The organism is Sphingomonas sp. SORGH_AS_0870 (genome assembly GCF_031453175.1).
In the GTDB taxonomy this organism is placed as follows: Bacteria; Pseudomonadota; Alphaproteobacteria; order Sphingomonadales; family Sphingomonadaceae; genus Sphingomonas.
In genome coordinates, this window is record NZ_JAVIYW010000002.1 from 3021696 (window position 1) to 3134835 (window position 113140).

Genomic DNA, 113140 nt, shown 5'->3' on the forward strand with positions numbered 1-113140 from the left:
GCATATTCCGGGGTCGAGGTGCCGCCGCCGACCGGCTTGCGGACCAGCTTCGGATCGATCGGCCGATCGAAGGCCACCCCGACCCGCCCCTGGGTACACCAGGCGACCCGCCCCGCGACCAGGCCGATACCGCGCAGGTCGAACTGGATCGGCGTACCGATCTCCACCGCGACCGGCAATTCGGCCATCAAGCCGCCCTCGGAGATGTTGCGCACCCGGACTTCGCGCGTCACCGGATCGTCGCCCAGCGTCATCGCCGCCATCAGCAACAGGCTATCGCGACGTCCGTTGCGGTGGCCTTCGTCCAGTTCGTCTTCCGCCATGTCAGCCCTGCTGTCAGGCGTACGGCCATCGCGTCCATGTCGATGCCCGTGGCGCCCGTATGTCTCTCGCGCCGTCATGCGATAACCGCACGCCGATTGCCAAGCCGTTAATGCGAAAAACCGGCTGGATGCGCCCGCGCCCAGCGCGCCCGAACGGCCCCAACTTCCGCAAGCGAAGCCGGAGCCGCCATCACACCTCAATCGTCGCGCGAGACCTTTTCGTTGCGCTCATGCCGTTCCTGCGCCTCGACCGTCATGGTCGCGATGGGCCGCGCTTCCAGGCGGCCCAGGCTGATCGGCTCGCCGGTCACTTCGCAATAGCCATATTCGCCCTCGTCGATGCGACGCAGCGCGGCGTCGATCTTGGAGATCAGCTTGCGCTGGCGATCGCGAGTGCGCAGCTCGATCGACCAGTCGGTTTCGCTCGATGCGCGATCGGTCAGATCGGGTTCCCGCAGCGAATCCACCTGAAGCTGCGACAGCGTTCCCTGCGCCTCACGCTGGATCGATTCCTTCCAATCGATCAGCTTGCGCCGGAAATAGGCCTGTTGCTTCAGGCTCATGAACGGCTCGTCCGCGCTGGGACGATAGTTTTCGTCGAGATCGTTGGCCACATCCGGGCCTGTGGAGTCCGTCACGTGATTAAACACCGTCGCCATACCACTCTCCCAAAGGGCCCGTCGGTGCGACACCCCGCACCGCGTCCCCGGGGCCGCCCCCTGATGGTCGAGAGCGCCTATAGTCGGTGCCACCGTCTGCCGCAAGCGACCGGCATTTCATCGAAGTTCGAATTTCTATAATAAAGTTGCAAACTTAACGCGAGATGCACGAAACCATCGATTGCAAAGGATTTTCCAGACCCGAACATCGAAAATACGGGCGCAACGCGATAGGCGATCGGACGGCCGCGTGCGAGCCAACCGACCGCCGGGAACCTGCGGCACGACATGCCCGCGAATCCCATAACTGAACGTGGCCGGGCACAAGAGGCTTGGAGCTTAAGCCTTTGTTGGTCACTATGATGACAGGATAGGGTGCAAAAGCCGTGCGGACGGTCGGGAGAACCGGATGCCGCCATATTGTGCCGTTTGAGGAATTGTGGATGTCAGTGCGAATGGCCTTGGCGAAGCTGACGGCATGTGCCGCCGGTGGCGCCGTGATCGGCGGCGGTGCCGTCCACATGGTCGAAAGTCCCAAGCGGCCGCCGCTGGTCAAGCAGACCAAGGTGAAGAAGCGGATCGTCCATCGCCGGCCCAAGGCGCCGCCGCGTCGCATCGTCACCCGCCGCACCGTCACCACCACCACGCCGCCGCCGACCATCGTGACCGTCACGACCCAGGCGCCGCCGATCCCCATCCCCCTGCCCGATGCCGGTCCGGCGGTCGCGTCCGGCGGCGGCTATGTCCCGGCGGTGATCGGCGGCTGGGGCGGCGGCGGCGGTTGGGGCGGCGGCTTTGGCGGCGGCTTCGGATTTGGCGGGGGCTTTGGCGGCGGCGGATCGAGCGGCAACATCGTGATTTCGTCGACCAGCAGCGGCGGGTCGACCTCCACCTCCTCGGCCTCGGGCGGTTCGGGTGGCTCGGGCGGGTCCTCCTCGTCCACCTCCACCGGCGGGGTCAGCAGCACCTCGTCATCCGGGAATGTGTCCAGCACGTCCTCGTCGGGGAATGTCTCCAGCACCTCGTCGTCGGGCAACGTGTCCAGCACGTCGTCGAGCGGCAATGTCTCGTCGACCAGTTCCTCGTCGGGCAATGTCAGTTCGTCGACGTCGAGCGCATCGAGCGCCTCCTCGGCATCCTCCGCCTCGTCGGCATCGTCCGGGGGCTATGCGTCGAGCAGCAACGGCTGGTCCTCGAACGGTTCGTCGGCCAGCTCCGCCTCCTCGGCCTCAAGCGCGTCGTCCGCGTCCAGCACCTCGTCGGCCAGCAGCGCGTCGTCGTCGGGCAACGGCAAGCCGCCCTATACGCCGGTGCCCGCGCCGCCGATGATCCTGCTCTTCGGCAGCGCGGCGGCGGCGCTGGTCATCCGGCGACGGCTGGCCGCCAAAGCGGGCTGAGCCGCGCCGCCGCCGGGGACGGTCGGTTACGCCTTTTGCAGCGCGGCCTCGATCTCCGGCACCGGATGGCCGGTCAGGTCTTTGGCCAGTTCGCCGACCAGCCGGTCGCTGACCTCCTTGTGATAATGTTTGCGCAGCTCGCCCAGCGTCTTGGGCGGCGCGACCACGATCAGCGATTCGAACTCATTGGCCAGCGCGCGGCGCTTCAACATGTCGGCGGTCTCCGCCGCGAAGCGATCCTCCTCCTGCTGGTGATAGTCGGTTTCGCCCATCGACCCGCGCGAGGCGGCGAACTGCGCGCCCTGTCCGCCGCCACCGGCCTGGCTCGATCCGCCCTGCGCGATGGCAGGCGCGCCGGGGCCGCTCTGGGTCGAGGAGGCCGAGCCCGCGCGGTCGGTCTTCTGGTCGCGATCGGCGGGGTTGGGATGCTCCACGGCATGCTCGACCTTCAGATTGGGATATTCGGCATCCCCCTCGTTGCGGAAGAACAGGCTCTTGCGACCATCGACGACCAGTACGAAACTGTTATGCGGCACCTGCATCGCGTCTCTCCTTGATTGTGCAGCAAGGTTAACGCGGACGCGTCGCCACGGGTTGCGTGACGGCGGAGCCGGGGCCATAGCCTCCGCCCCATGCACGACATTCGCCTGATCGGGGCCGACCCCGCCGCCTTTGACGCCGCACTCGCCAAGCGGGGCGCCGCCCCCCTGGCCGACTCGCTGATCGCGATCGACGAGCGCCGCCGCGCGATCATCGCCGAGGCGCAAGCCGCGCAGACCCGCCGCAACGACCTGTCGAAGCAGATCGGCCAGGCCAAGGCGGCGCGCGACGAGGCACGCGCGCAAGCCCTGATGGACGAGGTCGCGACGCTGAAGGCCCGCCTGCCCGAGCTGGAGGAGCAGGAGCGCGCCGTCGAGGCGGAGCTGAACACCGCGCTCGCCGCGATCCCCAACCTGCCCGCCGCCGACGTGCCGCAGGGCGCGGACGAGAATGACAATGCGCTGGTCCACCAGAAGGGCGAGCCGACCAGCTTCGCCTTCGAGGCGCGCGAGCATGACGCGATCGCGCCCGCGCTGGGCATGGATTTCGAGACCGGCGTGGCGCTGTCGGGCGCACGCTTCACGCTGCTGCGCGGTCCCATGGCGCGGCTGTCGCGCGCGCTCGGCCAGTTCATGCTCGACCGGATGACCGAGCAGCATGGCTTCGAGCTGGTCCAGCCGCCGCTGCTGGTCCGCGACGAGGCGGCGTTCGGCACCGGCCAGCTGCCCAAATTCGCCGAGGACCTGTTCCGCACCACCGACGGCCGCTGGCTGATCCCGACCGCCGAGGTCTCGTTGACCAATATCGTGCGCGAGGCGATCCTGAGCGAAGCGGAGCTGCCGCTGCGCTTCACCGCGCTGACCCCGTGCTTCCGTTCGGAAGCGGGGGCGGCGGGGCGCGACACGCGCGGGCTGATCCGCCAGCACCAGTTCGACAAGGTCGAGATGGTGTCGATCACCACCCCCGACCAGTCGGATGCCGAGCATGAGCGGATGACGGCGGCGGCCGAAGGCGTGCTGGAGGCGCTGGGCCTGCCCTATCGCCGGATGCTGCTGTGCACCGGGGACATGGGCTTCTCGGCGGCGCGTACCTACGACCTGGAGGTCTGGCTGCCCGGACAGGCGCGTTACCGCGAGATTTCGTCCTGCTCGACCTGCACCGATTTCCAGGCGCGGCGGATGATGGCGCGCTATCGCCCGACCGAGGGCAAGGGCACGCGCTTCGTCCATACGCTCAACGGATCGGGGCTGGCGGTCGGCCGGACGCTGGTCGCGGTGATCGAGAATTACCAGCAGGCCGACGGCTCGGTCGTGGTTCCCGAGGCGCTTCGCCCCTATCTCGGCGGACAGGCGGTGCTGGAGCCGCGCTGATGCGCATCCTCCTGACCAACGACGACGGCTATCACGCTCCGGGGCTCGCCGCGCTGGAGCGGATCGCGGCGACCTTGTCCGACGATGTCTGGATCGTCGCGCCCGCCGAGGACCAGTCGGGGACCAGCCGCTCGCTGACCCTGACCCGGCCGATGCGGCTGCGCCAGTTCGGCGAGCGGCGCTTCGCGGTGACGGGGACGCCGACCGACTCGGTGCTGATGGCGCTGGGCGAGGTGATGGCGGATCACAAGCCCGACCTGATCCTGTCGGGGGTCAATCGCGGCGCCAATCTGGGCGAGGACGTGCTCTATTCCGGGACGGTCGCCGCCGCGATGGAGGGCGCCCTGGCGGGTATCCGCTCGATCGCGCTCAGCCAGCGCTATCCGCATCAGGGCAAGGGCGATGCGGTGTCCTTCGCCACCGCCGAGGCGTGGGGCGAGCGGGTGCTCCGGCCGCTGCTGACCCGTGATTTCGGGCCGCGCACGCTGGTCAACGTCAATTTCCCGCCGGTCGCGCCCGAGGCGGTGAAGGGCATCCGCGCCGCCCGCCAGGGCCTGCGCGACTATGGCCGCGCCAGGCTGGAGCGGCGCAGCGATCCGCGCGGCTATGACTATTACTGGCTGGCGCTGGGCCGCCTGCCGCACCAGCCGGGGGACGATACCGATCTGGACGCGATCGCGGCCGATCATATCGCGGTCACGCCGCTTCATCTTGATCTGACGCATCAAACATCGCTTGCTATGCTCGACGCGGCATATCGCTGACACAGTGCCTGGGGGGAAACGGGGCGTGGATCGGAGTTTGAGACTATCGGGGGGCGTGGTCGGAATCGGCCTGTTACTGTCGGGCTGCATCCCGAACATGGAGCCGCCGGTCGGCCCCGCCCCACCCGTCGCCCAGCCCACCGCGCTGCCAGCAGCCCAGCCCCCCTCCGTCGAGGTTCGCCCGCTGCCGCCGCGCCAGCCTGTTCCGGTCCGCCCGACCGCGACCGTGCCGCCCCATGCGACCGGCACGCGGCCGCCGATCCGGCGATCGGTGCCGGTCCGCCCGGCCCCTCGCCCACCCCTCGCGTCAACGCCAATCCGGCCCGTGCCGACCCCGGTGCAGGCGCACGCGCCCTCGCCGCCTGCGCCGCGTCCCAGCTGGGAACTCCATCCGGTAACGCCCGACGCGCAGGTAATCGAGGGGTCGACCTATATCGTCAGGCCGGGCGACACGCTGCGCCTCGTGGGCGACCGGACCGGCGCGGGGACCGAGGCGATCGCGCGCGCCAACGGCCTGCCCCCGCCCTATGTGATCCGCACCGGCCAGAAGCTGATCATCCCCGCCGGGCGCTTCCACCTAGTCCGCCCCGGCGAAAGCGGCATCGCGATCGCGCGCGCTTACGGCGTGCCCTGGTCGCGGATCGTCGAGGCCAATGCCTTTGCCGAGCCCTATGTCCTGCGCGCCGGCCAGCGCATCCTGATCCCCGGCAATCCGGTCAGCGCGCCGCTCAGCAGCGCGGCCGAGCGCGCCGCTGCCTTTACCCTGGACGTCGACGACATCCTGACCGGCGGCGAGCCCGCGCTGGCGAGCAACCAGGCCCCCGCCCGGCCCAGCCCGACGCCGCGCCGCGTCCTGCCGCCGACCGCCGTGGTGGCGGCGCCCGCCCGGCTCAGCTCGGGCTTCGCCTGGCCGGTCGAGGGCCGCGTCGTCAAACGCTTCGGCGCGGGGCCCAGCGGCGAGCGCAATGACGGGATCAAGATCGCGGTGCCCGCCGGCACGCCGATCAAGGCGACGGCGGACGGCGTGGTCGCCTATGTCGGTGACGGCATCGCCGCGCTGGGCGGGCTGGTCATCGTCAAGCATGGCGGCGGCTGGACGAGCGTCTACGGCCATGCCTCCAAGCTGCTCGTCCAGCGCGGGCAGAGCGTGAAGCGCGGGCAGACGCTGGCGCTGTCGGGACAGAGCGGCTTTGCCGAACGGCCCGAGCTGCATTTCGAACTGCGGCGCGGGCGCACCCCGGTCGACCCGCTGAGCCAGCTACCCGGACGCTGACCCCTCTTATCCGAATCCTGAACGCTGCCTAACGGCCGGTTCAGGATTCGGAACGCCACGACCTGTCATAGGTTGAAAACGACATGGGGCCATTGCCCCCGGGAGTTGGCGTATGAAGAAGATGTTCCAGATGCTGGCCATGATGGGCCTGTCGCTGGCGGGTGTCGCGACCACGAACGCGCTGCCGCTCTCCAGCGCGCAGGCCCAGTCCTGGCGCGATGACGGACCGCGCCGGGATCGCGACCGCGACCGTGCCGAGTGGCGCCGCGACGATCGGCGGGACTGGCGGGACGACCGGCGCGGCGAACGCCGTGGCTGGCGCGACGATCGCGGCTGGCGGGGTGACGACTGGCGCGGCCGTCGCGAGGCGCGCGTCCAGCGCGAGATGGACCGGGCCCGCCGCACCCCCGGCTATGTCGATCCGCGCTCGCAGGGGGACTATACCGACTATAACGGTCGCGGTTATCGCCCCTGCCGCTATGTCCGCCAGAATGGCCGGACGCTCTGTCGCTAAGCCCTTCGTCGGAGGGTGACGAATGCGGATCGGCGGTGTAACGAGCCAGCCCTATGGCATACACGTCCGATCTGCTTCGCACCCTGGATGAACGGGGTTACGTCCACCAGATGACCGATGCCGCCGCGCTGGACAAGCTGGCGGCGTCGGGGGCGGTGCCCGGCTATATCGGCTTCGACCCCACCGCGCCGTCGCTGCATGTCGGCAGCCTGGTGCAGATCATGCTCCTGCGCCGGATGCAGCAGACCGGGCACAAGCCGATCGTGCTGATGGGCGGCGGCACCGGCAAGATCGGCGACCCCAGCTTCAAGGACGAGGCGCGCAAGCTGCTCGGCGAGGACGGGATCAAGGACAATGTCGCCTCGATCAAGCGCATCTTCGAACGCTTCCTGACCTTCGGTGACGGCCCCACCGATGCGGTGATGGTCGACAATGCCGACTGGCTCGACAAGCTGGAGTACATCCCCTTCCTGCGTGAAGTGGGGCAGCATTTCTCGGTCAACCGGATGCTGTCGTTCGACTCGGTGAAGCTGCGGCTCGACCGCGAACAGTCGCTCAGCTTCCTCGAATTCAATTACATGATCCTGCAGGCGTACGACTTCCGCGAACTGGCGCAGCGTCATGGCTGCCGCCTTCAGATGGGCGGGTCGGACCAGTGGGGCAATATCGTCAACGGCATCGAGCTGGCCCGCCGCATGGACGGGACCGAGGTGTTCGGCGTGACCACCCCGCTGATCACCACGGCGGATGGCGGCAAGATGGGCAAGACCATGGCCGGCGCGGTCTGGCTGCACGAGGACCAGCTGCCGCACTTCGATTACTGGCAGTTCTGGCGCAACACGGACGACCGTGACGTGGGCCGCTTCCTTCGCCTGTTCACCGACCTGCCGCTGGAAGAGATCGCCCGGCTGGAAAAGCTGGAAGGCGCGGAGATCAACGAGGCCAAGAAGATCCTCGCCAACGAAGCCACCGCCATGTGCCGGGGGCGCGCGGCGGCGGACGAAGCGGCGGAGACGGCGCGGCGCACCTTCGAGGAAGGCGCGGCGGGTGCCGCTCTGCCCAGCTTTGCGGTCGCGGGCGGATCGATCACCATCGTCGATGCGCTGATCGGCTTGGGCTTCGCCAAGTCCAAGGGCGAGGCACGCCGCCTGATCGCGGGCGGTGGCGCGCGCGTCGATGGCGAGAAGGTAGCGGACGAAAATGCCGTCATCGCGGTCGGCGGCGAGCCGGTGAAGCTGTCGTCGGGCAAGAAGAACCATGGGCTGCTGACGGCGGGGTGATTCCCTTGGCCTTCGGCTTCGCTCAGGCTGAACGGGGGTTTGGAGCAATATCCCTCTAAACCTCTGTTCCCCGGCGAAGGCCGGGGCCCAGTTTCTACGTCGCCGAAGAAGCGGGATAACGATGCGTGGGAGGCTCCTTCCTCCCACCCCAACGCCTAGCAACTGGCCCCCGGCCTCTGCCGGCGTACAGCCGGGTCGATAGGCCAGACCCCTCACCCCCGCCGGACCACCACCGCCCCCGCAATCACCAGCGCAACCCCGATGACCTTCCCCAAGGTCACCGGCTCCACCCGCACCCCGAACAGCCCGAAATGGTCGACGATCAGCGCGGCGACCAGCTGGCTGGCGATCGCCGCCGTCAACGCCACCGAAATCCCCAGCCTCGGCGCGGCATAGGCCAGCACCGCCACGAACCCCGCACCATAGAAGCCGCCCAACCAGGCCCAGCCCGGTGCCCCCTTCAGCGCCGCCGGGCTCGTCCGATCCATCGCGACCCAGGCGACCGCCAACACCACCGTCCCGATCAGGAACGAGGTCAGCGCCGCCAGCACGACCGACCCCGACACCTTGGCGAGTTCGGCATTGGTCGGCGGCTGGATGGCAAGGCCGATACCGGCGATCAGGACCAGGACGAGCGGAAAGACAGCAGCCATCCGCGCTCAACGCCAGCCTAGCCGCTTCGTTCAGCCCGAACGCAACAGCGCCACGCCCGCATCCCGCTCGAACAGATAGAGCGCGGTCCGCGCCGCCTGGCCGCGCGGAGCCTCCAGCCCGCCGTCGCGGTCGATCAGCAGCCGAGCATCGTCCTGCGCGCATTGCATCAGGTCAGCCATATTCTCAGGGGTCGCGAGCCGGAACGCCATTTCCCCCGATTGCCGCGTGCCGAGCAGTTCGCCCGCTCCGCGCAGCCGCAGATCCTCCTCGGCGATACGGAAGCCGTCATTGGTCTCGCGCATCAAGGCCAGCCGCGCGCGCGACGTCTCCGACAGATGCGAACCCCGCAGCAGCAGACAGCGCGACAGCCCCCCGCCCCGCCCGACACGCCCGCGCAGCTGGTGCAGCTGGGCAAGGCCGAAGCGGTCGGCATGTTCGATCACGATCAGCGTGGCGTTGGGCACGTCCACCCCCACCTCGATCACCGTCGTCGCGACCAGCACGCCCAGACGGCCGCCTGCAAAGGCCTCCATCACGGCGTCCTTCTCGGCGGGCTTCATCTTGCCATGGACAAGGCCGACCCGCTCGCCGAACCGCGCCCGCAGGCTCTCGGCGCGCATCTCGGCGGCGGCGAGGTCGGACTTCTCGCTTTCCTCGACCAGCGGGCAGACCCAGTAAGCCTGACCGCCATCGGACAGATGCCGGCCGAGCGCGTTGACCACCTCGTCCAGCCGGTCCTCGGACACCACGCGCGTCTCGATCGGTTGGCGACCGGGGGGCATCTCGTCCAGTCGGCTGACATCCATTTCGCCATAATTGGCCAGCGTCAGCGTGCGCGGGATCGGCGTCGCGGTCATCGCCAGCAGATGCGGCGGCGCCTTGCCCTTGGCCGACAGCATCATCCGCTGCGCCACGCCGAAGCGATGCTGTTCGTCCACCACGACCAGCGCGAGGTCGCGGTACGTCACCGTTTCCTGAAAGATGGCATGGGTGCCGACGAGGATGTCGATCTCCCCCGCCGCCAGCGCCATCAGCGTGGCCTCGCGCGCCTTGCCCTTGTCGCGGCCCGTGAGCACCGCGATCTCGACCGGCAGCCCGGCGAGCGTCTTGCGGAGCGTCTCATAATGCTGGCGCGCGAGGATTTCGGTCGGCGCCAGCATCGCGGCCTGCGCCCCCGCCTCGACTGCGATCAGCATCGCCATCGCCGCGACCAAAGTCTTGCCCGCGCCCACATCGCCCTGGAGCAGCCGCAGCATCGGCGCGTCCTGCGCCAGATCGCCCTCGATCTCGCGCACTGTCCGGCTTTGCGCACCGGTCAGCGTATAGGGCAGCTTGAGCATGTCCCTTAAGCGCCCGTCGCCGTTCAACGCCCGACCGCGCCGCTTGCGGGTGTCGGCGCGGACCAGGGTCATCGCCAGCTGGTTGGCGAACACCTCGTCATAGCCCAGCCGCTCGCGCGCCTTCGCATCGGCGGGGTCCGCGTGGATGCGGGCCAGCGCCTCCTTCCAGTCGGGCCAGCCGCGCTGCGCCTTCAGCCCTGGCTCGATCCATTCGGGCAGTTCGGGCGAACGCTCCACCGCCTGCGCCGCCAGCGCGCCCAATCGCCGCGAGGTGATCCCCTCCGACAGCGGATAGATGGCCTCGCGCTCGCGAAACCCCTCGGCGCTGTCGCCCAGGTCGGGATGGACGATCTGCAAATCCTGGCCGTAGAGGTCTAGGCGGCCCGACACGACCTTGGTCTCGCCGATGGGAAGCAGTTTCTTCACCCAGCCCGAATTGCCGCCGAAATAGACCAGCGCGACGCTGTTGCCGCGCGCATCCTCCGCGCGCACCCGTGTCGGCCCGCGCGGCGAGGAGGAAACGCGGTGCTCCTTCACGGTCAGCGAGATGGCGATCACCCGCCCCGCGTCCGACACCATCAGTTCGTCGCGGGGAAAACGATCAATATGCCCGGTCGGCAAATGAAAGGCGACATCGACCACACGCGCGATGCGCAGGCGTTCGAGCGGCTTGGCGAGGCCGGGCCCGACGCCTTTCAGCGACGTGACCTCGGCGAACAGCGGATTGAGGATATCGGGACGCATGACTAGATGGGTCTGTATAGCCTACCCGCCGCATGTCGCCAGAGCGTGCGGACAATCTCGTCCGATCGGAGCCCCATGGACCACGAAACCCGTATCAAGCGCCTTCGCTTCCGCGCATGGCATCGCGGCACCAAGGAAGCCGATCTGATGATCGGCGGCTTTTTCGACGCGCATCATGAGACGCTGAGCCCGGAAGAGCTCGACTGGTTCGAGGCGCTGCTGGAGGAACAGGATGTCGACATCATGGCCTGGGCCATCGGCACGCAAGCCTGTCCGCCCCAGTGGGACGGCCCGGTGATGCAGCGGATGCGCGCGCTGAATTTCGTGCCGATCGCCCGCTAACATCGTCGCCCCAGCGCAGGCTGGGGCCTTTGGCGGCCAGTGCCCTTGCCGCACGAGATCCCGGCCTTCGCCGGGATGACGGACGAAGGGGAAATTTCCCGCGACACGCGTTTGGCCCTTCGCCTTTTCCAGCTTCGGAACCCCATGCCCGATATCAAGACGATCCTGACCGCCAAGAGCCCGCTGACCCTGTCGGGCGTTCCGGCGGGGTTCCTGCCGGTGCTGCTGGCCGACCTGTCGCGCGCCGCGACGACCCGTGCGGTCTTCATCTGCGCCGACGAAGCGCAGATGCGCGAACTCGCCTCGACCGCGCCCTATTTCGCGCCCGAGCTGGAAATCTTGCAGATCCCGGCCTGGGACTGCCTGCCCTATGACCGCGCCTCGCCGACCCTGCGCGTCATGGCGGAGCGGATCGCGGGACTGCACCGGCTTCAGGCCAAGCCGAAGACGCCGCAGCTGGTGCTGACCACCGCCAATGCCGCGACCCAGCGCGTATTGACGCCGTTCCGCATCCGCCAGCTGGTCGCGCGCCTGGCCCCCGGCGAGCGGATCGGGCTGGAAAGGCTGTCCGCGCTGCTCCAGGCGAACGGCTATGTCCGCACCGAAACGGTCCACGACCAGGGCGAGTTCGCGGTGCGCGGCGGGCTGGTCGACCTGTTCCCCAGCGGCGAGGAACAGGCCTTGCGGCTCGACTTCTTCGGCGACGAAATCGAGAGCGTCCGCACCTTCGACCCCGCCGACCAGCGGACCACGGGGCGGATCGAGGGCTTCACCCTACTCCCCGCCTCCGAAGCCTTGCTCGACGAGGAATCGATCAAGCGCTTCCGCACCCGCTACCGCGAAACCTTCGGCGCGACCGCGACCGGCGACCCGCTCTATCAGGCGGTGTCCGAGGGGCGGCGCATGGCGGGGATGGAGCATTGGCTGCCGCTGTTCGAGGAGAAGCTCTCGACGCTGTTCGACCATCTCGGCGACGGCGCGGTCGTCGTGCGCGACAATGGCGTCGCGGCGGCGGCGAGCGGCCGCTTCGACGCGATCGCCGACTATTATGAAAACCGCAAGCGTGCCGAGGCGGCCCAGCCGGGCAGCTTCCGCCCCCTGCCCGCCAAGGCGCTCTATCTGGCGCCCAAGGAATGGGACGAAGGGCTGCAGGCCGCGACCGCGCACCTCGTCTCGCCCTTCCACGAGCCCGAAAGCGCCACCGTCCTCGATTTCGAGGTGGACGGCGCGCGCGATTTCGCGCCCGAACGCGCGGCCCACGCCAATATCTATGAGGCGGTGGTCGATCATGTCGAGGCGCTGCGCAAGGAAGGCCGCAAGCCCGTCCTCGCCAGCTACTCCAACGGCGCGCGCGAGCGGCTCGGCAGCCTGTTGAAGGACCATGGCCTGAAGGGGGCCAAGGCCGCCGAGACCTGGCAGGAAGCGCTGGGCATCGCCGATACGGCGAAGAGCTTCGGCGTGGCGCTGGTCGTCCTGCCGCTCGACCATGGCTTTACCGCGCCGGGCATTGCGGTGCTGACCGAGCAGGACATGCTGGGCGACCGGCTGGTCCGGCGGCAGAAAAGGCGCAAGTCGGCCGACGCCTTCCTGGCGGAGCTGGCGACGCTCTCGCCCGGCGATCTGGTGGTTCACTCGGATCACGGCATCGGCCGCTATGAGGGGCTGACCTCGATCCCCGTGGGCAAGAGCCCACATGACTGCGTCGCGCTCTCCTATGCGGGCGGCGACAAGCTGTACGTGCCGGTCGAAAATCTCGAAGTCCTGACCCGCTACGGCTCGGGAGAGGACGGCGCAACGCTCGACCGTCTGGGGGGCGAGGCGTGGCAGCGGCGCAAGTCGAAGATGAAGGAGCGCATCCGCGAGATCGCGGGTGAGCTGATCGCCACCGCCGCCGAACGCGCGCTACGTCCCGGCGAAGTGGCCGAGCCCGACAGCGCGGGCTATCCGGCGTTCGTCGACCGTTTCCCCTATGAGGAGACCGACGATCAGGACCGGGCGATCGACGATGTGCTGGGCGACCTGACCGCGGGCAAGCCGATGGACCGGCTGATCGTCGGCGATGTCGGCTTCGGCAAGACCGAGGTCGCGCTGCGTGCCGCCTTCGTCGCGGCGATGGCGGGGATGCAGGTGGCGGTGGTCTGTCCCACCACGCTGCTCGCGCGCCAGCATTACAACAACTTCGTCGCGCGGTTCGAGGGCTTCCCGATCAAGATCGGCCGCCTCTCCCGCCTCGTCACCGCGACCGAGGCCAAGAAGGTCAAGGACGGCGCGGCGTCGGGCGATATCGACATCGTCGTCGGCACCCATGCGCTTCTCGCCAAGAATGTCGAGTTCAAGCGGCTCGGCCTCGTCATCGTGGACGAGGAACAGCGGTTCGGCGTGACCCACAAGGAACGGCTGAAGGCGCTGAAGGCCGATGTGCATATGCTGACGCTGACCGCCACGCCGATCCCGCGCACGCTGCAAATGGCGATGTCGGGCCTGCGCGAGCTGTCGGTGATCCAGACGCCGCCGGTCGACCGCCTCGCGGTGCGTACCTATGTCATGCCCTGGGACCCGGTCGTCCTGCGCGAGGCGCTGCTGCGCGAACATTATCGCGGCGGGCAGAGCTTCCTCGTCACCCCGCGTGTCGCCGATTTGCCGGATATCGAGGAATATCTGCGCAAGGAGGTGCCCGAAGTCCGTTATGTCGTCGCACACGGCCAGATGTCGGCCACCGAGGTCGAAGAGCGCATGTCCGCCTTCTACGACCGCAAGTTCGAGGTGCTGGTGTCGACCACCATCATCGAAAGCGGCATCGACATTCCGTCCGCCAACACGATGATCGTCAACCGTGCCGACCGCTTCGGCCTCGCCCAGCTCTACCAGTTGCGCGGGCGTGTCGGCCGGTCGAAGACGCGCGCTTACGCCTATATGGTCACGCCGCCCGAGCGGATGATGACCGAGGCGGCGGAGAAAAGGTTGAAGGTGCTGTCCGACCTTGATTCGCTGGGCGCGGGCTTCCAGTTGGCCAGCCACGACCTCGACATTCGCGGGGCAGGCAATCTGCTCGGCGACGAACAGTCGGGGCATATCAAGGAGGTCGGCTACGAACTCTATCAGTCGATGCTGGAAGAGGCGATCCTCGAGGCCAAGGCGGGTGGCGCGTTCGAGAAGAAGCGCGACTTCTCGCCCCAGATCACCGTCGATGCACCGATCCTGATCCCCGAGGATTACGTCCCCGATCTCGACCTGCGCATGGGGCTGTACCGCCGCCTCAACGACCTGGAAAAGCACAGGGAAGTCGAGGAATTCGCCGCCGAGATGATCGACCGCTTCGGCCCGCTGCCCGAGGCGACCGACAATCTCATCCAGGTCATCAAGATCAAGCTGAACGCCAAAACGGCCTGCATCGCCAAGATGGATGTCGGCCCGCGCGGGGTGCTGATCAGCTTCCACGACAATCGTCCGCCCAATGTCGACGGTCTTTTCGCCTATGTCGAGCGGCTGGGCGACCTCGCCAAGCTGCGCCCCGACGGCAAGCTGGTGCTCAACCGCGCCTGGCCCGATGCCAAGGCGCGGCTGCACGGCGCGCTGCAACTGTCGAAGGGATTGGCGAAGGCGGCGGGATAAATAGCGTCGCCCCAGCGCAGGCTGGGGCCTCTCGCGATCGTCGGACCTCGTCGGGAAAGGCCCCAGCCTGCGCTGGGGCGACAGCATGTGCCTAGCTGCTGTGATCCGCGACGATCTTCCAGCCGTCGGCGCGGTGCTCGAAGACCAAGGTGGTCATCCCGCTCTCGTCCTTGGCGCCGCCCGTCAGCATCCAGCGCGCGAACAGGATGCGCCGCTCGCCGATCCGCCTGCATTCGAGAAAGGCGAAGCGCAGCTGTCCCCGGCTGTTGCCGCCGCCTGCGAAGCTCTTCCGATAATTGTCGGCGATCGCGGCTTTTTCACGGATCAGCCCCTTGCTGCCGACGAAAACGGCATCGGGAGCATAGATCGCCATGAAGCGGTCCAGGTCGCCCGCATTCCATCCCGCCGCGCTTGCCAGCATCGTCGCGCGGATCGCCGCTTCCGCCGGATCGACGGCGGGAGCCGCCGCATGGGCGGCCACCGGGGCCAGCGCGACCGCCGCTATCACCATCACTTCGCGCATTCCATCTCCTCCTCGACCATCGCAAGCAGATCGGCTCCGTCGAGCGGCGCGGCGCGCAGGAAACCCTGATAGGTCTCGCAGCCCAGACGGCCGAGCAACTGCGCCTGCTCATGCGTCTCGACCCCCTCGGCGATGATGCCCATACCCAGTTGCGTAGCGATCCCGATGACCCCGCGCACCACCACCCGGTCGCGCTGCGATCCGTCGACCTCGGCCACCAGCGCGCGGTCGAGCTTCAGATAGTCGATCGGCAGGCTGGTCAGATAGGCGAGGCTGGAATAGCCGGTCCCGAAATCGTCGATCGCCACCCGGACGCCCGCCGCGCGCAGCGTGTCGAGCACGACCGCCGCTCGGTCGAGCTCGCTGATCAGCCCCGTCTCGGTGATCTCCACGGTCAGCCGGTCGAGCGGAAAGCCGCTTGCCGCCACCCGGTCGAGGAACAGCCGGGCAAAGCCCGAGCGGCCGACATCGGCGGCGGTGATGTTGATCGACAGGCGCAGCTTGGCCAGCGGCGCGGGCCAGCATGCCGCGCGCTGCAACGCGATCTGCTGGATATGGTCGGACAGCGCCAGCCCCAGATCGGCGCGCTCGGCCGCCGCGAACAGGGGATCGGCCCCCAGCGGCCCCAGCGTCGGATGCCGCCAGCGCGCCAGGGCCTCGACGCCGGTGATCCGTCCGGTGGCGATCGCGACCTGCGGCTGGAAGACGATGTCGATCTCCCCCCGCTCGATGGCATGGTGGAGATCGGCGCCCAGCACGTCGAGCGGCGCGGCATCGCCCGGATGGGCAAAGCGCAGCATCGCCCCGTCGCTCGCCCGCGCCTTGCGCAACGCCTCACCCGCGCGGGTCAGCAGCATGCCGGGGTCCTCGCCGGGACGATGCTCGGCCAGGCCCAGCCGCACGCCCAGCCGGATCGGCACCGCCCCCGCCTGGAACGGCAGCGCGAGCAGCGCCTCCAGCGTCTCGGCGATGGCGCGCCCCTCGCCCGGTGGTGCGATGCCCGCCATGACGAACTCGGCGCCGCCCGACCGCGCGACGATCGCCCCGTCGCCAAAGGCCTCGGCCGCCGCCGCCTGGATTCGCGCCTCCACCCCGCGCAGCAGCATGTTGCCCGCCGGACGGCCATGCGCGGCATTGACCAGGTCCAGACGCGACAGCGATATGACGATCGCGACGCAAGGATGACCGCGACCGATGGTGTCGGCGATCCAGCGATGGATCTCCCCCACCTCGCCATCGGCATGGCTTCGCCGCCGCCGCACGTCGAGCGTGCGCCGCGCGTGCCGATCCGCCATCTTCAGCGCGGCGCGGATCATCGCATCGTCGGCCCCCGGCGTCAGGATATGGGTCGCTCCCGCGGCCAAGAAGGCATCGAGCGTCATGCCGTCGCCATCGGGAACCGCGACCAGCATCGCCGCCCCCGTCGCCGCGACCACCGCGCCGAGCGCCTGCGCCGCGCGCAGTCCCGCATCCCCATTCCACCGCGCATCGATCAGCGCGATGCGCGCCTCGCTCGTCAGGAAGGACCCGATCAGCGTGTCGCCGCCGGGCGGATCGCCGTCGCGCGGCGCCATCGACCAGATTGCCCAGCCCGCGCGGATCACCGCCTCGTCCAGCGTGGGCGTGGCTTTGCCGGATGCCGGGTCGCCGGGGTGGAACGAAAGCGCAAAGACCGCCGTTCCCCCCATGTGGGCGTTAAATCCGAATTCATCCTGCGTCATGAACGCATCCTATCCCCCGGCATCGGCATCACCAACGCCTATCCGTCTTGTCGACGTCCCGTCATGGGTCTAGCGATATGACCATGGGTTGCGCCTCCGCCTCACCCGGTGGGTCCTCGCGTGGGTCCCTTGTCGACCAGCATGGCCGGACCATCCGCTATCTGCGGATTTCGGTCACCGATCGGTGCGACCTGCGCTGCCGTTACTGCATGGCCGAGCAGATGACCTTCCTGCCGCGTGCCAAGCTGCTGACCCTGGACGAAATCGCGATCATCGCCGAGCGGTTCATCGCGCGCGGCGTGACCCGGATCCGCCTGTCGGGCGGCGAGCCGCTGGTCCGGCGCGACGTCGCCGATCTGGTCCGGCGGCTGGGCAGCCATGTCGGGCAGGGCCTGGACGAACTGACCATGACCACCAACGGCACCCGGCTGGCGGACCATGCCGGGGCGCTGGTCGATGCAGGCGTGCGGCGAATCAATGTCAGCCTGGACAGCCGCGATCCCGAACGCTTCCGCTACATCACCCGGCACGGCGACGTGGCGCAGGTGATCCATGGCATCCTGTCCGCGCGCGACGCAGGGCTGTCGGTCAAGATCAACATGGTCGCGCTCAAGGGGCTGAACGACGACGAGATCGGGGCGATGCTCGCCTGGTGCGTGGCCGAGGGCCTCGACCTGTCCTTGATCGAGACGATGCCGCTGGGCGCGATCGACGAGGATCGGGTCGACCGCTTCCTGCCGCTGACCGAGATATTCGACCGGCTGTCCTCGCAATTCCCGCTCGTGCGCGCCGGGCATCGGACCGGGGGACCCGCGCGATATTGGCAGGTCGAGGGCACCGGCACGCGGCTGGGCCTCATCTCCCCGCTCACCGCCAATTTTTGCGACGGTTGCAACCGGGTGAGGCTGACGACCGAGGGCAAGCTGTATATGTGTCTGGGCCATGAGGATCAGGTGGATTTGAAGGCGGCCCTGCGCGAAGGCGGGCTGCGCGCGCTGGACGAGGCGATCGATGCGGGTCTGGCGGCCAAGCCCGCGCGGCACGATTTCCGGATCGAGGCGGGATCGGCCCCGGCGGTGTCGCGTCATATGAGCGTGACCGGCGGATGACGCTTCCCGTCCGGCGGGCGCTGGTCGCCTCGCCCACCGCCCCGGCCCAGGCCGCAGTCGCCGACCTGCAGAACAGCGCCGACTGGGTCGATTTCGACGAAGCCGATTATGTCATCGCACTGGGCGGCGACGGCTTCATGCTCCAGACGCTGCACCGGATGCTGGAGCGGCGGCGTGGCCCGGTGCCGGTGTTCGGCATGAACCTGGGCACGGTCGGCTTCCTGATGAACGAGTGGCGCGGCTATGGGCTGGAGGACCGGCTGGCCCGCGCCAAGCCGTTCCGCGTCACCCCGCTGAAGATGACCGCGACCGGGATCGACGGCCGCGTCCACACGCTGCCCGCGATCAACGAGGTGTCGCTGCTGCGCGAGACGCGCCAGACCGCCAAGCTGGAGGTCATGGTCAATGGCCGCATCGTCCTGCCCGAACTGGCCTGCGATGGCATCCTCGCCGCCACTCCGGCTGGGTCGACCGCCTATAATTTCTCGGCGCAAGGGCCGATCCTGCCGCTCGGCTCCGCGCTGATCGCGCTGACCCCGATCAGCCCTTTTCGTCCCCGGCGCTGGCGCGGGGCAATCCTGCCCGACAAGGCCCGCATCTCGATCCGCGTGCTCGATCCCGGCAAGCGCCCCGTCTCGGCGGTGGCCGACCAGCGCGAGGTGCGCGACGTGGCGCAGGTCGACATCTGCATGGACCGCTCGCGCGAGTTGACGCTGATGTTCGATCCCGAACACGCATTGGACGACCGCATCACGATGGAGCAATTCGTCGCCTGACCGGCGACGGGGAGGAGCAGTTCGTCGTCTGCCCCGCATTTTATCCACAGCTTTGACGGCAGGGCTTACGCGAAACCGTCAAAAAAGGGGTTGCGGCTTTTTTCGAGCCCTTTATAGGACCCCTCCACAGCGCCGGAACATTCCCTGATAGCTCAGCGGTAGAGCTCTCGACTGTTAATCGAGCGGCCGTAGGTTCGAATCCTACTCAGGGAGCCACCGGCGCTGTCTTCCCCCAGACAGCGCCAGCATGACGGATCAGCCGTCGATCACATGCGGAACGAACCGCGCCGTGTTCGAGGTGATCAGCCCGTCCTCGCGGATGCCCATCCCGACCGCCGCGCCATCGACCACCCAGCTCCCCAGGACCGGAAAACATCCCGGCGCCGTCTCCGGCAGGCGATAGAGCGACTGGTACACATAGCCTTCCTCGCCATATTCGCCCTTCGTCTCGGCGATGATGTCGCCCGCGCGGCGGATCGAGACATTGGCGCCTTCGCGCGACAGGAGCGGCTTGGCCACCGCATCGCCGTCGGGGATCGTGAAGCTGGCGGCCAGCAGGTTGGGATGGCCCGGAAACAGGTCCCACAGGATCGGCAGGATCGCCTTGTTCGACCAGATCATCTTCCAGATCGGTTCGATCCATAGCGTGTCGCCGCGCGCCAGATTGTCGAGCAGATGCGGCGCGAAATCCTCATGGACCAGCCATTCCCACGGATAGAGCTTGAACAGCGCCTCGATCCGCATGTCCCCTTCGTCGACGAAACAATGGTCGTCATGGTGCCAGCCGATGCGCTCCATCAGGATCGGCACGGTCGTAATTCCCGCCGCCTCGGCGGTATCGCGCAGATAGGCCGCCGTGATCGCGTCCTCGCCCGCCAGATCGGCGACATGCGCGACATGCAGCGTGGCGGGCAGATCGGGGGCGATCTCCGCCCAGCGCGCGACCAGCGCCTCGTGCAGGCTGTTGAACTGGTCGAGCCGGGGGAAGCATTCCTCCTTCCACGCCCATTGCACCACCGCCGCCTCCAGCAGCGAAGTCGGCGTGTCGCAGTTGAACTCGAACAATTTGGGGGCGTCCTGCCCATCGAAGCCCAGGTCGAACCGGCCGAAGTTCAGGCCCGGCGGCTCGGCGTCCCAGGCTTCGCGGATCGGATCGTGGAACACCGGCGGAATGCCGAAGCGCGAGAGCAAGGCGGGCTCGCTGACCACCGCCTCGCCCGCCGCCAGGAACAGTCGATAGAGTTCGGTCGTCGCCGCCTCGATCCGGTCGACCTGCGCGCGGGTGAAGCGGTAGCAGGCGCTCTCGTCCCAATAGGGGCGCTCCCTGCCCTCGTGCCAGATCAGGCCGAGCGCCTCGACCTTGGCCTGCCAGTCGGGGCGCGGCGTCAGGCTCTGGCGGATCATGCGTGGATGCTGCCGAAATGGCTGGCCGAGGATCCGAACCCGCCCCGGCTGATCGCCGCCGCACGGGTCATGGCGCTGCCCGCCGGGGCCGTCACATAGCGGCCGCCGGGCGCGGCGCGGAAGCTGCCGCCCGTCGCGCGCTCGCCATAATAGGGAATGGAGCGGCCGCGCCCCAGGAAATACCAGAAGGCCCCGCCCCCGCCGCCCACGCGGTGCTGGCGGCATCGATCGTCGGGAAGGCGCGTGCCCTGCGCATCGGTGCAGATGGCGGTGTCGTTATCGGCGGTCCAATTGTCGTCCGCCTTGGACCGATTGCACCCGCTGGCCAGCAGAACCGCCGCGAGCGCCGTCGTATATCTCAGATCGAAAGCCATGAATTCCCTCCCAGCGGCCATCATGGGCCAGCAGGGCCGGTCTTGGCTAGCGCTACCGCGAGCGCATCGGCGCGAATGCGGTGGCGGCGACCGTCATGGCCGCCGCCCTCGGATCGATCAGCGGCAACGGACCTTGCCGCGATCGATCGACCGCCCGAGCAGCGCGCCGCCGCCCGCGCCGAGCAGCGTGCCCAGCGTGCCGCCGCCGATGACATTGCCCAGCACGCCGCCGCCGACCGCGCCGATGACCAGTCCGGTGGTGCCGTCATTGCGCTTGCAATAGGTGCGGCCATCGCGACCCCGGAAGATCTGGTCGTCGCGGGTCAGACGACGTTCGCGGTAATTGCCGCGACGATAGTCGCGCGACGCGTCCCAGTCGTCGCGATCGCCATGCCAGCGATAATCGCGCTCCTGCGCGACGGCGGGCGTGGCGGCGATGGGAGCGGCAACGGTAACGACGGCCAGAGCGGCGAGCATGGCTTTCACGGCAGGTCTCCTTATCCTCGATCCCGCACAACGCACATCAACGTCACCCGTTCAATTCGGCCCGTCCCGGGCGGAGGCTGGCATCGATCCGCACGCTGGGGCATTGAGGATGGATGCGCCAAGCCACCACGATATTGACCGTCGACACCCATGGCCAGGGCCTGACCGACATCACGCGCAGCGTCACCGCCTGGGTTCGCGAGCAGGCCATGGACGAAGGGCTGCTGACCCTGTTCTGCCGCCACACCTCGGCCTCGCTTATCATCCAGGAAAATGCCGCGCCGGAGGTCAGGACCGACATCCTCGCCTATTTCGCGCGCATCGCGCCCGAGGATCGGCATGCCTATGCCCATGACGACGAAGGGCCCGACGACATGCCCGCGCACCTGCGCGCCATCCTGACCGGGGTGCATCTGTCGGTGCCGCTGATCGGCGGGCGGCTGGCGCTGGGGACGTGGCAGGGCATTTATCTGTTCGAACATCGCCGCGCGCCCCATCGTCGGCAAATCGCCATCCATATGGCCGGTCTGTGACGCACAATTCATCGCGGGAGCCAAACCGTTCATCGACCGTTCTGCCGGGATAGGGTAAACCGATTCCAGCTACAGGGCTGTTGCCGTCCGGCCCGGTCGTGCGGCAAGGAAAGGAAGAAGTGTCCATGCAATTCGGTCGGAAGATCGCGCTCGCGCTGGTCGGCGCCAGCACCCTGATGGTCGCGGGATGCGCGACCGAAACCACTTACCGCCCGGCGACGGGAACGGGCTTCTACCGCACCGGCTATTCCGATCAGCAGCTGGAACCCGGCCGCTTCATCGTCAGCTTCGCCGGCAACACGGTGACGTCGCGCGACACGGTCGAGCGTTATCTGCTGTTCCGCGCGGCCGAACTGACGCTGGCCAATGGCTATGACTATTTCGTGATGGCCGACCGCGACACGCAGCTGCGGTCGCGCACCTATTCGACCCCCGGCGCGTTCGGGCCGGGCTTTGGCGGCTGGGGCGGCGGCTGGTGGGGCCCGTCGTGGCGCTATTATGGCCGCGGCTTCGGCTGGCGCAGCTGGGACCCGTTCTGGGGTGATCCCTTCTTCGGCAACAACATGGATATCAACACCATCGACCGCTACGAAGCGACCGCCGAGGTCGTGATGCGCAAGGGGCCGATCCCGCGCGACAATCTGCGCGCCTTCGATGCGCGCGCGATCGTCAACACGATCGGGCCGACGGTGGTGATGCCCAAGTAAAACGGGCCGATCGCGACCGAATGGGGCGGCTGCCTGCCGGGCGGCCGCCCTTTTTTGTGCCTCGGGGACACCCGCCCGCCAGCCCGGCGAATGCGGTTTCGATCGAAGCAGGCCCCGGCCTGCGCGGGGGCGGATCGACATTCAGTATTGCTTCTTTTTACCCTCTCCCCTGGACAGGGGAGAGGGTTAGCGAAGCCGGCTAGCGCAGTTGAGCGAGCCCAAAGACTCGCGCGCTCGCGCAGCGAGCGCCCACCCCTCACCCAGCTCCGACTAAGCCTTTGCTCTCGCAAAGGCCAAGTCTGCGCAACCCTCTCCCCTCTACGAGGGGCGAGGGACGGAAGGGCGTCGCGGAATGTCGATCGGCCCTGAGGTGACGAGGCATGAAAAAGGCGGCGGACCGAAGCCCACCGCCCTTCTCTTCATTCGGCGAGAGGACGGATCAGACCGTCACCGCGCCGTGGCAATGCTTGTACTTCAGCCCCGAGCCGCAGGGGCACGGCGCGTTGCGGTTCACGCGGCCTTCCCATTGGGCCGGGTCAGTGCCCAGATCCATGCCCTCGGGCTGCGGGATCTGCATCGGCGGCATTTGCGGCTGGATCAGGCCGCGCGCGGCGGCGTCCCAGTCGTTGCTGTTGTCCTCGCCGGTGAACGGATCGAAGTGCGAGGTGATGAAGTCGGGCAGCTCGGGGAGTTCGGGCGGCGCCTGAATCTGGAACTGGGCATAGGCGATGGTGCGCGTCACATCCTCGCGGATATTGTCGAGCATCCGCTGGAACAGCGAAAACGCCTCGTGCTTATATTCGTTGATCGGCGTCTTCTGCGCATAGGCGCGCAGGTGGACGACCTGGCGCAGCGCGTCGAGCGTCGCCAGATGCTCCTTCCAGTGATGGTCGAGATTCTGGAGCAGGATCGACTTCTCGACGCTGGTCCAGGTCTCGGGCTCCAGCTCCTTGGCCTTGGCCTCGACCATCGCGTCCGCCTCGGCGGTCACGCGCTCCAGCACGATTTCGGGATCGATCGCTTCCTCGGCCAGCCAGGCGTCGATCGGCGGCTCCATGTTGAGCAGGTCCTTGAGCTGCTGCTTCATGCCCGCGACGTCCCACTGCTCGGGATAGCTGTTGGGCGGGCAGGCGGTGCCGACGATCGCGTTCACCGTCTCGGCGCGCATGTCGGCGACGACCTCGCCCACCGTCTCGGCATCCATGATGTCGGCGCGCTGCTCGTAGATGACCTTGCGCTGGTCGTTCATCACGTCGTCATATTCGACGACCTGCTTGCGGATGTCGTAGTTGCGCGCCTCGACCTTCTTCTGCGCGGTCTCGATCGCCTTGGACAGCCACTTGCTGCCGATCGCCTCGCCATCCTCGATATTGCTGCGCATCATCTTGGCGAACAGCGTGTCGGGGCCGAAGATGCGGAGCAGATCGTCGTCCAGGCTGAGGTAGAAACGCGACAGGCCCGGATCGCCCTGGCGACCCGAACGGCCGCGCAGCTGGTTGTCGATGCGGCGGCTCTCATGCCGCTCGGTGCCGAGCACGAACAGGCCGCCCGCCTCCAGCACCTTCTGCTTCTCCTCGACGATCTCGGCGCGGATGCGGGTCGCGGCGGCGTCATAGTCCGGCGTGCCCTCGACCAGATCGGGATGCTCGTCGAGCATCCGGAATTCGAGGTTGCCGCCCAGCTGGATGTCGGTGCCGCGACCCGCCATGTTGGTCGCGATGGTGACGGCGCCCAGACGGCCCGCCTGCGCCACGATATGCGCCTCCATCTCGTGATAGCGCGCGTTCAGCACCTTGTGCGGCACGCCCTCCTGCACCAGGAACTCGCTGAGCAGTTCGGACTTCTCGATCGAGACGGTGCCGACCAGCACCGGTTGGCCCTTGGCGGCGTGGTCACGGATCTTCTTGGCGATCGCCAGGAACTTGTCCTGGGTGTTCTTGTAGAACTCGTCCTCCTCGTCGACGCGCGCGATCGGCAGGTTCGTCGGGATGGTGACGACGTTGATCTTGTAGATGTCGTAGAATTCGCCCGCTTCGGTCGCGGCGGTGCCGGTCATGCCCGAAATCTTCGGGTACATGCGGAAGTAATTCTGGAAGGTGATCGAGGCCATGGTCTGGTTCTCGGGCTCGATATTGACGCCCTCCTTGGCCTCGACCGCCTGGTGGAGTCCCTCCGACCAGCGACGCCCGTCCATCATGCGGCCGGTGAACTCGTCGATGATGACGACCTTGCCGTCCTTCACGATGTAATCGGTGTCGCGCTTGAACATCATGTTCGCACGCAGCGCCTGGTTCAGATGGTGGACGACCTGGGTATTCTCGAAGTCGTAGAGATTCTCGCCCTGGAGCAGCCCGGCCGCCTCCAGCAAGCGCTCGGCGCGCTCGGTGCCGTCCTCGGTCAGGATGATCGACTTCTGCTTCTCGTCCTTCTCGTAGTCGTCGGCCGTCAGCTGCTTCACGATCGCATCGACGCCGATATACAGCTCGGACTTGTCGTCGGTCGGGCCCGAGATGATCAGCGGAGTGCGCGCCTCATCGATCAGGATCGAGTCGACCTCGTCGACGATCGCGTAGTTGAAGGGGCGCTGCACCATCGAGGAGCGCTCATACTTCATATTGTCGCGCAGATAGTCGAAGCCGAACTCGTTGTTCGTGCCATAGGTGATGTCGGCGTCATAGGCCGCGCGGCGCTGGCCGTCGTCGAGGTTCGGGATGATGGTCCCGGTGGTCAGGCCGAGGAAGTTGTAAATCCGGCCCATCGTCGCGGCGTCGCGGCTGGCGAGGTAATCGTTGACGGTGACGACGTGCACGCCCTTGCCGGGCAGCGCGTTCAGATAGGTGGCGAGCGTGGCGACCAGCGTCTTGCCCTCGCCCGTCCGCATCTCGGCGATCTCGCCGCGATGCAGGACGATGCCGCCGATCATCTGCACGTCATAGTGACGCTGGCCCAGCACGCGCTTCGCCGCCTCGCGCACGGTCGCGAACGCCTCGGGGAGCAGGCTGTCGAGCGTCGCGCCCTGATCGAGCTGCTCGCGGAACTTCACCGTCTGCGCGGCGAGCTGCGCGTCGGTCATCGCCTCCATTTCGGGCTCGAACGCCGCGATCTTGGCGAGGGTCGGCTTGAGCGACTTGACGTAGCGGTCGTTGGACGAACCGAACAGGGACTTGGCGAGGCCGCCGAACATAAGCGATTTCCTGACTGAAATATCGTGAGATGGGCGCGCCGCCAACGGAAGGCCGGGCGCGCGCGACTGCAATGGCAAGGAAGGGGGTCGGCCGGGGCCGACGCCGGGGCTATTCGCGCCGACGGCCCATGAAGATCGCGGCGACCGGCCGCGGCGCGGTCGCCCGGAACATCGCAAGCGGATGAGCACTGGCGACCAGCGTGGCCAGCGCCTGCACCGGCCGGGTCGCGGCGCGCGCGACGGCGGCCTGCTTGGCGGCCGCCACGATGCTGCATTCGGCCACGACGCCCCGCGCCTCCTGCCCACGCGCGCTCGCGCCCACGCCGGTCAGCGCGGACAAAAGGGCGGAAAGGAGCAGAAGCAGGTTCATGCGAGGCTTGTCTTAGGCAGATACGCGCGGCGCGTCCATCCGTTGCATGGTCCGGCAAGCCTCGACAGTCATCGCACGTCCGTCGGCAGGCGCGGCAGCTCCCAGCGGACATTGAAACCGCGATAGATGCCGCGCACCGCCTGCCCCTTGTCATCGCGGGCGGGTTGAAACCGGACATGGCCCACGACCATGGCGCAGGTCGCTTTGTCGAGGACCGCATGACCGCTGCTTTCCATGACCGCGCATCGGGTCGGGCGCCCGTCCGGATCGACCAGGACCGCAAGGCTCGAACGCCCCTCCCACCCCTGACGCATCGCCTCATCGGGATAGGAATCAGGCCCGAAAGCGGCGGCCGGATTGCCCAGGATGCGCGGCGGGACGGCCGGAACCGGAAGATCGTGGGGCAAGCTCCCCAGACCGCCTTCCCGGCTGCGTTCATAAGCCCATTCGATCGAGAACGACGTCAGGACGAACAACAATATGGCAAGCACGCCGACCAGCGCCAGCACGCCATTTCGGAGCCCGCGCCCTGCACCCCACATATCGTCCCGTCCCCCGATCCCGACGATCGCCATCAAAGCCGCCGCCCCGGTCCGGGTCAAGCCGATGGAAGCGCTTGCCCCTGCCCCCCGCTCGGTTATGTAGCTGGCCCCCATGAGCACCGCCACCTCGCCCCTCGCCCAGCCCTTCCCCGCCCTGCCCGCGATCGACGGCGTGACGCTGCGCGTCGCCCGCGCGCGGTACAAGAATTGGGACCGTTGCGACCTGACCTTCGTGACGCTGCCCGAGGGGACCAGTGTGGCGGGCGTGCTGACCACCAGCAAATGCCCCAGCCCGGAGGTCGAATGGTGCCGCAAGGCGCTGGTGCTGGGCCAGGCCCGCGCGCTGGTCGTCAATGCGGGCAATTCCAACGCCTTTACCGGCCATCGGGGCCGTGCCGCCGTCGAGGCGATCGCCGCGCGCACCGCCGCCGCGATGGACTGCCAGCCCTCGGACGTGTTCGTCGCCTCGACCGGCGTGATCGGCGTGCCGCTGCCCGTCGACAAGGCCGAGGCGGGCCTGGACGCCGCCTTCACCGCTGCGCCCTGCGGGTGGGAGGATGCCGCCGCCACGATCATGACCACCGACACCTTCGCCAAGGGCGCGACGACCACCGCCATGGTAGATGGACGCACGGTGACGCTGGCCGGGATCATCAAGGGCTCGGGCATGATCGCGCCCGACATGGCGACGATGCTGGGCTTCATCTTCACCGACGCCGCGGTCGAACCCGAATTCCTGCAACGTGCGCTAAACGCCGCCAATGGCCGCAGCTTTTCGTGCATCACGGTCGATGGGGACACCTCGACCAGCGATACGGTGCTGGCCTTCGCCACGGGCAAGGCGGGCAATGCCCCGCTGGCCGATGACGACAGCGATGGCGCGGATGCCTTCCGCGCGGCGCTGGCCGATCTATGCCACCGGCTCGCGCTGCTGGTCGTGCGCGACGGCGAGGGTGCAAGCAAGCTGATCGAAATCCGGGTCGAGGGCGCCGAAAGCGACCGTTCGGCGCACCGTATCGCGATGTCGATCGCCAACTCGCCGCTGGTGAAGACCGCGATCGCGGGCGAGGACGCCAATTGGGGCCGCGTCGTCATGGCGGTCGGCAAGGCGGGCGAACCCGCCGAGCGCGACAAGCTGTCGATCCGCTTCGGCGAGACTTTGGTCGCGCGCGAGGGCCTGGCGGTCGAGGGCTATGACGAGGCCCCGGTCGCCGCGCATCTGAAGGGACAGGAGATCGCGGTCGGCGTCGACCTGGGCCTGGGCGACGGCGCGGCGACGGTCTGGACCTGCGATCTGACGCACGGCTATATCTCGATCAACGCCGATTATCGGAGCTGACGCCCATGCTGACCATCTGGGGCCGGATCAACTCGCACAACGTCAAGAAGGTGGTCTGGCTGGCCGAGGAAATGGCGCTGGCCTATGATCGGCGCGATGTCGGCGGGCCGTTCGGGATGGATCAGGCGTATCGGACGCTCAATCCCAACGCGCTGATCCCGACGATCGAGGATGACGGCTTCGTCCTGTGGGAGTCGAACAGCATCCTGCGCTATCTGGCGGCCAACCATGGCGGCGAGGCTTTCTATCCGGTCGATCCGCAAGCGCGAGCCTCGGTCGAGCGGTGGATGGACTGGGGCTTCACCTGGGCGGATGCGATCCGGCCGATCTTCTTCCAGATGGTGCGCACCGCCCCGGAGGCGCGCGACATGGCGCTGATCGAACGAAGCGTGGCGCGGGCGGCGGGGCTGTCGGCGATCCTCGACGATGTGCTGGGGCGGCAGGAATGGCTGTCGGGGGCGACGTTCGGCATCGGGGATATTCCCTTCGCGGCCTATGCGAATACGTGGTTCCAGCTGTCGGTGGAGCGGCCTACGCGACCCAATCTGGAGCGCTGGTATGCGGCGTTGCAGGACCGCGCGCCGTTTCGCGATGTGGTGATGATCCCGCTGAGTTGATCGGCGGCGGGCGGTGGTCTCGGTGAGACCCCATGCCCTCCCCCATCCCCTCCCGTTTACGGGAGGGGAGTGCCTTTTCGAGCAGCGCCGGACATAAAAAAAGCCCCCCGCAGGCGGAGGGGTTTGGGGAGGAGAAGGCCGCGAGCTTCGGTCTCGGTGAGACCTCCCGCCCTCCCTCATCCCCTCCCGCTTGCGGGAGGGGCGTGCCTTTTCGAGCAGCGCCGGACAAAAAAAGCCCCTCCCGCAGGCGGGAGGGGTTTGGGGAGGGCATGGGGCCTCGCAGAGACCGTCCCATGCCCGTTCAGTGGGCTATGGATTGCTTACAGCGCGCCTTCCAGCCAGGCCTTGATCCGGCCCTTGGGCTCGGCGCCGACCTTGGTCGCGGCGGCCGCACCGCCCTTGAACAGGATCATCGTCGGAATACCGCGCACGCCGTAACGGCCGGGTGCGTCGGGATTGTCGTCGATGTTCAGCTTGGCGATCGTCACCTGCTCGCCCAGTTCCTCGGACAGTTCCTCCAGCGACGGGCCGATCATCTTGCACGGTCCGCACCATTCGGCCCAGAAATCGACCAGCACCGGCTTGTCGGAGTTCAGGACGTCCGCCTCGAAGCTGGCGTCGGTGATCTGCTTGGTTGCCATGTTCACTACACTCCTTGAATTGTCACCCATCTAGGGCGCGGGCCTCGGTCGCTCAACCACCGAGCGGCAAGCTTTGCTCCCGGTCGCGATAGCCGGGCTTGTGCGCGGCGAGCAGCGCGTCGGGCACCGGGACGAGCCGGGGGCCCGCCGTATAGAGCAGCGCCACCGACACCCGCTTGCCGGGAAAGATCACTTCCAGCGCGGCGGCATAGCCCGCCATCTGCGCCAGATGGAACACCGGCACGTCGTCGATGCCCCCCGGCGCGCGCCGCCCGGTCTTATAGTCGATCAGCCGGACCTCGTCGCCGCCGATCAGCAGCCGGTCGACGCGTCCCGACACGACCAGGCCATTGGGCAGCGTCGCCGCGATCGGTGCCTCCGCCAGCGATCCCGGCCCGAACAGCGGCGCATAGGCCGGATCGTCCAGGATCGCGAACACCGCCTGCGTCACATCGGCGCGCAGGCCCGCATCCTCGACCCCGGCGGCCTGCGCGAGCCAGCGCTCCGCCGCGCCGCGCCGCGCATCCGGCGCGACCGGGGGCAGGCGTTCGAGCAGACAGTGGATCAGCCGCCCCCGCTCCGCCGCCGCGCGCATCGCGGGGGTGGGGGGCGGATCGGCCACCATATCCTCGCCCAGTTGCGACGGCGCGAGCGGGCGCGGCGGGCGCGACTCCTGCGGCGCGGGCCGGTGGACCCAGTCGGGCAGCGGGACATCCTCTCGCCGGGCCGCGACGACCGCACCGGGGCGCGGCGCGACCGGCTCCTGCGGCCTGCACCCCAGGAAGATGCGCGATTGGCCGTCGCCCGGCTCGACCTCCGGCACGCCCAGCGCGGTCATGGCGCGGGCACAGGTCGCGTACCAGCTGTGCATCGGCGGCACGCCCGCCGCGCGCTTGCCCAGCGCGCCCGCCACCACCAGCTGCTCCTCCGCCCGCGTCGCCGCGACGTAGAACAGCCGCCAATGCTCGGCCAGTTCGCGCGCGGCGATCTCGGCGGCTACCGCGTCGAGCGGCCCGCCGCGTTCCTCGGCGCGCGGCGGAAAGACGGGGATAGGCTGCGCCCCCGGTTCGGGCGTCCAGCGCAGGATCGAACGCGGGCTCGCGGTCGGGTCGGCGGTGGCATCGGCCAGGATGACCAGCGGCGCCTGCAACCCCTTGGACCCATGCGCGGTCATCACCCGCACCGCGTCCAGCGGCGCGGAGGGGTCGCGCACGATCTCGACATCGCCCCGGTCGAACCAGTCGAGGAAGCGTTGCAGCGAGGGCGTCGTCGTACTCTCGAAGGTCAGCGCGGCGCCCAGCAACTCCTCGATCGGATCGCGCGCCTCGGTCCCCAACCGGCGGATCAGCTTGCGCCGGCCGTCGAGTGGCCCCGACAGCAATTCCTCGAGGAACTGATAGGGCGTCGACACGTCCGCCCGCGCCAGCATCTGGCGAAGTGGCGCGAGGTCCTCGGCGGGCAGCGTCCGGGTCAGATGCGCCCATAGCGCGCCGCGCGCCCGGTGCCCCGCCGCCATCAGCCGCTCCTGCGACCAGCCGATTAGCGGCGACACCAGCAGCGCGGCCAGCGACAGATCGTCCTCGGGCTGCAACACGAAGCGCACCGCCGCCAGCAGGTCCTGCACCGCCAGCGGCGCGTTCAGCCGCAGCCGGTCGACGCCCGCCACCGGCACCCCCTCGGCATAGAGGCGCGCGACGATCAGCGAGGCGAGGTCGCCGCGCCGCTTGACCAGGATCATGATGTCCTGCGGCTCGAGGCGGCGGCCCTTGCTCTCCAGCATCACGCCATCGTCCAGCCAGCCGCGCACGGCGCGCGCGATGTCGGTGGCGACCTTGCGCACCGCATCGTCGATCCAGCCTTCCTCGTCCTCGTCGCTGCCCCCCGCCGCGACCGGCGGCCACAGGGTGATGCGACCGGGGCCCTTCACCTCGCTGGCGTGGCGCTCCACCGCATGCCCCATGCCCATGCCGGGTTCGCCCAGCGCCTCGATCGCCGCATCGACGAACTCCAGGATCGGCGTGGTCGAGCGGAAGCTGTGGGTCAGCGACAGCTGGTTGAACGGCAGGCCGCGTTCGTCCTCGGGCCAGTCGTCATCGCCCGCCACCTCGTCCGCACGGCGCGAGAAATGCAGCTCGGCCGCCTGGAAGTTGATCGGGTCGGTCCCCTGGAAACCGAAGATCGCCTGTTTATGGTCGCCGACGGTGAACAGCGTCCGGGTCGAGGGCGCATAAAGGCCACGCCCGACGAAGAACTCGTCGGCCAGCGCACGAACGATCCGCCACTGGTGCGCATTGGTATCCTGCGCCTCGTCGATCAGGACATGCTCGGTCACTTGGTCGAGCTTGTAGCGGACCCATTCGCCGATGCCCGGCCGCTCTAGCAGATCGACGGTGGTGCGGATCAGGTCGTCGAAATCGACCGCCCCGATCGCGCGCTTGGACAATGTATAGGCCCGCGCATAGTCGCGCCCCACGGTCAGCGCATCGGCGAGCAGGTCGGCATGACGCGCGCGGGCGGCGAGGCCCAGCAGGTGACGGCACGCCTCGCCCAGTTCGCGTGCCATATCCTCATAATCGGGATCGGCATCGGTCAGCTTCTTGGAGGCCTTGCGCGGCTCGCCCTTGGCGGTGAAGACCGTGCCCATCAGTTCCTCGAGCAGCGCGACCCGCCCCGCCCGATCGCTGCCGATCCAGCGCTCCATCGCCGCCGCCGCCTTCTCGCCGGTCGCGGTGCCCCAGGCGCGGTTCGCGCCCGCCAGCCGGATGACGGCATCCTCGTCGATATCCTCGACGCCGTCCGCGATAGCCTCGTCGATATCGCCCGAAGGCAGGTCGAGCGCACGGCGCAGCCAGGGCTGGATGCCGGTGGGCAGCGCCTCCAGCGCACCGGGCGCGCGGGCGCAGGCCGCCAGGAACGCCTCCGCCCCGCCCTCGCCCAGCCGCAGCGACAACGCGCCGACCGTCTCGACCGGGCCGACCCGGCCTTCGCGCTCGGCGGTCTCCAGCATCCGCGCCAGCGCCTCGCGCGCCAGCACAGCCTCCTCGCGCGCCTCCAGCGGGCGGAAACCGGGGGCGAGGCCCGCCTCGACCGGAAAGGCCGCCAGCAGCCCCTGGCAAAAGCCGTGGATGGTCTGGATACGCAGACCGCCGCCCGGCGCGTCGAGCACGCGCGCGAACAGCGTCCGCGCCCGCTCGCGCAGGTCGGGGGTCGCGGTCTCGCCCAGCGCCTTCAGATCGGCGAACAGCTCGGTCTCGGGCATCCGCACCCAGGCGGCGAGGCGGCCGTTGATCCGCTGCGCCATCTCGGCCGCGCCCGCCTTGGTGAAGGTCAGGCACAGGATCGCCTCGGGTGCGACGCCGCGCAGCAACAGGCGGAACACGCGCGCGGCCAGCACCTGAGTCTTGCCGGTGCCGGCCGAGGCGGACAGCCAGACATGCGCGGCGGGGTCGCTGGCGGCGGCCTGATCGCCCTTCAGCGGGGGCAGGTTCGCCATGGGGCGGGCGCTCATGCGGCATGCTCCGGGCAGCGGGAGTCCCGTGCGCTTCGACTTCGCTCAGCGTGAACGGAGGTAGGAGCCAAGCCCCCGCTCCGTTCAGCCTGAGCGAAGTCGAAGGCCACGCCATTACGTGCGAACACAGCCCAGGATTTACCGATCACGGCCATACCATTCATCCCGCCGCATCAGCTGGTCATACTCCGCATAAGGCGCATATTCGGGCACCAGCTTGGCGGTGAACGGCGCGTCCCCGGTCAGCCATTGCCCGGCCGCCTCGGCGAAATTCGACGCCGCGATGGCGACGAACTCGTCGGTGCGGATCCGCTCGCGCTTGCCGTCGGGGTCGACCGGGGTGGCGATATAGCCCAGCCCCTCGCGTCCGCGCCCCAGCGACCAATATTCGAAACCGCCCGCCTTGCCCGACACGCCCTCGAACCCGCCACGCTCGGCGATCAGGCCCAGCAGCCCGAGTTGCAGGCTGAACCCCTCGCGCACCGCCGTGGTGGAGGGCGGCTTGCCGGTCTTATAGTCGATCACCACCAGCGCGCCGTCCGCCGCCTTGTCGATCCGGTCGAACCGTCCGGTCAGGGTGACGCCCGCCAGTTTGGCCTCGCCCTTGCCTTCCGCGCTCAGGACATGGCGGCCCTCGGCGGCCTTGGCGGCGACCTCGGCGGCGATCCAGTCGATCGCCTCGATCAGGCGCGGCTGCCACAGCGCGCGCATCATCGGATGGGTCCGCTGGTCGCGCAGCATCGCCAGCGCACGCGGGCGGAGCGCCGAGACGTCGCAACGGTCCTCCTTCCACCACATCTCCAGGATGTCGTGGACGGCGGTGCCGCGCCACGCCGCGCTGGGATCGGCATCGACCGGGTCGAGCGGCGACAGGCGGAGCACCCGGCGCGCGTAGAAGGCGTAAGGATCGGCCTTCAGCCGGTCGACCTCGGTCACCGAAATGGTCGTGGGGCGCAGTGCGGCGGGCGGCCTGGGTGCGGGGCGATCCGCGGGGGTATAGTCGTCGGGCCGGTCGAGCCGTTCCGCCCAGCGCGCGAGGGTCGGATGCGCCTCGAACCGGTCGCCCGCCATCGCCTGGAGCCGCAGCCAGAAACGCGAGGCGAGCGTCGGCCCGCTGGCGTCGCGGCGCGCGCGGGTCAGGATCGCGCGCGGCGCGCCCATCGCTTGCGCCAGGTCATGCGCGGCGATGCCGATCCGCTGCTCCAGGCCCACCAGCCCCAGCAGCGAACGGATGCGCGGCGCCAGCCACGGATCGGGCGCGGGGCGGCCCGGCCAGACGCCTTCGTTCAGCCCACCCGCGATCATCAGATCGGCGGTCTGGAGGCGCGCCTCGATCGGGCCATAGATGGCGAGGCGCGGATGCTGCCCCTCGCGGGGGATGGCGCGCACCGCGATCTCGTCGAACAGGCTGCGCAGCAGGCCCGGCAGTTCGGCGGGATCGACGCGCGCGGGGCCATGATCAGCCTGTTCCTCATAGCCCGCCAGGAATTCGGCCGCCGCACGCCCCGCCGGTCCGGTCCACAGCGCGTCGCCGCACAGGCTCTGCCCGCATTCGCGCAGACAGGCGAGCAGGGTGCGCAGGCCCTGCGGCCCGTCGCCAAAGGTCCGCCCGACCGCCTCCAGCATCGGCGCGGCCTGGCTCCAGAAGGTGGCGGCGGTCGGCTTGTCGGCGACATGCGCGGCGATCCCGTCCAGCCCCGGCGCCGGACGCGGCCCCCGGAGCGCCCGGTCGAGCGCACGCACGCCGTCCAGCCACGCCACCCGGTCCATCTCGCCACGGATCAGCGGATGCTTGAGCAGCGCCAGCAGCGGCAAGGGCGCGAAATGCTGCGCCGCCGCCTCGGCAAGCTGGAGCAGGAACGTCCCCGGCAGCAGGATCGACAAGGGCCGCCCCGCCGTATCGTCGATCAGGATGTTCCACCGCCGACAATGCGCCGCCACCCGCCGCGCCAGCGCGCGATCGGGGGTGACGAGCGCCGCCGTGCGGCCAGGCTCCTCGATCGCCTCGCGCAGCGCCAGTGCGATCGCCTGGGCTTCCTCGGCGGGGGTGGCGAGCTCGATGGTCGACACGCCCGACAGCCGCCGATCCTCGGCGGGCATCTCGGTCCACTTGCCGGTAAAGTCCGCCGGGGCCATGGCATTGGCGATGGCGCGGCCGCGCACCGGCCCCGCGTCATAATCGCCGCCGCCGCGCCACACCGTCACCTCGCCCCGCCCGACGCTCATCCGGTCGAGCAGCAGCTTCAGCGCATATTGCGGATGCGTCTCGATCGATCGCCGGGTGCGGCCGGTATCGGGGTCGGGCTTGTGGGGGCCGAGCGCATCCCATTCCTCGTCGGGCATGATCAGGTCCAGCCCGGCGAACACCACCGATCCCCCCGGCATCTCCGACACGCAGCGCAGCAGCCGCGCGACCGCAGGGGCGGTATCGGTGACGCCCGCCGCACAGACGAACCCGGCGGGCTGCGCCTGAGCCCAGCGCTTCGCGGTCCGGTCGAGCAACAGGGTGCGCCGCTTCGCCGCATCGATCCGCCCCATCTTCGCCAGCACCGCAGGCCAGCGGTCGAGCACCACCGAGAAGGTCGCCAGCGCCGATTGCCAATGCTCGGTCAGTTCGGGACCCAGGTCGAGCGCGGCGAGTTCGGCCGGGTCGACCTCCTCGACCAGCATCTGATCCAGCGTGCGCGCCAGATCGCCCGCCAGCCGCACCGCCTCGGCCGCCGTGACCGGCTGACCGGCGCGCTGGCGTTCCTGCTCGACCAGCCGGGCCAGGATCATCCGGCGCGCGGAGGGCGCGATGGCGGGCGGCGGCGGCGCCTCGGCATCCGCCGGATCGAGCGCGGAGCCCGCCGCCTCGCCCAGTTCGGGATCGCCCAGCGCCACCATGCGCGGCAGGATCAGGCCGCCGCCGCTGGCGCGCACGAACGCCTCGGTCACCGCGCGGACGCCGCGATTGGTCGGCAGCAGGATCATGCCCTGCGCCAGCGTCAGCGGATCGCCCCCCGTCCGGCGCATCAGCCCGGCGACCAGCGCATCGGCGAACCCGCGATGCGCCGGGATCGTGTGCAGCCTCGGGCGGCGCGGCTCAGCCATCCGCGAGGATCAGTTCCGTCTGCGGAATGGCGCGCGGCGTGCCGACATCGAACCACAGCCCCTGATGCACCTGGCCATAGGCGCGCCCGGCCGCGATCGCGCGGTCCCAGAACAGGTTGGTCGAAAAGGCCCCCTCGGGCGCATCGGCGATGATCCGGGGATGCAGGATCTGGAGCCCGGTATAGGAGAAGGGCGCCACCCGGCCGGGCCTGCGCCGCCCGGTGATCCGGCCATCGGCCCCCAGATGGAAATCCCCCTGCCCCTGATGATTGTGCGCGCGCGCCAGCGGCACCATCAGCAGCAGCGCATCCATCGCGGCCTCGTTCCAGCGCGATGCCAGCAGACGGATCGCGTCGACCGGCCCGTCGACCCACAGATTGTCGCTGTTGACCACCAGCACCGGCGCGTCGCCCAGCAGCGGCCGCGCCTTGACCAACCCGCCACCGGTTTCCAGCAACTGGTCGCGCTCGTCCGAGATGACGATCTCGATCTCCGGGAACCGGTCGCGCAGATGCGCCTCCAACTGGTCCGCCAGGTAATGGACATTGACCACCGCCCGCTCGACGCCCGCTGCGACCAGCCGGTCAAAGACGTGATCGATCAGCGGCTTGCCCGCCACCGATACCAAGGGCTTGGGCCGGGTTGCGGTCAGAGGCCGCATCCGCTTGCCGATCCCCGCCGCCATCACCATCGCGGTGCGCGGCACGAGGCCCGCCGGGGTGGGCCGAATGGAAAGCTGTCGGGTCATTCGCCGTCGCCCCGCGATGCAAGGACATGGGGATCGCCGCGCAACTCGGGCGGCACATTGTCGTCGAACCAGGCCGCGACCGGCGCCAGCACCGGCTGCGACAGGTCGCGTTCCAGATAGGCCCAGACGCGCGGGCAGAGCGCGGCGTAACGCGGCTTGCCGTCACGCTTCCACAACCGGGTGAAGATACCCAGGATCTTCGCGTTCCGCTGCGCGCCCAGCACATGATAGGCGTTCAGGAACGCATCCCCCTCGCCCGTCGCGCCCAGATAGCGTTCCAGCATCGCCTGCTCGATCGACGGCTCGACATCGCGCCGCGCGTCCTGAAGCAGCGAGACGAGGTCATAGGCGGCATGGCCCGCCAGCGCGTCCTGAAAGTCGAGCAGCCCCAGCGTCCGCATCGGGCCGACCAGCATCAGATTTTCGACATGATAGTCGCGCAGCACCGTGACGGGATTGTCGGCGATGGCATGGGCGAACACCCGGTCCCAGGCAGCGCGATAGCCCTCGACATCGACATCCAGGCCGACGGTGGGCGTGTACCATTCGGGGAACAGCGCCGCCTCGCGGTGAAGGACGGCGGCGTCATAGGGAGCCAGCCCCTCGGGCGCATGGCCACGCAGCGCCGCGAGCAGGTCGACCGCATCGCTATAGAGCTTCGCCGTCGCGTCGGGATCGGCCTCGATCGCCTCGCGCATCCGGTCGTCGCCGAAATCCTCGATCAGGACCAGCCCGCGCACCTCGTCCGCGCCCAGGATCGCGGGCGCGGCAAAGCCCCGGCCGACCAGCCAGCGCGCGATCGCGATGAAGGGGCGCGGGTCCTCATGCGGCGGCGGCGCGTCCATCAGGACGGCGCTGTGGGGCCCGCGCGTCACGCGGAAATAACGGCGGAACGAGGCGTCACCGGCGAGCGGCGCGATCACCGCCCCCTCCCATCCGACGCTTGCAAGAAAGGCGGCGGCGTCCGCCGGCGGGGTCATATCGGCCATCGCGCTTCCCAGCCCGAGGGGACCCTGGCTGTCAAGACACGTCCGCCATCCGGATCCATCTCCAGCGTCAGCGCCAGCGCCTGCGGCCAGGCGCCCTCGCCCGCCCGGTCGGGCCATTCGACGACCAGCGCGGAGTCCCACAACGCCTCGTCCAGCCCCAGCTCCTCCAGCTGTTCCGGCCCGTCGAGCCGGTAGAGATCGACATGCAGCACGGGAAAGGCCGTCTCGGGCGGGGCATAGGGTTGGACGATGGCGAAGCTCGGGCTCGGCGCCTCGCCGGGCAGGCCGAGCGCCGCCAGCAGCCCGCGCGCCAGGCTGGTCTTGCCCGCGCCCAACGTGCCGGTCAGCGTCACCACGTCGCCGGGGCGGAGATGCGCGGCCAGGCGGCGGCCGAAATCCTCGGTGGCGGCGGCATCGGCCAGCCGGATCGTCATGGCTTTTCCTTTGCGGTCGGGGTCTTGTCGGCCACCCTTCGCGGCAGTTCCACCGTGACCAGCGTCCCCTGCCCCGGTTCGGACAATAGGCTGATGGTGCCGCCATGCGCCTCGACGAACTGCTTGGCGAGCGGCAGGCCCAGCCCCAGCGCGCGCTCGCCGGTGGCCTTGATCCCCGGCTCGGCGAAGCGGTCAAAGGCGTGGGCGACCGACTGTTCGTCCATGCCCTGGCCGTCGTCGGACACCACGATCCGCGCGCGCGCCGAATCGCCGTCTGCATGGAGCAGGATGCGCCCGCCCTCGGGCGTCTGTTCGACCGCATGGCGCAGCAGATGCTCGATCGTCTCCTGCAGGCGGCGGCGGTCGCCGGTGATCCGGCCGAGCGAGCGGTGGATCTCGACCGCGAAGTCCAGCTTGCGCCGCCCCGCGACCGGACGGATCGTGTCCGCCGCCGCACGCGCGACGCGGCCCAGTTGCACATCCTCGCGCGCGATGTCGGCATCCACCTGATCGCGGGTCAGGTCGAGCACATCGTCGACCAGCAGCCCCAGCCGCTCGGTCGATTCGAGGATCGCCTCGATATAGCTGATCGCGGTATCGGGCAGCGGCCCGGCAAAGCCGCCATGCAGCATCTCGGCAAAACCGCTGATCGAGGTCAGCGGCGTGCGCAGCTCATAGCTCATATTGGCGACGAAGGCGGTCTTGACCTTGTCCGCCGCCTCCAGCGCATCGGCCCGGTCGCGCGCGGCCTGTTCGGCACGCCGGCTGTCGGTGATGTCGAGCAGCGTGAACAGCGCGTTGCCGTCGGGCAGCGGCACGCCCGCAAATTCGAAATGCCGCCCGTCGGCAAAGGCGACGCGCCCGCTGCGCTGCTGCCGCTCCAGCGTCGCGGACCGGACCAGCTCGACGATCAGCTCAGACCGGCTGGGGGTCGCCAGCCGCCCGGCGACCCGGTCGACAAAGGCATCGACACGCGGATGGCTGGACAGGAATTCCTCCTCCAGCCCCCAGAGCGCGCGGAAGCGGTTGTTCCACAGCTGCAACCGGCCATCGGCGGCGAAGACGCCCAGCGCCTCGAACAGATTGTCGAAGGTCGCGGTGCGCACCCGCAACAGCGTGTCGCGCGCCGAGGCCAGCTGCACTTCCTCAGTCCGATCCTCGAAGATCAGCAGCAGGCCCCCATCGGGTAGCGGCTGGGCGACGACGCGCAAATGGGTGCCGCCGGGCAGATGCCATTGCTCCTCAATGCCGCCCCCCGCCTGGCGGAACCAGGCGGCGCGCTCGGCCTTCCAGCCGGGAAAGTCGCGCACCTCGGGACTGCGACTGGCCTCGCGCATCCGTTCCAGGACGCGGTCGAATTCGGGATGGTCGGCCAGCCATTCGGCGCGCATCGCGAACATCCGGCGGAACGGCTGGTTGCAGAAGACGAGGCCCCGGTCGGGCCCGAAATGCGCGACCGCCGCCGACAGCCGGTCGAGCATCGCGCGCTGCGCCTCGGCGAAGCGCTTGGCGCCCGCGCGCGACTGTTCCAGATCCTCGATATCGACCGCGAAGCCCGCAATGCCGCCGGTTGGCAACGGCACGTCGAAGATGTGCAGCGCGCGCCGCGCCCCGTCGATCGTCGCGGGCAGCACCTGTTCGTGCGGTCGTCCCTGGTCGCGCGCCGCCGCCGCCCCCGCCAGCGGGCCGCCGCGCCCCGATCCCTCGACCAGTTCCAGCCCGCGCCCGACCACGTCGGCGGCATCGCGCCCCTCGACCGCCTCGACATAGGCGGTGTTGACCATCGCCAGCCGCAGGTCGTCGCCGCGATACCACATGGGCAGCGGCGCCGCCTCGATCAGCCCGGTCAGCGCCTGGAAGGCATTGCCCAGCCGCTTGGTCTCGGCATCTAGCCGCGCAATCTCGTCCTGCGCATCGGTCATGTCGAAGACCCAGACGACCACCGCGCCGCCCGCGCCCTGGTCCTGCGGCGCGCGCGCGCCGTCGAACAGCAGCGTCCTGGGCGACCCCTGCGGCCGGATGATCCGACGGAACCGCTTGCCGGTCTTCTGCGCGGCGATCAGGTCGATGCCCAGCGCGGCGCTGTCGTCGGGGTTCAGGCCGCAGACCTCGTCCCCCAGCTCCTCGGGGAAGCGCGCGACGTCGGGCAGGCCCAGCCAGTCGGCCAGGCGCCGGGGCATGTCGATCCGCCCGTCGCTGCGCACCAGCATCGCCTGCGCCGGCCCGGCGCGCAGCAGCGCGTCCAGCCGGTCGCGCTCCAGCCGCACCGCCGAGGCCTCCTTGCGGGCGCGCAGCCCCAGGAACATCAGGACCATGCCCGTGACGATGACGGCGCACGCCGCCGCCCCCAGCAAAGCCGCCTCGACGCTGCTGATCGCGATCATCCGACAAGGTCCGGGGCAAGGCTGCGCATCCCTACTCCTCTAACCCGATCCGCCAGCGATGCGCCAGAATGAAGAAGAGCGCCGCGTGTCCCGCACGAAAAAGGGGGCCGCCCGGCCGGGCAGCCCCCTTTCCCTTCCCATCGGCCGGAGCCGAGCGGGATCAGTAGCGGTAATGATCCGGCTTGAACGGACCCTCGACCGGCACGCCGATATAGGCGGCCTGCTTCTCGCTCAGCTTCGACAGCTGAACGCCCAGCTTTTCGAGGTGGAGCGCGGCGACCTTCTCGTCGAGGTGCTTCGGGAGAACGTACACTTCATTCTTGTAGTTCTCGCCCTTGGTCCAGAGCTCGATCTGGGCGAGCGTCTGGTTGGTGAACGAGGCCGACATCACGAAGGACGGATGGCCGGTCGCGCAGCCCAGGTTCACCAGGCGGCCCTTGGCGAGCACGATGATCTGCTTGCCGTCCGGGAACTCGACCAGGTCGGTGCCGGGCTTCACTTCGGTCCACTTGTAGTTCGACAGCGCCGCGATCTGGATCTCGGAGTCGAAGTGGCCGATGTTGCAGACGATCGACATCGGCTTCATCGCCTTCATGTGATCGGCGGTGATGACGTCGGCATTGCCGGTCGCGGTGACGAAGATGTCGGCGCGCTTCACGGCCTCATCCATGGTCACGACCTCGAAGCCCTCCATCGCCGCCTGCAGCGCGCAGATCGGGTCGATCTCGGTCACGAGCACGCGCGCGCCGCCATTGCGGAGCGACTGGGCCGAGCCCTTGCCCACGTCGCCGAAACCGGCGACCGCGGCGACCTTGCCCGCCAGCATGACGTCGGTGGCGCGACGGATCGCGTCGACCAGCGATTCCTTGCAGCCATAGAGGTTGTCGAACTTCGACTTGGTGACCGAGTCGTTGACGTTGATCGCCGGGAAGGGCAGCTCGCCCTTCTTGGCAATCTCGTACAGGCGGTGAACGCCCGTCGTGGTCTCTTCCGACACGCCCTTCAGGTTCTTGACGGTCTGGGTCAGATAGCCCGGCTTCTTGGCGATGAACGCCTTGACCGAACGCTGGAACTCGACCTCTTCCTCATTCTCGGGCTCGCCGAAGGTCTGGCCGGCTTCCAGCTTGGCGCCCCACAGCGCGAACATGGTCGCGTCGCCGCCATCGTCCAGGATGATGTTGGCGGTGGTGCCGTCACCATTCTTGTCCCAGTCGAAAATGTCGCCGACATAGTCCCAATATTCGGCCAGCGTCTCGCCCTTCACGGCGAAGACGGGGATGCCCGCAGCGGCGATCGCGGCGGCGGCATGGTCCTGGGTCGAGAAGATGTTGCAGGTCGCCCAGCGCACGTCGGCGCCCAGCGCGGTCAGCGTCTCGATCAGCACGGCGGTCTGGATCGTCATGTGCAGCGAGCCGGTGATGCGCGCGCCCTTGAGCGGCTGCGCCGCGCCGAATTCCTCGCGCAGGGCCATCAGGCCGGGCATCTCGGTCTCGGCGATCTTGATCTCGGCGCGGCCGAAATCGGCCAGGCCGATATCCTTGATGACGTAATCGTTCTTGGTGGCAGCAGTCGTGGACACGACGAAACTCCGTGCAAAATGGGGCCGACCAAGACGTGGGAAACGCCGATCGGCACGGCCGACGCCTTAGCGGCGATCGCCTTAGGGATCAAATATAAAGATATCTTTATATCGTTGAGCGGGTATCGGATGCGGGTCGATAGCGGCGGGAACCGGGGCTCAGGCCGTGCCGCCGCCGGTCACCAGCTGGCGCGGATCGACCCCGGCCGCGCCGAACGCCGCCTGCCACCGCGCGCCCGCGCCGACATCATAGAGGATGCGCGGCTCGCCGCCGACATTGAACCAGCATCCCGGCTCGCGCAGCTCACCCTCCAGCTGGCCCGCATCCCATCCGGCATAGCCGAGCGCGACGATCCAGCGCTCCGGCCCCCGCCCCTCGGCGATGGCGCGCAGCACGTCGACCGTGCTCGACAGGACCCAGCGGCCGCCGACATCGACGCTGTCCTGCCCCTGCCAGTCATGGCTGTGCAGCACGAAGCCGCGCCGGGGCTCGACCGGGCCGCCATAATGGACCGGCGCGTCGGGTGCGTCGCCGGGCGCGATGCCGAACTGGTCGAGTAGCGCGTGGAAACCGATGCCGTCGATCGTCGCGCCGACGCCGATGCCCAGCGCGCCGCCTCCGTCATGCGCGCACATCGCGATGATCGCATGATCGAAATGGGGATCGGTCATGCCGGGCATGGCCAGCAGGAATTGGCCGGAGAGATAGGTCAGTTGATGCACATCCCGACTATAGGGATCACCGCTTCGCCTCGCCATGCTTGAAATGCGGGGCGGCTTGGCGGCATGGACGGCCCCGACACCCGGCATGGTGCCGGGCCGCGATGCCCCAAGGATTGCAACGATGACGATCAAGGTCGGAGACAGCCTCCCCGCCGCCACGCTGGTCAAGGTGACGCCCGAGGGCCCCGAGCAGGTGAACGCCGCCGATTACTTCGCCGGTCGCCGCGTCGCGCTGTTCGCGGTGCCGGGCGCCTTCACCCCCACCTGCTCGGCGCAGCACCTGCCCGGCTTCATCGCCCAGGCCGATGCGCTGAAGGCCAAGGGCGTGGACGAGATCGCCTGCACCTCGGTCAACGACGCCTTCGTCATGAAGGCCTGGGGCCAGGTGCAGGGCGCGGGCGGCGTCACGATGCTGGCCGATGGCAATGGCGACTTCGCCAAGGCGGTCGACCTGACGCTGGACGGCACCAAGTTCGGCATGGGCCTCCGCAGCCAGCGCTACACCATGCTGGTCAACGACGGCGTGGTCGAACAGCTGTTCGTCGAGGCGCCCGGCGAGTTCAAGGTCAGCTCGGCCGAGCACCTCCTCAGCCAGCTCTGATCCAGCGGACAACGCGGGGATTTGGATCGCTGGCGGAACAGCCCCAAGTCCCCATGCGTTTTACACGCGAGGATCAACAGACAAGAGGAACCATGGCATGACCACCTATGTCCCCCCCGAAAAGCAGACCGAGGCCAAGAGTCTGGCCGAAAAGGCGCAGGGCGCGGCCAAGGCCGCCGGTGACACGGTGAAGAGCCACCCCTATGCCGCCGCCGGAATCGCGGCGGGCGTCGCGGCGGCGGTGGCCGGGGCGGCGTTCGGCGCGGCCAAGCTGCGCACCGCCAGCGACGACGAGAATTCGACGCAGGGCGCCTGACCCGACGGGGCGGGTGCGGACGGCCACGGCATCGTCCGCACCCGCTTGCCAGCTTCCGCGACAGGGCCTAGCTCCTGTAGCATGACCAATGCCGTACAGATCGTCGAGGAACTCGACCGCCTCTACACCGCCTCCGTCACGCGGCTAAAGGACGCGTTGACCGCCTATCTTCGCGACGGCACCGTGCCCTCGCTCGACGACCGGGCGCATGGCTGTTTCGCCTATCCCGAAATCCGCCTGGTCTTTCGCGGCGATGTCGGACGCCCGACCCCGATGCGCTCCTTCGGACGGCTGGTATCGCCGGGCGATTATCGGATCAGCGTCACCAAGCCCGCCTTGTTCAAGGATTATCTGGTCGAGCAACTGACCCTGCTGATCGAGGATTACGACGTCACCGTCGAGGCGGTGGCCGGGCGGCAGGAAATTCCCTTCCCCTATGTGCTCGATCCCGGCCATGCGCTGAGCCTGGACACGGTGTCGGCGGCCGAGCTGGCGCGCTTCTTCCCTGCGACCGAGCTGGCGCATATCGGCGACGAGATCGCCGACGGGCTGTGGATGACCGCCGACGGCAATCGGCCGCTGGCGTTGTTCGACGGGCTTCGCACCGACTTCTCGCTCGCCCGGCTGCGCCATTATACCGGCACGCCGCCCGAACATTGCCAGCGTTTCGTGCTGTTCACCAATTACCACCGCTATGTCGACGAGTTCGTCCGCTGGGGCGCTTCGCAACTGGGCGAGGGTTCGCGCTTCACCGCCCTGTCGGGCGCGGGCGGCGTGGTGATCGAGCGGCCCGAGGATGTCGACAAGATCGTCACCGACAGCGCCTGGCGGCGGCACCAGATGCCCGCCTATCACCTGGTCGCCAAGGACGGCACCGGCATCACCCTGGTCAATATCGGCGTCGGCCCGTCCAACGCCAAGACGATCTGCGACCATCTGGCGGTCATGCGGCCCGAGGCGTGGCTGATGATCGGCCATTGCGGCGGGCTTCGTCCCAGCCAGCGGATCGGCGACTATGTGCTGGCGCACGCTTATCTGCGCGACGACCATGTGCTGGACGATGTGCTGCCGCCCGAAATTCCGGTCCCCGCCATCGCCGAGGTTCAGGTCGCGCTGGCCAAGGCGGCCGAGATCGTGTCCGGCCAGTCGGGCGACGACCTCAAGCGTCGGCTGCGCACCGGCACGATCGTCACCACCGACGATCGTAATTGGGAATTGCGCTATTCCAAGTCGGCGCTGCGCTTCTCGCTCAGCCGCGCGGTCGGCATCGACATGGAGTCCGCGACGATCGCGGCGCAGGGCTATCGCTTCCGCGTGCCCTATGGGACGCTGCTCTGCGTGTCGGACAAGCCGCTGCACGGCGAACTGAAGCTGCCGGGCCAGGCCAACCGCTTTTATGAGCGGGCGATCAGCGAGCATATGCGGATCGGCATCGAGACGTGCGAACAGCTGCGCCGCGAGGGCAACAAGCTGCACAGCCGCAAGCTGCGCGCGTTCAACGAGCCGCCCTTCCGCTGACCGGCAACCGGGGGCGGGGCGAAGCGTTACGCAGACGGACCGAAACAGGGGAATGTCGATGGTCGATACACCGGACACCAAGAAGCCACGCCCGCCCCGCCGCCGCGCCACGCCGAAGACGGCGGGCACCGCCGCGCCCCGGAAGCGTCCGGCGCCCAAGCCCCCGGAACAGCCGGAGGAAAGCCCCGTCGAGGCAACCGAGGCCAGCCCGACCGAAGAACTCGCGCCCGACGCACCGAAGCCCGCCAAGCCCAAGGCCCCGCCCAAACCCCGCTCCACCAAGCGGACGGCACCGCGCAAGGCGCCGCCGCGCAAGCCCGCCGCCATCAAACCCGCGCCCGCGCCGGTGCTGGGCAAGCATGGGCTGGACCGGGTCGGCGGCAAATGGGGTGTGGCGTCGATTTTGGGGAGCCTCGCCGCGGCGGCCGGGCTGACCGCGGCGCTGCTGACGCTGCGGGGGAGTACGCCGAAGCGGGACAAGGGCGAAGGCGAGGACGGCAAGAAGGACTGATCCCCGACCTCCGTTCAGCCTGAGCGCAGTCGAAGGCCAGGGGAAGGCCTGTCTCCTTGGCCTATGGCCAGACGTGGGCTTCGACTTCGCTCAGCCTGAACGGGCGTTGGGTTAAGCGCCCCTCCACCACCGCTGCGCGGCGGTCCCCCTCCCCATCAAAGATGGGGAGGATTTGGGGTGCCGCTTCATTCCTCCCCAAGCTGTGCTTGGGGAGGGGGACCGCTCGCGAAAGCGAGGGGTGGAGGGGCGGGCAACGCCATTCACCCCTCACAACATCACCAACCCTGCGGTTTACCCTTGTTCTGCTGGTCGAGCCACGTCTTCAACGGCGCGAAATATTCGACCAGCGCCTTGCCCGACATCTCGCGGCTGCCGGTGAACACCTGAAGCGCGTCCGGCCAGGGCTTGGACTGGCCCATGGCCAGCATCGCGTTCAGCTTCTCGCCGACCTTCTTGTTACCATAGAAGGAGCAGCGGTGGAGCGGCCCCTTCCACCCGGCCTGGTCGCACGCCGCCTTGTAGAACTGGAACTGGAGCACCCGCGCCAGGAAATAGCGCGCATAGGGCACGCCCGCCGGGATATGATACTTCGCACCCGGATCGAACTTCCTCTCGTCGCGTGCGACCGGCGGCACCACGCCCTGGTATTTCAGGCGCAGCGCGTCCCAGCCCGCCTGATACTGGCTAGCCGGGATCTGGCCCGAGAACACGCCCCAGCGCCACTTGTCGATCAGCAGGCCGAAGGGCAGAAACGCCACCTTGTCCATCGCCTGGCGCAGCAACAGGCCGATATCCTTGTCGGCGCTCGGCACCTTGGCGGGATCGAGCAGCCCGATCTTGACCAGATAATCGGGCGTGATCGACAGCGCGACGGTATCGCCGATCGCCTCGTGGAAGCCGTCATTGGCGCCGTTCTTGTAGAGGAAGGGCTGGTCCTTATAGGCGCGCTGGTAATAATTATGGCCGAGTTCGTGATGGATGGTCACGAAGTCGTCGGCATTGACCTTCGTGCACATCTTGATCCGGATATCGTCATTATTGTCGACATCCCAGGCAGAGGCGTGGCAGATCACCTCGCGGTCGGCGGGCTTCACGATCTGCGAACGCTGCCAGAAGCTCTGCGGCAGGGGCGCGAAGCCCAGCGAGGAGTAGAAGCCCTCGCCCGCCTTCACCATCCGGATCGGATCATAGCCCTTGGCCTTCAGCAGCTCGCCGGTGTCGTATCCGACATCGCCCGCCCCCTTGGGCGCGACCAGGTCATAGATATTGCCCCATTCCTGCGCCCACATATTGCCGAGCAGGTCGGCGCGGATCGGGCCGGTCTTCGACTGGACGGCATCGCCATATTTCTCGTTCAGCTTCCACCGGACATAGGTGTGCAGCGCCTGGTACAGCGGCTCCAGCTCGCCCCAGATCCTGTCGGTCAGCTGCGCGAACTGTTCCGGCGGCATGTCATAGCCGGACCGCCACAGCGACCCGGCATCGACATAGCCCAGCTCCCTGGCGCCCTGGTTGGCGAGCGCGGTCATCTGCGCATAGTCAGGCCGCATCGGGGCGCCGACATTGTCGTGCCAGCTGACCCACATTTCCTTCAGCTTGGCGGGATCGCGCTCGCTGCCCATCGCGGCCTCGATATCCGATCCGTTGATCGGCTGGCCGTTCCGCAGCCCCTTGCCCTTGCCATAGGCCGAGGACATGCGCGTGGTCAGCATCGACAGCTGCGCCGCCGCGCCGGGCGTGGTGGGCGCGGGCAGCGTGATGCCGCCGCGCAGCAGGTCCAGCTTGCGCTTGGTGTCATAGGACAGGCCCGGCAGCGCCTGATAGCGCGCCGCGCCCAAGCCATAGCGGACCGCGAGGTCGGTCATCTCCGCGCCCGAGGCGGCGGCCAGCGCGTCGGTGTCGTCGGTAATATAGGTCGCGTTGACCCAGGCGATCTGCTGCGCCCCGACCGACTTGTCGGCCAGCGTCTTCTCGGCATCCGCAACGAAGGCATCGGCCCCCGCGACGGTGGCGGGGGGCTGGGTAGCGGCGGGCCGCGGGGCGGGCTGCGGGGCGGTTTGGGCCTGGGCGGCCCCCGCCAGCACAAAGGCGAGCACGGTGCCGGAAACGGCGGAGCGAAGCATCATTTTCCCCCTGAAATCATCACATTGCTCTCGAAGCGGAGCCGATGACGCGCAGTTGCGCGGCTTTACCCGCCGCCGTCAAGCGGTCAGGAACCGGGCGATGGCCTCCCCCAGTTCGGGCTTGGTCACCGAGCTCATGTGATTGCCCGGAATCTCGACATAGCGGCCGCGCGGCAGCGCGTCGGCCAGATCGACCGCCGCGCCATTGTCGAAATCCTCCACGCCCGCGACGACCAGGGCGGGCAGGTCGAACCCCTCGATCGCCGATAGCGGCGTGTCGGCGAAGGTGTTCAGGATATGCAGCAGCGCGACCGGATCGCCGCCGGTGGTCTTCAGGAACGCTTCCGCCATCCATTCGGGCGAACCGCGCTTATGCTCGCCCAGACGCGTCAGGATGTTGGTGAAATGATCGACCCGGCGGCCGGTATGGAGCAGCCCCTCCAGCCCCATGCCCGCAAAGATCGCCTTGCCCGGCTCCGCCCCGGTTGCGAGCATCCGGCTGACCGTCCGCGCGCCCAGCGAATAACCGCCCAGATCATAATCGGTCAGCCCGAGATGCTCGACCAGCGCATGGCCGTCGCGGGTCAGCGCGTCCTTCGGATAGGCGGCGGGGTCATGCGGCTTGCCGCTTTCGCCATGCGCGCGCAGATCGGGCATGATGACCCGGTAGCCCCTGGCCGCGATCGCGGCGGCGTGGCCATAGCGGATCCAGTTGGTGTTCGCGTCGGAGAAATAGCCATGGATCAGGACGAGCGCCCGCCCCTCCCCCATTTCGCGCCACGCGATCGGCGTCCCGTCGAAGCTGTCGAAGAAGCGGGTTTCGGGGGCGGTTTCGGCCAAGGGTCAAATCTCCGGTAGGAAAGCGGGGCTACCGGATCGCCCTAATATAGATCGCGCGGGATGTGGACCCGTTTGCGGCCGGATTGCCGCGAACGGGTCCGTCTCCGATGGCGGAAAGACCGTGGCTCAGCCGACCGTGATGCCGACGATCCGCCACGCCCCCGCCTGATGCTCGAGCGTGACCGTCTCGATGACATCGCCCGACCTGGAATAGCGCGCGCGGAATTTCACCACCTCATAGCCATCGGGCGGCGCGGGCAGATTTTCCTGCGAGAGGAACGACCGCGAGACCATCGTCCCCATCTGCGCGCGCATTTTTTCGGAGGCCGCCGCCCAAACCGCCTCGCTATTGATCCTGCGAAAGGCCGAGCCGGTCGCGCGGTAGCTGTCCGCCCAGCGTCCCTGATCGACCAGCGCCAGGAAGCGCTGCGCGGCGTCGACCACCGCCGGGTCGTGGGCGGCGGAGGCGACCGGGGCATCCTGCGGCGACGTCGCGAGCATATGGGGCAGGCCGACAAGGGCGATCAGGCCGAGGGCAAGGGTCATGAGCAAGGCTCCTATGAGGATCGGGAAACGGCGTCCGCCGCGTCCCACGCCGCCGATCGGCGCCATGGCCTGATCCTGCGTCGCGGCCGGGCGGTCCTCCCCGATCGTCATGTCCCCCGATTTTTCGGGGGGCGGCGGGACGACCATGCCCCCTTCCGCGTCGAGGAGCATCCGCGCCGCCTCCCGGCTGCTCGACACCGACAATTTGCGCCGCGCGTCGCGCAGCCGTTCGTTGATGGTGTGGACCGACAGGTCGAGCGTCTGCGCGACCGACTTGGCGTCGTGCCCCCGGACGATCAGGCGCAGCGTCTGCTTCTCCTTGTCGGTCAGGGCCGCGAGGCCGTGGCGCTCCTTGATGGTCATCGGCGCGCCCTATGCCCGCGCGGTGCGTGTCGCCACCCCCAATAATTTGTACCCTTCGGGCGGACGATGGCGCGGGCCCGCCGCCCGCCATTTGGCTTGGCTAAGCAGTTGCGCTAAAAGGCCCCATGCCTGCCGCCAGAAGCAGGCCGATGGAGCGGATGCCGGACCCATAACCGGACGCTTGATGACCGCAACCACCGCTCCCGCCGCCGAGACCCTGCCGCCCAGCCCGATCGGGCGGCCGCACAGCCTGCTCGAAGACGCCTATGCCATCTTCATCGGCTGCACGCTGCTGATCGTGGGGCTGGTGTTCCTGAAAGCGGCGGGGCTGGTGACCGGCGGGATCGCGGGCGTCGCGCTGCTGCTGTCCTATCTGATCCCGCTGCCCGCGGGCGTGCTGTTCACGCTGGTCAACATCCCGTTCTTCCTGTTCGCGCACAAGGTGATGGGCGCGCGGTTCGCGGTGAAGACGGTGCTGGTCAATGTCGGGATCGGCATCGCCTCGGCGATCACGCGGGTGTCGGTGCATGTCGATGCGGTCCACCCGGCCTTTGCCGCGCTGGTCGGCGGTACGGTGATCGGCATGGGCATATTGTCGCTCGCCCGGCACCAGGCGGGGGTCGGCGGGACCGGGGTCATCACCATCTGGCTCTATCGCAAGCACGGATGGAATATGGGGCTGACCCAGGTCGCGCTCGACGTCGTGATCCTAAGCCTCGCCATCCCGGTGGTGACGGGCACCCAGCTGATCTGGTCGGCGATCAGCGCGGCGGCGATCAGTCTGATCCTCTTCGCCTGGCACCGACCGGGACTGTATATGGGGCGGTGAACCCCTTATCCTCCCCGATACGGGGAGGTGGAGGCGCGCAGCGCTGACGGAGGGGGGCTTTCCCATAGGAATGCCCGTCGGAGAGCCCCCTCCACCATCGCTTCGCGATGGTCCCCCTCCCCGTTCCGGGGAGGATCGAGACTTACCCCTTCTTCAGGTGGCGACGGCCGAGCAGCTCGGCGATCTGCACCGCGTTCAGCGCCGCACCTTTCCGCAGATTGTCCGACACGCACCACAGCGACAGGCCGTTATCGACCGTCGAGTCCTCGCGCACGCGGCTGATGAAGGTCGCATAGTCGCCGACGCATTCGATCGGCGTGACGTATCCGCCGTCCTCGCGCTTGTCGATCAGCATGACGCCGGGCGCCTCGCGCAGGATGTCCTGCGCTTCCTGTGCCGAGATCTCGTCCTCGAACTCGATGTTCAGCGCCTCGGAATGGCCGACGAACACCGGCACGCGGACGCAGGTTGCCGTCACCTTGACCTTGGGGTCGAGGATCTTCTTGGTCTCGGCGACCATCTTCCACTCTTCCTTGGTGGAGCCGTCCTCCAGGAAGCTGTCGATGTGCGGGATCACGTTGAAGGCGATCTGCTTGGTGAACTTCTTGGGCTCGGCGGGGTCGCCGACGAAGATGTTGCGGCTCTGCTCGAACAGCTCGTCCATGCCCGCCTTGCCCGCGCCCGACACCGACTGATAGGTCGCGACGACGACGCGCTTGATCGTCGCCTTGTCGTGCAGCGGCTTGAGCGCCACGACCATCTGCGCGGTCGAGCAGTTCGGGTTGGCGATGATGTTCTTGGCGGTATAGCCGTCGATCGCGTCCGGGTTCACTTCCGGCACGATCAGCGGCACGTCCGGGTCCATACGATAGAGCGACGAATTGTCGATCACGATGCAGCCCGCAGCGGCGAATTTGGGGGCATAGACCTTGGTCGCGTCCGACCCGATCGCGAACAGCGCCATGTCCCAGCCGGTGGGATCGAAATGCTCGATATTCTTGATGGTGAGCATCTTGCCGGTCTCACCATATTCGATCTGGTCGCCCTGGCTGCGCGACGAGGCGACGACCGCCAGTTCGTCGATCGGGAATTCCCGCTCCGCCAGAATGTTGATCATTTCCCGGCCGACATTGCCCGTCGCCCCGGCGACCACCACGCGATAACCCATTAAACCCTCCACTCGGAAGCCAGAGCCGGTAGCGTCATTGCGCGGACACGTCCACCGACTTTACGAATAGTGCGCGTTTGGGAAAGGCAAGCGGGGGTTTAGGCGCTGACACGTCGCCCCAGCAAAGGCTGGGGCCTTTCGCCTTCACGCCAGCCGGTCGAAAAGGTCGTCCCATGCAGGATTGAGACTCTCGATCAGCCTGATTTTCCATTCCCGCTTCCAGGCCTTCATCGCCTTCTCACGGGCGATGGCATCCTCGATCCGGCCATGTTCCTCGGCATAAACCAGCCGGTGCAGCCCATAGCGACGACAAAATTCCGCGCCCTTGTCGGTGCGATGCTGATGGATGCGCGCCGCCAGATGTGCGGTGACGCCGATATAGAGGACGCCGTCCGGCTTGTTGGTCATGATATAGACCCAGCCCGGCATCGGTCAGCCTATGCGGCGAAAGGCCCCAGCCTGCGCTGGGGCGACAATTCTCGGCATATCAATCATGCGTACTTGCCGCCCAGGTCGCGTGGGCGATGCCGTGGACGCTCTGGAAATGGTCGGTGATCCGGTCGAGTTCGCCCGCCTCGACGATGGTGCTGGTCAGGATCGCGGTGACGGTCACCTGGTCCTCGCCCCGCTCCTCGCTATCCAGTTCGCCGACCGGCAGGCCCGCGCCCTCCAGATGTTCTACCAGCAGGTCGCCGACCGGCCCGGCCTGCGCCGCGCTGGTGGTCAGGCTGACCGAATAGGTCGCCTCGACATGCCGCCCTTCGACGGGGATGCGGTTGATCGCATCGACCAGCGGACGCAGCGCGGTGTTGGCGAGCAGGACGATGCCGGTCAGCAGCACCGCCTCCGCCACCATGTCGCTGCCCGCGATCGAGCCCACCGCCGCCGAGCACCACAGGGTTGCCGCGGTATTCAGCCCGCGGACGTTCATCCCCTCCTTCATGATGACGCCCGCGCCCAGGAAGCCGATCCCCGACACGACATAGGCGATGATGCGGATCGACTCGACATTGCCGCCCAGCCGCTGGCCCAGGTCGACGAACGCCGCCGCGCCGATCGCGACCAGCGCATTGGTGCGCAGACCCGCGGTCCGCTGGCGATATTGCCGCTCGGCCCCGATCACCGTGCCCAGCACGAAGGCGGTCAGATAGCTGACCAGCGTGTCGAGGAACGGCCAGAGGTGGAAGGTCTTCAGGAATGCCATGGTCGCCACCCTAGTTCCTCCCCTGCAAGGGGAGGGGGACCACCGCGAAGCGGTGGTGGAGGGGTGTCACCATTAACGTGGACACCCCTCCGTCAGTCCTGCGGACTGCCACCTCCCCTTACCGGGGAGGAATGACGGCTTTATTTCTTCGCCGGCTTGTCCTTCACCGTCCGGTCCAGGAAGTTCAGGATCGTGTGCCACAGATGCTCGGAAATGCCCGGCCCGCCGACGCGGTGGGTCTGGCCCGGATAGAGCATCATCTCGAACGGCGTGTCGGTCTTCTGCATTTCGGCGGCGAAGGCCGTCGCATTGTCGAGGAAGACATTGTCGTCGGCCATGCCGTGGATCAGCATCAACGGATCGCGGATCTTCGCGGCATCCGTGATCGCCTGCGACGTCGCATAACTCTTCGGATCGGTGCGCGGGTCGCCCAGATAACGCTCGGTATAATGGGTGTCGTAAAGCTGCCAGTCGGTCACCGGCGCGCCCGACACGGCGGCGGCATAGACGCCCGGCGTCTTCTCCAGCATCTTGATCGACATATAGCCGCCGTACGACCAGCCATAGGTCGCGATCCGAGCCGGATCGACGAAGGGCAGGCTCTTCAGATAGTTCGCTCCGGCCAGCTGGTCGGCGACCTCGACCGTGCCCATCGCGTGATAGATGGCATCCTCGAACGCCTTGCCGCGATTATACGAGCCGCGATTGTCGATCTGGAAGAAGATCCAGCCCTGATCGACCAGATATTGCGGCAACGCCCCCTGCCAGCCGCGCGTGACCTGCTGGCCGGTGCCGGGGCCACCATAATGCTGGAAGAAGACGGGATATTTCTTGCCCGGCTCCAGCTTGGGGGTGATCATCTCCCAATAGAGCGTGGTGCCGTCATCGGCCTTGATCGTGCCGAACTGCGTCTCGCGGTGGCTGGCGAGATAGGGCGCATAGGGATGGCCCGCGACAATCGCGTTCTCGTTGATCCAGCTCAACCGCTTGCCGGTGGTGTCGGCCAGATAGACCTGGGTCGGCTGGCTCGGGCTGGAGCGCGAGACGATGAAGCGGCTGGCCGAGGAGTCCATCGTCGCGCTGTTGGTATAGCCGCGCTCGGTCAGGCGGGTGACGACGCCCGGATGCGTGATGTCGACGGCATAGAGATGCTGTTCGAGCACATCGTCCTTCAGGCCCGTGAAGTACAGCCGCCCCTTGGCCTCGTCGACGCCGACCAGATTGGTGACGACCCAAGGCCCCTTGGTCAGCTGCGTCCACTGGCCGTTCGCGAAGTGATAGAGATGGCCATAGCCGTCGCGCTCCGACCGCCAGATCAGGCTGCCGTCCTTCATCGGGCGATAGGCGTCGGACAGGTTCAGCCAGCTGCGCTGGCCCGAACGCTCGGTGAAGAGGATGGTCGACTTGCCGGTCACCGGGTCGACGCGCAGCATGTCGAGCGTCTTCTGGTCGCGGCTCTCGCGCTGGACCAGCAGGGTCTTGCCGTCCGGCGTCCAGTCGACGCGCGCCAGATAGATGTCGGGATTGGTGCCCAGATCGACCTTCACCCGGCCCGACCCGTCCGCCTTCATGACATAGAGGTCGACCAGCGCATTGGGCGTGCCCGCCGCCGGATAGCGCTGTTCATAGACCTTGGTGCCCGCCGCACCGATGGCGGCGCGGACCGCGACCTTGACCGGCGCATCGTCGAACCGCTCGACCGCGATGTAACGCTCGTCGGGGCTCCACCAATAGCCGGTGAAGCGGTGCATTTCCTCCTGCGCGACGAATTCCGCCTCGCCGAAATGGACGGTGCCGCCGCCCTCGGTGGTCAAGGCCCGCGCCTCTCCGCCCGCCAGCGGCATGGCCCACAAATTCTGGTCGCGCACGAAGCTGACATAGCCGCCCTTGGGGCTGACGATCGGGTTCAGCTCGCCGCCCGGCGTGTTGGTCAGGCGACGGACCTGTCCGTCCAGCCCGGCGAGATAGAGGTCGCCGTCGAGCGGCACCAGGATCGACTTGCCGTCGGGCGCCCAGTCATAGGCAACGATGCCCTTCGACCCGCCGATGCGCGCGCGCTCGCGCTGCATCTTCTCGGCCTCGGACAGTTCGGCGCCCGAGCCGACCTTCTTGGAGTCGACCAGCATGCGTTCCGCGCCGGTGCGGGTGTCGCGCGCCCAGAGGTCCAGCCGCTCGCGCTCGTCCGCGCGCGGGCGCAGCGAGGTCAGCAGCGTGCCGTCGGGCGACAGGCGCAACCCGCGCGGCTGCGACCCCGACAGGTCGGGACTGCCGAACACGCGCGCCAGGGTCAGTTCGCCCTGCTTTTCCGGTTCAGCCGCCATGGCGGGCGCCCCCAATCCCATCGCGATCGACGCCCCGACCGACGCCAGCGCCAGACCCAGCACCCATTTGCGCATTCATACCACTCCAAGCCTCATTGCCACCGGGGGCGCCCCCGGCGCGTCGCCGGGCGTTATCGCGACGAGACCGCGTTCCGTAAAGCCGGATCGACACCATGCCGGATCGGCGGCGATCGGCCCGTCCCGTCCCCCGTGATTTCCCGCGGATCGCAATGCTTTCTACTATTCGTAAACCGGCCGTTAACGAATTTGGATTAGGCCGAAGCTCCGGGGTCGGAAGGCGCATCCTATCCGCACGTGGCCCCCGGTCTTTTTCGGAATGGACATGGCAAGCTCGACGGCCTTTGACATACAGAATGACCGAAGCGGTGATATCGGGGCGATCATGGCGCGCCTGGGCAGCGCCGGGCACCCGCATGTCCAGGCGCTGTTGCTGCCGCAGGCGTTGCTCCACGACCTGACCGACGCGGTCCATGCGGTCTGCGCGGTGCATGGCAATCACCCCTGCATGATCGATTACGCGATGGCGCGCGGCATCCAGATCGACACCCTGCCGTGGCTGATCCAGTCGTCCACCGCCTTTGCCCATGAACGCGCCTATCTGGCGCATCTGACATCGGCGGCGGGGCCGCTGCCCTCGACGCCGGGACAGGCACAGACCGATGCGGCGCTGACCCAGCTGCGCCACACGCTGGAAATGCTGGCCAATTCGGACCGGCGCGGCTGCGCGACCGGCGCGGTGTCCGCCCTGATCCTCGACTGGCGCGCGATCCGGCAGGTGCTCGACCAGGCGGCGCGGCGGTTCGGGCTGGCCTCGCTGCCCGGCACGATGCCCGATCCGATCCTGGACGACCCCGAAGACGATACCGCCATCGGCCTGGCGCGTGCGCGCGGATTCGGCGCGACCCAGCTGTTCGTCCAGCATCGGGGCCTGTGGAACATCCTGGAGGCGCGGGCCAGCGCGCGGCGCGGATAGCCCCGTGGCGGCCGCAAAGCCTCGATCGGTCGCGGCGAACGCTCGGCTGATCGCCCTAAGGCCGCATTAACCATCTTGTACAGTTCACGATTAAGCGAGGCTCGTTACCGTGACAGAGATGAAAGGCGTGGTGTCCAAGGCAACTCTCTCACTCTGTGCGCTGACGGTCGCCATCCCCTCGGACGCGCGCTCGCTGCTGGATTATGTCGGCCAGTGCGTCCCCTTCGCGCGACAGGCCTCGGGCATCTCGCTTTATGGCGATGCCTGGACTTGGTGGTCGCAGGCGGCGGGGAAATATCCGCGCGGCCACGCCCCCCGGGTCGGTGCGGTCGTCGTCTTCGAAAAGACCAGCCGCCTGCCACTCGGCCATGTCGCGGTGGTCAGCCGCGTGGTAGAGGACCGGGTGCTGATGCTGACCCATGCCAACTGGTCGATCCAGAATGGCGAACGCGGCCATGCCGAGCAGGACGTCACGCTGTTCGACGTGTCGCCCGCCAATGACTGGAGCGTGGTGAAGGTCTGGTTCCGCGACTCGGACGGCCTGGGCAGCACGACCTATCCCATCTATGGCTTCATCTATGGCAATGGCCGCACGGCGCCCGAACTGACCGGCGCCAAGCCCGATTATGTCGGCGCGCTGATCGACGCCTATGTCGCACGCTGATTGTCGGTAACGGGGCCGTATGATAGGCTGACGCCCGTCATCTGGGAGGATGCCGATGCTGTCGCTGCTCGCCTTGCTCGCCCTGTCCGCCGCCGATGAGGCGTGGCCCGTCACCCCGACGCTGGGCCAGTTGCCCGAACGCTGCGCACCGAAGGAAAGACGGGTCAGCCGCAAGACCCCGAGCGTCGGCCTGCACACGCTGAACGAGATGCCCGATGCCGACCCGCAATATGCCGTGGTCCGCGAGATCGACGGCTGTCCTGTGCCGGTCAAGGCCGACAAACCCCTGAAGCCCCAACGCTAGGGCCGGTCGACATTCAGCGCTGCCTTTCCTTCCCTCGCCCCTCGCAGAGGGGAGAGGGTTGCGCAGACTTGGTCTTTGCGAGAGCAAAGGCTTAGTCGGAGCTGGGTGAGGGGTGGGCGCTCGCTCCGCGAGCGCGCGAGCCCTTGGGCTCGCTCAACCCCTCACCCAAGCTGCGCTAGCCAGCAGGCTGGCAAGCTTCGCTAACCCTCTCCCCCTGTCCAGGGGAGAGGGGAAGAAGAAGCGATCCTGAATGGCGATCCGCCCTCTGGGACCGGAGCGGGACTCGCCGCGACGACGGTCATACCCGATCGCCTGAACTATCCCCCGGCGGGGCGGTGGATCACGCCCCCGGTCATCGGCTGCGGCACGCCGGTCGTGCCGGGAAAGCTGATCGGCCGCTCGTTCAGCCGACGCACCGCCATATAGGCGAAGCCCTCCGCCTCCATCGCGTCGCCGTTCCAGCCGAGCGCATCGCTCGGCTCGGGGGTCAGCCCCGTCGCCGCCGCGATCATCGCCAGCATCGTGGCATTGTGCCGCCCGCCGCCCGCGACCAGAAGGCGCCGGGGCCGCGCGGGCAGATGGTCGAGCGCGCGCGCCACCGTCTGCGCGGTGAAGGCGGTCAGCGTCGCCGCGCCGTCCGCCGCCGACAGCCCCCGCGCGGGCTGGATGGTGAAGTCGTTGCGGTCGAGCGACTTGGGCGGGGCGAGGTCGAACCAGCCATTGTCCATCATCGTGTCGAGCACCGTCGGCTCCACCTGTCCGCTGCCCGCCAGTGCGCCATCGGCGTCGTAACGCTGCCCGGTCTCGGCCTCCATCCAGCTGTCGATCAGGCCATTGGCCGGGCCGGTATCGAACGCGACGAGTGCGCCGTCGTCGCCGATCCAGGTGACGTTGGCCACCCCGCCCAGATTGAGGATTGCCACCGGCTTCTCCAGCCCGGCCGCCAGCGCGGCGTGATAGACCGGGATCAGCGGCGCCCCCTGCCCGCCCGCCGCGACATCGGCCGAGCGGAAGTCGGAGACGGTGACGATCCCGGTCGCATCCGCCAGCGCCTGTCCGTCACCGATCTGCCAGGTCCAGCCGCGATCGGGGCGATGCGCGACCGTCTGCCCGTGAAAGCCGATGACATCGACCGCATCCGCGCCGATCCCGGCATCGCGCAGCAGCTTCTGGACGACCATCGCATGGGTGCGCACGATCAACTCGCTCGCCGCGACGATCGGCGGGCTGGCGCGCGGACGGTCGAAGGTCAGCGCCATGGCGGTGGCCTCCGCCAGTTCGGTGCGCGCGGCATCCGAATAGGGTTCGCTGCGAAAGGCGATCGCGCGCCGCTGCGCCTCGCCGTCCGTTTCGATCAGCGCGGCATCCACCCCGTCGAGCGAGGTTCCCGACATCAATCCGATCGCCAGCATCGCGCTTAACCCTTGTGAATTTGCATCCCTCATGCCGGGATCGCGCGGACGTGTCGACCACATGGCGCAAGCGCATCTGGAAAAGCGTCGCGTTTTGGCCTATGTGCGCGCGCATCCCATGGCAACCAAACTCCCCACTCCGCCGCGTGTCGGCATGGTCTCGCTCGGCTGTCCCAAGAATCTGGTCGACAGCGAACGCATCCTGACCCAGCTCCGCGCAGACGGCTATCAGATGTCGCCCGACTATGCCGGGGCCGACGTCGTGCTGGTCAACACCTGCGGCTTTCTCGACTCGGCGAAGGAGGAAAGCCTGGAGGCGATCGGCGAGGCGATCAAGAAAAATGGCCGCGTCATCGTGACCGGGTGCATGGGCAAGGAGGCCGAGGCGATCCGCACCCGCTTCCCCGACGTGCTCGCAATCACCGGCGCGCATGAATATGAGCAGGTGGTGGAGGCCGTCCACGCCGCCGCGCCCGCCAACCTGTCGCCCTATATCGACCTGATCCCCGATGCGGGCCTGAAGCTGACGCCGCGCCACTACAGCTATCTGAAGATTTCCGAGGGCTGCAACCACCGGTGCAGCTTCTGCATCATCCCGTCGCTTCGCGGCGACCTGGTCAGCCGCCGCCCCGACGCCATCCTGCGCGAGGCGGAGAAGCTGGTCGCGGCGGGCACGCGCGAGCTGCTGGTCATCAGCCAGGACACCTCGGCCTACGGCATCGACATCCGCCGCGAACCGCGGATGTGGAAGGGGCAGGAGGTCGTGCCGCACATGACCGACCTCGCCCGCGAACTGGGCAAGATCGCGCCCTGGGTGCGGCTGCACTATGTCTATCCCTATCCGCATGTGGATCAGGTGATCCCGCTGATGGCGGAAGGGCTGGTGCTGCCCTATCTGGACATTCCCTTCCAGCATGCCGCGCCGTCGGTGCTCCGCCGCATGAAGCGCCCCGGCAACGATGCCAAGGTGCTCCAGCGCATCCACCAGTGGCGCGACATCTGCCCCGATATCGCAATCCGCTCGACCTTCGTCGTCGGCTTCCCCGGTGAGACGGAGGAGGATTTCGAATATCTGCTCGACTGGCTGGACGAGGCCCAGCTCGACCGGGTCGGTGCCTTCCGCTTCGAGCCTGTCGAGGGCGCCGCCGCCAACGCCCTGCCCGATCACGTCCCCGAGGAGGTGAAGGAAGAGCGTTACGCGCGGATCATGGAAAAGACCGCCGCCATCTCCGCCGCCAAGCTGGCCGCCAAGGTCGGCCGCACCCTGCCCGTCATCATCGACGCGGTGGATGACGAAGGCGGCGCGACCGGCCGGTCCCAGGCCGACGCGCCCGAGATCGACGGCGAGGTCTTCCTGCGCGATGCCGGGCATCTGTCGGTCGGCGATATCGTGCCCGTCGCCATCGAGGATGCTGACGAGCACGACCTGTACGGCGTCCCCGTCACAGGAAACGGATAAGCATCATCACCAGCCCGGCCATCGACACCAGATAGGCCAGCGACCGCACATAGCGGACGCCGAACAGATAGAGCGGCACATAGGCGACCCGCGCGAGGAACCAGATCCACGCGCCGGTCGCCGCCATCCCGCCGCTCCGGCCGGTCAGGGCCACCCCCAGTGCGAGCGCGATGAAGACGGGCCAGGTCTCACGATAATTGGCCGAAGCACGCTCCGCCCGCCCGGCAAGCGGCCCCAGCGGCGCCGGAGTCCCGTCGCGCGGTCCCGCATTCCAGCCGATGCCCCGGTCCAGCGTCGCCAATTGCGATTGCAGCGCGAGATGGACGAAGAATAGGATGATCGACCAGCCGAGGATGGTCAGTTCGGTGGTCATTCGTCCGTCTCCCGCAGTCCACCCCGGCGAAGGCCGGGGTCCGGTGGCCAGCGCTCCTAGGCGCGCGACGGGTCTCCAACGCAGAACGTCGCAACTGGACCCCGGCCTTCGCCGGGGTGGCCAGGAAAAAGCGCCGGGTGTCTCCCATCCCCCGTTCAGCCTGAGCGTAGTCGAAGGCCAAGGGACTCGTTCTCCACACAGTGACCTTCAGGCTTGGCAGATGTCGTAGCATGGCCTTCGACTACGCTCAGGCTGAACGGAGGGGGGCACGACCGCCCTCCACGCTCCCACACCCGCCCCACACCCGTTGCACCGCCCCCACAAACCTGCTTCCTTGGCGCGCATGAGATACCCGACCCTGCTGGCGGCCGTCGCGCTGCTCGCCCCCGCTCCGCTCGCCGCACAAGCCCTGACCCCGGCCGAAACCCAGAAGATCGATGCGCTGGTGACCAGGACGCTGGCCGATACCGGCGTGCCCTCCGCCTCGATCGCGGTGGTGCGCGGCGGCAAAATCGTGCTCGCCAAGGCTTATGGCAAGCAGTTCGAGGGGCAGCGCGGCCCTGCCGATCCGGCCCTCCCCTATCAGATCGCCTCTGTGTCCAAGCAGTTCACCGCGACCGCGATCCAGTTGCTGGCGGACGAAGGCAAGCTGTCGCTGAACGACACCGTCTCAAAATATATCCCCGGCATCAGCGGCGGCGACACAATCACCATCCGCCAGTTGCTCAGCCACACCTCGGGCCTGCGCGATTACTGGCCGCAGGATTACAGCTTCAAGGCGATGGCGACCCCGACCACGCCGCAGGGGATCGTCGACCGCTGGGCCAAGGCGCCGCTGGACTTCGCGCCGGGCACCCAGTGGCAATATTCCAACACCGGCTATGTCGTGGCGGGTCTGATCGTCGAGAAGGTGTCGGGCCAGCCGCTGCTCGACTTCCTCCAGGCGCGTGTCTTCCGCCCGCTGGGCATCCGCGCGGTGGATCAGGACAAGGCGGTCGGGCCGGGCTTCCCCCAGGGCTATCTCCGCCATGCGCTGGGCCCCGTCCGGGTCGAGACGCCCGCGGCCCCCGGCTGGCTCTATGCGGCGGGCGAGCTGTCCATGGCGCCGCGCGACCTGGCGAAATGGGACGTGGCGCGGATGAACCGCACGCTGCTGCCCGCCAAGGACTGGGCCGAGCAGGAGACGCCGGTCAAGCTGGCCGATGGATCGAACACCAATTATGGGCTGGGCGTCGCGGTCGGCACCGCCGATGGACGCCGCGTGGTCGAGCATAGCGGCGAGGCGGTCGGCTTCCTGACCGAGAATATCGTCTATCCGGACGACAAGGCCGCCGTGGTGGTCGCGGTCAATGCCTGGTTCGCCGATGCGCAGGGGCGGATCGCCAAGGGCATATCCGACATCGTCCTGCCCGCGCCCAAGGCCGATGCCGAGGATGCCGCCGCGCTCGACCGCATCCGCCGGGTCTATGCCCAGCTTCAGGCGGGCCGCCTCGACCGATCGCTGCTGACCGAGGACGCGGCCTATTATTTCACCCCCGCGACCATCGCCGACTATCGGTCGAGCCTGTCGCCGCTCGGCGCGCCGAAGACGATCGAACAGACGGGCAAGACCCGGCTGCGCGGCGGGTTCGTCAACCGTTCCTACCGCGTGACCTATCCAAACCGCACGCTGCGCATCAGCACCTATGCCGAGCCGGGTGCGACCGGAAAGATCGAACAGTTTCTCGTGAGTCCCGCCGAATGACCGACTTTACCCCCCTGCTCCAACCCGATCGCGGCCAGAGCGCGCATGCGATCACGCTGCTGACCGCCGACGGCTTTGACGGCTGGCTGAGCCGCCAGCCCGCCGCGACCCGCGCGCTGGCGGCCGCGCAGCGCTTCACCGCCAAGCCCAATAGCCATATCCTCGTGCCGCAGGATGACGGCATCGCGGTGGTCGCGGGCGTCGCCGATCCCGCCGCGCCCTGGGCCCTGGCAAAGCTCGCCGAGACGCTGCCCGAGGGCAGCTATCGCCTGGACGGCGCGGAGGTCGGGGCCAATGCGCTGGGCTGGCTGCTCGGCCAATATCGTTTCACCCGCTATCGCAAGGCGGAGGATGCGGGTCCGCGCGTCCTGCTGACCCGCGACGTCGCGCACCGGGACGAGATGCTCCGCATCGCCGCCGCGACCGCCCTGGTCCGCGATCTGGTCAACACGGGTGCGGGCGATCTGGGGCCCGCCGAGCTGGAAGCGCAGGCCGAGGCGCTGGCCCAGGCCCATGGCGCCACCGTCACCGTCACGGCGGGCGAGACGCTCGCCCGCGACTATCCGATGATCCATGCGGTCGGCCAGGCCGCGACGCGCGACCGTGCGCCGCGCCTGATCGAGCTGGCCTGGGGAAATCCCGCCCATCCGCGCATCGCGATCGTCGGCAAGGGCGTCTGCTTCGACACCGGCGGGCTCGACATCAAGCCGTCGGCGGGCATGCGGCTGATGAAGAAGGACATGGGCGGTGCGGCGCATGCGCTGGCGCTGGCCAGCCTTGTCATGGCGGCCAGGCTGCCGGTCCGTCTGCACCTGCTGATCCCGGCGGTGGAGAATGCGGTGTCGGGCGCATCCTTCCGCCCCGGCGACGTGCTGCGCACCCGCAAGGGCCTGACCGTCGAGAACACCAATACCGACGCCGAGGGCCGCCTGATCCTAGGCGACGCGCTGACCCGCGCGGGCGAGGAGAAGCCGGAGCTGATCCTCGACTTCGCCACACTGACCGGGGCAGCGCGTGTGGCGCTGGGCCCCGACCTTCCGCCGCTGTTCACCGATGACGAGGCGCTGGCGGCGGACCTGCTCTCGGCGGGCGTAGCGGAGGACGATCCCGTGTGGCGGATGCCGCTCTGGGACGGCTATGACGATATGCTCAAGTCCGACATCGCCGACCTGGTCAACGCCCCCGATGGCGGCTTTGCGGGGGCGATCACGGCGGCGCTGTTCCTGCGGCGCTTCGTGCCCCGGAATACGGCCTGGGCACATCTCGACGTGTTCGCATGGCGGCCTTCGGGCAAGCCGGGACGCCCCAAGGGGGGTGACGCCTATGCCCTGCGCGCGGCGTATCGGATGTTGAAGGGGCGCTATTCGGGGGGGTGATCGGCGGTCGGGCGTGCGCTTCGACTTCGCTCAGCGTGAACGGCTATAGGGATTGGGCCAGGTCCCCAACTTCCGTTCAGCCTGAGCGCAGTCGAAGGCCACGCCCCACCCCAACCCAATCACAACCCCGCCGCCGCCTCGATGATCGGCACGAACTTCTCGGCGGTCAGGCTGGCCCCGCCGACCAGCGCGCCGTCGACATTCTCGACCGACAACAGCGTCGCGGCATTCTCGCCGATCACCGAGCCGCCATACAGGATGCCCACGTCGTCCGCCGCATCGCCGATCAGCATGCGCAGCTTGGCGCGCGCGATCGAGTGGATCGTCGCGATCTCCTCGACGGTCGGCGTCCGCCCGGTCCCGATCGCCCAGCGCGGCTCATAAGCCAGGGTGAACCAGCTGCCATCGGCATTGTCGGGCACCGACTTCTCGATCTGCGCCTGCACCACCCGCTCGGCGCGGCCCGCATTGCGCTCCGCCTCGGTCTCGCCGCAGCACAATATGACCTTCAGGCCGTTGCGATGCGCCGCCGCCGCCTTGGCCCAGGCGTCCTGGCTCGTCTCGCCCTGGTCGGCACGACGTTCGGAATGGCCGACGATCGTGAAGCGCGCCCCCGCCTCGCGCACCATCCCGGCCGAGACGCAGCCGGTATGCGCCCCCGAATCGCGTTCGTGCACATCCTCCGCGCCGATCGCCAGATCGGGCACCCGCTCCGCCGCCGCGGCGATCAGCGTGAAGGGCACCGCCATCGCGACATCGACATTCGGAGCCGCCAGCGCCGCCGCCGCGATCGCGTCCAGCTCGGCCAGGGCGGCGCGCGAACCGTTCATCTTCCAGTTGCCAGCCACCATTTTGCGCCGTGCCATAACCGGGCTCCTCATCTGTCGACTGTTATACGTGTTCAACACCGATAGCGGATCATGCGATCCGCGCAAGCTTGATGCGGGCGCGACGGGCCCCTAAAGCACATCCGTTTTTATCCTTTGCCGATCGGTCGTCCATGCTCAGCTTCTTCCGCCGGATCATCAATTCCAAGGCCGGCGTCGTCGTGACCTTCATCGTGCTGGGCGTGATCGCGATCGCGTTCGCCGCGGGCGACGTGTCCAACATCTCGGGCATGGCGGGCGGGCTGACCGGCTCGTCGGTCGCCAAGGTCGGCGATGCGAAGATCACCGCCAACGACCTGCGCACCGCCGCGCAGAACGAGGTCGCCGCCTATCGCCAGGAACAGCCGACCTTCGACATGGCGCAATTCATGGCGGCGGGCGGGTTCGAGGGCGTGCTCCAGCGCGAGATCACCGGCCTGTCGCTCGAACAGTTCGGCAAGGACCAGGGCATGGTCGTCTCGCGCCGCCTGATCGACGGGCAGATCGCCTCGATCCCGGCCTTTCGCGGCCCCAATGGCCAGTTCGATCCGGCGCTTTACCAGCAGCTTCTGGCCCAGCGGAAGATGACCGACGTGCAGGTCCGCACCGACCTGGAGCGCACCCTGTTCGCGCAGCAGCTGACCGTGCCGACCATCGGCGCGACCCAGATGGCGATGCAGATGGCGCTGCCCTATGCCTCGCTGCTGCTCGAAAAGCGCGGCGGTGAGGTCGGCTTCATCCCGACCCGTCTGGTGCCCACCGGCCCCGCGCCCAGCGACGGCGACATCCAGGCCTTCTACACGCGCAACGTCCAGCGCTACACGCTGCCCGAGCGTCGCGTCGTCCGCTATGCGCTGGTCACTCCGGCCGCCATCGCGGCCAAAGCGACCCCCAGCGAGGCGGAGATCGCCCGCTATTATCAGAGCAACCAGTCGCGCTACGCCGCCGCCGAAAAGCGCGACGTGACGCAGGTGATCGTCGCCGATCAGGCGGGTGCGAACGCGCTGGCCGCCAAGGCGAAGGGCGGCACCAGCCTGGCCGATGCGGCGCGCGCCGCCGGGCTCGAGGCTTCGGTGCAGAAGGGTCTGGACAAGGCGGCCTATGCCGCGCTCGCCTCCGCGCCGGTCGCCGATGCAGTGTTCGCCGCCGCCAAGGGTACGGTCGTGGGCCCGGTGCGCGGCACCCTCGGCTTCGTCGTCGCCCGTGTCGACGGCGTGACCCAGGTGCCGGGCAAGACGCTGGCGCAGGTCCGTCCCGAGATCGTCGCGGAGCTGACCAAGCAGAAGCAGGCGGCCGCGCTGGGCGAGATGCGCAACGCGATTGAGGATTCGCTGTCGGGCAACGCGACCTTCGAGGAAGTGGTCGCCGACCGCAAGCTGCAGGCGCAGACGACCCCCGCCGTCACCGCGCAGGGCACGGCGCCCGACGCGCCCGCCTTCCAGCCGACGCCCGAACAGCGCGCGATGATCACCGCCGCCTTCACCGCCGAGGAAGGCGACGCGCCGCAGCTGGTTCCGGTCGGCCAGGACGGCGGCTTCGCCATCGTCGGCGTCGGCCAGATCCAGCGCTCCGCCCCCCGCCCGCTGGCGCAGGTCCGCGCGCAGGTGCTGGCCGATCTGAACGCCGACCGCGCCCGTGCCGCCGCGCGCAAGCTGGCCAATGCCGTGCTCGCCAAGGTGAACAAGGGCATGCCGATGGCGCAGGCGCTGAAGGAAACCGGGCTGGCCGTGCCGCCGGTCCGCCCGATCGCCGCGTCGCGTCGCGACCTCGCCGCCGCGCAGAACACCCCCGCCGCCGCCCCGCTCGCACTGCTGTTCTCGATGCCGCAGAACAAGGCGCGGACGCTGGAGGCACCGCAGAATGAAGGCTGGTACATCCTGCGCGTGACGAAGATCGAGGCGGGCAACGCGACCGGCAATGACGCCGCGATCCGCGCCGCGCGCGGGGACATTGGCCGCCTGGTCGGCCGCGAATATGTCTCGCAATTCGCCCGCGCCGTCCGCGACACGCTGGGCGTCAAGACCGATCCCAAGGCGATCGCCAAGGTCCGCTCGGAGCTGCTGAACAATGGCGGCAACTGAGCCCCACGCCGATGACGCCGCGCTCGCCCAGCTGAAGGCGGGGCGGCCCGCGCTGGTGTGGCGGCGGCAAATCGCCGACACCGAGACGCCGGTCGCCGCCGCGCTGAAGCTGATCGAGCCCGGACGCGGCGACTTCCTGCTCGAATCGGTCGAGGGCGGCGCGACGCGCGGGCGCTACAGCCTGATCGGGCTGGCCCCCGATCTCGTCTTCCGCGCCGACGGGCATGACGCCGCGATCAACCGCCGCTGGGCGACCGATCGTGACGCGTTCGAGCCCTGTGCCGCGCCGACGCTCGCCGCGCTGCGCACGCTGGTCGCCGAATGCCGCGCCGACGTGCCCGAAGGGCTGCCGCCCGCGCTCGCCTGCCTGGTCGGCTATTTCGGCTATGAGACGGTGGGACTGGTCGAGGCGCTGCCCAAGCCCCCGGTCGATCCGCTTGGCCTGCCCGACATGATCTTCGTGCGGCCGACCGTCATCCTGGTGTTCGACCGGCTGGCCGACGCGCTCTATCTCGTCGCGCCTGTCTGGCCCGAGAATGTCCGCGATCCCGAACGCGCGCTGGCCGAGGCGCAGGAGCGGCTCGACGCCACCGCCGCGCGGCTGGCCTCCACCCGTCTGCCGCCGCCGGTCCGCGCCGATCTTCCCGAGCCCAGCTATGCCCCCGCCCTGCCCGCCGGCCGCTATGCGGAGATGGTGGCGCGCGCGAAGGACTATATCGTCGCGGGCGACATATTTCAGGTGGTGCTGGCGCAGCGTTTCTCGGCGCCCTTCGCGCTGCCGCCCTTCGAGCTGTATCGCAGCCTGCGGCGGATCAACCCCTCGCCCTTCCTCTATCATCTCGACCTGCCGGGCTTTTCGCTGATCGGGTCGAGCCCCGAGATCCTCGTCCGGGTACGCGCGGGCGAGGTCACGATCCGGCCGATCGCGGGCACCCGCCCCCGCGGCAAGACGCGTGCCGAGGACGCCGCCAACCGCGACAGCCTGCTCGCCGATCCCAAGGAACGCGCCGAGCATCTGATGCTGCTCGACCTGGGCCGCAACGATGTCGGCCGCGCCTCGGCGGCGGGCAGCGTCCGCGTGACCGACAGCTATACGGTCGAATTCTACAGCCATGTGATGCACATCGTGTCCAACGTCGTCGGGCGGCTGGGCGACGACAAGGACGCGCTCGACGCGCTGTTCGCGGGCTTCCCGGCGGGCACGGTCAGCGGCGCGCCCAAGGTCCGCGCCTGCCAGATCATCGCCGAGCTGGAACCCGAGCAGCGCGGCGCCTATGCGGGCGGCGTCGGCTATTTCTCGCCCGATGGATCGATGGACTCGTGCATCGTGCTGCGGACCGCGGTGGTGAAGGACGGCACCATCCATGTCCAGGCGGGCGCAGGCATCGTCGCCGACAGCGACCCTGCCTATGAACAGCGCGAATGCGAGGCCAAAGCAGGTGCGATGCTCGCCGCCGCACGCGATGCGGTCGCGCGGGCGGGCGACGGGGGTTTCGGGCAGTAGGGCAGCTTAGGGACGGATCAACAGTCGCGAGTTCTTCTTCCTCTCTCCCCTGGACAGGGGAGAGGGTTAGCGGAGCTTGCCAGCCTGCTGGCTAGCGCAGCTTGGGTGAGGGGTTGAGCGAGCCCAAAGGCTCGCGCCGCTCGCCAAGCGAGCGCCCACCCCTCACCCAGCTCCGACTAAGCCTTTGCTGTCGCAAAGACCAAGTCTGCGCAACCCTCTCCCCTCTGCGAGGGGCGAGGGAAGGAAAGGCAATCCTTAACGTCGCTCGACCCTAAGCCACCGCCCTCACTGCCCGTCGGCGGACGGCGGGGTCGCCTCGGCGCGGCGGGCGCGGCGTTCGTCGGAATATTGGCGGTTCCAGGTCATGCTGCACCCGCTCTGCCCGCCCGTGCCGACCGGCGAGCAGGTGTCGGGGATGCCGCCCGCGACCCGGCCGACCTGGTCGATCGTCGCGGCACGGTTGACCCAGCTCTGGTTCTGCGCGGGGATCGGCTTGTCGTCGCGCAACGCCTTGGGGATGCGGTAGGGCTCGTCGACGCGACCGCAGACCACCACCTCTTCGGACGTGCTGGGCGGACATTTCTGGTCGCCGGTCAAGGTCACCTGGCGCACCCGCTTGGGCGGTTGGCCGGAGGCGGCCTGCGCATCCTGCCCCGCTTGCTGGGCAAGCGCCGCGCCGGGGGTCAACAGCAGGGCGGCGATCAGGGCGGCACGAACCATGGCGACGAAACTCCTTTGAGACGACAACGTCGAACGCCGCGCATGGCTCCACGCTGAACGGCCTCTCCCCACGGCCGAATTCCGGCAAATTTAGGGCCATGTGTCGCGCGGCCCGACAATTTCGCACCTCCAGCCGCCCGGCGCGGCGCTGGGGACGTTGCACCATCCGTGCGATCGGCTATGGCGGGATCATGATCCTGGTCGTCGACAATTACGACAGCTTCACCTGGAACCTCGTCCATTATCTTCAGGAATTGGGCAGCGAGGTGGAGGTGGTCCGCAACGACGCGATCTCGGCGGGCCAAGCGCTCTCGTCGGGGGCGCAAGCCTTTCTCATCTCCCCGGGGCCCTGCACCCCGACCGAGGCGGGCGTCAGCCTGGACCTGGTCGCTGCCGCCGCCGATGCGGGCCGTCCGCTGCTGGGCGTGTGCCTGGGCCATCAGGCGATCGGCCAGCATTTCGGCGGGCTGGTCCAGCGCGGCGGGCTGATGCACGGCAAGACCTCGCCCGTGCATCATGACGGCACCGGGCTGTTCCGGGGCCTGCCCTCGCCCTTCACCGCGACGCGCTATCACTCGCTGATCGTCAACGACGTGCCCGACAGCCTGGTGGTGAATGCGCGTGCCGAGGATGGCACGGTGATGGGTTTCCGCCACGCCACGCTGCCCATCCACGGCGTCCAGTTCCACCCGGAAAGCATCGCCACCGAATATGGCCATGCGATGCTCGCCAATTTCCTGCGCGAAGCGGGCGTGGCGCACGACCTGCCCGAGCGGCTGCGTCCGCCGGTCGAGACGCCCGCGTGACCACGATCGCGCTGCTGCCCGATCCCGTCAGCCCGCTGTCGCGCGAGACGGCCTATGCGGCCTTTGCCGATATTCTCGACGGTCGTGCGGGCGACGAGGCGACAGCGACCTTCCTGACCGACTTGGCCGAGCGGGGCGAGACCTCGATCGAGATCGCCGAGGCCGCGCGGGCCATGCGCGAGCGGCTGATCCCCATCACGGCGCCGCCCGGCACGATCGATGTCTGCGGGACGGGTGGTGACGGGCATCACACGCTCAACGTCTCGACCGCCGTGTCGCTGGTCGTCGCGGCGCTCGGCGTGCCGGTCGCCAAGCATGGCAACCGCGCCGCCTCGTCGAAGGCGGGCGCGGCGGACACGCTGGAGGTGCTGGGCCTCGACATGGAGCGCGCCGGACAGGTGGCGCAGGCCAGCCTCAGCGATATCGGCATCGCCTTCCTCTTCGCCGCCAACCACCACCCCGCCATGGCGCGGATCACCCCGATCCGGCGGCGGATCGGGCGGCGGACGATCTTCAACCTGATGGGCCCGCTCGCCAATCCCGCGCATGTCGGTCGCCAGCTGATCGGCATCGCGCGGCCCGACTATGCGTCGGTCTATGCCGAGGCGCTGGACCAGCTGGGCGCGACGGCGGCGCTGGTCGTGTCGGGCGAGGAAGGGCTGGACGAACTGTCGGGCGCCGGGCCCAGCATCGCGGTGTCGGTCGGCGATGTCGCCGCCCCCGCGACGATCACGCCCGAGGATGCGGGGCTGCCCCGCCATCCCATCGCCGCCATTCGCGGCGGCGACGCCCGGCACAATGCCGAGGCGCTTCGCCGCCTTCTCGCCGGAGAGCCGGGCGCGTATCGCGACGCGGTTCTCCTCAACGCCGCCGCCGCCTTGCTGGTCGCGGGGCATAGCGCCGATCTGGCCCAGGGGGCCGTGGCCGCTGCCCGTGCGATCGATACCGGCGAGGCCGCGGCGCTTCTCGATCGATGGATTGCTTACCGATGACGATGCTCGACCGCATCCTGGAAACCAAGCGCGCCGATGTCGCCGCGCGCAAGGCGACGATGTCGCTGTCCGATCTCGATGCCAAGATCGACACGGTGTCCGCCCCGCGCGGCTTTCGCGCCGCGCTCGACGCCAAGACCGGCCATGCGCTGATCGCCGAGGTGAAGAAGGCCAGCCCGTCCAAGGGCCTGATCCGCGCCGATTTCGATCCCCCCGCCCATGCCCGCGCCTATGAGGCCGGGGGCGCGGCGTGCCTGTCGGTGCTGACCGACGAGCGCTGGTTCCAGGGGGCCGACCTGTTTCTGGAGCAAGCGCGCGCGGCGGTGTCGATCCCGGTGCTGCGCAAGGACTTCATGGTCGATCCCTGGCAGGTGCATGAGGCCCGCGCGCTGGGAGCCGACGCCATCCTGATCATCGTCGCCGCGCTGGACGACGGCCAGATGCAGGAGATCGAGGCCGCCGCGATCGAGTGCGGCATGGACGCGCTGGTCGAGGTGCACGACGCCGCCGAGATGGAGCGCGCCGCCCGGCTGAAGTCGCGGCTGATCGGGGTGAACAATCGCGATCTCAGGGACTTCTCGGTCGATTTTCAGCGGACCTACGAACTGGTCGGACGCGCGCCGCAGGGTTGCACCTTCGTCGCCGAGAGCGGGCTGACGACTCGCGCCGATCTCGACGCGATGGCCGAGCATGGCATTCACTGCTTCCTGATCGGCGAAGCGCTGATGCGCCAGCAGGATGTCGAGGCGGCGACCCGTGAACTGATCGGATGACCGGCCTCACCCATCTGGACGAGACCGGTTCGGCGCGGATGGTCGATGTCGGGGCCAAGTCGGTGACGGCCCGGCAGGCGGTGGCGCAGGGGCGGATCACCATGTCGGCCGAGGCCGCCGCTGCGATCGCGGCGGGCAGCGTCCAGAAGGGTGACGTGCTCGCCGTCGCGCGGGTCGCGGGGATCATGGCCGCCAAGAAGACCAGTGACCTGATCCCGCTCTGCCACCCGCTTCCGCTCAGCAAGGTCGAGATCGAACTGACCCTGGATGCCGAAGGCGTGACCGCGACCGCCACCGCCGCGACGGCGGGCCAGACCGGGGTGGAGATGGAGGCGCTGGCGGCCGTGTCGGTTACGCTGCTGACCGTCTATGACATGGCCAAGGCGCTCGATAAGCATATGACGATCGGCGATATTCGCCTGTTGTCCAAGACCGGCGGCAAGTCGGGTGACTGGCACGCCTGACCGGCCCGCCTGCGGGAACGCCAGCGCCGACGACGCGTCTTGTCGCCAACAGGAGTGACCGCCATTCTTCTACCCGTTACCGAAGCCCAACAGCGCCTGCTCGCCCTCGCCCCCGACCGGCCCGTCATCGAGCTCGCCCTGCGCGACGCCGCCGGGCGCTGGGCCGCGCGGGACGTGCTGGCGCAGCGGACCCAGCCGTCTCGCGACCTGTCGGCGATGGACGGCTATGCGATCCGCTTCGACGATATGCCGGGGCCCTGGACGGTGATCGGCGAAAGCGCCGCCGGGCGCCCCTTTCCGGAGACGGTCGAGGTCGGACAGGCGACGCGCATCTTCACCGGCGCCGCGCTGCCACCGGGCACCGACACGGTGCTGGTCCAGGAAGAAGCGGGGCGCGAGGACCGGACGCTGACCCTGACCGGCGAAGGCCCGGCGCATCGCGGACGCAATGTCCGACGGCGCGGGCTGGATTTTTCGCAAGGCGACCGGCTGATCGCCGCCGGGCAGCGGCTGACGCCCGCGCGGATCGCGGTGGCGGCGACCGGCGGCCATGGCACCCTGCCCGTCCGCCCGCGCGTCCGGATCGCGATCGCCGCGACCGGCGACGAACTCGTGCCCCCCGGACAGGGGGGTGCCGATGCCCTGCCGGAGTCGAACGGCGTGATGCTGGCGGCGTTGCTCGCCGACCTCCCCGTCGAGATCATCGACCTGGGCATCTTGCCCGACAATCTGGAACGGCTGCGCGACGCCTTTGCCGGGGTCGCGGCCGACCTGCTCGTCACGACCGGCGGCGCATCGGTGGGGGATCATGATCTGGTCCAGCCCGCGCTGAAGGCGGCGGGCGGTAGCATCGATTTCTGGCGGATTGCGCTTCGCCCCGGCAAGCCGATGATGGCGGGGCGGCTAAACGACATGGTCGTGCTGGGCCTGCCCGGCAATCCGGTGTCGGCCTTCGTGACCGCGATTCTCTTCGTCAAGCCGCTGGTCGCGCATATGGCGGGCGCGGGCGATCCCTTCCCCAGCGCGATCCCCGCCATTCTGGGTGAGGATCTGCCCGCCAACGGTCCGCGCATCGACTATCCGCGCGCCGCGATGATCGACGGGCGCATTCATGCGGCGGCCATCCAGGACAGCTCGATGCTGCTGACCCTGGCGCGTTCGACATGCCTTGTGATCCGCCCGCCGCACGCGCCCCCGGCCCGTGCGGGCGACTCGGCGGAAATCCTGATGCTCGCTTGACGCAAGCCTTTCCGTTCCATATAAGTTCCACGTCTGTTCTGGACGGAGGATCGCGATGCTCACCGCAAAGCAGCATGAGCTTGTCTGCTTCATCAACGACCGTTTGCGGGAAACCGGCGTCTCGCCCTCCTTCGAGGAGATGAAGGAGGCGCTGGACCTCAAGTCCAAATCGGGCGTCCACCGCCTGATCTCCGCGCTGGAGGAACGCAACTTCATCCGCCGCCTGCCCAATCGCGCCCGCGCGCTGGAGGTGCTGCGGATGCCCGATCGGCCGGAAAAGCCGGTCGCGGCCGCCGCCAGCGCGGCCGATGCGCGTCCGCCCGCCGCGAAGCCGGTTGCCGAGCCCGCCAATGACGTGGTCGAGATCCCCCTGCATGGCCGTATCGCCGCAGGTGTCCCGATCGAGGCGTTCGAGGGCAGCTCGACCCTGGCCGTTCCCGCCGCCCTGCTCGGCACGGGTGAGCATTATGCGCTGGAAGTGTCGGGCGATTCGATGGTCGAGGCGGGTATTCTCGACGGCGACTATGCGCTGATCCGCCGCACCGACATCGCCCGCGACGGCCAGATCGTCGTCGCGCTGATCGACGAGGCGGAGGCGACGCTGAAATATTTCCGGCGCGAAGGCTCGATGATCCGGCTCGACCCCGCCAACCGCGCCTATGATCCCCAGCGTTACGCGCCCGCCCAGGTGCGGGTGCAGGGCAAGCTATCGGGCATTCTGCGGCGCTACGATTGATAAGGGGGCGAGCGGGTCAGCGCCCGCGCGCCTCGCTCGCCACGATCCAGGGGTGCCGGTCCCCCGGCATCCGCGCGGTTTCGGCGACGGGTCCCGACAGCCGGATCGTCACGCCGCCGCTGCGATGCAAGGCGGGGGCATCGAGCTTCAGCCAGCGCGGGCGGCACGCCCCGGGCAGCCGCCGGTCGGCGATCATGATGTCGACGCGGCCGCACAGCGCGATCAGGCTGGCCCAGGGCAGCGCATAGCCGCTCCGCGTCGCCGCCACCCGCCAGACGCGCCCGTCCCGCACGATCCGGGTCAGGCAGATATCGGCGCCGCACCGCGCCTCCGCCTGGTCGACCAGCGCGAGCGGTGCATCGTCGCTGCCGCCGATTTCGGATAGCGCATTGCGGACATAATCCCCCGCCCGCTCCCGGAGCAGCGCCATGCCGCCGCCGGTGCGGATCGCGGCATGACGGCCATCGCCGGTCACGATCAGGTCGGGCACAGGCGCGGCCAGCATGGCGATCACGCCGATCGCCACGCCCGGCACGCCCAGCCATCGCCACCGTGTCCGCCACAGTGCCACCCAGAGTCCGCCAAGGATCGTCACGGCGAAAGCCCCGTCCGGCGCGACCGGCAGCGCCATCACCGCCCCCGGCATCGCCGCCACCTGTCGCGCCAGCCAGAGCAGCGCCCCCAGCGCATGGCCGAGCAGCCACCAGAAGGGCGCGCCCAGCCCCACGGGATCGAGCAGCAGCGCCAGCATCTCCAGCGGCATCGCGACAAAGGTCGTCCAGGGAATGGCGACGATATTGGCAAAGGCGCCGTACAGCCCCGCCTTGTGGAAATGATAGATGGCGATCGGCATCAGCGCGGCCTCGACCACCAGCCCGGTGACGAGCAACGCCCCCAACTGCCGCGCCACCGACCAGCGCCAGTCGGGATGCGGACCGAACCAGCGCCGCATCGCGGGATGTTCGTGCAGCGCGACGATGGCGGTGATCGCCGCGAAGGACAGCTGGAAACTCGCCCCCATCAGGGCCTCGGGCCGGAAGAGCAGCACGATGAACGCCCCCGCCGCGACCAGCCGCAGCGTCATCGCCTCGCGTCCCAGCGCCAGTGCCACCAGCACCAGCATGGCGGCGACACAGGACCGGATCGTCGGCACCTCTGCCCCCGTCAGCGCGGTATAGCCGATCGCCGCGACCGCGCCCGCCAGCGCCCCGACCAGCGGCAACCGCACACGCAGCGCCAGCCATGGCCAGAGCGCGAGCAGCCGGATCGTCAGGACCATGACGATCCCGACCACCGCCGTGATGTGCAGCCCGCTGACCGACAGGAGATGCGCGAGCCCCGCCCGGCGCATCGCGTCGGCATCCGCCGCGCCGATGCCGCCGACATCGCCGGTTGCGAGCGCGGCTGCGATACCGCCCGCACTCCCCTCGATCCGCGCGGAAATATGGGATGACAGCCGCTGGCGAAGCCCCTCTCCCCGGCTCGATGGCCGCAGGACCTCGACCGGCGCGAAGCCACGCCCCGTCGCGCCGATCCCCTGAAACCAGGCGGCGCGGGCAAAGTCATGGCCGCCGCGCGCAATGGGTCCGGCGGGCGGCATGAGTCGCGCGCGCAGGCGGACGATCGCCCCGCGCCCCAGACCGGCCGGAACATCCTCGATGGGCAGCGACACCCGGACATGGGGCGGCAACATGATCGCCCGCCCGCGCCCGTCGCTGGCCTCCGACGGTCGCAGCATCAGCCGCATCAGCCCGCGCGCCGCCAACCGGTCGACGCCCTCCACCGTGCCCGTCATGGTCGCGAGCACCGGGCGGGCCAGGACCGGCGCCGCCACCGACTCGGCCCGCGCCCAGGCCAGCGCCGCACCGCCGCCGACCAGCAGCGCGGCCACGCCGATGCCGCGCGTCACGCGGCCGCCGCCGGACAGGGTGAACGCCGCCAGCCCCACCCCGCCCGCCACACAGATCAGCGCCGCCCAGCCGTGCGGATCGGGCAGGACGAACCACAAGGCGATGCCCAGCCCCCAGGCCACCGGCATCCACAGCGCCAACTGCGTCCGCTCGCGTTCCGCCCAAAGTTCCAACGCCGTCCAGCGCGGCATTTGGCGAGGGCCGCGCTTGATGCTAGGGGCTGCGGCGGCTGAATAGGCCATCGAAATTCATGATTGGGAGTATGCGCGGTTGAGCGCAACAGATGATATCGCCACCGGGTCGGCCGCAGGCGAAGTGGTCACCCGCTTCGCGCCCTCGCCGACCGGCTTCCTCCATATCGGCGGCGCACGCACTGCGCTGTTCAACTGGCTGTTCGCCAAGGCGAATGGCGGCAAGTTCCTGCTGCGGATCGAGGATACCGACCGCGCCCGCTCGACCCAGCCCGCGATCGACGCGATCCTGGACGGCATGCGCTGGCTGGGCCTGGATTGGGACGGCGAGGCGGTGTTCCAGTTCGCCCGCGCCGACCGCCATGCCGAGGTGGCGCGCGAGATGATGGCCAAGGGCCATGCCTATCGCTGCTACATGACGCAGGACGAGATCGCCGCCCAGCGCGAGGCCGCGCAGGCCGCCAAGCAGCCCCTGCGCATCCGCTCGCCCTGGCGCGACGCCGATCCCGCGACCGCGCCCGAGGGCCAGCCCTTCGTCGTCCGCCTGCGCGCCCCGCGCGAAGGGGCGGTCACGATCGAGGACCGGGTGCAGGGCAGCGTCACCGTGCAGAATGCCGAGCTGGACGATCTGGTCCTGCTCCGTTCGGACGGCACGCCGACCTATATGCTGGCGGTGGTGGTCGACGACCATGACATGGGCGTGACCCATGTCATCCGCGGCGACGATCACCTCAACAACGCCTTCCGCCAGCTTCCCATCTACAAGGCGATGGGCTGGGCCGAGCCGATCTATGCGCATATCCCGCTGATCCACGGATCGGACGGCGCCAAGCTGTCCAAGCGTCACGGCGCGGTCGGGATCGAGGCGTATCGCGACGAGATGGGCATCCTTCCGGAAGCGCTCGACAATTATCTGCTTCGTCTGGGCTGGGGTCATGGCGATGCCGAGATCATCGCGCGGGACGAGGCTGTGAAGTGGTTCGACCTCGCCGCCGTGGGCAAGGCGCCGTCGCGCTTCGACCTGAAGAAGCTGGAAAATCTCAACGGCCATTATATTCGCGAAGCCGACGACGCGCGCCTCGCCGCGCTGACCGCAGGCCGCATGGGCGTGGAGGACGTCGCGCTGCTGACCGCCGCGATGCCCTCGCTGAAGCCGCGCGCCGCTAATCTGAACGAATTGGCCGATGGCGCGCGGTTCCTTTTCGCGACCCGTCCGTTGACCATGGATGATGCCGCCGCCGGTCTTCTCGATGAAAAGGCACGGCACATTCTCTTTTCCGTACACACCGCGCTTGACGCGGTGCACAACTGGGATACGGAGCTTTTGGAAGACGCGGTACGCAAGGTGGCCGAGGCAGAGGGCGTCAAGCTCGGCCAGGTCGCCCAGCCGCTCCGCGCTGCCTTGACCGGACGCAAGACGTCACCGGGGATCTTCGACGTGCTCAGCCTGTTGGGCCGTGAGGAAAGCCTGGGTCGGATCGCGGACCAGATGACCGCAGATAGGAAGGATAATTGAGCATGAGCGACACCGCGAAATTCAACATCGCAGGCAAAGAGTTCGACTATCCGGTCATGTCGGGTTCGATCGGCCCGGACGTGGTCGATATCCGCAAGCTCTATGCGCAGACCGGCGCGTTCACCTATGACCCCGGCTTCACCTCGACCGCCTCGTGCCGGTCGGAGCTGACCTATATCGACGGCGACGAGGGCGTGCTGCTCCATCGCGGCTATCCGATCGGCGAGCTCGCTGAGAATAGCAGCTTCATGGAAGTCGCCTATCTGCTGCTGAACGGCGAACTGCCGAACCAGGACGAGCTGTCGGGCTTCACCAACACCATCACGCGCCACACCATGGTGCATGAGCAGCTGGCGGCGTTCTTCCGTGGCTTCCGCCGCGATGCGCATCCGATGGCGATCATGTGCGGCGTGGTCGGCGCGCTGTCGGCCTTCTATCACGACTCGACCGACATCCATGACCCGGTGCAGCGCACCATCGCCTCGCACCGCCTGATCGCCAAGATCCCGACGATCGCGGCGATGGCGTACAAGTATTCGGTGGGCCAGCCCTTCCTGTACCCGGACAACTCGCTGTCCTACACCGGCAACTTCCTGCGCATGACCTTCGGCGTCCCCGCCGAGCCGTATGAGGTGAACCCGGCCGTCGAAAAGGCGATGGACCGCATCTTCATCCTGCACGCCGATCACGAGCAGAACGCCTCGACCTCGACCGTCCGTCTGGCGGGTTCGTCGGGCGCCAATCCGTTCGCGTGCATCGCGGCGGGTATCGCCTGCCTCTGGGGCCCGGCGCATGGCGGCGCGAACGAAGCCGCGCTCAACATGCTGCGCGAGATCGGCACGCCCGATCGCATCCCCGAATTCATCGCGCGCGCCAAGGACAAGAACGATCCGTTCCGCCTGATGGGCTTCGGTCACCGCGTGTACAAGAACTACGATCCGCGCGCGACCGTGATGCAGAAGACCGTGCGCGAAGTGTTCGACGCGCTGAAGGTCAACGATCCGCTGTTCGAGACGGCGCTCCGCCTCGAAGAGATCGCGCTGAGCGACGATTATTTCGTCGAGAAGAAGCTGTTCCCGAACGTCGACTTCTATTCGGGCGTGATCCTGTCGGCGATCGGCTTCCCGACCGAGATGTTCACCGTTCTGTTCGCGCTCGCCCGCACCGTCGGCTGGGTCGCGCAGTGGAACGAGATGATCACCGACCCCGACCAGAAGATCGGCCGTCCGCGTCAGCTGTATACCGGCCCGACGCAGCGTTCGTACGTTCCGGTCGAGCAGCGCTAAGCCATGAACCGGTTCCGGCCGATCCTGATCGCCATCGGTGTCATGCTGACGCTGACCGGGCTGTTATGGATCGGTCAGGGGCTGGGCTATATCCGCTGGCCCGAACAGAGCTTCATGCTCGGCCAGGGCCAGTGGGCCGATCGCGGGGCCTTTGTCGCGGTGGCGGGATTGCTGATGATCCTGATCGCGCGAAGGCTGCCCCGGCGGCGGCGCTGAACGGATCGCGACGACAGGAAAAGGGCTCCTTCGGGAGCCCTTTTTATTGGGCGCGCAGCCCGAAGGTGAAGGTCGCGCCCTCGCCCGGCACGCTCTCGACGCTCAGATCGCCCCCCATCGCGCGCGCCAGACGGCGCGCGATATAGAGGCCCAGGCCATTGCCGCCAGGCTCGGACGGGTCGACCCGCTCGAACTTCTCGAAGATGCGCCGCTGATCCTCGGGGGCGATCCCCTTGCCCTGGTCGGTGACGCGGACCAGCGCCCATTCCTCCTCGCGCGTGACGCCGATGACCACCTCGCCGCCTTCCGGCGAATAGCGCAGCGCGTTGCCGATCAGGTTGATCAGGATCTGGAGCGAACGGCCGAAATCGCCGGTCGCGGGCATGGTCTCCGCCGGATCGGGGCGACGCACCCGGACCCCCGCCGCATCGGCGCGAACCGCGAGCAGCCCGGCCGCCCGGCGCGCGACGTCGGCCAGGTCCATCGGCGTGGCGGGCAGCGTGAAATCGGGCTGCTCGACCGCCTGCAACTCTACCAGATTGTCGACCAGCCCGAGCAGATGCCGACCCGCATGCGCGATGTCGCTGGCATATTCGGCATAATCGGCCGCGATCGGGCCGTCCGCCCGTGCGGCGATGCTGTCGGCATTGGCGACGATCCGCGCGAGCGGCGTGCGCAGCGCTCGGTCCAGCCCGGCCGTGAAGCTCTCGGTCAGCGGCGGATCGCCCAGCATGGCGGCCGGATCCTCGTCCCCACCCTCCGGATCGACCAGATAGGTCGCGCCGATCAGCCCCGCTATGCCGCCCATCCCGTCATGGCGCACCGCCGCCGACAGCCGGACCGCCGCATCGGTCGGCACCAGCCGCGCGCCCCGTCCGTCGAGCGGGGCCGCCTCGTTGAACAACCCCGCCTCGCCGGTATCGAAGGCGAACAGCGCGCTGAGCGGCCGCCCCAGCAACGCGGCGGCGTCGATGCCATGATGCAGGCCGGCTTCGGGCGAAAGGAATGTCAGGCGCAGCGCGGCGTCGGTTTCCCAGCGGAAGTCGGCACCCGCCGTCGCATAATCGGGGGGCGTCGCGCGCGGCTTCCACGCCGCCCGGTCGCGCCAGCCGCTGACGCTCAGGCGAATCTGCCCCGTCTCGGGCCGGGCCTGGACCCAGAGGTCGAGATCGCCCTCGTCATCGGCGACGACGACCCGGCGCGACACCGCGACGCCCAGCCGCCGTGCAAGTCGGGCGATCCGCGCGATCGGCGCCACCGCCAGCCGGTCGGACGAGTCGCCGCCCGCGCGGATGTGCAGCAGCTCGATCGGCGGGTCGGCCGACAGGATACGGTCGCTGCCGTCCAGAATGGCCCGCGCCACCATCGATTCGCCGGGGCCGCTCATCGCGCTCACCGACGGACAGCCCCGTCCAGCCGGTCGATCGCATCGCGAAACCCGCGCGGCAGGGTCAGCGGCGCGAGCGCACGCCTGGCATCCTCGACCGTCACCGTCATGATCGCGTCCAGCGCGTCGGCGAACCCCTCGATATCGCGGGCACCATCCGCCTCGCTCAGCGCCAGCCCGATCCGGCCGAGCGTCGCGCGGTTCATGTCGAGCGCGCGCAATACCAGCCAGAGGCGATCCCCCTCCGGCTCCAGCACGATATCGCGCATATCGGCATCGTCGATGCCCGTCCCACGCGCGAGAAAGGCGATGAACAGGCCCAGTTGCCGGTCGGACAGGCTCTCGACCAGCAGATCGGGCAATTCCCCGGCCCGCGCATCGATCGCCGCCGCCAGGCGACGCGCCGCCACGTCCGGCCGAATCTCACCCGCCTGTGCCGCCAGCAGATGATCCGCCGCCAGCGTCAGCGCGCGGTCGAGCGTGGGGTCGTCGCCATCGCGCAGCGCGGCGGCCACGGTCCAGATCAGCTGGCGGTGAAGTTCTTCGGGCAGACAGGGCGCGACGCTTCCCTGCCCGGCCGCCCGGCTCGCCCCCTCGGCCAGCAGCACCGCCCGCGCGGCGTCGGAGACATTGGGATCGGGTGCCTCGGCCAGCCTTACGAGCAGGCTCGTGCCGTCGCTCGCCAGCGCCTCGGTCGGCAGGGCGTCGGCCAGCAGCCGCTGGCGCAGTTGCGCGACAAGTTCGGTCACCAGTTCGGGATCGGCGAGCAGCCCGGCCCGGCGCAGCCGCTCGACGGTGGCGGCCACGGGGCTGCGCCACGCGACCTCGCCCTCCATGTACAGCCCCGCCTGGTGCCGCAGGTCGCGCGCCACCCCCTCGACCAGATCGTGCAGCCGCGCGATCACGGTCAGCCGGATGCGTTCGCTCAACCGACCATCGTCATCCAGCGCCAGATCGACCAGCGCCGCCCGCCGCCGCCGCGTATCGCGCGCGCGCGCCGACGCGACCCGCGCGGACAATCGCGCGCCCTGCCAATGCACGGCATGATAAGGGTCCGGGTCGACCGCCATTCCGAACCGCTAACCCGTTTGATCTTAATGCGACACTAAACTTGCGCGCGTAATGTCTCGATTGCGGACGCCAGGGTCGCAATCGCATAGATGCTGGCCAGCACCAGCCCCCACAGGCCAATGCCGAGCAGCGTCGCGGGCAGGATCACCAGCAGATAGGCGGGCGGGCTCGCCCACCAGCGGCGGCGGAAACGATAGAGCGCGGCGCGCTCCGCCAGGATGCCGAGGACGACCAGCACCAGCGCCATGGCCAGCCCCAGATCGTCGGCCCAGGCCCGGTAATGCTGCCACCCCAGTGCCATGATGGCGAGCGCCGTCAGCACCGCGATCGCGGCCGACAGCGCGCGCGCCGCCCCCTGTTCGTCACGCAACCCCGCCAGCGTCTCGCCCAGCCCCAGCCCCAGCGTGCCGATCATCGCCAGGAACAGGCCAAACCCCGGAAATCCCGTCAGGATCAGGATCAGCCCGAGCAGCCCGGCGCCGCCCCCGACCCCGCCCGCGACATGGGCGGGCACCGAGCGTTCGACCAGCCGGGGCAGCGCCAGCCGGGCGATCGGCGCCAGGATATAGCGATCGAACCAGCTCCGCCGCCCCGACACCAGCCGCGCGACGACCGCCCGCCCCCGCGCGTCGAGCGTCTCGGCGCGGTGGACGATGCCGTGCCCGGCCTTCTCCGCATCGGCGGGCAGCAGGATATGCGTCGCCCGCGCCTGCGCGGCGAGGCGGAGCAGCGTCGATTGCAGATCATAGTCACGCGGCAGCGCGGCCACCTCGGCGACGCGACGCGGATCGAGCCGCGCGACCCCCGCCCAGGCCATCTGGCTGCCGACCCGCTCCAGCCCCGCCTCGGCCCCCGCCTCGGGCACGACCATCAGCGCGTCATGGCCGGTGTCGCGCAGGACATGCGCGATCGTGTCCTCGGTGGTGATCAGCCCGTCCGCCAGCACGACCAGGCGCGAGAGTGGATGCAGCTTTTCCGCCGCCTCGACCGCGCTGCGCACCGTGTCGACCACCACGCCACGCTGTGCGATTCGGGCGATCGCGCCGAGCAGTTCGGGGGTCAGGCGCGCAACGACGATGATGATCTGCGCCGCCCCCGCCGCGATCAGCAGCCGCGCCTGATACTCGATCAGGGTCACGCCCGCGAACGGCAAGGTGGCCGTCAACCGTCCGGGACGGTCGTCGGCATCGTCAATCGCGAATAAAAGGCCGGATAACATCGCCCGCTGTTAGGCGCTTGGCGCGGCCCATGCCAGCCCCGAGCGCCGATGAACGGATCGGCACGGGCGTCAGAGCCGCGCGACGACCTCGCCGATCCGGACGAGCAGTTCGGCGTCGGGCGCATCGCGCGTCGCCGCCTGCGCGGCCAGCGTCATCAGCGGCAGCGCATTGACGCTGGCCGCGAGCCCCTTCAGGCGGAGCGCCGCCTCGCGCCACCCCTGCCCGCCCTCTGCCGCGTGCAGCGTTTCCACCGCATGGTTCACGCCGTCGACAAAGGCCCGGCGCAAATCCTGGATCACCGCAGGCTCATCACCGGCCACCGCCGCCAGCGCGGAATCGATTGTTCCGTGTTCATAGGTCATTCATGGCCGCTTACCCGGATTGCCCACGACACGGAACAGCGCAAATGACTTTCTGCCGTCGGCAAACGTGATAAACCGACCCATTGTGACACGGGGGCTCGGATGATCGTGGATATGCGCGCGGAGCGTCAGGACAGGCCGGATATCGCCGACGTGGAAAGCCATGACGGGCGCTATGATCCGGTCTATGCCGAGCCCGTGGCGGCGCCGCCCGCCAGCCCGTGGCTGGACGACGGCCCCCTGCCCCCGCCCGAGGAACCCGCCCCGCGCTGGCCGATGATCGTGGCGATCGGGGCGTCGCTGCTGTGGTTCGGCGGCATGCTGGCCTGGGGACTGCTGGGCACGAACGCCCCGTCGGCCGAGGGGCTGGCCTCGTTCGTCACGCTGGCGCTGGCCGGGCCGATGCTGGTCGCGATCCTGTGGCTGCTCGCCCAGCGCAGCAGCTCTGCCGAACAGCGGCGTTTCGCGATGACCGCACATGACATGCGCCGCGAGGCGATGGCGCTGGAGCGTGCGGTCGGGATGATCGGGCGCGCGCTGGAAGCCAACCGATCCGAATTGTCGGCGCAGGCGATCGCGCTGGGCGAAATGGCGCAGGCCGCCGAAACCCGGTTCAACGCGATCGCGCGCGACCTGTCCGACGATATCCAGATGGTCGAGGCACATGGCCGCGTGCTGAGCGATGTCGCCGGGACCAGCCAGGCGTCGCTCGCGCACCTGCTCGACGCGCTGCCCCGCGCCGTCGACGAGGTGGGCGAGGCGGGCGACCGGATGGCCGAGGCGGCGCGATCGGCCGAAAGTCATGCCGCCGCGCTCGATGCGCAACTGGTCGCGCTGGGCCGTCGGGGGCAGGATGCGGACACCATCGCCAGCGGCGCGGCGCAGCGTCTGGCGACCCATATCGAACAGATGGAGGCGACCAGCCGGACCGCCAGCGCGCATCTGGAAACGGTGACGGCCAGCGTCGCGACCACGATCGACGCGCTGCTCGACCGCACCGCCGAGGCGATCGACCAGTCGCGCAAGGGCATTGCCGCACAGGGTGACGCGATGCTGGCGATGGTCGGCGCCAATCAGGCCGCGCTCGAAAGCGCCGCACGCGACAGCGCCGACGCGCTGGCCGAGCGGGTGGGAAGCGTCGATCAGGCCATTGCCCGCCTGACTGCCGAGTTGGAGGGACAGCGGATCGCGGGCGAGGCGATGATCGACGCGCTGGACGCGCAGCTCGACCGGGTGGAAGCGCGCATGGCCGTGCTCCATACCCAGGGCACCGAAAAGTCGCAGATGCTGGCCGCCTCGATCAGCGCGCTCGGCGGATCGGCGGACGCGATGACCGGCGCACTGGAAGCGGGCGAGACGATGGCCAACCGCGTCATCGCCACCACCGAAACGCTGCTGATCGCGCTCGACGCCGCCGCGCGCGAGATCGACGAGACGCTGCCCGAGGCGCTGGGCCGGCTCGACCAGCGGATGCACGCCAGCCATGAGGTCGTGGTCGAGACCAAGCCCGAGCTGCTCGCGCTGGTCGCGGCGGCCGAGAGCACGCATGAGGCGATCGCCGCCATCGCCGACGTCATCGCCGAACAGCGCCAGACGCTGGAAACGCTGTCGGGTTCGCTGATCGAGACGCTGTCGACCGGCCGTGCGAAGGCCGATGCGCTGGGCATGATGGTCGACGAGACGATCGACCGCTCGCACCGCTTCGCCGACGAGGCCGCGCCCAAGCTGGTCGATGCGCTGCTGCGCGTTCGCGAGACGGCGGCGACCGCGGCGGAAAGCGCCCGCGAGACGCTGGCCGAAGTCATTCCCCAGGCCGCCCATGCGCTGGAGATCGCCAGCGCCGAGGCGATGCGCCGCGCGACCGGCGACACCGTCGAGCGTCAGGTCCACGCCATCGTCGAGGCGACGCAGGGCGCGGTCGAGGCCGCCACCCGCGCCACCGAAAGGCTGGCCCGCCAGGCCGAGCAGATCGCCGAGAAGACGGCCCTGGTCGAAAACCGGATCGAGGAGGCCCGCACCGAGCGGGAAGAGGCCGACCGCGACAGCTTCGCCCGCCGCGCGTCGCTGCTGGTCGAATCGCTCAATTCGGCGTCGATCGACATCGCCAAAATCTATGCCCCAGAGGTCACCGACAGCGCCTGGGCGGCCTATCTCAAGGGGGATCGCGGCGTCTTCACCCGGCGCGCGGTGCGCATCCTCGACTCGCATCAGGCGCGCGATATCGCCGAGCTGTATGACGACGACCTGAAGTTCCGCGAGCATGTGAACCGCTACATCCACGATTTCGAGGCGATGCTGCGCGGCGTGCTGGCCCAGCGGGACGGATCGCCGCTGGGCGTGACCCTGCTGTCGTCGGATATGGGCAAGCTCTATGTCGCGCTGGCGCAGGCGATCGAGCGGCTGCGGTAGGCGGGAACGGGCGCATAGCCTGACCGCGTGCACTTCCACTTCGCTCCGTGCGAACGGAGGTGCAAACACGGCCCCGCGTCCTATCCCGACCTCCGTTCAGCCTGAGCGAAGTCGAAGGCCACGCATCGCCACGGCCACCGGTCAAACCAGGCTTAGAGGCCCCGGCTCATCCCGCTCCAATCGAGCATGTCGGCGGTGATCCAGCCATAGACATAGTTGAGATAGAAGAGCGCGAACATCACCGTCGCGGTGATCGTCGTGCGCCGCAGGAAGCGCCCGACGGCAAAGACGTGCGGGGCGCTTTCGGCGGTGCCGGGGATGTACGCCTCCCCGGCCTCATGCGCGGTCCTGACCCCGAAGGGCAGGACCAGGAACACCGCCAGGAACCAGAACAGGACGTAGATCGCAAGCGCCGACGTCCAGTGCATGGCATCAGCCCTCGATCAGGAGGACGTCGACGATCGGCTTCTTGCCGGTCCAGCGGGTCGCGACCCGGCGCACCGACAGGCGGATATCCTCGCGCAGCTTGTCGGTGGCGCGGCGCGGGCCGTCCACCGCCTTGGCGGCGGCGGCCACCGCTTCGGCGATGAAGGCATCGCGCTCGTCCTCGACGGGCACGCCCTGCACCCGCACCTGCGGACTGCCGACCAGCCGCCCCTTGGCGACCGCGACGCCGACCGAGATCTGGCCGTTGATCGCCAGCTTGCGGCGCTCGTTCATCGTCGACCCGTCCGAAGGCAGGATCACGTCGCCGTCCAGCACCAGGCGGCCGACCGGCGCGTTGCCGATCTTGGTCGCGTTGCCCGGCAGCAGGCGGACGATGTCGCCGTCCGACTGGACCAGCGTCTGCGGCACGCCCTGCGTCGTCGCGAAGCGGGCATGTTCCATCATGTGCCGCATCTCGCCATGCACCGGCATCAGCGTGCGGGGACGCAGCCACTTGTACATCTGCGCCAACTCGGGCTGGCCGGGATGGCCCGACACATGGACATGCGCCTGGCGCTCGGTGACCATGCGGACGCCCTTGCCCGCCAGGATGTTCTGGATACGACCGACCGCGGTCTCGTTGCCGGGAATCTGGCGCGCGGAGAAGATCACCGTATCGCCCGTATCGAGGCGGATCGTATGGCTGCCCTCGGCGATGCGCGACAGTGCGGCGCGCGGCTCGCCCTGCCCGCCGGTCGCGACGATCAGCACGCGATCCTTGGGGAGCCGCATCGCGGTTTCGGGATCGACCGTTTCGGGGAAGCCCTTGAAGTAACCACAAGCCTTGCCGACCTTCAGGATCCGGTCGAGCGAGCGGCCGGTGACGCACAGCTTGCGCCCGGTCTCCTTGGCCACCTCGCCCAGCGTCACCAGACGCGCGGCATTGGAGGCGAAGGTGGTGACGACCACCCGGCCCTTGGCCTTGGCGACCGTCTCGGCGATGCCCGGACGGACGCTGGCTTCCGAGCCCGAGGCTTCGGTGTTGAAGGCGTTGGTCGAATCACAGACCAAGATGTCGACACCCCGGTCGCCGATCGACGACAGCTGCGCCGGGCTGGCGGGCTTGCCGATGACCGGGGTCGGGTCGATCTTCCAGTCGCCGGTGTGGAACACCCGGCCGACAGCGGTCTCGATCAGCAGCGCATTGGCCTCGGGGATCGAGTGCGACAGCGGAACGAAGGTGAAGTCGAACGGGCCGACCTCGAACGCCTTGCCCGCTTCCATCACGCGCAGCTTGACGCGGCTGGCGCTGCCCTCTTCCTCCAGCTTGCCGCGAACCAGTCCGGCGGTGAAGGCGGTGGCGTAGATCGGCACGCCCAGATCTTCGGCCAGATAGGGCAGCGCGCCGATATGGTCCTCATGCCCATGGGTCAGCACGATGCCGACCAGATCGTCCAGCCGATCCTCGATGAAGGACAGGTCGGGCAGGATCACGTCGATGCCGGGATAGGCCGGATCGGCGAAGGTGATGCCGCAATCGACCATCACCCATTTGCCTTCGGTGCCGTACAGGTTCACGTTCATGCCTATTTCGCCCGAGCCACCGAGCGCGCAGAACAGCAATTCTTTCTTGGGAGTCATTCACTTCCTGACAATGAGCGCCCACCCCGCTGAAAGCGGGTCCGGGGCGATAGGGGTGCGCCGGTCAGGGCGCGGTCATCTCTTCACGGGCCATGCGCCCTGCGGCATCTCGCGGGCTGTACGATCCGAAACTCTCGTTACCGAATATGGGCGCGTTCCCACAGGATCGCCAGCCCCTGAATGGTCAGATCGGGTTCGATATGATCGAATACGTCGGTATGCGGGCTCAACAGCGCGGCGAGACCGCCGGTCGCGAGCACCTTGACCGGCCGCCCGACCTGCGCCTTCAAGCGCGCGACCAGCCCCTCGATCATCGCAACATAGCCCCAGAAGATGCCTATATGCATCTGGTCGACCGTGTTGCGGCCAATGACATTGCGGCTTCCCGGCGCCTCAATTGCGATACGCGGCAGCTTGGCGGCGGCAGTGACGAGCGCGTCGAGCGACAGGTTGATGCCCGGCGCGATGATCCCGCCCTTATACGCGCCCTGATAGTCGCTGATGTCGAAGGTCGTCGCGGTGCCGAAATCAATGGTGATCAGATCGCCGGGATAGAGCGCATGCGCCGCGATAGTGTTCACCGCGCGGTCAGCACCCAGCGAGGCGGGCTCGTTGACGTCGATTTCGATGCCCCATTCGGCAGCGCCGCGACCGGCGATCAGCGGATCGACCTTGAAATATTTCTGCGCCAGCACTTCCAGATTGTGGAGCGCGCGCGGCACCACGGTCGCGATGATGACCCCGGTCACATCCTCGCGCGCATAGCCTTCCAGTGCGAGCAACTGGTTGATCCAGACCGCATATTCGTCGCCGGTCCGACGCGGATCGGTTGCGATCCGCCAGCGGCCCTTGATCGTCCGCCCTTCGAGCAGCGCGAAGACCACATTCGTGTTCCCGGCATCGATCGCAAGCAGCATGGGGGTCCTTCAGATCAGGAAAATGTCACCGGCATGGATGACATGCACCGAGCCATCCGCCAAGCCGAGCCGTAAAGCCCCGTCCCCCGCCAGACCGTCGAAGACGCCGTCCAGGCTCTGTCCGTCGGGCAAGCGGGCATTCAAGGGCGTGCCACGCGGATGCGCCCGCGACTCCCATCGCGCGGTCACGGCGGACAGACCCCAGGTCCGCCACGCCTCGACCCAGCAGGCCATGGCCTCGGACAGCCGGTCCTGCATCGCGGCCACGCCGACCGCCGCGCCCTGTGCCGCCAGCGACGTCGTCGCCCGGTCGGGCAGGTCGGGCGCTGAAGCCAGGTTGATGCCGATGCCGATAATGACCGCGTCCCCCACCCGCTCCAGCAATATGCCGGACAGCTTGGCGCCGTCGATCAGCAGGTCGTTGGGCCATTTGAGGCGAAGCCGGTCTTCGATCGCGGGGAGGCAGGCTCGCACCGCCTCTTCGATCGCCACCGCGGCGACCAGCGCCAGCGTCGCGGGGCTCGGATCGCCCGGCTGCAACCGCACCAGCGTCGATCCGTAATAATTGCCGATGGGCGAGGACCAATCCCGCCCCTGGCGTCCGCGCCCCGCCGTCTGGCGGTCGGCGCGGAGCCAAAGACCGTCTTCGCCGCCCGCTTCCGCAAGCTGGCGAAGATCGGCATTGGTCGATCCCGTTTCCGGGACGTGCAGCACTCGGCTCAGAACAGAGCCCGCGCCGCCGCGAGCGACCAGGCGCCCAGCACCGGGATCAGCAGATAGCCGACCGGCGAAACGAACAGCGCCGACAGCGCGATCAGGCCATTCTCGACCGGCTGCGCATCGCTATTGTCCCAGGCCCCGACGGGCTCGTCGAAGAACATCGTCTTGACGATACGGAGATAATAATAGGCACCGATCACCGAGGCGACGACACCGATCACCGCCAGCGGGAACAGCCCCGCCGCGACCGCCGCGTTGAACACCGCGAACTTGGCATAGAAGCCGAGCAGCGGCGGAATGCCCGCGACCGAGAACATGAAGAAGGCCATCGCCCAGGCGAGCGCCGGACGCGTGCGGGACAGGCCCGACAGGCTGGCGATCGACTCCATCGGATTGCCCTGCTCGTCGCGCATGCGGATGACGATCAGAAACGCACCCAGCGTCATGATGACGTAGATGGTCAGATAGGTCAGCACAGCCGCGACGCCCTGCGCCGTACCGGCCGCCAGACCGATCAGCGCGAAGCCGACATTGTTGATCGACGAGTAAGCAAGCAGCCGCTTGATGTTGGTCTGGCCGATGGCCGCGACCGCACCCAGGATGATCGACGCCAGCGCGGCGAAGGTCACGATCTGCTGCCACTGCTGCACTGCCGAGCCCATCGCCTCGACCGCGACGCGGATCGCCAGCGCCATCGCCGCGACCTTGGGGGCCGAGGCAAAGAAGGCGGTCACCGGGGTCGGCGCGCCCTCATAGACGTCCGGGGTCCACATGTGGAACGGCACCGCCGACATCTTGAACGCAAGACCGGCAAACACGAACACCAGGCCGAACATCAGGCCCAGCGAGCGCGTGCCGGTAGCCGCGTCACGGCCATAAGCGCCAGCGATCTGCGCGAAGTCGGTCGAACCGGTGAAACCATACACCAGCGAGATGCCGTAGAGCAGAATACCCGAGGCGAGCGCGCCCAGCACGAAATATTTCAGGCCCGCCTCGGCCGAGCGACCATCGCGCCGCATGAAGCTGGCCAGCACATAGGCCGACAGGCTCTGCAGCTCGAGACCGACATAGAGCGTCAGCAGATCGCCCGCCGACACCATCATGCCCATGCCGACCGACGAGAGCAGCATCAGGATCGGATATTCGGGACGCAGATCCTCACCCGGCGAGCGGGCGAAGAAGCGCGGCGCCATAATGATCGCCACGGCTGTCGCCAGATAGATCAGGACCTTGGCGAAACCGGCAAAGGCATCCGCCCGGTACAGGCCGCCAAAGGCCAGCCCGCCCGTGGTCGCCGGACCGGCGAGCGCGACCATCGCCCCCGCCAGCACGAACACCGCCGCAATGGAGATGCCGCGCGTCGAGGCGGTTCCGCCCCAGGCGGCGACGAGCATCAGCGCGATCGCGCCGAGGGTCAGCACCAACTCGGGCAGGACCATCAAGAGGTTCAACGAATAGCTCATCAGTGCGCCTCCCCGTGCGCAGCTTGGTGCTCAGGGGCATGGGTGGTGGCCAGCGCCGGGTTACCGGCGGTGGGGCGGCTATCCGAACCGGGGTTGGCCCGGTCGATCCGCTGGAGCAGGATCGTCACGTCCTTGCGCATCGGCGCCAGGAAGCTTTCCGGATAGACACCCATCCACAAAGTCACCGCCGCGATCGGGGCCAGCAGCCAGAGCTCGCGCGCCGACATGTCGGGCATCGCCGCCACCTCGTCCGACTTGATCTCGCCATAAGCGATCCGCCGGTAGAGATAGAGCATATACGCCGCACCCAGGATGATACCCGTGGTGCAGAGCAGCGCGGTCCAGGTCGACACCTGATAGGTGCCCATCAGCGACAGGAACTCGGCGACGAAGCCGCTGGTGCCCGGCAGACCGATCGACGCCATGGTGAAGAACAGGAAGAACACGGCGTATTTCGGCATGTTGATCGACAGCCCGCCATAGCGCGCGATCTCACGGGTGTGCAGCCGGTCATAGATGACGCCGACGCACAGGAACAGCGCGCCCGACACCAGACCATGGCTGAGCATCATGATCATCGCGCCTTCGATACCCTGCTGGTTGAAGGCATAGAGGCCGATGGTCACGATCGCCATGTGCGCGACCGACGAATAGGCGATCAGCTTCTTCATGTCGGACTGCACCAGCGCTACCAGCGAGGCGTAGATCACCGCCACCGCCGACAGCGCGAAGATCAGCCAGGTCAGCTGTCCGCTCGCCTCCGGGAACATCGGCAGCAGGAAGCGCAGGAAGCCATAGCCACCCAGCTTCAGCAGGACGCCCGCCAGGATGACCGAACCCGCCGTCGGCGCCTGGACGTGCGCGTCGGGAAGCCAGGTGTGGACCGGCCACATCGGCATCTTGACCGCGAACGAGGCGAAGAAGGCGACCCATAGCCAGGTCTGGACCGAAGCCGGGAAGTCATAGGCGAGAAGCGCCGGAATCGAGGTCGTGCCCGCCGTGCGCGCCATATAGAGCATCGCGACGAACATCAGCAGCGAGCCGAGCAGCGTGTACAGGAAGAACTTGTACGACGCGTAGATGCGGTTCGCCCCGCCCCAGATGCCGATGATCAGATACATCGGGATCAGGCCGGCTTCGAAGAAGACGTAGAAGAGGAACAGGTCCTGCGCCGCGAAGGTGCCGATCATCAGCACCTCGGTGAACAGGAACAGTCCCATATATTCGGGAACGCGCTTGTCGATCGCGCGCCAGCTCGCGCCGATGCAGATCGGCATCAGGAACACGCTGAGCATGATCAGCAGCAGCGCGAAGCCGTCGATGCCGAGCGACCAGCCGAACGGACCGAAAATGCCGGGGGCATGTTCGACGAACTGCCACTGCGCACCGCCCACGTCGAACTGCGTCCAGAGCACGATGCCCAGGACGAAGTCGACCAGCGTGGCGGCCAGCGCCAGCATGCGCGCTCCTTGCGCGTTGAGGAAGAGGCAGGCGATCGCGGCAACAGCCGGGACCGCCAGCATGACGGAGAGGATCGGGAAGCCCTGCATCACGCGATCAACCCAAAATGGCCCAGGTGACGGCCGCGGTCAGGCCGATCAACATGACGAACGCATAGCTGTAGAGGTATCCCGTCTGGAAGCGCGCCGCACCCTTGCTGCCTTGCTGGATAAGCCAGGCAACGCCGTTGGGGCCGAAGCGGTCGATCGTCTTCTCGTCGCCACGGTGCCACAGGAACCGGCCGATCGCGAAAGCGGGGCGCACGAAGAGGAAATGGTAGATCTCGTCGAAATACCATTTGTTGAGGAGGAAGCGGTACAGGATGCGGAACTGGTCCGCGAACTTGGCCGGGAATTCCGGCGCACGGATATAGGTCAGATACGCGGTCAGCAGACCGAGCAGCATCACCACCGTCGCCGACAGCTTCACCCACACCGGCACGCCGTGCATCGAGTGCATCAGGTGCTCGTTGAAGGCGATCGCGCCCTTCCAATAGCTCTCGCCCGCCTCCGGCTCGATGAACCAGCCGTGGAAGACGAAGCCCGCCGCGATCGCGCCGATCGACAGGACGATCAGCGGGATCAGCATGACCAGCGGGCTTTCATGCGGATGATAGCCGCCGGTGCCCTCGGGCATATCGGCATGGCCCGCGCTGTGGACGTGCGGCTCGTGACCGGCATCTTCCGAATGCGCGTCATTGTGGTGCGCATCATGAGCCGCCCCGTGCGCATGATCGTCATGGCCATGGCCATGCGCGTCATGGATCGCGTGCTGGATATGCTCCGACCCGGTCCAGCGCGGCTTGCCCCAGAAGGTCAGGAACATCAGGCGCCACGAATAGAAGCTGGTCAGCAGCGCGGCAATCACGCCCGCCCAGAAGGCGAAGCCCGAACCACCCGCATAGGCGACCTCGATGATCGCGTCCTTCGAATGGAACCCCGCGAAACCGAACGCCATCGGATTGCCGAACAGAGCCGGGATACCGACGCCGGTGATCGCGAGCGTACCCATCATCATCGCCCAGAAGGTAAGCGGGATGTGGCGACGCAGGCCACCATAATAGCGCATGTCCTGCTCGTGATGCATCGCATGGATCACCGAACCCGCACCCAGGAACAGCAGCGCCTTAAAGAAGGCGTGCGTGAACAGGTGGAACATCGCCGCGCCATACGCACCGACGCCGGCCGCGAAGAACATATAGCCCAGCTGCGAACAGGTCGAATAGGCGATGACGCGCTTGATGTCGGTCTGCACCGTGCCGACGGTCGCGGCGAAGAAGCAGGTGCAGGCGCCGATCACGGTGATCACGCCGAGAGCGGTCGGCGACGTCTCGAACATCGGCGACAGGCGGCATACCATGAACACGCCCGCGGTCACCATGGTCGCCGCGTGGATCAGCGCCGACACCGGGGTCGGGCCTTCCATCGCGTCCGGCAGCCAGGTGTGGAGACCCAACTGCGCCGACTTGCCCATCGCACCGACGAACAGCAGCAGGCAGAGCACGGTCATCGTGTCGAAGCGATAGCCGAGGAACCCGATGGTCGAACCGGCCATGGTCGGCGCGGCCGCCAGGATTTCCGGGATCGACACCGTCTTGAACACCAGGAAGGTGCCGAAGATGCCGAGCATGAAACCCAGGTCGCCGACGCGGTTGACGACGAACGCCTTGATCGCGGCCGCATTGGCCGACGGCTTGCGGAACCAGAAGCCGATCAGCAGGTAGGACGCGAGACCCACGCCTTCCCAGCCGAAGAACATCTGGACCAGATTGTCCGCCGTCACGAGCATCAGCATCGCGAAGGTAAAGAGGCAGAGATAGGCGAAGAAGCGCGGCTGATCCGGCTCCTCGCTCATATAGCCCCAGCTATAGAGGTGGACGAGCGCCGAGACGCTGGTGATGACCACCAGCATGATCGCGGTCAGCGAGTCGACGCGCAGCGCCCAGTCGACCGACATGTCGCCGCTGGTGATCCAGTGGAGCACCGGCGTGACCGTCGCGACATTGGCGCCCGACAGATAGCCGATGAAGATCGGCCAGGACAGCGCACAGGAAATGAACAGCGCGCCGGTCGTGACGACCTTGGCGGGCACGTTCCCGATGGCCTTGTTGCCGAACCCCGCAATGGCGGCGGCCAGCAACGGCAGGAAGACGATAGCGAGGATCAACCCGATTACCCCTTCATCCGGTTGACGTCGTCGACCGCGATGGTGCCGCGGCCACGGAAATAGATGACCAGGATCGCCAGACCGATCGCCGATTCACCGGCGGCCACGGTCAGCACGAACATGGCGAAGACCTGTCCCACCAGATCCTGAAGCGCGGCCGAGAAGGCGACGAGGTTCAGGTTCACGGCAAGCAGGATGAGCTCGATCGCCATGAGGATGACGATCAGGTTCTTCCGGTTGAGGAAGATACCCAGCACCCCCATGGTGAACAGGATCGCTGCGACGACCAGATAATGGACGAGACCGATCGTCACAGTTCCACCCCCTGCCCGATGGGCTGATTGATGTTGCGGATCGCCTCATGCGGCTGACGCGCATTCTGCTTGGCGATGTTCTGCGGACGGACGCCGCCGCGCTTGCGATGCGTCAGCACGATCGCACCGATCATCGCGACGAGCAGGACGAGCCCTGCCCCTTCGAAGATGAACAGGTAGCGCGTGTACAGCAGGTTGCCGATCGCCTGGATGTTGGACACCTCGGGCGCGATCGGGGCCGCACGGGCCGCCAGCTGAACGCCGCCGACGCTCCACGCCTGGAAGGCGATGATGACCTCGGCCAGCAGGGCGACGGCGAGTGCCAGGCCCAGCGGCAGATAGCGCGCAAAGCCCGCCCGCATCGCCGCGACCTCGATATCGAGCATCATGACGACGAAGAGGAACAAGACCGCGACCGCGCCCACATAGACGATGACGAGCAGCATCGCGATGAACTCGGCCCCGCACAGCACCATGAGGCCCGCGGCGTTGAAGAACGCCAGGATCAGCCACATGACCGAGTGCACCGGATTGCGCGACGCGATCGTGAGCCCTGCGGACACGATCACCACGGTCGCGAAAATATAGAAGGCGATAGCCTGTATCACTGCCTGTCAGGCCCCTTTTCTGTCCGCCCCGAACCGTTGGTCGCGGGCTTTAACGGTACGGCGCATCGGCGGCAAGGTTCGCCGCGATCGCGCTTTCCCAGCGGTCACCGTTATCGAGCAACTTCGACTTGTCGTAGATCAGCTCTTCGCGGGTCTCGGTCGAAAATTCGAAGTTCGGACCCTCGACGATCGCATCGACCGGGCAGGCCTCCTGGCACAGCCCGCAATAGATGCACTTGGTCATGTCGATGTCGTAGCGCGTCGTGCGGCGGCTGCCGTCGTCGCGGGGTTCCGCCTCGATCGTGATCGCCTGGGCGGGGCAGATCGCCTCGCACAGCTTGCACGCGATGCACCGCTCCTCGCCATTGGGGTAGCGACGCAGTGCGTGCTCGCCCCGGAAGCGCGGAGAGATGGGGTTCTTCTCGAACGGATAGTTGATCGTCGCCTTCGGCTTGAAGAAGTAGCGAAGGGTCAGCGCGTGCCCCTTCACGAACTCCCACAGCGTAAAAGCCTTGACGTACTGAGCGACGCTCATGCCGGAACTCCCACGCGCGCATACATCAGCACGCCAGACACCAAGAATACCCAGAACAGCGACACCGGCAGGAACACCTTCCAGCCCAGCCGCATCAGCTGGTCGTACCGATAGCGCGGTACGGTCGCCTTCACCCACGAAAAGACGAAGAAGAAGAAGCACATCTTCAACAGCAGCCAGACGATACCCGGCACGGCGTAAAGCGGCGCCCAGTCGAGCGGCGGCAGATAGCCACCCCAGAACAGGATCGCATTCAGCGCGCACATCAGGATGACGTTGGCATACTCGCCCAGCCAGAACAGCGCGAACGACATCGAGCTATATTCGGTCTGGTAACCCGCGACGAGCTCCGACTCCGCTTCGGTCAGATCGAACGGCGCGCGCTGCGTCTCGGCCAGCGCCGAGATGAAGAACATCACCGCCATCGGGAAGAGCAGCGGATTGAGGAAGAAGCCGTTGACCGGAATCCCCAGCACGCTCTTCTGCGCCTCGACGATGTCGGTCAGGTTGAAGCTGCCCGACCACATCACGACCGAAATCAGGATGAAGCCGATCGCGACTTCATAGGATACCATCTGCGCGGCCGCACGAAGCGCCGAGTAGAAGGGATATTTCGAGTTCGACGCCCAGCCCGACAGGATGACGCCGTACACGCCGAGCGACGAGGCGGCGAGGACATAGAGCAGGCCGACATTGATGTTGGCGACGACCACGCCCGGCTGGAACGGCACCACCGCCCAAACGATCAGCGCGACCGTGAAGGTGATGATCGGCGCCAGCAGGAACAGCCCGCGATTGGCAGCGGCCGGAACGATGGTTTCCTGAAGGAAGACCTTCAGACCGTCGGCGAAGGACTGGAGCAGACCGAAGGGGCCGACCACGTTCGGACCACGGCGCAGCGCCATCGCCGCCCAGATCTTGCGGTCGACATAGATGACCATCGCGACCGCCAGCATCAGCGGCAGCGCGATCGCCAGAATCCCGACCAAGGTCGCGATCGTCCAGGCCCAGCCATAAGGAAGGCCAAGCGTCGTGTTGAAAAACGCGGTCACTCCGCTGCCTCCGCATAGCTCTCACCATGGACCAGTTCGGCCGAGCAGCGCTGCATCGTCGGGCTGGCGCGGCAGATCGCATTGGTGAGGTAGAAGTCCTTGATCGGATAGCCCTCGATCGTGCCCGACGCAGTCGCGTTCAGCGACGGCGCGGCCCAGTCGAAGGTGACGAGACCGACCTGGCCCAGCGCGGGAACCTCGGCGGCCATGGCGGCGCGGAGTTCGTCCAGCGTGTCGAACTTCAGCGTCTGGCCCAGAACCTCGGACAGCGCGCGGAAGATCGTCCAGTCGTCGCGCGCGTCGCCCGGCGCGAACACCGCCCGCTCGCCGCGCTGCACCCGGCCCTCGAGGTTGACCCAGGTGCCCGACTTCTCGGCATAGGTCGCGCCCGGCAGGATGACATCGGCGTGATGCGCACCCTTGTCGCCATGATGACCGACGAACACCTTGAAGCTGCTACCGAACTTGGCGAAGTCAACCTCGTCGGCGCCCAGGAAGAAGGCGAGCTTCGGCGCGGCCGCGACCACGTCGGCGATACCGCCCTTCTGCGCATAGCCGAGCATCAGCCCGCCCATGCGCGCGGCCGCCATGTGAACGACATTATAGCCGTTCCAGGCCGAACCATCTTCCAGCGTCCGCACCAGATTGAACTGGTCGACCAGCTTCAGGCTCGCGCCATGCGCGCCCTTGATCGCACCGCCACCGAGGATGACCATCGGACGCGCGGCCTTGCCGAACAGCTCGGTCACCGCCTCGGGCAGATTGCCCAGCACCGACAGGTCGGCGCCCAGCCACTCAACCTTGTAGGTCAGATCGGTTTCGGGGCCGATCGCGAAGACCTTGGCGCCCTTCTTGATCGCCTTGCGGATACGGGTGTTCACCAGCGGCGCTTCCCAGCGCAGATTGGTGCCGATCAGCAGGATCGCATCGGCGCGCTCGACGCCTGCGATGGTCGTGTTGAAGTTCACCGCGGCCAGGCTCGACGTGTCGTAATCCATGCCGGTCTGACGGCCTTCGAGCAGGCTCGAACCCATCTTGGCCAGCAGCGCCTTGGCGGCGAACATCGTCTCGCAATCGACCTGATCGCCAGCGATCGCGGCAACGCTCGAACCGGCATTCACGTCACGGATCGCGGCAAAGGCCTCGTCCCAGGTGGCGGGCACCAGCTTGCCGTCGCGGCGGATGAACGGACGGTCGAGACGACGACGGACCAGGCCGTCGATCGCGTGACGCGTCTTGTCGCTCGCCCACTCCTCGTTCACTTCGTCATTGATGCGCGGCACGCAGCGCAGCACCTGACGACCCCGGCTGTCGAGGCGGATGTTGGTGCCGACCGCGTCCATCACGTCGATGGCCAGCGTCTTCTTCAACTCCCACGGACGCGCCTCGAACGCATAGGGCTTGGACGTCAGAGCGCCTACCGGGCACAGGTCGACGACATTACCCGACAGCTCGCTCGACACGGCCTGTTCGAGATAGGACGTGATCTGCATATTCTCGCCGCGATAGATCGCGCCGATTTCCTCCACGCCCGCGACCTCTTCGGCAAAGCGGACGCAGCGGGTGCACTGGATGCAGCGGGTCATGACCGTCTTGACGATCGGACCCATATATTTCTCGGTGACGGCCCGCTTGTTCTCGTCATAGCGGCTATGGCCCTTGCCATAGGCCATGGACTGGTCCTGCAGGTCGCACTCGCCGCCCTGATCGCAGATCGGGCAGTCCAGCGGGTGGTTGATCAGCAGGAATTCCATCACGCCTTCGCGCGCGGCCTTCACCATCGGGGTGGTGGTGAAGATCTCCTGATTCTCCGCCGCCGGAAGCGCACACGACGCCTGCGGCTTGGGGGGGCCAGGCTTCACCTCGACCAGGCACATGCGGCAATTGCCCGCGATGGACAGCCGCTCATGATAGCAGAAGCGCGGGATTTCCTTGCCCGCAAGCTCGCAGGCCTGCAGCACGGTGGCGCCCTGGGGCACCTCGATCTCGACGCCGTCGACTTTGACCTTAGGCATTATTCGGCAGCTTCCATCATCGGGGCGTTGCCGCCCGTCTCGCCTTTGCGTTCGCGAATGCGGCGTTCCATCTCCGGGCGGAAGTGGCGGATCAGGCCCTGGATCGGCCAGGCCGCCGCGTCGCCCAGCGCGCAGATGGTGTGGCCTTCGACCTGCTTCGTCACCTGGAACAGCGTGTCGATCTCGGAGACATCGGCATCGCCGGTGCGCATCCGCTCCATCACGCGCCACATCCAGCCGGTGCCTTCACGGCACGGGGTGCACTGGCCGCAGCTCTCATGCTTGTAAAAATAGGACAGACGGCTGATCGCGCGGACGATGTCGGTCGATTTGTCCATGACGATCACGGCCGCCGTGCCGAGGCCCGATCCGACCGCCTTCAGGCCGTCGAAATCCATCGGCGCGTCCATGATCTCGGCGGCGGGCACCAAAGGCACCGACGAACCACCCGGGATCACCGCGAGCAGATTGTCCCAGCCGCCGCGAATGCCGCCGCAATGGCGCTCGATCAGCTCGCGGAAGCTGATCGACATGCTTTCCTCGACCACGCAGGGACGATCGACATGGCCGGAGATCTGAAAGAGCTTCGTGCCCTTGTTGTTCTCGCGCCCGAAGGAGGAGAACCACTCGGCGCCGCGACGCAGGATCGTCGGCGCGACCGCGATCGACTCGACATTGTTGACCGTCGTCGGGCAGCCATAGAGGCCCGCCCCCGCCGGGAAAGGCGGCTTGAGGCGCGGCTGGCCCTTCTTGCCCTCCAGGCTTTCGATCATCGCGGTCTCTTCGCCGCAGATATAGGCGCCCGCGCCGCGATGGACGAAGACGTCGAAGTCGTAACCCGAGCCGCAGGCATTCTTGCCCAGGAAGCCCCGGTCATACGCCTCAGCCACGGCTGCGAACAGCGTCTCGGCCTCGCGGATATATTCGCCGCGAATATAGATATAGGCCGCCCGCGCGCGCATCGCGAAGCCCGCGACCAGCGCACCCTCGATCAGCTTGTGCGGATCGTGGCGGATGATCTCGCGGTCCTTGCACGAACCCGGCTCGGACTCGTCGGCGTTGATGACCAGGAAGCTCGGCCGGTCGGGACGCGGTTCCTTGGGCATGAAGCTCCACTTCATGCCGGTCGGGAAGCCCGCACCGCCGCGCCCGCGCAGACCCGACGCCTTGATGACGTCGATGATCTTGTCCTGGCCCAGCTCCAGCAGTGCCTTGGTATTGTCCCAATCGCCGCGCTTCATCGCCGCGTCGACGTTCCACGGCTGATAGCCGTAGAGATTGGTGAAAATGCGGTCCTTGTCAGCGAGCATTATGCGCCCCACTCCCCGCGATAGTCGTGATTGTCGCCGACCATGGCGGTCAGCGTGGTCGGACCGCCCAGCGGCTCGACCGTGTGGCGACCCGGCTCCTGCGTGCCGGTCTTGGGGCTCTCGCCGCGTGCCAGCGCTTCCAGGATCGTGACCGTGCGGTCGTAATCCAGATCCTCGTAATTGTCGTCGTTGATCTGGACCATCGGCGCGGAGGCGCAATTGCCCATGCACTCGACCTCGGTCAGCGTGAACAGGCCGTCGGGCGTGGTCTTGCCCTTGATCAGGCCCTTGTTCTTGCACGCCGCCAGCACGTCGTCCGACCCGCGCAACATGCACGGCGTCGTGCCGCACACCTGAACGTGATAGCGGCCGACCGGCGCCAGGTTGAACATCGTATAGAAGGTCGCGACCTCATAGATGCGCATATAGGCGACGCCCAGCTGGCGCGCGACGAACTCGATCACCGGCACGGGCAACCAGCCTTGCGTCTGCGTCTCCGCCCCCACCTGGCGCTGGGCCAGATCGAGGAACGGGATCGAGCAGGACTGTTCGCGACCCTTGGGATAGCGCGCGAGGATCTCGTTCGCCTTCTTCTGGTTCTCGTCCGTCCAGGCGAAATTGCCCCAGCGAGCGCGGACTTCGGCCTCGTCGGGAATGATGGCTGCGTCGGCCATTAGCGAATGAACTCCACGCGCGACACCTTGTCGTTCTCGAAGGAATAGATGGACATGACCTCGAACGCCTCGCCACCTGGCGCGCGTTCGACCTTTTCATGCAGCAGCACGGTCTCGCCGAACGCCTGGTCGGCGACGATCTCGGCGCGGTTCTGCGGGAACTGCGCGAACATCGCCTTCAGTCCCGAACGCACGCCCTCGCGACCGTCGCGCAGGACGGCACCGCGATAGCCCGCTTCGCAGGCATCCTCGGTCATCAGCGCGACATAGGCATCAGCGTCCTGCGCATTGTAATGCGCGATCATTTCGCGAGCGATCGCGACGCGCCGGGCGGTGTCGACTCCGCTCAACGGTCGCACTCCCCGAACACGATGTCCATCGCGCCCAGGATCGCGGTCGTGTCGGCCAGCATATGCCCCTTGGACATGAATTCCATGGCCTGGAGATGGCTGAACGCGGTCGGCCGGATCTTGCAGCGATAGGGTTTGTTCGATCCGTCGGAGACGAGATACACGCCGAACTCGCCCTTGGGGCTTTCGGTCGCGACATATACCTCACCGGCGGGGACGTGATACCCTTCGGTATAGAGCTTGAAGTGGTGGATCAGCGCTTCCATCGAGCGCTTCATCTCACCGCGCTTGGGCGGTGCGACCTTGCGGTCGCTGGCCAGAACGGGACCTTCGGGCATCTGCGCCAGGCACTGCTTCATGATCCGGGCCGACTGGCGCACTTCCTCGACGCGCACCATGAACCGGTCATAGCAGTCGCCGCTGGTGCCGACCGGCACGTCGAAGTCGACCTTGTCATAGGCGTCATAGGGCTGCGACTTGCGCAGGTCCCAGGGAATGCCCGAGCCGCGGATCATCGGGCCAGAGAAGCCCCACTTGATCGCGTCCTCGCGGTTCACCACCGCGATGTCGACGTTGCGCTGCTTGAAGATGCGGTTGTTGGCGACCAGGCCGATCGCGTCCTCGAACAGGCGCGGCAGACGGGTGTCGAGCCAGTCGGCGATATCGGTCAGCAGCTTGAGCGGCACGTCCTGGTGGACGCCGCCGACGCGGAAGTAATTCGCGTGCATGCGCGCGCCCGAGGCCCGCTCATAGAAGTTCATGCAGTCTTCGCGAATCTCGAACAGCCACAGGTTCGGCGTCATCGCGCCGACGTCCATGACGTGGCTGCCAATGTTGAGCATGTGGTTCGAGATGCGCGTCAGCTCGGCGAAGAACGTCCGCAAATATTGCGCGCGCAGCGGCACTTCCAGGTCGAGCAGCTTCTCGACCGCGAGCACATAGCTGTGCTCCATGCACATCGGCGAGCAGTAATCGAGGCGGTCGAAATAGGGCAGCGCCTGCGAATAGGTCTTGTATTCGATCAGCTTCTCGGTGCCGCGATGCAGCAGGCCGACATGCGGATCGACCCGCTCGACGATCTCGCCGTCCAGCTCCATGACAAGGCGAAGCACGCCGTGCGCCGCCGGATGCTGCGGGCCGAAGTTGATCGTATAGTTCTGGATCGACACGTCGCCCGTGGTCGGGTCGACGGCGTCGGTCTTGTGGAGCAGTTCGTCGACGTAGTCGCTCACTGATTCTGTCCTCCACCCTTGCCCGGCACGACGTCCGGATCCTGGGGCTTGCCCTCGGCCTTGTTGCCCGGATGCGGTTCGCCCGCGCCCGTCTGCTTGGGGCTTTCGGTAGTCTTCACATCGGCGGCACGCGGCGCGGCGGTCTTGTCCGGCTCGGCACCGGCCTTCTTGACCGCATCGGCGCTGGCCGGGGTCTGCGCGCCCTTGCCTTCGGGCTGCGCGCCCTTCTCGTCGCCGGGAAGCACATATTCGGCGCCTTCCCACGGGCTCTGGAAGTCGAAGTTGCGGAAGTCCTGCGCCAGCTTCACCGGCTCATAGACGACGCGCTTTTCCTCTTCCGAATAGCGCAGTTCGGTATAACCGGTCAGCGGGAAGTCCTTGCGCAGCGGATGGCCGCGGAAGCCGTAATCGGTCAGGATGCGACGCAGGTCGCTATTGCCCGAGAACAGCACGCCGTACAGGTCGTAGACCTCACGCTCCAGCCAGCCCGCGACCGGCCACAGGCCCGTCACCGACGGCACCGGCTTATCCTCGTCGGTCGAGACATGGACATGCAGGCGGTGGTTGCGGGTCAGCGACAACAGGCAATAGACCACCTCGAAACGCTCGTCGCGCTCGGGATAGTCGACGCCCGCAATCTCCATCAGCTGCTGATATTCCAGCCCCTTGGTGTCGCGCAGCGCGATCATCGCGGGAACCAGATTCGCACGGTCGACGACCAGCGCGACCTCGCCGACATGCTCGCGCGCGTCGAGCAGCCAGGGGCCGAGCGCGGCGCGCGCCGCATCGATCACGCCGTCATTCGCGGCGAAACGGGGAGCAGGCGCCCTCACCGTTCGATGCTCCCGGCACGGCGGATCTTCCGCTGCAACTGCATCACGCCGTACAGCAGCGCCTCGGCGGTCGGCGGGCAACCGGGGACATAGATGTCCACGGGCACGATCCGGTCACAGCCGCGCACCACCGAATAGCTGTAATGGTAATAGCCGCCGCCATTGGCGCAGCTGCCCATCGAGATGACGTATTTCGGGTTCGACATCTGGTCGTACACACGACGCAGCGCCGGGGCCATCTTGTTGCACAGCGTGCCCGCCACGATCATTACGTCCGACTGGCGCGGCGATGCGCGCGGCGCGGCGCCGAAGCGCTCCAGATCGTAACGCGGCATGTTCACGTGGATCATCTCCACCGCGCAGCACGCCAGACCGAAGGTCATCCACCAGAGCGAGCCGGTGCGCGCCCACTGGAACAGCTCCTCGGTCGAGGTGACGAGGAAGCCCTTGTCGGTCAGCTCGCCGTTCAGCCCGTCGAAAAAGCCCTGATCGGGCTGAATGACGGCCTGGCCATCATGGGCGGGTCCGCCATGGGCCTGCGGCTTGAACTCAACCGGACCGGAGTGAAGATTTACTCCCAATCCAACGCTCCCTTCTTCCACGCATAGACGAGACCCAGCGCGAGCTCGCCGATGAAGATCATCATCGAAAACCAGGCGGTCCAGCCGAGGCTGAACACGCTGACCGCCCAGGGGTACAGAAACGCCGCTTCCAGATCGAAGACGATGAACAGGATCGCGACGAGATAGAAACGCACGTCGAACTGGCTGCGCGGGTCTTCGAACGCGGGGAAGCCGCATTCATATTCGGACAGCTTCTGCTCGTTGGGCTTATGGGCACCCGTCAGGCGCGCCACGAGCATCGGCAGAAACACGAAGGCCGTCGACAGAACCAGGGCAACGCCCAGGAACAGGAGGATCGGCAGATATTGCGACAGATCGACCAAGTTTTTCTCTCGCAGATGCGGAACTGGATGCGATTGGCTTTAGGCCGATGGGTCGGCCGGAGCAAGCCAGCGGAGGCATGAGAATGAATCGCAAGTGAACGCCCTCACCCGCCCTCATCCTCGAATTTTCAGATGGTAATTCAGTGGTTTGAACGCAAGAGGCATGACCCCTTGCGTTCAAATCCCACCAAATTCTTAACGCAGCGCGTTGGCCAGCAGCTTGTGCAGCTTGGAATGCAGGCCCTCATTGGCCGCCAGATACTCGCCGCGCTCGAGCGACTTGTCCGAACCCCGGAAGTCGCTGACGAAACCGCCCGCTTCTCGCACCAGCAGCATGCCCGCCGCCGCGTCCCAGGGCTTCAGGCCCGACTCCCAGAAACCGTCGTAACGACCGGCCGCGACCCAGGCGAGGTCGAGCGCGGCCGAGCCGAAGCGGCGGATACCGGCGACCTGCGGCGCGATCGCACCGAAAATGCGGCTCCACTGGACGAAATCGCCATGCCCCAGGAACGGGATGCCGGTGGCGATCAGCGCCTCCGACAGATCGCGGCGCGACGACACGCGCAGGCGGCCGTCCTGCAACCAGGCGCCCCGGCCCTTTTCGGCCCAGAAGCTCTCGTCGGTCAGCGGCTGATAGATCAGGCCGGTCGTCACCTCGCGCTTGCCGTTCGCCAGCGGCTCCTCGACCGCGATCGAGATGGCGAAGTGCGGGATGCCGTGCAGGAAGTTCGAGGTGCCGTCGAGCGGATCGATGATGAAGCGCGGCTTGGACGGATCGCCCTTGATCTCGCCGCCCTCCTCCATGAGGAAGTTCCAGTCGGGACGCGCCTTCTTCAGTTCCTCGAAGACGGTTTCCTCGGCGCGCTTGTCGGCCATCGACACGAAGTCGGCGGGCCCCTTGCGGCTGACCTGGAGGTGCTGGACCTCGTTGAAGTCGCGGCGAAGACGCGGCGCGGCCTTGCGCGCGGCGCGTTCCATGATGGTGAGAAGCCCGGAGTGCGAGGCCATGATCGTCCTTTCGGTCGCGCCTCTGCATCTCGGGCGCTGGAAGTGAAAAGGCCCGCCGCGAACGACGGGCCGGGACGGCGGATGACGGTGTCGCGCTCAAGCCGCGCCGGTCATCCGCCGATACCGATTAGTCCGCGCGGCGGACGTAGGTCTGTTCGTACACGTCGACAACGATGCGCGTGCCGCTGGCGATGTGCGGCGGCACCATCACGCGGACGCCATTGTCGAGGATGGCGGGCTTGTACGACGAGGAGGCGGTCTGCCCCTTCACCACCGCGTCGGCCTCGACGATGGTGGCTTCGATCTGGTCGGGAAGCTGGACCGAGATCGGCTTTTCCTCGTGCAGTTCCATCACGACGTCCATGCCGTCCTGAAGGAACGCGGCGGCGTCGCCCAGCAGGTCGCGCGGCAGCGTGATCTGCTCATAGCTTTCCTTGTCCATGAAGGTCAGGTCGTCACCCTCGGCGAACAGGAACTGGAAGTCCTTGGTGTCGAGGCGGACGCGCTCGACCGTCTCGGCGGAGCGGAAGCGGACGTTCGTCTTGCGGCCGTCGATGAGGTTCTTCATCTCGACCTGCATATACGCACCGCCCTTGCCGGGCTGGGTGTGCTGAATCTTCACGGCGCGCCAGATGCCGCCTTCATACTCGATGATGTTGCCGGGACGAATGTCCACGCCGCTGATCTTCATGGGTCTTCAACCTGCTGGAAAGAGCAAAGGATGCCGGGGCGTGGCGCCGCACGGCAGTCCGTGTGGCCTGCCTTAGCTCGAAGCGGTCTTTCCGGCAAGCAGCGGATAGGGATCGACCGGCTCGCCCTGCCACCAGCCGTCCCCGGCGCGCATCCAGCTGATCGCGAAATGGAGATGGGTGTTGCCCGCCCCGGCATTGCCGCTGTCGCCGACATAGCCGACCACCTGCCCCTGGCGGACCGGCGCGCCCTCCGCGACGCCCGGCGCATAGCCCTGGAGATGCGCGTAATAGAGGCTCCAGCGGCCGTCGCGCGAGCGGATATAGAGGGTATGTCCGCCGCGATCGCTGTCGAACAGCTTCTCGATCGTGCCGGCCAACGCCGCGACGACCGGGGTTCCGGCGGGGGCGATCAGGTCGATCCCCTCATGCTTGCGCTTGCCGCCTTCGCGCGGATCGCCCCAGTCATGATGCAGCGACCCCAGCGGATAATGCGCGATCGGCATGGCCAGCGCCGCCGAACTGCCCGCCACCGCCTGGCGGGCGGGGGCCGCGACCTCGGGCACCACCACCCGACCCGACCCGAAGGACAGCATCGACAGGAAGCCGCCGACCCCGATCACGATCAGCGCCAGCATCACCCAGCCGAAGCGCGATAATGGCCCCCTGCCCCCGCTCTGCTTCATGCCCCCTCCTTCGCATCCGGCCGCCCATCCCCAAGCAAACGCGAGGAGGGACGCTTGTTTCCGAAGCGCAACGGATGGGAGGGTCCTCGACCACCCTTCGCCCCCGCCAGAGGGTGGGGGCGAAGCGGCGATATTATTTCAGCACCTCGGCAAAGGCCTTCACCGCGGCGGCCTCGTCGCCGTTCCACACCGCGCCCGATACGGCGAGGAAATCGGCCCCCGCCCGGACCAGCGGCGCGGCATTGGCCGGGGTGATCCCGCCGATCGCGACGCAGGGCAGCTCGAACAGCGTCGACCACCAGGACAGGACGACCGGCTCGGCCTGGTGCTTGGTTTCCTTGGTCGTGGTCGGGTAGAAGGCGCCGAACGCGACATAATCCGCGCCCGCCTCGCCCGCTTCCATCGCCAGGTGGCGGCTGTCGTGACAGGTCACACCGATCTGCACCGTCGGGCCCAGCACGTCGCGCGCCTCGCGCGCATCGCCATCCTCCTGCCCCAGATGGACACCATCCGCGCCGAGCCGCTTGGCCAGGCTGATGCTGTCATTGACGATGAAGGCCACCTCGCGATCCGCGCAGATGCGCTGGAGCGGCTCGGCGAGCTTGGCGGCGGCGTGCTGGTCCATGTCCTTCACGCGGAACTGGAACGCCGCGACCGGCCCCGCGTCGAGCGCGCGCGCCAGACGGTCGGGGAACGCCCCGGCCACGTCGAGCGGCGAGATGAGGTAGAGCTGGCATGGCGGCCGCCGCATGTCGCGCACGAAGGCGCTGGCGAATTCGGGATCGAGCGGGCCGAGGGGATCGTCTTCAAGCGTCATGCCTGTCCCCCTAGCGCGTGACGCGGCGTCCGTCACCTGGGGGCGGCGCATGGCGGAATGGGCGTCCCGGTTCCCCAACCGGAACGCCCAAGCCTGCCAAGAACTTATTCCTCGTTCTTGTAGATCGCGACCAGCTTGTCGAGCATCGCCAGCGCCTCGTCGCGCGGACGCTGGAAGGTGTTGCGACCGATGATCGAGCCGTTGCCGCCGCCGTCGCGAATGTCGCGGGCATCCTGATAGACGGCGTCCGCCCCCTTGGCCGCGCCGCCCGAGAAGACGACGATGCGACGGCCCGCAAAGCTGGACTGGACGACGTGGCGCACCCGGTCGGCCTGGTGGGACCAGTCGGTGCCCTCATAGGCGGACTTGGCCTCGGCCTGTTCGATATGGTCGGTGGGCAGCTTCACCTTGATGATGTGCGCGCCGAGCTGCGCGGCCATATGTGCCGCATAGGCACCCACATCGAGCGCCAGTTCGCCGTCCTTGGTCAGCTTGCCGCCGCGCGGATAGCTCCAGATCACGGTGGCGAGCCCCGCCTCGCGCGCTTCGGCCGTCAGAATCGCGATCTGGTCCATCGCGTCGAAAATGCCGTCCGAGCCGGGATAGATGGTGAAGCCGATCGCCGCGCAGCCCAGCCGCACCGCGTCCTGCACGCTGCCCGTCACGGCTTGCGTGATCGAGGTGCCCCAGCTGTTCGAGCTGTTGATCTTCAGGATGGTCGGGATCTGGCCCGCGAACGTGTCCGCCCCGGCCTCCAGCATCCCCAGCGGCGCGGCATAGGCGGACAGCCCGGCATCGATCGCCAACTGGAAATGGTAATGCGGGTCATAGGCGGGCGGGTTGATCGCGAAGCTGCGCGCGGGCCCGTGTTCGAACCCCTGGTCGACCGGCAGGATGATGAGCTTGCCGGTGCCCCCCAGCCGCCCCTGCATCAGGATACGCGCCAGATTGGCCTTCACGGCCGCCGGCGTGGCTTCGTACTTGTCGAGAATGGCCTTCACGATCGGGGTCATCGATTCTCTCCGGATTGGGTTCGGGGAATAGGTCAGAGCATCAGCCAGCGGCGCAGCGCCTGGTCGACCTGCTCCATCCGGGTGGGCGAAGCATGGCCGAGCAGTTTGACGATATGATTGCGCGGGATGGACAGGATCTTGTCGACCTGCACCTCGCACTCGACGGTCAGGCCGGTATGTTCGCGCGGGGAAAAGGCGACGCGGAACAGCGCCTCGCCGCCGACGACCGAAGTCATCGGACAGACGGTGATCGTATTGTGCGTCTCGTTGTAAAGGTCGGACTGGACGACCAGGAAAGGGCGGTGATCGCCCCCCTCGCCCGTCGTCGCGAGCACGATGGCGGCGTGCGAGATCTTCACGCGTCCGCCTCCTGCGCCAGCGCGTTCCAGAAGGCGAAATCCTCCGGCGTGTCGCGCTTCGACGCGCGAGTCGACTGGCGACGGGCCTCGCGGCGATAGGCCTCGTCATGCAGGTCGACATAGCGCCGCACCGCCTCGCGCGCGATGTCGCTCTTGCTGCGGCCCTGCGTTCGCGCGACGGCCGCCAGCCGTTCTTCCAATTCGGTGTCGAGACGAACGCCGAGCATCGCCATTCCTTCGTTTAACACGTTCAACGTAGCAAGTCCGACAAGTCGGATCAAGCGCCCTTGACGGCATAAAGTGTGCGCGATCATTCTGATGCGGGGCAGATGGGGGGAGTCTCGGGATGAAATGGTTTCGCTTCGCAGGGGCTGCATTGCTGGCCGTGACACCCGTTGCGTCCCCGACCCTTGCCAAGTCCACGCCCGAGGTCGGCGACATGGCGCCCGATTTCGACCTGACGCTGATGGACGGCAGCCATGTCCGCCTGTCGGACCTGCGTGGGCAGGTGATCGTGCTGAACTTCTGGGCAACATGGTGCGGGCCGTGCCGGGCGGAACTGCCGCTGCTCGACCAATATTATCGCATCCAGGCACCGCATGGCCTGAAGGTCTTTGCGATCGCAACCGAGGATTCGCTGCCGCTCTACCGGCTGAAGCCGTTGTTCGCCGCGATGACGATGCCATCGGCGCGGCGGATCAAAGGGCCCTATGCCACGCTGGGCGCGGTGCCGACCAATTACATCATCGATCGCAGCGGGCGGGTTCGCTACGCCAAGGCCGCCGCGTTCGAACTGAGCGACCTCAACCAGTTGCTGGTGCCGCTTCTAAAGGAAACCCCGTCGCCAGCGGCGACGGGGTCGTAGCCCCTTAATCTTCCTCCCCTGCAAGGGAAGGGGGACCAGCGAAGCTGGTGGAGGGGTGTCCCCGCTCATCGGGAAAGTCCACCCTCGCCGATGGTGACACCCCTCCGTCAGGCCTTCGGCCTGCCACCTCCCCTCGCAGGGGAGGATTGCGGTTACGCGATCAGCGCGGCGACGCCCGGCAGGTCCTGGCCTTCCATCCATTCCAGGAACGCGCCGCCCGCGGTCGACACGAAGCTGAACTGCGTCCCCACGCCCGCCTGGTTCAGCGCGGCGACGGTATCGCCACCACCCGCGACCGAGACGAGGCTGCCATCCTGGGTCAGCGCCGCCGCCGTCTTGGCGAGTGCGACGGTCGCCATGTCGAAGGGCGGCGTCTCGAACGCACCGAGCGGGCCGTTCCAGACGAGCGTGCGGCAATTCTTGAGCACATCGCCCAGCGCCTCGACCGCGTTGGGGCCGAGGTCGAGGATCATCTCGTCGGCGGCGACCTCGTGCACGTTGACGGTACGCGTCGCGGGGTTCGGCTTGAACTCCTTGGCGACCACCACGTCATAGGGCAGGTGGACGGTGCAGCCCGCCTTGTCGGCGGCGTCGAGGATCTCCTCGGCGGTGCCGGTCAGGTCATGCTCGCACAGCGACTTGCCCACATCGACTCCGCGCGCGGCGAGGAAGGTGTTGGCCATGCCGCCACCGATGATGAGGTGGTCGACCTTGCCGACCAGATGCTTGAGCACGGCCAGCTTGGTCGAGACCTTGGCCCCACCGACCACCGCCGCGACCGGATGCTGCGGATTGCCCAGCGCCTTTTCCAGCGCGTCGAGTTCGGCCTCCATCGCGCGGCCCGCGAACGCCGGAAGCTGGCGCGCCAGCCCCTCGGTCGAGACGTGGGCGCGGTGCGCCGCCGAAAAGGCGTCGTTGACGTACAGGTCGCCCAGCTTGGCGATCTGCGCCGCCAATTCGGGGTCATTCTTCTCCTCGCCCGCGTGGAAGCGGGTGTTTTCCAGGATCGCGATATCGCCGGGGTTCAGCGTCGCGACCGCCGCCTCCGCCGCCTCGCCCGCGACATCGTCGATGAAGCGGACCGGACGGCCCAGCACGTCGCTATAGGGCTGGGTCAGCATCGCCAGCGAATAGTCGGGATTACGCTGCCCCTTGGGGCGGCCGAAATGGGCGAGGACCAGGACGATCGCACCCTTGTCGGCCAATTCGGTCACGGTCGCGATCGTCGCGCGCAGGCGCGTGTCGTCGGTCACGCGGCCATCGGCCATCGGCACGTTCAGATCCTCGCGGACCAGCACGCGCTTGCCCTGGACATCGCCCATATCGTCGAGCGTCTTGAAGGCCTTGGTCATGATTCCTCGATCCTGATGTTATCGCCGATGCGGATCGTGCCGCCCTCGATCACGCGGGTGCATACGCCACCGCGCCAGTCGGGCCTGAGGGCCGCCTGCAATCCGTCGGCGATCGCGTCCATGCGGTGGCACGGATCGCATTCCATGGTGATTTCCAGAAGGACGGGCCCGATACGCAGCCGGGTGCCCGGAATTTGGGGAAGGTCGAAATCCTCAACCAGCAGGTTCGCACGGCGCGCCTGCCAGGGGATGTCGCGGTCGATCTCGGCCAGTGCGGCGTCCCAGTCGGTCCGCTCGATCAGCGTCACCTGACGCCGTCCGCGCCCACCGGGCTTCACCCGGCCGCGACAATCGCCTTCGACGCCGCCCGCCAGGGTGATGATGGCGGTGTCGATCACCTCCATCGGACCCTTGGGTACGGCATGGCGGGCGATGCCGGCCAGATGCCCGGTCATCGCCCGCCCCGTCGTCATCAGAGGAACTTCGCCATCGCGGTCGCGGTGTCGACCATGCGGTTCGAGAAGCCCCATTCATTGTCGTACCACGACACGACGCGCACCAGCTTGCCGTCGATCACCGCCGTCTCCAGGCTGTCGACGGTCGAGGACTGCGGCGAGTGCATCAGGTCGATCGACACCAGCGGCTCGTCCGAGAAGACCAGCACGCCCTTCAGAGGACCGTCTTCCGACGCGGCCTTCAGGATCGCATTGACCTCTTCCTTCGTCGTGTCGCGCGCCGGGGTGAAGGTCAGGTCGACCAGGCTGACGTCGGGCACCGGCACGCGGATGGCCGAGCCGTCCAGCTTGCCCTTCAGTTCCGGCAGAACCTCGCCCACCGCGCGGGCAGCACCCGTGGTGGTCGGGATCATCGACATGGCGGCGGCGCGGGCGCGGCGCAGATCGGGGTGAATCTGGTCGAGGATCTTCTGATCGTTGGTATAGGCGTGGACCGTGGTCATCAGGCCGCGCTCGATTCCGATCGCGTCGTTCAGCACCTTGGCGACCGGCGCCAGGCAGTTGGTGGTGCACGAGGCGTTCGAGACGATGGTGTGGTCGGCGGTCAGCTTGTCATGGTTGACGCCGTACACGACGGTCAGGTCGACATTCTTGCCGGGGGCCGAGATCAGCACCTTCTTGGCGCCCGCCGCGATGTGCTTCTCGCACGACGCCTTGTCGGTGAAGAAGCCGGTGCACTCCAGGACCAGGTCGACGCCCAGTTCCTTGTGCGGCAGGTTCGCGGGGTCGCGCTCGGCGGTGACGCGGATGCGCTTGCCGTCGATCACGATGTCGTTGCCGTCGGCCGACACCTCACCCGGATAGCGGCCATGGACGCTGTCGCGGCTGAACAGCCAGGCGTTCGACTTGGCATCGGCCAGATCGTTGATCGCGACCAGTTCCAGCGCGTCGCCGCCCCGCTCGAGGATGGCGCGCGCGACCAGGCGGCCGATGCGGCCGAAGCCATTGATTGCAACCTTGACCGTCATGCCAGCAATCTCCTGTCTTTCACGTCGGGCCGATGGCTGGACGCCCGGCCCCGGGTTCGGTGGGGGATGTAGCGGCCCGTGCCGCCGAATTCCACCGTTCGCGCTCGCCTTTCGGGGCCGATCGGGCCGCTGTCAACCGCCCCTCGGCCCCGGACGATCCAATTCCGGGTTGCCGCATGGAGCCATCCTGCTAAGCCGCATTCATGCCCGAACCCATTGTCGACGATGTCCTCTCCTCCGTCGAGCGGATCGACCGCGCGATCGCCCGTATCGAACAGGCGATCCGCACCCGCGCGGCCAAGGAAGACGCGCTCGCCCGCCGTCATGCCGCGCTCAAGGCGCGCATGGCCGACGCGGTCACCGCGCTGGACGATGTGATCAGCCGGGGGAGCGCCGCCTGATGGCCGAGGTGACGATCCTGGTCGGCGACCGTCCGCACACCGTCTATTGCCAGGACGGCGGCGAGGCGCGCGTCCGGATGCTGGGCCAGATGCTCGACCAGCGCTGGTCGGCCGCGCTGCGCGCCTCGGGCGGACATAATGGTGAACGGGCGCTGCTCTTCGTCTCGCTGATGCTGGCCGACGCGCTGGAGGAGGCCGAGCGGCGCCCGCCCGCCGGAGCCGCGGTCAGCGAGGCCGCGCTCGCGCGGATCGCCGAGCGGCTGGAGGGGCTGGCCGATGCGCTGGACGAAGAAGGGCGATCCGGGAACGGCCGCCCTTGAGTAACGCGGAGTCCTCGCCTACATGGGTCGGCGGCGGGCTCTGCCCGGTACGAGCCACGATAATCCCTGAGGCTATTCTTCATCCAAGGGGGCTGTCCCTGCCCGGACCCTGGTCCGACGTACATGGTCCCCACCTGACGTATTGGGCGTCAGTGGATATTACGGCAAACGGCCATGGCGGTCCCGCCACCCGCTTTCTTCGGACATGATTGACAAACGCGCCCTGCGCGCCCGGATGCGCGGCGTCCGCGATGCGCGCGGCCCCGGCCTGCTGCCGGTGGCACGCCCCTTTCTCGACCGGCTGCTGCCCGGCCTGATCGTCGCGGCCTATCGCCCGCTGGGGTCGGAGGCCGATCCGGCCCTGTGGGTCGAGGCGGCGCTGCACGCGGGCGCAGCCATCGCGCTGCCCCATGTGGTGGACCGGGCGAGCCCGA

The 113140-nt window shown here is 67.9% G+C and carries 108 protein-coding genes and 1 tRNA gene (2 of these 109 only partly in view); 42 read left to right on the top strand and 67 right to left on the bottom strand.

Translation table 11 applies throughout. The annotated features are described in order from the left end of the window. Positions 1 to 323 carry the 5' portion of a PilZ domain-containing protein gene (locus QE363_RS14015; RefSeq protein ID WP_309696205.1) on the bottom strand. Its footprint begins 43 nt before the window's first position, so the window shows 323 of its 366 coding nt (coding positions 1-323); its start codon is at positions 321 to 323; its stop codon lies beyond the left edge, outside the window. A gap of 197 nt (positions 324 to 520) precedes the next feature. Next, positions 521 to 982, bottom strand: a complete 462-nt coding sequence (gene dksA, locus QE363_RS14020; protein WP_307099566.1) for an RNA polymerase-binding protein DksA — start codon at positions 980 to 982, stop codon at positions 521 to 523. Positions 983 to 1437: 455 nt separating this feature from the next. On the opposite strand from dksA, the gene QE363_RS14025 reads away from it, so the two are divergent. Continuing rightward, positions 1438 to 2379 carry a PEP-CTERM sorting domain-containing protein gene (locus QE363_RS14025; RefSeq protein ID WP_309696208.1) on the top strand — a complete coding sequence of 314 codons (942 nt, stop codon included), beginning with the start codon at positions 1438 to 1440 and terminating at the stop codon, positions 2377 to 2379. A 26-nt stretch (positions 2380 to 2405) separates the two neighbouring features. Here QE363_RS14025 and QE363_RS14030 read toward each other — a convergent pair whose 3' ends face one another. Then, the gene (locus QE363_RS14030; RefSeq protein ID WP_309696210.1) at positions 2406 to 2921 is read right to left on the bottom strand and encodes a host attachment family protein; all 516 of its coding nucleotides are present in this window, start codon (positions 2919 to 2921) and stop codon (positions 2406 to 2408) included. 90 nt (positions 2922 to 3011) lie between these two features. On the opposite strand from QE363_RS14030, the gene serS reads away from it, so the two are divergent. The 5 genes from serS (at position 3012) to tyrS (ending at position 8120) form a co-directional block, all read left to right on the top strand. Continuing rightward, entirely contained in the window at positions 3012 to 4289 is a 1278-nt protein-coding gene (gene serS / locus QE363_RS14035) for a serine--tRNA ligase (protein WP_309696212.1), read from the top strand. After that, positions 4289 to 5053 (top strand): 5'/3'-nucleotidase SurE, encoded by a 765-nt coding sequence (gene surE / locus QE363_RS14040; protein WP_309696213.1) that lies wholly within the window; start codon positions 4289 to 4291, stop codon positions 5051 to 5053. The genes serS and surE overlap by 1 nt, the downstream gene beginning before the upstream one ends. A 55-nt stretch (positions 5054 to 5108) precedes the next feature. Then, complete coding sequence (locus tag QE363_RS14045; RefSeq protein ID WP_309696215.1) at positions 5109 to 6326, top strand: M23 family metallopeptidase; 1218 nt, start codon at positions 5109 to 5111, stop codon at positions 6324 to 6326. A gap of 112 nt (positions 6327 to 6438) precedes the next feature. Beyond that, entirely contained in the window at positions 6439 to 6840 is a 402-nt protein-coding gene (locus tag QE363_RS14050) for a hypothetical protein (RefSeq protein WP_309696217.1), read from the top strand. Between the two features lie 53 nt (positions 6841 to 6893). After that, positions 6894 to 8120: a tyrosine--tRNA ligase gene (tyrS, locus tag QE363_RS14055; RefSeq protein WP_309696219.1), complete on the top strand. Its 1227-nt coding sequence runs from the start codon at positions 6894 to 6896 to the stop codon at positions 8118 to 8120. 212 nt (positions 8121 to 8332) lie between these two features. On the opposite strand, the gene QE363_RS14060 is transcribed toward tyrS, so the two are convergent. Both QE363_RS14060 and recG read right to left on the bottom strand, forming a co-directional pair. Then, the gene (locus QE363_RS14060) at positions 8333 to 8773 is read right to left on the bottom strand and encodes a DMT family transporter (RefSeq protein ID WP_309696221.1); all 441 of its coding nucleotides are present in this window, start codon (positions 8771 to 8773) and stop codon (positions 8333 to 8335) included. 30 nt (positions 8774 to 8803) lie between these two features. Then, entirely contained in the window at positions 8804 to 10858 is a 2055-nt protein-coding gene (gene recG / locus QE363_RS14065) for an ATP-dependent DNA helicase RecG (protein WP_309696223.1), read from the bottom strand. A 75-nt stretch (positions 10859 to 10933) separates the two neighbouring features. Between recG and QE363_RS14070 the strand changes: the two genes are divergently transcribed. Together QE363_RS14070 and mfd are read left to right on the top strand one after the other, a co-directional pair. Continuing rightward, positions 10934 to 11200 carry a succinate dehydrogenase assembly factor 2 gene (locus QE363_RS14070; RefSeq protein ID WP_058716446.1) on the top strand — a complete coding sequence of 89 codons (267 nt, stop codon included), beginning with the start codon at positions 10934 to 10936 and terminating at the stop codon, positions 11198 to 11200. Between the two features lie 144 nt (positions 11201 to 11344). Then, a complete protein-coding gene (gene mfd / locus QE363_RS14075) occupies positions 11345 to 14812 on the top strand; it encodes a transcription-repair coupling factor (protein WP_309696226.1) in 3468 nt (1155 codons plus the stop codon). 91 nt (positions 14813 to 14903) lie between these two features. Here the strand turns inward: mfd and QE363_RS14080 are convergent, their stop codons facing one another. Continuing rightward, on the bottom strand, positions 14904 to 15335 hold the full coding sequence (locus tag QE363_RS14080; RefSeq protein WP_309696229.1) for an SgcJ/EcaC family oxidoreductase: 432 nt from the start codon (positions 15333 to 15335) through the stop codon (positions 14904 to 14906). After that, complete coding sequence (locus tag QE363_RS14085; RefSeq protein ID WP_309696231.1) at positions 15323 to 17056, bottom strand: GGDEF domain-containing phosphodiesterase; 1734 nt, start codon at positions 17054 to 17056, stop codon at positions 15323 to 15325. The genes QE363_RS14080 and QE363_RS14085 overlap by 13 nt, the downstream gene beginning before the upstream one ends. 77 nt (positions 17057 to 17133) lie before the next feature. Here QE363_RS14085 and moaA point away from each other — a divergent pair, with 77 nt between their 5' ends. The 3 genes from moaA (at position 17134) to QE363_RS14100 (ending at position 19157) form a co-directional block, all read left to right on the top strand. Continuing rightward, entirely contained in the window at positions 17134 to 18165 is a 1032-nt protein-coding gene (gene moaA, locus QE363_RS14090; protein WP_387431545.1) for a GTP 3',8-cyclase MoaA, read from the top strand. Next, positions 18162 to 18941 carry an NAD kinase gene (locus QE363_RS14095; protein ID WP_307099591.1) on the top strand — a complete coding sequence of 260 codons (780 nt, stop codon included), beginning with the start codon at positions 18162 to 18164 and terminating at the stop codon, positions 18939 to 18941. Before moaA ends, QE363_RS14095 begins: the two co-directional genes overlap by 4 nt. Before the next feature lie 141 nt (positions 18942 to 19082). Then, a tRNA-Asn gene (locus QE363_RS14100) sits at positions 19083 to 19157 on the top strand. Between the two features lie 39 nt (positions 19158 to 19196). Here the strand turns inward: QE363_RS14100 and QE363_RS14105 are convergent. From QE363_RS14105 to QE363_RS14115, 3 genes are all read right to left on the bottom strand, one after another. Then, positions 19197 to 20345 (bottom strand): glutathionylspermidine synthase family protein, encoded by a 1149-nt coding sequence (locus tag QE363_RS14105; protein ID WP_309696234.1) that lies wholly within the window; start codon positions 20343 to 20345, stop codon positions 19197 to 19199. Beyond that, complete coding sequence (locus QE363_RS14110) at positions 20342 to 20719, bottom strand: hypothetical protein (RefSeq protein WP_307099595.1); 378 nt, start codon at positions 20717 to 20719, stop codon at positions 20342 to 20344. Before QE363_RS14110 ends, QE363_RS14105 begins: the two co-directional genes overlap by 4 nt. A 117-nt stretch (positions 20720 to 20836) precedes the next feature. Further along, positions 20837 to 21196, bottom strand: coding sequence for a glycine zipper 2TM domain-containing protein (locus tag QE363_RS14115; protein ID WP_373424708.1), 360 nt, complete (start codon positions 21194 to 21196; stop codon positions 20837 to 20839). A gap of 122 nt (positions 21197 to 21318) precedes the next feature. Here QE363_RS14115 and QE363_RS14120 point away from each other — a divergent pair, with 122 nt between their 5' ends. Continuing rightward, positions 21319 to 21738, top strand: coding sequence for a secondary thiamine-phosphate synthase enzyme YjbQ (locus tag QE363_RS14120; protein WP_309696237.1), 420 nt, complete (start codon positions 21319 to 21321; stop codon positions 21736 to 21738). A 125-nt stretch (positions 21739 to 21863) separates the two neighbouring features. After that, positions 21864 to 22445 (top strand): CC0125/CC1285 family lipoprotein, encoded by a 582-nt coding sequence (locus QE363_RS14125; RefSeq protein WP_307099601.1) that lies wholly within the window; start codon positions 21864 to 21866, stop codon positions 22443 to 22445. A gap of 439 nt (positions 22446 to 22884) precedes the next feature. Here the strand turns inward: QE363_RS14125 and secA are convergent, their stop codons facing one another. The 3 genes from secA to QE363_RS14140 form a co-directional block, all read right to left on the bottom strand. After that, positions 22885 to 25629 carry a preprotein translocase subunit SecA gene (gene secA / locus QE363_RS14130; protein ID WP_309696239.1) on the bottom strand — a complete coding sequence of 915 codons (2745 nt, stop codon included), beginning with the start codon at positions 25627 to 25629 and terminating at the stop codon, positions 22885 to 22887. Positions 25630 to 25738: 109 nt separating this feature from the next. After that, a complete protein-coding gene (locus QE363_RS14135; protein WP_309696241.1) occupies positions 25739 to 25999 on the bottom strand; it encodes a hypothetical protein in 261 nt (86 codons plus the stop codon). Positions 26000 to 26067: 68 nt separating this feature from the next. Next, positions 26068 to 26508, bottom strand: coding sequence for an energy transducer TonB (locus QE363_RS14140; protein WP_309696243.1), 441 nt, complete (start codon positions 26506 to 26508; stop codon positions 26068 to 26070). 145 nt (positions 26509 to 26653) lie between these two features. Between QE363_RS14140 and argJ the strand changes: the two genes are divergently transcribed. Continuing rightward, entirely contained in the window at positions 26654 to 27880 is a 1227-nt protein-coding gene (gene argJ / locus QE363_RS14145) for a bifunctional glutamate N-acetyltransferase/amino-acid acetyltransferase ArgJ (protein WP_309696245.1), read from the top strand. Positions 27881 to 27885: 5 nt separating this feature from the next. Beyond that, positions 27886 to 28497: a glutathione S-transferase gene (locus QE363_RS14150; protein ID WP_309696247.1), complete on the top strand. Its 612-nt coding sequence runs from the start codon at positions 27886 to 27888 to the stop codon at positions 28495 to 28497. A 320-nt stretch (positions 28498 to 28817) separates the two neighbouring features. On the opposite strand, the gene trxA is transcribed toward QE363_RS14150, so the two are convergent. The 9 genes from trxA to QE363_RS14195 all read right to left on the bottom strand — a co-directional run bounded on the left by trxA (position 28818) and on the right by QE363_RS14195 (position 42596). Further along, a complete protein-coding gene (trxA, locus tag QE363_RS14155) occupies positions 28818 to 29138 on the bottom strand; it encodes a thioredoxin (protein WP_007404159.1) in 321 nt (106 codons plus the stop codon). A 52-nt stretch (positions 29139 to 29190) separates the two neighbouring features. After that, positions 29191 to 32646 carry a double-strand break repair helicase AddA gene (gene addA / locus QE363_RS14160; protein WP_309696252.1) on the bottom strand — a complete coding sequence of 1152 codons (3456 nt, stop codon included), beginning with the start codon at positions 32644 to 32646 and terminating at the stop codon, positions 29191 to 29193. Positions 32647 to 32784: 138 nt separating this feature from the next. After that, a complete protein-coding gene (locus tag QE363_RS14165) occupies positions 32785 to 35739 on the bottom strand; it encodes a PD-(D/E)XK nuclease family protein (protein WP_309696254.1) in 2955 nt (984 codons plus the stop codon). Further along, positions 35732 to 36487, bottom strand: coding sequence for a nucleotidyltransferase family protein (locus QE363_RS14170; RefSeq protein WP_309696256.1), 756 nt, complete (start codon positions 36485 to 36487; stop codon positions 35732 to 35734). Before QE363_RS14170 ends, QE363_RS14165 begins: the two co-directional genes overlap by 8 nt. Then, on the bottom strand, positions 36484 to 37467 hold the full coding sequence (locus QE363_RS14175) for a phosphotransferase (protein WP_309698206.1): 984 nt from the start codon (positions 37465 to 37467) through the stop codon (positions 36484 to 36486). The genes QE363_RS14170 and QE363_RS14175 overlap by 4 nt, the downstream gene beginning before the upstream one ends. After that, a complete protein-coding gene (tsaE, locus tag QE363_RS14180) occupies positions 37464 to 37910 on the bottom strand; it encodes a tRNA (adenosine(37)-N6)-threonylcarbamoyltransferase complex ATPase subunit type 1 TsaE (RefSeq protein ID WP_309696259.1) in 447 nt (148 codons plus the stop codon). Before tsaE ends, QE363_RS14175 begins: the two co-directional genes overlap by 4 nt. Further along, complete coding sequence (locus QE363_RS14185) at positions 37907 to 40294, bottom strand: PAS-domain containing protein (protein WP_309696261.1); 2388 nt, start codon at positions 40292 to 40294, stop codon at positions 37907 to 37909. Before QE363_RS14185 ends, tsaE begins: the two co-directional genes overlap by 4 nt. Before the next feature lie 160 nt (positions 40295 to 40454). Next, on the bottom strand, positions 40455 to 41873 hold the full coding sequence (gene ahcY, locus QE363_RS14190; protein ID WP_307099625.1) for an adenosylhomocysteinase: 1419 nt from the start codon (positions 41871 to 41873) through the stop codon (positions 40455 to 40457). A gap of 159 nt (positions 41874 to 42032) precedes the next feature. Next, complete coding sequence (locus QE363_RS14195) at positions 42033 to 42596, bottom strand: YqgE/AlgH family protein (RefSeq protein WP_309696264.1); 564 nt, start codon at positions 42594 to 42596, stop codon at positions 42033 to 42035. Positions 42597 to 42717: 121 nt separating this feature from the next. Here QE363_RS14195 and QE363_RS14200 point away from each other — a divergent pair, with 121 nt between their 5' ends. From QE363_RS14200 to QE363_RS14215, 4 genes are all read left to right on the top strand, one after another. After that, positions 42718 to 43197 carry a peroxiredoxin gene (locus QE363_RS14200; RefSeq protein WP_309696267.1) on the top strand — a complete coding sequence of 160 codons (480 nt, stop codon included), beginning with the start codon at positions 42718 to 42720 and terminating at the stop codon, positions 43195 to 43197. 97 nt (positions 43198 to 43294) lie between these two features. Continuing rightward, positions 43295 to 43513 (top strand): hypothetical protein, encoded by a 219-nt coding sequence (locus tag QE363_RS14205; protein ID WP_309696269.1) that lies wholly within the window; start codon positions 43295 to 43297, stop codon positions 43511 to 43513. Positions 43514 to 43594: 81 nt separating this feature from the next. Further along, complete coding sequence (locus QE363_RS14210) at positions 43595 to 45031, top strand: AMP nucleosidase (RefSeq protein ID WP_307099632.1); 1437 nt, start codon at positions 43595 to 43597, stop codon at positions 45029 to 45031. Between the two features lie 58 nt (positions 45032 to 45089). Next, on the top strand, positions 45090 to 45542 hold the full coding sequence (locus QE363_RS14215) for a hypothetical protein (protein WP_309696272.1): 453 nt from the start codon (positions 45090 to 45092) through the stop codon (positions 45540 to 45542). A 275-nt stretch (positions 45543 to 45817) separates the two neighbouring features. Here the strand turns inward: QE363_RS14215 and QE363_RS14220 are convergent, their stop codons facing one another. From QE363_RS14220 to QE363_RS14230, 3 genes are all read right to left on the bottom strand, one after another. Further along, positions 45818 to 47665, bottom strand: a complete 1848-nt coding sequence (locus QE363_RS14220) for a M2 family metallopeptidase (RefSeq protein ID WP_309696274.1) — start codon at positions 47663 to 47665, stop codon at positions 45818 to 45820. Between the two features lie 78 nt (positions 47666 to 47743). Continuing rightward, a complete protein-coding gene (locus QE363_RS14225; protein WP_307099637.1) occupies positions 47744 to 48505 on the bottom strand; it encodes an alpha/beta fold hydrolase in 762 nt (253 codons plus the stop codon). Positions 48506 to 48631: 126 nt separating this feature from the next. Then, positions 48632 to 49414 carry a DUF4019 domain-containing protein gene (locus QE363_RS14230; protein WP_309696277.1) on the bottom strand — a complete coding sequence of 261 codons (783 nt, stop codon included), beginning with the start codon at positions 49412 to 49414 and terminating at the stop codon, positions 48632 to 48634. 184 nt (positions 49415 to 49598) lie between these two features. Between QE363_RS14230 and QE363_RS14235 the strand changes: the two genes are divergently transcribed. After that, positions 49599 to 50243 carry a YitT family protein gene (locus QE363_RS14235; protein ID WP_307099641.1) on the top strand — a complete coding sequence of 215 codons (645 nt, stop codon included), beginning with the start codon at positions 49599 to 49601 and terminating at the stop codon, positions 50241 to 50243. A gap of 142 nt (positions 50244 to 50385) precedes the next feature. On the opposite strand, the gene QE363_RS14240 is transcribed toward QE363_RS14235, so the two are convergent. The 4 genes from QE363_RS14240 to QE363_RS14255 all read right to left on the bottom strand — a co-directional run bounded on the left by QE363_RS14240 (position 50386) and on the right by QE363_RS14255 (position 55011). Further along, positions 50386 to 51411 (bottom strand): aspartate-semialdehyde dehydrogenase, encoded by a 1026-nt coding sequence (locus QE363_RS14240; protein ID WP_307099643.1) that lies wholly within the window; start codon positions 51409 to 51411, stop codon positions 50386 to 50388. Between the two features lie 144 nt (positions 51412 to 51555). Next, positions 51556 to 51840 carry a GIY-YIG nuclease family protein gene (locus tag QE363_RS14245; RefSeq protein ID WP_309696280.1) on the bottom strand — a complete coding sequence of 95 codons (285 nt, stop codon included), beginning with the start codon at positions 51838 to 51840 and terminating at the stop codon, positions 51556 to 51558. A gap of 58 nt (positions 51841 to 51898) precedes the next feature. Beyond that, on the bottom strand, positions 51899 to 52615 hold the full coding sequence (locus tag QE363_RS14250) for an MgtC/SapB family protein (RefSeq protein ID WP_309696282.1): 717 nt from the start codon (positions 52613 to 52615) through the stop codon (positions 51899 to 51901). A gap of 140 nt (positions 52616 to 52755) precedes the next feature. Then, positions 52756 to 55011, bottom strand: coding sequence for a DPP IV N-terminal domain-containing protein (locus QE363_RS14255; protein WP_405053186.1), 2256 nt, complete (start codon positions 55009 to 55011; stop codon positions 52756 to 52758). Between the two features lie 328 nt (positions 55012 to 55339). On the opposite strand from QE363_RS14255, the gene QE363_RS14260 reads away from it, so the two are divergent. From QE363_RS14260 to QE363_RS14270, 3 genes are all read left to right on the top strand, one after another. Next, positions 55340 to 55930 carry a DUF6975 family protein gene (locus QE363_RS14260; protein WP_307099648.1) on the top strand — a complete coding sequence of 197 codons (591 nt, stop codon included), beginning with the start codon at positions 55340 to 55342 and terminating at the stop codon, positions 55928 to 55930. A 118-nt stretch (positions 55931 to 56048) separates the two neighbouring features. Continuing rightward, a complete protein-coding gene (locus QE363_RS14265; protein ID WP_307104560.1) occupies positions 56049 to 56594 on the top strand; it encodes a CHAP domain-containing protein in 546 nt (181 codons plus the stop codon). A 55-nt stretch (positions 56595 to 56649) separates the two neighbouring features. Continuing rightward, the gene (locus QE363_RS14270; RefSeq protein WP_309696284.1) at positions 56650 to 56898 is read left to right on the top strand and encodes a hypothetical protein; all 249 of its coding nucleotides are present in this window, start codon (positions 56650 to 56652) and stop codon (positions 56896 to 56898) included. Positions 56899 to 57215: 317 nt separating this feature from the next. On the opposite strand, the gene QE363_RS14275 is transcribed toward QE363_RS14270, so the two are convergent. Continuing rightward, positions 57216 to 58310, bottom strand: coding sequence for an anhydro-N-acetylmuramic acid kinase (locus QE363_RS14275; protein ID WP_309696286.1), 1095 nt, complete (start codon positions 58308 to 58310; stop codon positions 57216 to 57218). Between the two features lie 118 nt (positions 58311 to 58428). Between QE363_RS14275 and rimO the strand changes: the two genes are divergently transcribed. Next, the gene (gene rimO / locus QE363_RS14280) at positions 58429 to 59769 is read left to right on the top strand and encodes a 30S ribosomal protein S12 methylthiotransferase RimO (protein WP_309696288.1); all 1341 of its coding nucleotides are present in this window, start codon (positions 58429 to 58431) and stop codon (positions 59767 to 59769) included. Here rimO and QE363_RS14285 read toward each other — a convergent pair. Then, complete coding sequence (locus QE363_RS14285; RefSeq protein ID WP_309696290.1) at positions 59753 to 60142, bottom strand: MAPEG family protein; 390 nt, start codon at positions 60140 to 60142, stop codon at positions 59753 to 59755. The two genes, rimO and QE363_RS14285, sit on opposite strands and share 17 nt — an antisense overlap. A 343-nt stretch (positions 60143 to 60485) precedes the next feature. On the opposite strand from QE363_RS14285, the gene QE363_RS14290 reads away from it, so the two are divergent. Together QE363_RS14290 and QE363_RS14295 are read left to right on the top strand one after the other, a co-directional pair. After that, a complete protein-coding gene (locus QE363_RS14290) occupies positions 60486 to 61886 on the top strand; it encodes a serine hydrolase domain-containing protein (protein ID WP_309696292.1) in 1401 nt (466 codons plus the stop codon). Further along, positions 61883 to 63262, top strand: coding sequence for a leucyl aminopeptidase family protein (locus QE363_RS14295; RefSeq protein WP_309696294.1), 1380 nt, complete (start codon positions 61883 to 61885; stop codon positions 63260 to 63262). The genes QE363_RS14290 and QE363_RS14295 overlap by 4 nt, the downstream gene beginning before the upstream one ends. Positions 63263 to 63381: 119 nt before the next feature. Here the strand turns inward: QE363_RS14295 and tpiA are convergent, their stop codons facing one another. Further along, positions 63382 to 64128, bottom strand: a complete 747-nt coding sequence (gene tpiA / locus QE363_RS14300) for a triose-phosphate isomerase (protein WP_309696296.1) — start codon at positions 64126 to 64128, stop codon at positions 63382 to 63384. 134 nt (positions 64129 to 64262) lie between these two features. Between tpiA and QE363_RS14305 the strand changes: the two genes are divergently transcribed. Next, positions 64263 to 66209 (top strand): SurA N-terminal domain-containing protein, encoded by a 1947-nt coding sequence (locus QE363_RS14305; RefSeq protein ID WP_309696298.1) that lies wholly within the window; start codon positions 64263 to 64265, stop codon positions 66207 to 66209. Beyond that, a complete protein-coding gene (gene trpE / locus QE363_RS14310; protein WP_309696300.1) occupies positions 66196 to 67713 on the top strand; it encodes an anthranilate synthase component I in 1518 nt (505 codons plus the stop codon). Before QE363_RS14305 ends, trpE begins: the two co-directional genes overlap by 14 nt. A 285-nt stretch (positions 67714 to 67998) precedes the next feature. On the opposite strand, the gene QE363_RS14315 is transcribed toward trpE, so the two are convergent. Then, positions 67999 to 68433: a hypothetical protein gene (locus tag QE363_RS14315; protein ID WP_309696302.1), complete on the bottom strand. Its 435-nt coding sequence runs from the start codon at positions 68431 to 68433 to the stop codon at positions 67999 to 68001. Positions 68434 to 68624: 191 nt separating this feature from the next. On the opposite strand from QE363_RS14315, the gene QE363_RS14320 reads away from it, so the two are divergent. From QE363_RS14320 to lexA, 6 genes are read left to right on the top strand one after another with little or no spacing between them, the layout of a single operon-like run. Further along, entirely contained in the window at positions 68625 to 69239 is a 615-nt protein-coding gene (locus tag QE363_RS14320) for an aminodeoxychorismate/anthranilate synthase component II (protein ID WP_307104562.1), read from the top strand. Continuing rightward, positions 69236 to 70231 (top strand): anthranilate phosphoribosyltransferase, encoded by a 996-nt coding sequence (trpD, locus tag QE363_RS14325; protein WP_309696304.1) that lies wholly within the window; start codon positions 69236 to 69238, stop codon positions 70229 to 70231. The genes QE363_RS14320 and trpD overlap by 4 nt, the downstream gene beginning before the upstream one ends. Further along, positions 70228 to 71004 carry an indole-3-glycerol phosphate synthase TrpC gene (gene trpC / locus QE363_RS14330; protein WP_307099675.1) on the top strand — a complete coding sequence of 259 codons (777 nt, stop codon included), beginning with the start codon at positions 70228 to 70230 and terminating at the stop codon, positions 71002 to 71004. Before trpD ends, trpC begins: the two co-directional genes overlap by 4 nt. Continuing rightward, positions 71001 to 71468, top strand: a complete 468-nt coding sequence (moaC, locus tag QE363_RS14335; RefSeq protein ID WP_309696306.1) for a cyclic pyranopterin monophosphate synthase MoaC — start codon at positions 71001 to 71003, stop codon at positions 71466 to 71468. Before trpC ends, moaC begins: the two co-directional genes overlap by 4 nt. Positions 71469 to 71522: 54 nt before the next feature. After that, positions 71523 to 72707: a gephyrin-like molybdotransferase Glp gene (glp, locus tag QE363_RS14340; RefSeq protein WP_309696309.1), complete on the top strand. Its 1185-nt coding sequence runs from the start codon at positions 71523 to 71525 to the stop codon at positions 72705 to 72707. A 55-nt stretch (positions 72708 to 72762) separates the two neighbouring features. Further along, entirely contained in the window at positions 72763 to 73443 is a 681-nt protein-coding gene (gene lexA / locus QE363_RS14345) for a transcriptional repressor LexA (RefSeq protein WP_307099681.1), read from the top strand. A 16-nt stretch (positions 73444 to 73459) separates the two neighbouring features. Here the strand turns inward: lexA and QE363_RS14350 are convergent, their stop codons facing one another. Continuing rightward, positions 73460 to 75544, bottom strand: coding sequence for a ComEC/Rec2 family competence protein (locus tag QE363_RS14350; RefSeq protein ID WP_309696311.1), 2085 nt, complete (start codon positions 75542 to 75544; stop codon positions 73460 to 73462). A gap of 79 nt (positions 75545 to 75623) precedes the next feature. On the opposite strand from QE363_RS14350, the gene gltX reads away from it, so the two are divergent. From gltX to QE363_RS14365, 3 genes are read left to right on the top strand one after another with little or no spacing between them, the layout of a single operon-like run. Beyond that, entirely contained in the window at positions 75624 to 77060 is a 1437-nt protein-coding gene (gltX, locus tag QE363_RS14355; RefSeq protein WP_309696313.1) for a glutamate--tRNA ligase, read from the top strand. A 2-nt stretch (positions 77061 to 77062) separates the two neighbouring features. After that, positions 77063 to 78346 carry a citrate synthase gene (locus QE363_RS14360; protein ID WP_307099687.1) on the top strand — a complete coding sequence of 428 codons (1284 nt, stop codon included), beginning with the start codon at positions 77063 to 77065 and terminating at the stop codon, positions 78344 to 78346. Positions 78347 to 78349: 3 nt separating this feature from the next. Next, positions 78350 to 78562, top strand: a complete 213-nt coding sequence (locus QE363_RS14365) for a hypothetical protein (protein ID WP_309696316.1) — start codon at positions 78350 to 78352, stop codon at positions 78560 to 78562. Between the two features lie 43 nt (positions 78563 to 78605). Here QE363_RS14365 and QE363_RS14370 read toward each other — a convergent pair whose 3' ends face one another. The 4 genes from QE363_RS14370 to QE363_RS14385 form a co-directional block, all read right to left on the bottom strand. After that, positions 78606 to 79949 (bottom strand): HAMP domain-containing sensor histidine kinase, encoded by a 1344-nt coding sequence (locus tag QE363_RS14370; protein WP_309698208.1) that lies wholly within the window; start codon positions 79947 to 79949, stop codon positions 78606 to 78608. 5 nt (positions 79950 to 79954) lie between these two features. Then, on the bottom strand, positions 79955 to 81019 hold the full coding sequence (locus QE363_RS14375; protein ID WP_309696318.1) for a DUF2336 domain-containing protein: 1065 nt from the start codon (positions 81017 to 81019) through the stop codon (positions 79955 to 79957). Between the two features lie 35 nt (positions 81020 to 81054). After that, positions 81055 to 82239 (bottom strand): hypothetical protein, encoded by a 1185-nt coding sequence (locus QE363_RS14380; protein ID WP_309696320.1) that lies wholly within the window; start codon positions 82237 to 82239, stop codon positions 81055 to 81057. Between the two features lie 69 nt (positions 82240 to 82308). Then, positions 82309 to 82602, bottom strand: a complete 294-nt coding sequence (locus tag QE363_RS14385) for an Hpt domain-containing protein (RefSeq protein ID WP_309696322.1) — start codon at positions 82600 to 82602, stop codon at positions 82309 to 82311. 102 nt (positions 82603 to 82704) lie between these two features. Between QE363_RS14385 and QE363_RS14390 the strand changes: the two genes are divergently transcribed. After that, the gene (locus QE363_RS14390) at positions 82705 to 85011 is read left to right on the top strand and encodes a hypothetical protein (RefSeq protein ID WP_309696324.1); all 2307 of its coding nucleotides are present in this window, start codon (positions 82705 to 82707) and stop codon (positions 85009 to 85011) included. A gap of 152 nt (positions 85012 to 85163) precedes the next feature. Here QE363_RS14390 and QE363_RS14395 read toward each other — a convergent pair whose 3' ends face one another. From QE363_RS14395 to QE363_RS14520, 26 genes are all read right to left on the bottom strand, one after another. Beyond that, on the bottom strand, positions 85164 to 85439 hold the full coding sequence (locus tag QE363_RS14395; protein WP_309696326.1) for a DUF1467 family protein: 276 nt from the start codon (positions 85437 to 85439) through the stop codon (positions 85164 to 85166). A 4-nt stretch (positions 85440 to 85443) separates the two neighbouring features. Beyond that, positions 85444 to 87078: a ribonuclease J gene (locus QE363_RS14400; RefSeq protein WP_307099701.1), complete on the bottom strand. Its 1635-nt coding sequence runs from the start codon at positions 87076 to 87078 to the stop codon at positions 85444 to 85446. A gap of 137 nt (positions 87079 to 87215) precedes the next feature. Further along, the gene (locus QE363_RS14405; RefSeq protein WP_309696329.1) at positions 87216 to 87995 is read right to left on the bottom strand and encodes a type III pantothenate kinase; all 780 of its coding nucleotides are present in this window, start codon (positions 87993 to 87995) and stop codon (positions 87216 to 87218) included. Between the two features lie 9 nt (positions 87996 to 88004). Then, positions 88005 to 88709, bottom strand: a complete 705-nt coding sequence (locus QE363_RS14410) for a biotin--[acetyl-CoA-carboxylase] ligase (protein ID WP_309696331.1) — start codon at positions 88707 to 88709, stop codon at positions 88005 to 88007. Positions 88710 to 88714: 5 nt separating this feature from the next. Continuing rightward, positions 88715 to 90178 (bottom strand): NADH-quinone oxidoreductase subunit NuoN, encoded by a 1464-nt coding sequence (gene nuoN / locus QE363_RS14415; RefSeq protein WP_309696333.1) that lies wholly within the window; start codon positions 90176 to 90178, stop codon positions 88715 to 88717. After that, positions 90178 to 91728 (bottom strand): NADH-quinone oxidoreductase subunit M, encoded by a 1551-nt coding sequence (locus QE363_RS14420; protein WP_307104565.1) that lies wholly within the window; start codon positions 91726 to 91728, stop codon positions 90178 to 90180. Before QE363_RS14420 ends, nuoN begins: the two co-directional genes overlap by 1 nt. Positions 91729 to 91735: 7 nt before the next feature. Further along, entirely contained in the window at positions 91736 to 93844 is a 2109-nt protein-coding gene (gene nuoL, locus QE363_RS14425) for an NADH-quinone oxidoreductase subunit L (protein WP_405053187.1), read from the bottom strand. 5 nt (positions 93845 to 93849) lie between these two features. Continuing rightward, the gene (gene nuoK, locus QE363_RS14430) at positions 93850 to 94158 is read right to left on the bottom strand and encodes an NADH-quinone oxidoreductase subunit NuoK (RefSeq protein ID WP_007404079.1); all 309 of its coding nucleotides are present in this window, start codon (positions 94156 to 94158) and stop codon (positions 93850 to 93852) included. Further along, positions 94155 to 94766, bottom strand: a complete 612-nt coding sequence (locus QE363_RS14435) for an NADH-quinone oxidoreductase subunit J (RefSeq protein WP_007404217.1) — start codon at positions 94764 to 94766, stop codon at positions 94155 to 94157. Before QE363_RS14435 ends, nuoK begins: the two co-directional genes overlap by 4 nt. Before the next feature lie 49 nt (positions 94767 to 94815). Then, a complete protein-coding gene (gene nuoI, locus QE363_RS14440; protein ID WP_042483186.1) occupies positions 94816 to 95301 on the bottom strand; it encodes an NADH-quinone oxidoreductase subunit NuoI in 486 nt (161 codons plus the stop codon). Next, positions 95298 to 96353 carry an NADH-quinone oxidoreductase subunit NuoH gene (gene nuoH / locus QE363_RS14445; RefSeq protein WP_307099710.1) on the bottom strand — a complete coding sequence of 352 codons (1056 nt, stop codon included), beginning with the start codon at positions 96351 to 96353 and terminating at the stop codon, positions 95298 to 95300. The genes nuoI and nuoH overlap by 4 nt, the downstream gene beginning before the upstream one ends. Further along, positions 96350 to 98368, bottom strand: coding sequence for an NADH-quinone oxidoreductase subunit NuoG (gene nuoG / locus QE363_RS14450; RefSeq protein ID WP_307099712.1), 2019 nt, complete (start codon positions 98366 to 98368; stop codon positions 96350 to 96352). The genes nuoH and nuoG overlap by 4 nt, the downstream gene beginning before the upstream one ends. Beyond that, on the bottom strand, positions 98368 to 99678 hold the full coding sequence (gene nuoF, locus QE363_RS14455) for an NADH-quinone oxidoreductase subunit NuoF (protein ID WP_007404054.1): 1311 nt from the start codon (positions 99676 to 99678) through the stop codon (positions 98368 to 98370). Before nuoF ends, nuoG begins: the two co-directional genes overlap by 1 nt. Then, positions 99678 to 100352 (bottom strand): NAD(P)H-dependent oxidoreductase subunit E, encoded by a 675-nt coding sequence (locus QE363_RS14460; RefSeq protein ID WP_307099716.1) that lies wholly within the window; start codon positions 100350 to 100352, stop codon positions 99678 to 99680. Before QE363_RS14460 ends, nuoF begins: the two co-directional genes overlap by 1 nt. Next, positions 100352 to 100657, bottom strand: a complete 306-nt coding sequence (locus QE363_RS14465; RefSeq protein ID WP_309698210.1) for a nuclear transport factor 2 family protein — start codon at positions 100655 to 100657, stop codon at positions 100352 to 100354. Before QE363_RS14465 ends, QE363_RS14460 begins: the two co-directional genes overlap by 1 nt. A 41-nt stretch (positions 100658 to 100698) precedes the next feature. Further along, positions 100699 to 101934, bottom strand: coding sequence for an NADH-quinone oxidoreductase subunit D (locus QE363_RS14470; RefSeq protein WP_309696345.1), 1236 nt, complete (start codon positions 101932 to 101934; stop codon positions 100699 to 100701). Continuing rightward, positions 101931 to 102767, bottom strand: coding sequence for an NADH-quinone oxidoreductase subunit C (locus QE363_RS14475; protein ID WP_307099719.1), 837 nt, complete (start codon positions 102765 to 102767; stop codon positions 101931 to 101933). The genes QE363_RS14470 and QE363_RS14475 overlap by 4 nt, the downstream gene beginning before the upstream one ends. Beyond that, a complete protein-coding gene (locus QE363_RS14480; RefSeq protein ID WP_373424634.1) occupies positions 102764 to 103348 on the bottom strand; it encodes an NADH-quinone oxidoreductase subunit B family protein in 585 nt (194 codons plus the stop codon). The genes QE363_RS14475 and QE363_RS14480 overlap by 4 nt, the downstream gene beginning before the upstream one ends. After that, entirely contained in the window at positions 103339 to 103713 is a 375-nt protein-coding gene (ndhC, locus tag QE363_RS14485) for an NADH-quinone oxidoreductase subunit A (RefSeq protein ID WP_307099722.1), read from the bottom strand. Before ndhC ends, QE363_RS14480 begins: the two co-directional genes overlap by 10 nt. Positions 103714 to 103908: 195 nt before the next feature. Continuing rightward, positions 103909 to 104721 (bottom strand): inositol monophosphatase family protein, encoded by an 813-nt coding sequence (locus QE363_RS14490; protein WP_056438117.1) that lies wholly within the window; start codon positions 104719 to 104721, stop codon positions 103909 to 103911. A 127-nt stretch (positions 104722 to 104848) separates the two neighbouring features. Further along, positions 104849 to 105412 (bottom strand): elongation factor P, encoded by a 564-nt coding sequence (efp, locus tag QE363_RS14495; RefSeq protein WP_007403968.1) that lies wholly within the window; start codon positions 105410 to 105412, stop codon positions 104849 to 104851. Between the two features lie 72 nt (positions 105413 to 105484). Then, positions 105485 to 106096, bottom strand: coding sequence for a M23 family metallopeptidase (locus tag QE363_RS14500; RefSeq protein WP_309696353.1), 612 nt, complete (start codon positions 106094 to 106096; stop codon positions 105485 to 105487). A 133-nt stretch (positions 106097 to 106229) separates the two neighbouring features. Next, positions 106230 to 106913: a thiamine phosphate synthase gene (gene thiE, locus QE363_RS14505; RefSeq protein WP_309696354.1), complete on the bottom strand. Its 684-nt coding sequence runs from the start codon at positions 106911 to 106913 to the stop codon at positions 106230 to 106232. 104 nt (positions 106914 to 107017) lie between these two features. Next, positions 107018 to 107926, bottom strand: a complete 909-nt coding sequence (locus QE363_RS14510) for a class I fructose-bisphosphate aldolase (RefSeq protein ID WP_309696357.1) — start codon at positions 107924 to 107926, stop codon at positions 107018 to 107020. A gap of 32 nt (positions 107927 to 107958) precedes the next feature. Then, positions 107959 to 108285 carry a type II toxin-antitoxin system PemK/MazF family toxin gene (locus tag QE363_RS14515; protein WP_261268150.1) on the bottom strand — a complete coding sequence of 109 codons (327 nt, stop codon included), beginning with the start codon at positions 108283 to 108285 and terminating at the stop codon, positions 107959 to 107961. After that, positions 108282 to 108512 (bottom strand): ribbon-helix-helix protein, CopG family, encoded by a 231-nt coding sequence (locus tag QE363_RS14520; protein ID WP_309696361.1) that lies wholly within the window; start codon positions 108510 to 108512, stop codon positions 108282 to 108284. The genes QE363_RS14515 and QE363_RS14520 overlap by 4 nt, the downstream gene beginning before the upstream one ends. A gap of 119 nt (positions 108513 to 108631) precedes the next feature. On the opposite strand from QE363_RS14520, the gene QE363_RS14525 reads away from it, so the two are divergent. Next, positions 108632 to 109150, top strand: coding sequence for a TlpA disulfide reductase family protein (locus QE363_RS14525; RefSeq protein ID WP_309696363.1), 519 nt, complete (start codon positions 108632 to 108634; stop codon positions 109148 to 109150). A gap of 152 nt (positions 109151 to 109302) precedes the next feature. Here QE363_RS14525 and QE363_RS14530 read toward each other — a convergent pair whose 3' ends face one another. Genes QE363_RS14530 through gap form a run of 3 tightly spaced genes read right to left on the bottom strand, consistent with a single transcriptional unit; the run spans position 109303 to position 111985 of the window. Next, the gene (locus QE363_RS14530; protein ID WP_309696365.1) at positions 109303 to 110502 is read right to left on the bottom strand and encodes a phosphoglycerate kinase; all 1200 of its coding nucleotides are present in this window, start codon (positions 110500 to 110502) and stop codon (positions 109303 to 109305) included. Further along, positions 110499 to 110975: an MOSC domain-containing protein gene (locus QE363_RS14535; RefSeq protein ID WP_309696369.1), complete on the bottom strand. Its 477-nt coding sequence runs from the start codon at positions 110973 to 110975 to the stop codon at positions 110499 to 110501. Before QE363_RS14535 ends, QE363_RS14530 begins: the two co-directional genes overlap by 4 nt. Then, positions 110975 to 111985, bottom strand: coding sequence for a type I glyceraldehyde-3-phosphate dehydrogenase (gene gap, locus QE363_RS14540; protein WP_309696371.1), 1011 nt, complete (start codon positions 111983 to 111985; stop codon positions 110975 to 110977). The genes QE363_RS14535 and gap overlap by 1 nt, the downstream gene beginning before the upstream one ends. A gap of 203 nt (positions 111986 to 112188) precedes the next feature. On the opposite strand from gap, the gene QE363_RS14545 reads away from it, so the two are divergent. The 3 genes from QE363_RS14545 to QE363_RS14555 form a co-directional block, all read left to right on the top strand. Next, complete coding sequence (locus QE363_RS14545) at positions 112189 to 112386, top strand: hypothetical protein (RefSeq protein ID WP_307099739.1); 198 nt, start codon at positions 112189 to 112191, stop codon at positions 112384 to 112386. Next, complete coding sequence (locus QE363_RS14550) at positions 112386 to 112706, top strand: cell division protein ZapA (RefSeq protein WP_307099741.1); 321 nt, start codon at positions 112386 to 112388, stop codon at positions 112704 to 112706. Before QE363_RS14545 ends, QE363_RS14550 begins: the two co-directional genes overlap by 1 nt. Before the next feature lie 205 nt (positions 112707 to 112911). Continuing rightward, positions 112912 to 113140 carry the 5' portion of a 5-formyltetrahydrofolate cyclo-ligase gene (locus QE363_RS14555; RefSeq protein ID WP_309696374.1) on the top strand. The gene runs 305 nt beyond the window's last position, so the window shows 229 of its 534 coding nt (coding positions 1-229); it begins with the start codon at positions 112912 to 112914; its stop codon lies beyond the right edge, outside the window.

Excerpts from the sequence above, each read along its gene's own strand:
- QE363_RS14240 (WP_307099643.1), bottom strand. The coding sequence starts at position 51,411 with ATGGGTTATCGCGTGGTGGTCGCCGGGGCGACGGGCAATGTCGGCCGG.
- QE363_RS14405 (WP_309696329.1), bottom strand. The coding sequence starts at position 87,995 with ATGCTGCTTGCGATCGATGCCGGGAACACGAATGTGGTCTTCGCGCTG.
- surE (WP_309696213.1), top strand. The coding sequence starts at position 4,289 with ATGCGCATCCTCCTGACCAACGACGACGGCTATCACGCTCCGGGGCTC.
- QE363_RS14215 (WP_309696272.1), top strand. The coding sequence starts at position 45,090 with ATGGTCGATACACCGGACACCAAGAAGCCACGCCCGCCCCGCCGCCGC.
- gap (WP_309696371.1), bottom strand. The coding sequence starts at position 111,985 with ATGACGGTCAAGGTTGCAATCAATGGCTTCGGCCGCATCGGCCGCCTG.
- nuoF (WP_007404054.1), bottom strand. The coding sequence starts at position 99,678 with ATGCTCGCTGACAAGGACCGCATTTTCACCAATCTCTACGGCTATCAG.
- QE363_RS14530 (WP_309696365.1), bottom strand. The coding sequence starts at position 110,502 with ATGACCAAGGCCTTCAAGACGCTCGACGATATGGGCGATGTCCAGGGC.
- QE363_RS14080 (WP_309696229.1), bottom strand. The coding sequence starts at position 15,335 with ATGCGCGAAGTGATGGTGATAGCGGCGGTCGCGCTGGCCCCGGTGGCC.
- QE363_RS14360 (WP_307099687.1), top strand. The coding sequence starts at position 77,063 with ATGAGCGACACCGCGAAATTCAACATCGCAGGCAAAGAGTTCGACTAT.
- QE363_RS14050 (WP_309696217.1), top strand. The coding sequence starts at position 6,439 with ATGAAGAAGATGTTCCAGATGCTGGCCATGATGGGCCTGTCGCTGGCG.
- trpC (WP_307099675.1), top strand. The coding sequence starts at position 70,228 with ATGACGATGCTCGACCGCATCCTGGAAACCAAGCGCGCCGATGTCGCC.
- QE363_RS14525 (WP_309696363.1), top strand. The coding sequence starts at position 108,632 with ATGAAATGGTTTCGCTTCGCAGGGGCTGCATTGCTGGCCGTGACACCC.
- QE363_RS14285 (WP_309696290.1), bottom strand. The coding sequence starts at position 60,142 with ATGACCACCGAACTGACCATCCTCGGCTGGTCGATCATCCTATTCTTC.
- tpiA (WP_309696296.1), bottom strand. The coding sequence starts at position 64,128 with ATGGCACGGCGCAAAATGGTGGCTGGCAACTGGAAGATGAACGGTTCG.
- QE363_RS14210 (WP_307099632.1), top strand. The coding sequence starts at position 43,595 with ATGACCAATGCCGTACAGATCGTCGAGGAACTCGACCGCCTCTACACC.
- QE363_RS14365 (WP_309696316.1), top strand. The coding sequence starts at position 78,350 with ATGAACCGGTTCCGGCCGATCCTGATCGCCATCGGTGTCATGCTGACG.
- QE363_RS14205 (WP_309696269.1), top strand. The coding sequence starts at position 43,295 with ATGACCACCTATGTCCCCCCCGAAAAGCAGACCGAGGCCAAGAGTCTG.
- addA (WP_309696252.1), bottom strand. The coding sequence starts at position 32,646 with ATGAGCGCCCGCCCCATGGCGAACCTGCCCCCGCTGAAGGGCGATCAG.
- QE363_RS14185 (WP_309696261.1), bottom strand. The coding sequence starts at position 40,294 with ATGATCGCGATCAGCAGCGTCGAGGCGGCTTTGCTGGGGGCGGCGGCG.
- nuoN (WP_309696333.1), bottom strand. The coding sequence starts at position 90,178 with ATGAGCTATTCGTTGAACCTCTTGATGGTCCTGCCCGAGTTGGTGCTG.
- QE363_RS14260 (WP_307099648.1), top strand. The coding sequence starts at position 55,340 with ATGGCGCGCCTGGGCAGCGCCGGGCACCCGCATGTCCAGGCGCTGTTG.
- QE363_RS14110 (WP_307099595.1), bottom strand. The coding sequence starts at position 20,719 with ATGGCTTTCGATCTGAGATATACGACGGCGCTCGCGGCGGTTCTGCTG.
- nuoI (WP_042483186.1), bottom strand. The coding sequence starts at position 95,301 with ATGAGCGTCGCTCAGTACGTCAAGGCTTTTACGCTGTGGGAGTTCGTG.
- QE363_RS14245 (WP_309696280.1), bottom strand. The coding sequence starts at position 51,840 with ATGCCGGGCTGGGTCTATATCATGACCAACAAGCCGGACGGCGTCCTC.
- QE363_RS14085 (WP_309696231.1), bottom strand. The coding sequence starts at position 17,056 with ATGACGCAGGATGAATTCGGATTTAACGCCCACATGGGGGGAACGGCG.
- QE363_RS14535 (WP_309696369.1), bottom strand. The coding sequence starts at position 110,975 with ATGACGACGGGGCGGGCGATGACCGGGCATCTGGCCGGCATCGCCCGC.
- QE363_RS14270 (WP_309696284.1), top strand. The coding sequence starts at position 56,650 with ATGCTGTCGCTGCTCGCCTTGCTCGCCCTGTCCGCCGCCGATGAGGCG.
- QE363_RS14370 (WP_309698208.1), bottom strand. The coding sequence starts at position 79,949 with ATGAGCGGCCCCGGCGAATCGATGGTGGCGCGGGCCATTCTGGACGGC.
- efp (WP_007403968.1), bottom strand. The coding sequence starts at position 105,412 with ATGAAGATCAGCGGCGTGGACATTCGTCCCGGCAACATCATCGAGTAT.
- QE363_RS14500 (WP_309696353.1), bottom strand. The coding sequence starts at position 106,096 with ATGAAGCAGAGCGGGGGCAGGGGGCCATTATCGCGCTTCGGCTGGGTG.
- lexA (WP_307099681.1), top strand. The coding sequence starts at position 72,763 with ATGCTCACCGCAAAGCAGCATGAGCTTGTCTGCTTCATCAACGACCGT.
- QE363_RS14420 (WP_307104565.1), bottom strand. The coding sequence starts at position 91,728 with ATGCAGGGCTTCCCGATCCTCTCCGTCATGCTGGCGGTCCCGGCTGTT.
- secA (WP_309696239.1), bottom strand. The coding sequence starts at position 25,629 with ATGTTCGGCGGCCTCGCCAAGTCCCTGTTCGGTTCGTCCAACGACCGC.
- QE363_RS14320 (WP_307104562.1), top strand. The coding sequence starts at position 68,625 with ATGATCCTGGTCGTCGACAATTACGACAGCTTCACCTGGAACCTCGTC.
- QE363_RS14105 (WP_309696234.1), bottom strand. The coding sequence starts at position 20,345 with ATGATCCGCCAGAGCCTGACGCCGCGCCCCGACTGGCAGGCCAAGGTC.
- QE363_RS14150 (WP_309696247.1), top strand. The coding sequence starts at position 27,886 with ATGCTGACCATCTGGGGCCGGATCAACTCGCACAACGTCAAGAAGGTG.
- QE363_RS14025 (WP_309696208.1), top strand. The coding sequence starts at position 1,438 with ATGGCCTTGGCGAAGCTGACGGCATGTGCCGCCGGTGGCGCCGTGATC.
- QE363_RS14290 (WP_309696292.1), top strand. The coding sequence starts at position 60,486 with ATGAGATACCCGACCCTGCTGGCGGCCGTCGCGCTGCTCGCCCCCGCT.
- QE363_RS14200 (WP_309696267.1), top strand. The coding sequence starts at position 42,718 with ATGACGATCAAGGTCGGAGACAGCCTCCCCGCCGCCACGCTGGTCAAG.
- QE363_RS14220 (WP_309696274.1), bottom strand. The coding sequence starts at position 47,665 with ATGCTTCGCTCCGCCGTTTCCGGCACCGTGCTCGCCTTTGTGCTGGCG.
- QE363_RS14165 (WP_309696254.1), bottom strand. The coding sequence starts at position 35,739 with ATGGCTGAGCCGCGCCGCCCGAGGCTGCACACGATCCCGGCGCATCGC.
- thiE (WP_309696354.1), bottom strand. The coding sequence starts at position 106,913 with ATGACGCTTGAAGACGATCCCCTCGGCCCGCTCGATCCCGAATTCGCC.
- QE363_RS14250 (WP_309696282.1), bottom strand. The coding sequence starts at position 52,615 with ATGGCATTCCTGAAGACCTTCCACCTCTGGCCGTTCCTCGACACGCTG.
- trxA (WP_007404159.1), bottom strand. The coding sequence starts at position 29,138 with ATGGCAACCAAGCAGATCACCGACGCCAGCTTCGAGGCGGACGTCCTG.
- QE363_RS14230 (WP_309696277.1), bottom strand. The coding sequence starts at position 49,414 with ATGACCATCAAGGAGCGCCACGGCCTCGCGGCCCTGACCGACAAGGAG.
- recG (WP_309696223.1), bottom strand. The coding sequence starts at position 10,858 with ATGCGTCCCGATATCCTCAATCCGCTGTTCGCCGAGGTCACGTCGCTG.
- QE363_RS14135 (WP_309696241.1), bottom strand. The coding sequence starts at position 25,999 with ATGAACCTGCTTCTGCTCCTTTCCGCCCTTTTGTCCGCGCTGACCGGC.
- QE363_RS14395 (WP_309696326.1), bottom strand. The coding sequence starts at position 85,439 with ATGCACTGGACGTCGGCGCTTGCGATCTACGTCCTGTTCTGGTTCCTG.
- QE363_RS14390 (WP_309696324.1), top strand. The coding sequence starts at position 82,705 with ATGATCGTGGATATGCGCGCGGAGCGTCAGGACAGGCCGGATATCGCC.
- QE363_RS14170 (WP_309696256.1), bottom strand. The coding sequence starts at position 36,487 with ATGACCCGACAGCTTTCCATTCGGCCCACCCCGGCGGGCCTCGTGCCG.
- QE363_RS14490 (WP_056438117.1), bottom strand. The coding sequence starts at position 104,721 with ATGGCCTCGCACTCCGGGCTTCTCACCATCATGGAACGCGCCGCGCGC.
- QE363_RS14125 (WP_307099601.1), top strand. The coding sequence starts at position 21,864 with ATGCAATTCGGTCGGAAGATCGCGCTCGCGCTGGTCGGCGCCAGCACC.
- QE363_RS14305 (WP_309696298.1), top strand. The coding sequence starts at position 64,263 with ATGCTCAGCTTCTTCCGCCGGATCATCAATTCCAAGGCCGGCGTCGTC.
- QE363_RS14545 (WP_307099739.1), top strand. The coding sequence starts at position 112,189 with ATGCCCGAACCCATTGTCGACGATGTCCTCTCCTCCGTCGAGCGGATC.
- QE363_RS14070 (WP_058716446.1), top strand. The coding sequence starts at position 10,934 with ATGGACCACGAAACCCGTATCAAGCGCCTTCGCTTCCGCGCATGGCAT.
- QE363_RS14510 (WP_309696357.1), bottom strand. The coding sequence starts at position 107,926 with ATGACCCCGATCGTGAAGGCCATTCTCGACAAGTACGAAGCCACGCCG.
- moaC (WP_309696306.1), top strand. The coding sequence starts at position 71,001 with ATGACCGGCCTCACCCATCTGGACGAGACCGGTTCGGCGCGGATGGTC.
- QE363_RS14235 (WP_307099641.1), top strand. The coding sequence starts at position 49,599 with ATGACCGCAACCACCGCTCCCGCCGCCGAGACCCTGCCGCCCAGCCCG.
- QE363_RS14030 (WP_309696210.1), bottom strand. The coding sequence starts at position 2,921 with ATGCAGGTGCCGCATAACAGTTTCGTACTGGTCGTCGATGGTCGCAAG.
- QE363_RS14265 (WP_307104560.1), top strand. The coding sequence starts at position 56,049 with ATGAAAGGCGTGGTGTCCAAGGCAACTCTCTCACTCTGTGCGCTGACG.
- QE363_RS14465 (WP_309698210.1), bottom strand. The coding sequence starts at position 100,657 with ATGATCGCGCATTACAATGCGCAGGACGCTGATGCCTATGTCGCGCTG.
- QE363_RS14060 (WP_309696221.1), bottom strand. The coding sequence starts at position 8,773 with ATGGCTGCTGTCTTTCCGCTCGTCCTGGTCCTGATCGCCGGTATCGGC.
- QE363_RS14315 (WP_309696302.1), bottom strand. The coding sequence starts at position 68,433 with ATGGTTCGTGCCGCCCTGATCGCCGCCCTGCTGTTGACCCCCGGCGCG.
- tsaE (WP_309696259.1), bottom strand. The coding sequence starts at position 37,910 with ATGACGATCCGGCTGGCCGATGCCGCCGCCACCGAGGATTTCGGCCGC.
- dksA (WP_307099566.1), bottom strand. The coding sequence starts at position 982 with ATGGCGACGGTGTTTAATCACGTGACGGACTCCACAGGCCCGGATGTG.
- QE363_RS14375 (WP_309696318.1), bottom strand. The coding sequence starts at position 81,019 with ATGGCGGTCGACCCGGACCCTTATCATGCCGTGCATTGGCAGGGCGCG.
- tyrS (WP_309696219.1), top strand. The coding sequence starts at position 6,894 with ATGGCATACACGTCCGATCTGCTTCGCACCCTGGATGAACGGGGTTAC.
- QE363_RS14175 (WP_309698206.1), bottom strand. The coding sequence starts at position 37,467 with ATGACCCCGCCGGCGGACGCCGCCGCCTTTCTTGCAAGCGTCGGATGG.
- moaA (WP_387431545.1), top strand. The coding sequence starts at position 17,134 with ATGACCATGGGTTGCGCCTCCGCCTCACCCGGTGGGTCCTCGCGTGGG.
- QE363_RS14460 (WP_307099716.1), bottom strand. The coding sequence starts at position 100,352 with ATGGCCGACGCAGCCATCATTCCCGACGAGGCCGAAGTCCGCGCTCGC.
- QE363_RS14255 (WP_405053186.1), bottom strand. The coding sequence starts at position 55,011 with ATGCGCAAATGGGTGCTGGGTCTGGCGCTGGCGTCGGTCGGGGCGTCG.
- nuoG (WP_307099712.1), bottom strand. The coding sequence starts at position 98,368 with ATGCCTAAGGTCAAAGTCGACGGCGTCGAGATCGAGGTGCCCCAGGGC.
- QE363_RS14295 (WP_309696294.1), top strand. The coding sequence starts at position 61,883 with ATGACCGACTTTACCCCCCTGCTCCAACCCGATCGCGGCCAGAGCGCG.
- QE363_RS14385 (WP_309696322.1), bottom strand. The coding sequence starts at position 82,602 with ATGACCTATGAACACGGAACAATCGATTCCGCGCTGGCGGCGGTGGCC.
- QE363_RS14380 (WP_309696320.1), bottom strand. The coding sequence starts at position 82,239 with ATGTTATCCGGCCTTTTATTCGCGATTGACGATGCCGACGACCGTCCC.
- trpE (WP_309696300.1), top strand. The coding sequence starts at position 66,196 with ATGGCGGCAACTGAGCCCCACGCCGATGACGCCGCGCTCGCCCAGCTG.
- QE363_RS14520 (WP_309696361.1), bottom strand. The coding sequence starts at position 108,512 with ATGCTCGGCGTTCGTCTCGACACCGAATTGGAAGAACGGCTGGCGGCC.
- QE363_RS14550 (WP_307099741.1), top strand. The coding sequence starts at position 112,386 with ATGGCCGAGGTGACGATCCTGGTCGGCGACCGTCCGCACACCGTCTAT.
- mfd (WP_309696226.1), top strand. The coding sequence starts at position 11,345 with ATGCCCGATATCAAGACGATCCTGACCGCCAAGAGCCCGCTGACCCTG.
- QE363_RS14120 (WP_309696237.1), top strand. The coding sequence starts at position 21,319 with ATGCGCCAAGCCACCACGATATTGACCGTCGACACCCATGGCCAGGGC.
- serS (WP_309696212.1), top strand. The coding sequence starts at position 3,012 with ATGCACGACATTCGCCTGATCGGGGCCGACCCCGCCGCCTTTGACGCC.
- rimO (WP_309696288.1), top strand. The coding sequence starts at position 58,429 with ATGGCAACCAAACTCCCCACTCCGCCGCGTGTCGGCATGGTCTCGCTC.
- QE363_RS14095 (WP_307099591.1), top strand. The coding sequence starts at position 18,162 with ATGACGCTTCCCGTCCGGCGGGCGCTGGTCGCCTCGCCCACCGCCCCG.
- QE363_RS14275 (WP_309696286.1), bottom strand. The coding sequence starts at position 58,310 with ATGCTGGCGATCGGATTGATGTCGGGAACCTCGCTCGACGGGGTGGAT.
- QE363_RS14400 (WP_307099701.1), bottom strand. The coding sequence starts at position 87,078 with ATGACTCCCAAGAAAGAATTGCTGTTCTGCGCGCTCGGTGGCTCGGGC.
- argJ (WP_309696245.1), top strand. The coding sequence starts at position 26,654 with ATGAGCACCGCCACCTCGCCCCTCGCCCAGCCCTTCCCCGCCCTGCCC.
- QE363_RS14115 (WP_373424708.1), bottom strand. The coding sequence starts at position 21,196 with ATGCTCGCCGCTCTGGCCGTCGTTACCGTTGCCGCTCCCATCGCCGCC.
- QE363_RS14350 (WP_309696311.1), bottom strand. The coding sequence starts at position 75,544 with ATGCCGCGCTGGACGGCGTTGGAACTTTGGGCGGAACGCGAGCGGACG.